This is a genomic window from Dellaglioa sp. L3N (genome assembly GCF_054941095.1).
This window is the reverse complement of sequence record NZ_CM142928.1, coordinates 1382227-1494296: the sequence shown is the minus strand read 5'-3', so window position 1 is coordinate 1494296 and position 112070 is coordinate 1382227. Positions and strand designations below refer to the sequence as shown.

The window sequence follows — 112070 nt, the reverse complement described above, 5'->3', positions numbered from 1 at the left end:
TTTTTATTTTTGACAAAAATAATTTAACGCTTGCGATATAAAATTTAATAAGGTATGATAAGTAGATAGAAACGAACAGATGTTCTACTATTGAGAGGATGGGGTACTAACTATGGCTAACAGAAGTATTGCAACCGGAGACGGCAAAAGAAAAGATGGTAAAGAACGCGAAGCAGCATTAGAAAAAGCGTTATCAGCAATTACAAAAGAATTCGGACAAGGCGCTATCATGAAGATGGGGGACAAAGCCGATACAAAGATTGATGTCACTTCAACAGGTATTTTATCGTTGGATTACGCATTAGGTGTGGGTGGTTTTCCTAAAGGCCGTATTGTCGAAATATACGGACCAGAAAGTTCTGGTAAAACGACGATTGCGCTTCATGCAACTGCAGAAGTACAAAAAAATGGTGGTACGGTCGCTTATATTGATGCTGAAAATGCGATGGATCCTGCCTATGCGACAGCACTAGGTGTTGATATTGATGGTCTATTATTATCACAACCAGATACTGGTGAACAAGGATTAGAAATTGCTGATGCCTTGGTATCCAGTGGTGCCGTTGATCTTGTTGTTATTGATTCAGTTGCAGCCTTAGTTCCTCGTGCTGAAATTGAAGGCGAAATGGGTGATGCGCATGTTGGGTTGCAAGCCCGTATGATGTCACAAGCTCTTCGTAAATTAGCTGGTTCAATTAATAAAACAAGAACAACCGTTATTTTTATTAATCAATTACGTGAAAAAGTTGGGGTTATGTTCGGTAGCCCTGAAACAACACCAGGAGGCCGTGCTTTGAAATTCTACGCAACAATCCGTTTGGATGTTCGTCGTCGTGGACAAATTAAAGATGGTACTGACGTTATTGGGAATGAAACAACAATTAAAGTGGTTAAGAATAAAGTAGCACCACCATTCAAAATTGCTGAATTGAACATGATGTATGGGTCAGGTATCTCAGCTACTGCTGATATCTTAGATCTTGCTGTTGAAAATGGCATTGCTGAAAAAGCTGGTTCATGGTTCTCATATCATGGTGAACGTTTAGGTCAAGGTAAACCAAACGTTGTTAATATTTTGGAACAAAAACCAGAAATGTTACATGAAATGGATCAAGAAGTTCGTGCAAAAATCTTTGCACCTGATGAAGCAGAAGTTCCTGCTAAAGAAGTTAAGGCAGAAACAGAAGCACCAAAGAAAACAACTAAAAAAGCAAAAAAAGCTGATGATAAACCAGCGCTAGATTCAAAAATCGAAACATTAGATATACCGGAAGCTTAGTAAAAAAGAAAATGCAAGTTCGCATGATAAAATGTGAACTTGCATTTTTTCTATTCTTATATAGAAGGATCAATCAAAACGTCAATTAATTTTGCTTGAGTGGGCGTTAAAATATGGCTGACGCGATAAACGAGTGACATTAAGAATTTGGGTTGGTCTGGTTCTGATAAAGGTAATGCAACAAGGTTATCTGAAGCGTCCAAAGCAAGTTCCGTTAAAAAGCCAACACCAACATTTTCAGCAACCATCTTTTTAATGATTTGACTGTCGCTCGTGGTATAGATGATTTGTGGCTTGAAATGATTCTTGGCCGTTAATTCTTTAAAAGCGATTGGGTGAACAAAGCCTTCATTCTGCATAATGAATTTTTCATTTCTAAGTTCAGCAAATTTAATAGATTTCCTTGATGCAAGTGGATGTCGTTTACTCATGATGATTTTGAAATTTTTAGAGGCAAAATTTCTAACAATTAAGCGATCATCTTCTATGGGTTTAACCGAACCGAGCAAAGCCATATCTAATGAGCCATTTATTAATTGGATGAGAAGGTCCTGAGACCCATTACCAACAGTATCAAGATGATCAATTAAGCCTAATTGGAATAAGTTACCAACAATTTGTGGAAAGTAGTAGGTTCCTATAATAGGAGGCAGGCCAAATCGGATACGTTCATTTTTAAGTTGTTCAATTTCCTGATTTGCGATTTTTAATTCTCGCAGAATAATCGCAACGTGTTCCGCAAACTGTTCACCACTTGGTGTGAATAAAATTTGGTGATGAGATTGGTCACGGATAATTAATTGTGTATCGAGTTCTGTTTCCAATCGCTTCATAGAAGTTGTGATGGTGGGTTGACTAACTGAAAAAAAATCAGCAACTTTTGAAAAATTTCTTAAATTAATTATTTGTTGGTAATATTCTAAATCTCGAATGTTCATTATAATCCCCTTAGAATCAACGTTTTTAGTCCTCATATAAATAATATTTATAGTATAACATATGTTTGACTATAATTTTCCAAGGGGTATATTCTAGTTTTTGTAAGATACAGAGAAAACAAAAATATAAAAAAATAATGGAGGAATCAATTATGACAAAAGCACAAGATATTTTAAATAACCCATTTGTAAATAAAGGAACAGCATTTACAATGGACGAACGTCGTGAATTAGGACTTATTGGTATGTTACCAGCTAAGGTGCAAACAATCGAAGAACAAGCGACACAAAATTACGCACAATACTTAAGTAAAGAATCAGGCCTTGAAAAACGCCATTTCTTAATGGAATTATTCAACGAAAACCGTACCTTATTCTTTTACTTAATGGGCCAACATGTTGCTGAATTCATGCCAGTTGTTTATGATCCAGTTGTTGCTGACTCAATCGAAGAATACAATGAAATTTATGTTAACCCACAAAATGCTGCATTCTTATCAATCGATCATCCAGAAGATATCGAAGCAACATTAAAAAATGCTGCTGCAGGCCGTGACATTCGTTTGGTCGTTGTGACAGATGCTGAAGGTATTTTAGGTATGGGCGACTGGGGTGTCAACGGTGTTGATATCGCAATTGGTAAGTTAATGGTTTATACAGCTGCTGCTGGAATCGATCCTTCACAAGTTTTACCCGTTTCAATTGATGCTGGTACAAACAATGAAACATTGATGAATGACCCATTATACCTTGGTAACAAACATGCTCGCGTAACTGGCGACAAATACTACGACTTCATTGATGGTTTTGTTCAAAGTACAAAAGGCTTGTTCCCAGAATTATTATTACATTGGGAAGATTTTGGCCGCTCAAATGCTGCTAACATTCTTGAAAAATATCAAAATGATATCACAACATTTAATGATGATATTCAAGGTACAGGGATTGTTGTTTTAGCTGGTATCTTAGGTGCGCTAAGTATCACTAAAGGTTCAATTGCTGACCAAAAAGTTATCACTTACGGTGCTGGTACTGCTGGTGTCGGAATTGCTAACCAAATCATGGACGAAATGAAACGCGCTGGTGTTTCAGAAGAAGATGCTCGCAAACGTTTCTTCTTAGTTGACAAACAAGGGTTGTTGTTTGATGATACAGAAGACTTAACACCTGGCCAAAAAGAATTTACGCACAAACGTTCAGAATTTGCTAACGCTGATGAATTAACTTCTTTAGAAGCTGTTGTTAAAGCTGTTCAACCAACTGTTATGATTGGAACATCTACACAACCTGGTACCTTTACGAAAGAAATTGTTCAAGAAATGGCTTCACATGTTGAACGTCCAATCATCTTCCCATTATCAAACCCTACAAAATTAGCAGAAGCTAAAGCTGAAGATTTGATTGCATGGACTGATGGACAAGCATTAGTTGCTACTGGTATCCCAGCAGATAACGTTGACTACAATGGTGTTACTTACCAAATTGGTCAAGCTAACAATGCACTTATGTACCCAGGTCTTGGATTTGGTATTATTGCATCAACAGCTTCAAGAGTGAATGGCGAAATTTTGTCACAAGCTAGCCATGCTTTAGGTGGAATCGTTGATACGACAGCCGTTGGTGCTGCTGTATTACCACCTGTTACACATTTAGCAGAATTCTCACAAACAATCGCAGAAGTTGTTGCCCAAAGTGTCGTAGACCAAAAATTAAACAAAGAAGCAATTACGGATGTTAAGAAGACTGTTGCAGATATGAAATGGACACCTAAGTACTAAAAAAAGCGTAGAGAGAAGGACAATTAATTATGGTATTTTTCCAATCAATTCAAAGTGTTCTAGTTGTTGTTTTGATGATGTTACTTGGTTATATTTTACAAGTTAAAGGATGGTTCGCTGATTCATTTGGTGGCAACATCTCATCATTAATTACTAAAATTGCTTTGCCAGCATCAATTTTCGTTTCTGTTTTGAAATATTTAAAACGTGATCAATTAGTTGCATTATCAGGTAGTTTACTCTACCCTGCAATTGCGGTTATTATCGGTTACTTGATTGCTTGGGCACTTGTTCATCTTTTGAACATCAGACCTGGTCGTCGTGGTATCTTTATGAATGCCGTTGTTAATGCAAATACAATTTTCATTGGGTTACCTTTAAATATTGCATTATTTGGCGACAAGAGTATCTCATATTTCCTTGTTTACTATATTATTAATACAGTTTCAACATGGGCATTTGGTGTTTTCTTAATTTCAAATGATGATCCTACAAAAGATAAATCAGATAAAACGAAAAAGAAAATCAACTGGGCTAAAGTAATCCCAATGCCACTTGTTGGGTTTATCGTTGCATTAATCTTCTTGGTTCTTGCAATTCCAGTTCCTGATTTTATTAACCAAACATTAAGCTATGTCGGTGGATTAGTGACACCATTATCATTAATTTATATTGGTATTGTGTTAGCCAAAGCTGGTTTGAAGAGTATCAGATTTGACCGTGATACAATCGTTGCCTTACTTGGACGTTTTGTCTTATCACCAATCATTTTGATTGCTGTTATTCTTTTGGGCACACATTTAACTGGCGCAGATTTAGCACCATTATTACAAAAAACATTGATTGTTCAATCAGCAACACCTATGTTAGCTGTATTGCCAATCTTAGCTAATGAAGCACATGGAGACGTTAAATACGCAACAAACATTGTTACTTCAAGTACAATCTTGTTTATCATTGTTGTTCCTATCTTAACAACGCTTATCTCTTTCATGTAAGATAAAATGATTTAAATAGTTCTTCAATGATTACCCCCATAATCATTGAAGAACTATTTTTTTGCATATTAATGGCAACGTACGTTAAATCAGTTATAATAAAGAAACATTGAAAAGACGATTAAATTTGTAGGAGTAAAAACATGAAAACTAATAATAAAACATATCATATGAGTATTTTAGCGTTATTTATTGCGATTATTATCGTTCAAAATTTCGTTCCCTTATTTGGTTATATTCCGGTTGGACCGTTAAGTATTACAACGATTCACATTACCGTTATTGTTGCGGCTTTGGTATTAGGTTGGAAGGATGGAGCATTTGTTGGTGGTATCTGGGGACTAATCACATTTATCAGAGCTTTTGTGTCACCCACAAGTCCAATTGCGCCGATTGTGTTCACCAATCCACTGATATCAATTGTGCCAAGAATCCTAATTGGAATTGTTACGGCAGCCGTTTTTTATTTTTTATATAAATGGTGGAAAAATCAAACATTGGCGATGGTCATGGCATCCATTATTGGTTCATTAGTTAATACGGTCTTAGTTTTAGGCCTTATTTATCTGTTGTATCATGGACAGGCTGCTAATTTTTATAAAGTTGATATGGGACAATTATTGCCTTATATTATGGGATTAGTTGTCACAAATGGGGTGCCAGAAATGATTTTGGCAGGGATTGTTGCCCCATTAATTGCGAGACCGTTACAAAAAATGGTTCGCAAAAGTTAAATCTATGTATAAAAAAAGTTGTTAACAACGAGATTTTTCGCTGTTAACAACTTTTTAATTGAATTTAGAAATAATTTTCGAGTTTAATTCGCCAGATTCTAATGCAATTAAAGCATCAATGAGGGGCATCTGATGGATTTCAGTCTCTTCAGCAAGTAAACTTTTAGGAATAAAGAAAGTCGTTGAATAAGCATCCCCAGCAAGGTAATCGCCATCAATTGTCTGACCTAAAATGCAGACATCATCCCAATTTAAAGAGATTGTATCAGGTGTTTGTAAAAAATTCATGGTCTCAAGAAATTGTGTTTGAAGTGAGCGACCTGGAAATTGCAAGTAGCCATCGCTTGTTTGATGGATGTTTGAATCAAGTAGCAGTTTTTGCAACGTTTGTGGTGCTAAATCTGATAGTTGGCCTTTTAATTCTGTGAACATGACTAACACACTCCTTTGAATTAACGTTTATTCAAAATAGTAACATTAAAATTGATATTTCCCCAAGAGGTTGTACTTTTACCTTGCATCTGAATCGCTTTAGGAAAGAGCGATTTGCCAGAGAAAATAGGGGTAATTTGATAACGAACATGATCACCTTTATCGATGGCTGCCCGAACCGCATTTTCGTATTTAGTCATGTAAGGTGTGTTTACGGGATTCTGGTACAAAGTTGCTAGATTTTCTTTCTTATCACCGTTACCACCAAGTTGTCGCCCAATTAAATGGCCACGGGAATGGTAGTAAGGTGACAGTCCAGAAACAAAGCCAGTGGGTCGGATAGAAGCGTTAGCTGATGTCCCTCTAGCTTCCAAAGCCTTAACTAAAAGGGCGTTTGCCTGTGTGGCACGTCCAAGTGAATCGAGAGCACCGTATTTAATCCAGCCGCTTGAAGAATCTGCTAGGTCACTTTTTGAAAATGTTGGATTTTTATTATCAATAATCCCGTTAACAGCTTTATTACTATTAATAGCACTTGTGTTTGCTTTTCCTGTTCCGCTTTTAACACGGATGGAAGTGGTATGATTATTTGATTGTAGTAAGTTTTTCACTGAATCAGGTAATTTACCACTGAAAAGTGACACGATTAAAAGGACTGCGAGTCCAACTAAGTAATTTCGTGTTCGATTTTTGTAGTAGCGTTTCTTTCGTTTCATAAAATTAAGCCCTGCCTCTTTTTCTTTTAGTGTAGCATGAAATTAAAAAAAGTTATCAACAATTAACGTTGATAACTTTTTGAATGCCTTTTATTTTTCGAATGGGTATTGATAGTGCCATTGTTCACGAGCTTGTGTCATGATTGACATCACATCTGTTGTTTTTTCTAAGAAAGGTTTGGGATCTAATTTGCCTGAAACCATGTCTTGAACATCTTTGATTTCATAATTCATGGCTTGTTTTGTATGGCCAAAAATAATTTCTTTGGTAGCACCATCGGCAAAGACTAACGTGGCTTTGTTAGCACGAGGATAATCATAAACGGTAAAGTAACCACCTTCGTAAGCAATGATTCCCATTTTAGGCATTTTAGCTCTAAAGGTTAAAGACACATTTGCAAGTTCGTCGTTGTTATTTCTTAAACTGATAGTTTCAGATTCGTCGACGCCTGATTTGAATAAATTCATTGATGATCCTGTAATTTCAGGTGTTGCTGTCATGAATTGTCGAACGAATGCCAACGCATAAACGCCAATGTCCAATAATGCGCCCCCAGCTAAATCAGGATTGAAAAAGCGATTTGTTGGATCTGGCTCTTTAGAACTACCAAATGAAGCTTGAATCATTTTCAACTTACCTAAGTTGTTTTCTTCAGCAACTTCAATGATTTTTTTGTAGAGTGGCATATGGTAAACCGTCATTGCTTCTTGTAAAATCAAGCCTTTTTTTTCAGCCAAATCAGTTGCCTGTTTTAATTCAGCGCTTGTCATTGTAATGGCTTTTTCGCTTAAAACATGTTTGCCAGCTTCAAGAGCGGCCATGATTGTTTCAATGTGATAATTGTGAGGTGTCGCAATGTAAACGATATCAATTTCCTTGTCAGCTAATAAGTCTTCGTAACTACCATAGGCATGTGGAATGTTAAATTCGTTCGCAAACGTTTGTGCTTTTTCTAAATCGCGTGAGCCCGCTGCATAAATTTCACCAAATGGTTGGTCAAAGTAAGTTGCGAAGCTGTGAGCGATGTTACCAAGTCCGATAATTCCCCAATTCAAATTTTTTGCCATAATTGTTCTCCTATCCCGATTAAGATACATCCAGTTTAACAGAAATTTAATTAAAAGAGAAAAAATACGATGGAAATAGGTACAAAATTAGGGTAAAATAGGTAAATCAATTAAAAAGTATAGGGACGGGTGTACGAATGAAAAAGAAAAATGGACGAGGGATTTTTATTAAAAATGGGAAAGTTCAAGTTGCGAATATTGTTGTTTTAATTTTGATTCTAGGCATTATCACAGTCGTTATTTCGATGCACGTTCATAAAAATAACGTTGTTCGAGATGAATCAATTGCAACGTCATTATCAACCTCAAAAATTGAAGCAAGTGAATCAGCTAAAAAGGCCGCAGAAGCTGCTAAGAAGCAAGCTTTCATAAAAAAAGTTTCACCTGAAGCACAAAAAATGCAAAAAAAATATCACGTTTTTTCTAGTATTACGATTGCACAAGCAATCTTAGAATCTGATTGGGGAACAAGTTCTTTAGCTAAAGATTATAACAACTTGTTTGGTATTAAAGGAACGGGTAAGCGAGCTAAAGATTTTAGAACAAAAGAACAAGGGAAAGATGGCAAGTGGGAAGAAGTAACTGCTAAGTTTATCGTTTTCAAAGATTGGGATGAAGCCATTATGTCTCATTCGAAATTATTGGCTCATGGGAACACTTGGGATAAAAACCAATTTTCTGATGTTATCTCAGCAACAACGTATGAAGATGCAGCAGCAGCTCTAATTGTTGATGGATACGCAACTGATAATGATTATAGTACAAAATTAACAGATATTATTAAGCAATATAAGTTAGATCAATACGATAAGTAAAACGGATTTATGGCAATTACAATAGCAATAAATGAGTGGATTCAAATTGAATTTAACCCTATTTTATGTTATTCTTGAGTCATTCAAAACCGGAATGTAGCTTTTTTACTGATACCGAAGTGAAAAAGCTATTTTTATACCCAAAAAATATAGATAGCAAGAGGAGCGTACCCTAACGTGAAACTTTTAGAAGACAGAATTATGCAAGATGGTATTGTATTACCAGGAGATGTATTGAAGGTTGACCAATTTTTAAACCACCAAGTTGACCCTGATTTAATGTTTACAATGGGTAAAGAATTTGCCAAACTATTCAAAGATGAAAAAATTACTAAAATCTTAACAGTCGAATCATCAGGTATTGCACCAGCTGTTTTTGTTGGGTTACAATTCCATGTTCCTGTTGTTTTCGCGCGTAAAAGTAAAAGTGTAACAATGCAAGATAACTTGTATTCAGCTTCTGTTTATTCATACACGAAAAAAATTGAAAGTACGATTGCTGTTGCCAATAAATTTTTAGGCGAGAATGATCGTGTCTTAATTATTGATGATTTTTTGGCTAATGGTCAAGCAGCTGAAGGCTTATTCAAAATTTGTGATGAAGCTAAAGCTGAAATTGCAGGTATTGGGATTGTGATTGAAAAATCATTCCAAAAGGGTGCTGAATTAATTCATGAACGTGGGGTTCGCTTAGAATCACTTGCTAAGATTTCATCATTTGATGGTGGTCAAGTTCATTTTGAAGATTAAACTTATTGAAAAGAACGCATTTTGCGTTCTTTTTTTATTTTCTAATGAATTTGTTAAATTATTGATGCTAAAGCTTGCTTGAATTGCGTGATAACAGTATGATTAAGAGTAAAGTTAAAGTAGAAAGTAGTGAATAATAGTGGAAAAAAAAGTAATCTTTCCTGGAAGTACATTGGGAATAATTGGAGATAGTCCAACGGGTGCAATGTTGGCCATGGCTGCAAGAAATTTAGGCTTCAAAATAGCAGCATACAGTCAAAATGAAGTCAGTGAAGCACTTCAATTAGCAGATTATTCTGTTGTGGGTAAGATGAATGATAAGGATAAATTGAAAGAATTCGCTGAACGAACAGATATTGTGACATACGAATCTGAGCATGTCAGTTCAGAAGTCATTGAATATATTTCAAAATTCACTTATGTCCCACAGCAATATAACGCCCTAGAAATTGTACAAGATCGTTTGTTGGAGAGAGCTTTTTTTGAGCAATTAAATATTAACATTCCACCATTTGAAACCATCGTATCACTTGAAGATGTTTATAATTCTGTACTTTCAATAGGTTATCCCAGTGTTCTAAAACCTATTCAAAAAGGGTTTGGTAAAAATTATCAGAGTGTGATTCGGACGCAAGCTGATATTTCGGATGCCGCACACTTGGTTGAACGCGGGACATATATTTTAGAATCATGGATTCCTTATGAACAAGAAATTTCAATGATTCTCATCAAAAACGGTAAGGAAATTAATTTTTTCCCAGCTATTGAAAGTAGATATAGTGATCATAGATTGCATGAAGCCATTGTTCCTGCTAATTTAGATACGGAAACGTCTGCTGAAATTCACAAAATTGCCATTAAAATTGCTGAGAATTTAGATTATACTGGTGCGTTAGAAGTTGGCTTTTTTGTCACAAAATCTGGTGCCATTTATGTGAAACGCATTGTGCCCGCTATGCACCAATCAGGGTATGTCTTTGATAAAGCCACGAACGTTTCTATGTATGAACAGCATTTACGTGCGATATGTGGGTTACCATTATCAAAAGTTAAATTCCTTGCACCAACTATTATGGTGTCTTTAAAAGAGGAAGAATGTGCTGATTTGAAGACACAATGGGTCCTTAAAAATAATTGGTATTACCATTTTTATCGTTATCCAGAAAATCATAAAATGGATCGGGCTGGACATATTTTAGTTCAATCAGATTCGGTACGAGAAGCACTAAACCAAATTGAAGATACTGGGATTTGGACTAAAAAAGAATCAATAAATTAATAAAAATGAAAGGATGAATCGAATTAATTCGATTTGTCCTTTTTAATTGAGTAAAATACCGCATATATTAAACAAAAATTAAAGAAGTTAGGGCGTTTTTTTGCTATAATGTATAGTGACTGATTTATAGAGAGGATTGACTAATTTGACTACTGAAAGCTTATTGAACGGAATGAATAACAAACAAAAAGAAGCCGTCTTACAAACAGAGGGACCACTCTTGATTATGGCTGGAGCCGGAAGTGGAAAAACACGCGTATTAACACATCGTGTTGCTTATTTAATTGAAGAAAAAGGGGTTAATCCGTGGAACGTTTTAGCCATTACGTTTACGAATAAAGCCTCAAAAGAAATGCGCGAACGTGTTAATAAATTACTTGATAAAGGCGCAGAAGATGTTTGGGTTTCAACTTTCCATGCACTTTGTGTGCGTATTTTAAGACGCGACATTGATCAAATTGGTTATAATCGTGCGTTTACCATTGCTGATCCAGGCGAACAACGGACATTAGTTAAACGAATTTTAAAAGAACAAAATATTGATCCACAAAAATTTGATCCAAGATCTGTCTTGGGTGCTATTTCGAATGCTAAAAATGATTTACTAACAGAAAAAGAATATGCTGAGCGTGCTGCTAGTATGTTTGAACAAATGGTTGCTAAGGTTTATACGGCATACCAAAAAGAATTACGCTCAAATCAAGCTGTCGATTTTGATGATTTGATTATGTTAACGATTCGGTTATTCAAGGAGAAACCAGAAACGTTGGCTTTCTACCAAAATAAATTTCAATACATCCATGTGGATGAATACCAAGATACCAATGAAGCCCAATATACGTTGGTTAATATGCTAGCGGAACGTTTTAAAAATCTCTGTGTTGTTGGGGATGCGGATCAAAGTATTTATGGTTGGCGTGGTGCCAATATGGATAATATTATGAACTTTGAAAAAGATTATCCAAATGCTTCTGTGGTTAAGTTGGAACAAAATTATCGCTCAACAAAAACGATTTTAAATGCGGCTAACTCGGTTATTGACAACAATACAAACCGCAGTGATAAGAGTCTTTGGACTGATAATAAAGATGGTGAGAAGATTTCTTATTATCGCGGTCAAAGTGAAAATGATGAAGCACATTACGTTGTTGAGAAGATTCAAGAACAAATCAAAGATAACCATCTGAACTATGGTGATTTTGCCATTTTATATCGGACGAATGCACAGTCTCGTGTGGTTGAAGAAACATTCTTAAAATCAAGTGTTCCTTACAAAATAGTTGGTGGACACAAGTTCTACGAACGCTTAGAAATTCGCGATATCTTGGGGTACATTCGCTTAATTGCTAATGATCAAGATTCAATGAGTTTTGACCGTGTTGTGAATGTGCCAAAGCGTGGTATTGGTGCAAGTAGCATTGATAAGTTACGTGAATTTTCAGACATGAATAACTGGACAATGCTTGAAGGGGCTGAAAATTCAGCACTTGCTAACATTTCTGGTAAAGCGGGTAAATCACTTCAAGAATTTGCCACAATGATTCGTGGTTTACAAAAAATGCGTGAATTTTTAAATGTGACAGAATTAACCAGAGAAATTTTGAAACAATCTGGCTATGAAGCTAGTTTGAAAAAGACGAAAACAATCGAAAATGAAACGCGACTTGAAAATGTTGAGGAATTCTTGTCTGTAACACAACAATTTGATGACCGTTGGGAAGCTGAAGAAGATGATAGTGATCGTTATGTTGATTTCTTAGCTGATTTGGCGTTAGTTTCTGCGCAAGATGATATTGCAGAAGAACCTGAAGAAGTCACATTGATGACGTTACATGCTGCCAAAGGGCTTGAATTCCCAGTTGTCTTTTTAATGGGATTAGAAGAGGGGATTTTCCCACTTTCTCGTGCCATGTTAGAGGATGATGAATTAGAAGAAGAACGCCGTTTAGCTTATGTGGGAATTACACGTGCTGAACGTAAATTATATCTGACAAATGCTTTTTCAAGAATGTTATATGGACGCCGCCAAAGTAATCAAGCGTCACGTTTTATTGGTGAAATTGATGAAACCTTACTTGAATTAGATAACAAAACGGCAGCACCATCGGCATCTTCTGTGCGTGCTTCGTACTCAAATCAACGTGCGACGGCGACAACTTATCACCGCCCTACTAAGACGGTTGAACGAGATAGTGGTACGGGTGCTGATGCAGTTGTTTGGCGTATTGGTGAAAAAGTTGAACATAAAGCTTGGGGGACTGGAACCATCGTTAAAGTTTCAGGCTCAGGTTCAGATGCTGAATTGGATATTGCTTTCAAAGAACAAGGCATTAAACGATTGTTAACGGCATTTGCACCAATAACAAAGAAGGTCGATTAAATAAAGGAGGGTTCAAGTTTGTCAAATCAAGCCATAACGTTGGAAGAAGCAACTAACAAAATTAATCAATTAAAAACTGACTTAATCAAGTGGACGCGTCAATATTATGTCCTTGATCAGCCAACTGTTGAAGACCATGTCTATGATGATCGTTATCAACAATTAATTGAACTTGAGCAAGCCTTTCCTAGTTTAGTCACACCAGATTCACCTACGCAACGTGTTGGTGGACAAATACTACCGGGCTTTGAAAAAGTCTCACATGAGGTCCCAATGTTGTCATTGGGGGATGTTTTCTCAATTGAAGAATTAGCTGAGTTTGATCAACGATTACAAAAATCAGTTGAGGCTGAAGTTAGCTATAATGCTGAGCTTAAAATTGATGGGTTAGCGATTTCGTTAACGTATGAAAATGGCCTATTTGTTAAAGGGTCAACTCGTGGGGATGGGACAATTGGTGAAGATATCACTGAGAATCTTAAAACAGTTAAGTCGATTCCGTTAACGTTGACAGAACCGATTTCGCTGGAAGTTCGTGGTGAATGTTATATGCCAACCAAGGCTTTTATTGCGTTGAATAAACGTCGTGAAGAAGCTGGAGAACCGATTTTTGCTAATCCGCGAAATGCAGCCGCCGGCAGTTTGCGACAATTAAATACCGCTGAAACAGCGCAACGACAATTAAGTACATTTATTTATTACTTAGTTGATCCGGAAGCGTTGAATGTAAAAACACAGAGTGATGCGTTAAAACGATTATCTGAACTGGGTTTCAGAACAAATAGGGATTCACGTGTTACGCATAATATGACGGAAATTTCGGCATATATTGATGAATACCAAGCAAAACGCCATGATTTGTCTTACGACATTGATGGCATTGTGATTAAAGCTAATTTATTTACGATTCATGAGGCAGTTGGGAATACCGTTAAAGTGCCTAAATGGGCAATCGCCTACAAATTTCCACCAGATGAACAGGAAACAAAAGTTTTAGATATTGAATGGACGGTAGGTCGAACGGGTGTTGTAACGCCAACGGCTATCATGGAGCCAGTAACATTAGCTGGAACGACGGTTTCGCGAGCGTCATTGCATAATGGTGATTTACTTAAACAAAAAGATATTAGACTTAAGGATACGGTCAAGTTACATAAAGCCGGAGATATCATTCCAGAAATTTCTGAAGTTGTTTTAGATAAACGGCCTGCAGACAGTGTTGATTATGAACTACCAACGCATTGTCCCGTTTGTGGGGCAGCGTTAGTCCATTTGGATGAAGAAGTGGCTTTACGCTGTATTAATCCTAAATGCCCTGCGCTTATTAAAGAAAGTTTGACCCATTTTGCTTCTCGAAATGCGATGAATATTGATGGACTTGGTCCTAGGATTGTAGAACAATTATTTGAAGCTCAGTTAATTACTGATGTGGCTGGCTTATATCAATTAACGGCTGATCAATTATTAACGTTAGATAATTTTAAAGAAAAATCTGTTAACAAATTATTGCAGGCAATTGATACTAGCCGACAGAATTCAATGGAGCGGTTGTTATTTGGATTAGGAATCCGGCATGTTGGTGCTAAAGCAGCACGATTAGTTTCTGCTGAATTTAAAAGTATGCAACAGTTAATGACAGTGACGGCTGAAGAAATAGTAGCAATTGATTCAATTGGGCAAGTCATTGCGGATAGTCTTATAACCTATTTTGCGAATGAACAAGTACATGAATTAATTACTGAGTTGGCTGCAGCCAAAGTTAATTTAACTTTCTTAGGTCAAACAGCTACTGAAATAGCAGAAGCAGCTGAAGGTAGTCCCGTTATGGACAAAAAAGTCGTCCTAACTGGAACGCTTGACCAATTGAAACGAACCGACGCTAAAAAATGGTTAGAAGCGCACGGTGCTTCTGTTGTTGGGAGTGTTTCGAAAAAGACTGATTTATTAATTGCCGGGCATGATGCTGGAAGTAAATTAACCAAGGCTGAGCAACTAGAAATTGAAATTTGGGATGAACAAAAATTCATTTCAGTTATGGAAGGAGTGTAACATGAAAAAAATTAAAATTGGACTTATGCTAAGTTTTTCACTGCTTCTTTTAGCAGCTTGTGGGAACGTCTCATCAACTTCAGGGACATCAGGCGTTTCTAAGAGTACGTCAAGTTCTGGTTATCAGACAACGGGCCAAACAAGTGATAGTAATTACGAAGGTGTCATTAAAGATGGTAAGTATTTAACAAGTAAATCAAGAGGTGTAGCACTCACTCAAAATGATAACGTCTTGAATTTAAAAAGTTTTGAATCTGGGTTATTAGATTTATCGAAAGACCAGTTTGCAACAGATAGCTATATTTTCCAAGAAGGCCAGTATCTAACAAAAGACACGGTTCAAAGTTGGTTAGCGCGTGAATCGAGTTCGAATAAAGCTGGTTTGAATCCTAAGGATAATGGTAAAACGGGTGAAACAGCTCGTAATCCAATGTACGTGCAACAAGTTGAAGAACAAGATTTCATGACTAAAAAAGGAAACAAGATGACACTTTCAGGTATGTCTGTGGGTATCGGGATGAATTCAGTTGATTACTATCAAAAAGAAGAATATGGCGCTGAATACAAAACCATCATTTCTGATGCGACAATGAAGGCAAAAGGGGAAGAAGCTGCTAACAAAGTGGTTGCTCGTCTTCGTAAAACTAAGGGAATTAGTGATAATATCCCAATCATGGTCGCTTTGTATAAGCAAGCATCAAATGATAGTTTAGTTGGTGGCAGTTTTTACGCTTACGCAGTGAACAAGAATGGTAAAACAACCATTGATAATTGGAAAAACGTCTCAATTAAAAGTTATACATTCCCAACCACTTCAACATCGACAACACCCAATACAAATGATGAAACGTCATTTACGAATTTCAAAACTGAAGTGCAAAGTTTCTTCCCTAATTTAGCGGGTGTGACAGCACAAGTTCAATATAAGAACAAAGCAATTACAGGGATGCATATTAACATTACATCGCAATTCTATAGTGAAACTGAAATTGTGAGTTTTACACAGTACTTATCAACAACCGCTGCGAAATATTTAGCTTCGGGAATTCCGATTGATATTACCGTCAAAGGTAGTGATGGGACCGTGCAAAGTTTCCTTGCCAAAACAGCTAAAGAAAGCTCATACTATACGCATGTATTTACCAGTTATTAAAAATGAAATTAATTTGAATTTTGAAGGGATGGCTTTGAATGTCAATTAGTAAAGAAGAAGTAAAGCATGTCTCAGAGTTAGCTAAATTAGAGCTCAGTGACAAAGAATTAGAATTATTTACCAGTCAGTTAGATGATATTATTGGGATGGCTGAACAATTGTCAGAAGTAGATACAACTGACGTGCCAGTTACAACACATATTACGGATGTGCTTAATGTCATGCGTGAAGATGTTGCTGAAAAAGGGACAGATCGTGATTTACTCTTTAAAAATGCACCAGATAGTGAAAATGGCTTTATTAAAGTGCCAGCAATTATTGATGAAAGTGGGGAAGCTTAACGATGGATTATTTCAAACAAGATTTATCAAGTTTACATGACGCGTTAGTTAATAAAGAAATGAGTTCTGAAGAATTAACGAAGGCGACTTTTGATGAAATAAAAGCACGCGATTCAAAAATAGCAGCTTTCCTCGCTATGAATGAAGAAATGGCTCTTAGCCAAGCTAAAGCCGTTGATGCCGTTGGTATTGATGCCACTAATATCTTAGCCGGAATTCCGATGGCTGTTAAAGATAATATTGTCACAAAAGACCTCACAACGACTGCTGCAAGTAAGATGTTGGAAAACTTCAACCCAATTTACGATGCAACGGTTATTGAAAAAATGCGTCAAGCACAAATGGTAACGATTGGTAAAACAAACATGGATGAATTCGCCATGGGTGGTTCTACTGAAACGTCAGCTTTTAAAACAACGAAAAACCCTTGGGATACAACTAAGGTTCCAGGTGGGTCATCAGGTGGTTCTGCTGCTGCAGTTGCTTCAGGTGAAGTGATTGCCGCTCTAGGATCAGATACGGGTGGTTCAATTCGTCAACCAGCTTCATTTAATGGAATTGTTGGGACAAAACCAACTTATGGTCGTGTGTCTCGTTATGGGTTAATTGCTTTTGCTTCAAGTTTGGATCAAATTGGGCCATTTACACGTAGCGTTAAAGATAATGCTGCTGTCTTGAATGCAATTAGCGGGAATGATGTTCATGATGCAACAAGTTCAGCTCAAGCTGTTCCTGATTTTACTGCAGGCTTAACGGGTGACATTAAGGGAATGAAGATTGCTTTGCCTAAAGAATATTTAGGTGAAGGGGTTGATGCTGGCGTGAAAGAAGCCATTCAAAAAGCGGTTAAAACGTTTGAAGAATTGGGTGCAACTGTGGATGAAGTCAGCTTACCAAATAGTAAATATGGCGTGCCTGTATACTATATTTTAGCTTCTTCTGAAGCTTCATCTAACTTACAACGTTTTGATGGTATTCGTTATGGATTCCGTGCACAAGATGTTAAGAGTTTAGAAGATGTTTACGTTCGTTCTCGTTCAGAAGGGTTTGGCGATGAAGTGAAACGTCGGATTATGTTAGGAACGTTCTCATTATCTGCTGGCACTTATGATGCTTTCTTTAAGAAAGCAGCTCAAGTTCGAACATTAATCTGCAATGATTTCCGCAACGTATTCAACGATTACGATTTAATTATCGGCCCAACTGCACCAAACACAGCGTTCAATATTGGTGCCAAAATTGAAGATCCTATTACAATGTATATGAATGATATTTTAACAATTCCAGTTAATTTAGCTGGGTTACCCGGAATGTCAATTCCTGCTGGCTTCTCTAATGGCTTACCCGTTGGCTTACAATTAATTGCTAAATCATTTGATGAAGCAACGATGTATCGTGCTGGGTATGCATTTGAACAAGCAACTGATTTCCATAAAGAAATCCCTACGTTAGGAGGTCAAAACTAATGAATTTTGAAACAACAATTGGACTTGAAGTTCATATTGAAATGAAAACTAAATCTAAGGCATTCTCACCTTCAAAAGTTGATTTTGGAGCAGAGCCTAATACAAATACCAATGTTATTGATTGGGGTTATCCCGGTGTTTTGCCAACGGCTAACAAAGGCGCAATCGAATATGGGATGCGTGCCGCATTAGCTTTAAATTGTGAAATTACCAAAGATAACCATTTTGATCGTAAAAACTATTTTTATCCTGATAATCCAAAAGCTTACCAAATCACACAATCAGAAGAACCTATTGGTCGTAATGGTTTCTTAGAAATTGAAGTCAATGGTGAAACAAAAAAAATTGGGATTGAAGAAATGCATGTTGAAGAAGATGCGGGTAAAAATACGCATAATCCCAATGGCTATTCTTACGTCGATTTAAACCGTCAAGGAACACCTTTGATTGAAATTGTGTCACGTCCTGATATTAAAACGCCTGAAGAAGCCTACACATATCTTGAAAAATTACGCCAAGTTATCCAATTTACTGGTGTTTCAGATGTGAAGATGGAAGAAGGGTCAATGCGAATTGATGTTAATATTTCAATCAATCCAATTGGTCAACCAGGTTATGGGACAAAGACTGAAATGAAAAATTTAAACTCATTTGAAAATGTTCGTAAAGGACTTGAGTTTGAAGAAAAACGTCAAATGAACCTCTTAATGGCTGGTGGTCTTGTGCAACAAGAAACACGTCGTTTTGACGCACCGACTGGGACAACCATTCTAATGCGTGTCAAAGAAGGGGCTAGCGATTATCGTTATTTCCCAGAACCAGATATTCCACCTATTCATATTAGTGATGACTGGATTCAAGAAGTCAGAGAATCAATTCCTGAAATGCCTGATAAACGTCGTGCGCGTTATGCAAGCGAATTAGGCTTACCTGAATATGATGCTGAAATTTTGACACAAACAAAAGAAATGTCAGATTTCTTTGAAGACACCATTCAATTGGATGCTGATCCTAAATTAGCCGCTAACTGGTTAATGGGTGAAGTGAATGCCTTCATGAATACGAATAAGTTAAACTTACAAGATACTAAATTAACACCAGAAAATCTTGCTGGTATGATTAATTTAATTACTGATGAGACCATTTCAAGTAAGATTGCCAAAAAAGTTTTCCAAGAAATTATCAAAAATGGGAGTGAACCTAAAGCTTGGGTTGAGTCTAAAGGACTTGTACAATTATCAGACCCAGCTAAATTACAACCCATTATTGATGGTATTTTAGATAACAATGAACAATCAATTGAAGATTTTAAAAATGGTAAAGATCGTGCTGTTGGATTCTTAATCGGACAAATCATGAAACAAACACATGGACAAGCAAATCCTAATGTGGTTAATCAATTGTTGATGGCTTCATTGAAGCAAAGATAATCTTATTAAAATAAGGTTCATTTGGAGGAACGGAATGAGAAAAAGAGCCAGAATTATTTATAATCCAACATCCGGCCGTGAAGCTTTAAAAAGTGATCTCGTTAGTATTTTAGATATCATTGAAAATGCCGGGTATGAAACAAGTGCTTATGCCACAACAGCCAAAAAACATTCAGCTCGTGATGAAGCAACGAGAGCTGCAAAATCAGGGTTTGAGTTAGTTATTGCTGCTGGTGGAGATGGGACTATTAATGAAGTCGCTAATGGGATTGCTGGACTAAAGCATCGACCTAAAATGGGTGTTATTCCTGCTGGAACGACGAATGATTATGCCCGAGCTTTAAAAATACCTAGGGATGATTCAGTTGCTGCTGCAAAAGTGATTGCTAAAGGTAGCACTATCAAAATGGATGTTGGACAAGCTGGAGAAAAATATTTCATTAATATCGCCGGTGGTGGTTTATTGACGGAATTGACTTATGATGTTCCTTCACAATTTAAATCTCTTTTTGGTTACCTGGCTTACTTAGTTAAGGGTGCCGAAATGTTACCTAGAATGAAGCCAATTGAAATGAACCTCGAATATGATGGGGGAATTTTCAAAGGGAAAGCATCAATGTTCTTACTCGCATTGACGAACTCCGTTGGTGGCTTTGAACAAATCGTACCAGACGCATCACTTGATGACGGTAAGTTTACCTTGCTCGTTGTTAAAGCAAGTAATATCGCCGAAATGTTGCATTTAATGGCACTTGTATTGAATGGTGGTAAGCATATTAATGATAAACGTGTGATTTATGTAAAAACGTCAAAATTAATTGCTAAACCAGTCAATAATAAAATGATGATCAATATTGATGGTGAATATGGTGGCGATGCCCCAATGACTTTCAAAAATTTGAAACAACATATCGAAATGTTTGCCAATACGGATGCTTTACCAGATGCTTTAATCACATCAAGTCGGACAGCTGCAGAAATTGAAGCGGAGGAACATTTTGTGCAAGAAGTTGAAGAAATGCATGACGAAGATATTGACGGCAATGGTACAATTAATAAAGTAAGCGATAAATAAGAAATCAAGTAGGATTGAGGTGCTCGGTAAAGACCTCAATCCTGTTTTATTCCTAAAGTTAGAATCTATTGACTTTTAGGGGTTAAACATGGTTGAATAAAGTAAATACGCGGAACATCGAAAGGACAACAATGAAAAAACTACCTCCAGTAATAAAGAACCAAGAATTTGACGCAGAAATTATCGATTTAACTTATCAAGGCATGGGTGTCGCCAAAGTTGATGGCTACCCATTGTTTATTGAAAATGCTTTACCAGGTGAAAAAGTTAGTATTCGTGTGATGAAAGTAAGCAAGAACTTTGGTTTTGCTAAAGTTTTAGCTTTCCGTAACGAAAGCCCAGATCGTGTTGAAACAAAGGGTTCAGCATACACACAAACAGGTATTGCACCTTTACAACATTTAGCATACCCAGCACAATTGAAATTCAAACAAGCACAAGTTCAAGAATTATTGAAAAAAGCACATTTAGATATTGAAGTATCTGATGCTGTTGGGATGGAAGATCCATTCCATTACCGCAATAAAGCACAAGTGCCTGTTCGTGAAATTGCGGGTGAATTAAAGACTGGTTTCTTCAAGAAAAACAGTCATGATTTTATCGCAATTGAAGATTTCTTAATCCAAGATGAAGAAATTGATAAAGCAATCGTTGCTGTACGTGACGTTTTACAACGTTTCCATGTGGAAGCTTATGACGAACGTGCACACAAAGGAATTATTCGTCACATTATGGTTCGCCGTGGTCATTACTCAAAACAAATGATGATTGTCTTAGTAACACGTTCTAAGAAATTACCAATGTTTACTGAAATTACTGCCGCAATCCGTGAAGCATTACCAGATGTGACAACAATCGTTCAAAATACAAACGCTGAAAAAACAAATGTAATTTTAGGTCGCGAAAACAAAGTTCTCTTTGGCCCTGGGTACATTGAGGATCAATTGAATGGGTTAACATTTAGAATTTCACCACATTCTTTCTACCAAATTAACCCCGTTCAAACAGAAAAATTATACGCTGCAGCTTTTGAACGTGCTGGTTTAACAGGTAACGAAACAGTTATCGATGCTTATAGTGGTATTGGTACAATTTCATTATCAATGGCAAAACATGCACGCCAAATTTATGGTGTTGAATTAGTTTCTGAAGCGGTTAAAGATGCGAAAGAAAATGCTAAGATTAATGGTATTGATAATGTTCGTTTCGAAACAGGGATGGCAGAAAACTGGATGGAAAACTGGAGTCATGCTAACTTGAGACCCGACGTTTTAGTAGTCGATCCTCCTCGTAAAGGTTTAGAACCAGCATTCATCGAAAGTACACTTAAGATGCAACCTAAAAAAATCGTTTATATCAGTTGTAACCCATCAACATTGGTTCGTGATATCGAAGGATTTATGGCAGATGGTTATAAAGTAACAAAACCAATCTTACCAGTGGATCAATTCCCACAAACAACACATATCGAAACAGTTACAATTTTAGAAAAATAATCAAAAATTAAGACACTTCAAAGGCGGATGCCAATGGGGTGTCTTTTTTTGGGTTAATTAAGATGGAATAAATATTTTTTTGTAAGTAGTTATCAAAAAGGTATGACATGATTTATAATGGAAATTTTGGTTGCATCATTATTCAAGTTTCTTTGATTTAAAAATTCCTGATTTAAAGTAAAGTGCTAGAGCAATTAACATCAGTAATGCTGCAAAGATGGAAATACCTAAGTAGCCTGAAAATTGCTTGAACAAAAAACCGCCAACAATACCTGCAATTGTTTCGCCAAAATACATTGCTGCATTGGAGAGTGATGAGATAGTACTACGAGCATTTTGAGCTGTACTTTGAAGAGTTGCCATAAATAATGGGAAAATGAAACCATTAAACAAGAAAATAACGGATAATAAAATTTCTGCTGTCATGAAATTATTAGCAAATGGGATAATCAAATAAAGGACAATTAAAGCAATTAATTCAAAAAGAAATGTTTTAGCTAAGCCCATGTGAGTAACTAAGCGACTGCCAAAAAGTGCCCCGATTAAATTACCGGCTCCGATGGCAATCATTGCAGTTCCTACACCTGTTAGCGTTAAACCGAAGTTCGTAGTAAACCAAGTTGAAATAAAAGTGATTGCGGTAAATGATCCAGTTTGAAAAACAAAATAAGCAAGAAGGTAGCTTAGAGCAAGTTTGTTATTTAAAATTTGAGAGTAAGTTTTAAAAAATGAAAAATGTTCTCTAGCACCGATTTCTAGTTCAGGAAGTGCGAAAAGGTTAAGGACAAGTAAGAGTATTGAAGCTCCTGAAATAACGAAAAAAGGGGTATGCCAAGAGATTACGGCTAAATAACTACCAATAGGAATGCCAACAAGTTGAGATACTGATAGACCTGCAGTTACGTATCCCATAACTTTAACAATGTTTTTCTTTTCAACAACGACAGGTATAGATGCCCAAACTTGTGGCGTTATAAACGACGCACTAACACCTGCTAAAAATCGGAATAAGAGCATGGATACAAAATTGAAAGCAAAACTACATAAAAGAGTTGATATTGAAAAAGCTAGAAGACCCCATAACATTACTTTCTTTCTATCACGTCCATCAGAAATAGGACCTGAAATGAGTGCAAAAATGGCATAACCAATGGCATAGGCACTTACCATCCATCCAGAAATTGATGTAGAAGTTCCGTATAATTTACTAAGTGTTGGTAATAATGGGGAGATAAGAAATGTATCAGTGCCAATTAAAAACATAGTTAAAAAAAACATGGTTGAATAACGTTTCATAATTTCGCTTCCTTTTGTTGTTTTAAAACTATCAAACAATTGTTTAAAAAATAGATACCTTATTTATATTTATAAGGTATCTAAAAACCCAGGTATAAATTCATTAAAAACATCTTCGTTCAAACTGACAAATTTATTTTGTCCTACTTTACGCGTTGTTGTTAATCCAGCTTCACGTAGATTTTTAAAATGATAAGAAACTGTTGACTTGTTAATAGCTAATTGTTCACCTATCTCTCCACAATTCATCTCGTCTTGTTTGATATATAACATTCGGATAATTTTTAATCTCGCTTCATCAGCAAGGGCTTTTAGAATTTGTACTCTGACTTCATCTTCGCTTAATTGTTTGATAATCATAAAATAATAATACTATTGAAGTATTATTAAGTCAATGGGACTTCAATCTTTTTAAAGGAATCACACCTGTAACTTCTAGATACTAGTGATTGCAACTAATTCTCCCAATTTGTTAGGGTAACTTTACCGACCATTTTTCCTGACTCAATGTCAGCGTGTGCTTTTTTCATATTTTCAGCATTAATGGGATGGTAGTTGAGCGTTGTAATTGTTTTTAATTGCTGATTTTCGTATAAATTAGCGATTTTATTCAAAATTTCGTGCTGTGAAATCATATTTTCTGTGTGATAAAAGGATTTACTATACATCCATTCCCAGCTAAATGTTGCTCGTTTCTTGGTTAATTTTTGTAAATCAATTAACCGATGATTTTCTGTAGTTGCTGCAATAAAGCCGTCTGGTTTAATTATTTCAGCAATTTCATTCCAATGAGCATCCAAATTATTTAAATTTAAAATATAATCAACAGTCGTTAGGGGTAAATGTTCAATTTGGCTAACAAGATCTTGATGATGATTAATTACGTAATCTGCGCCTAATTTTTTAACCCAATTGATTGATTCTTCTTTGGAGGCTGTTGCGATGACTGTCAGTCCAACTAATTTAGCCAATTGAACCGCCATTGAACCGACTCCACCAGCGCCATTAATAATTAAGATTGTTTTATTTGTGTTATTAAGTAAATTGACACCTAATTTTTCAAATAATGATTCGTAAGCTGTTAAACCAACTAAAGGTATCCCGGCTGCATCAGTATCTCTTAAATTTTTAGGCGCAAACCCAGTAATTCGTTCGTCTACGACTTGTAACTGTGTGTCACTACCAGATCGAGTAAAGTCACCAGCGTACCAAACGCGATCACCGGTTTTAAATAATGTAACACTTTTTCCGACATTTATAACGATTCCAACGGCATCCCAACCAATAATTTTCGGTTGTTTTAATTTAGTATTTCGACCGCCTTTTCGAACAAAGGTATCTACGGGGTTGACTGATACGCTGGAGACCTTCACCAATAAATCGTGTTCCAAAATTTTTGGAATAGGCACTGTCACATTTTGAAAAGAATTAACATCTGTAATTGGTAAATGTTGATAAAAACCAACAGCTTTAATTGTATTATTCATTACGTTACCTCCAAAGATAATCGTAATCTCTTTTTTAGATATTGTGAAGAGGTGAATTTAAATGCACCTCTTCATTTTTATTTCAAAGTGCTAATATAGAATGTAAGAGATACTTATTGAAGCGGAGGGGGACTTATAGTGAGAGAAATGTATAATTGTGATTTAGGATGTCCAGTGCAAAATACATTACAATTTATTAATGGAAAGTGGAAATCAGTTATTTTATATCATTTATTTGAAAATAAGGTTTTACGATTTTCAGAACTCCAGAAAAAATTACCGTATGTGTCCAAACGCATGCTAGCAAGGCAACTGGCAGAGCTAGAAGTTGACGGCATTATTGTCAAACAATGTTATCCTGTGATTCCTGTAAAAACAGAATACAGAATGACTGACTTCGGTAATACGCTACAGCCAGTTATTAAAGCAATGGGAAATTGGGGCGACATGTATATTGAAAAGGTTTCTTTAAAATGAAAGAGTTAGGGACTGAGGTGGGTAAGTTTAAAATCGTTTTTTTCTAAATATAATATACCCTAAGGTAAAGAAAATGATCGTGATGTCAGCTTTCATGCCTTTAATTGTGATGACTGGGATGCATTGGGCTTTCGCACCATTGTTTCTTAATGCTTCGATTGCGTCACCGGATTCACTTATTTTGCCTGCTATGCTAGCTGCAAATATTGCGCAAGGGGCTGCTTGTTTAGCTGTTGCCATTAGAGCAAAAAATAAAAATACAAAACAAATTGCAAGTGCCGCAAGTATCTCAGCTTTATTAGCTGGTGTTACTGAACCTGCTTTGTATGGGATCACTCTTAAATATAAGAGACCTTTATATGCTTCAATGATTGCAGGAGGTATTACAGGATTATTTATGGGAATTATGCATTTGAAATCATTTGCATTTGCTGTACTGTCAATTATTTCAATGCCTCAATTTGTAAGTAAAACAGATGGTCAAAATATTTATACAGCTGTTATTGTATTAGTTGCGTCATTTATAATTAGTTTTGTTTTGACATACCTTTTTGGAATTGATGAGGGCGAAGTTAAAGTTGCAACTGTTACTGCAAGTACCAACATTAATGCAGAAGAAATTAAGACATTAGAATCGGGTTCAAAAGAGACAAAGAAAATATTTAGTCCAGTTTCTGGGGAAGTTATCACACTAGAAAGCGTGAATGATCCCACATTTTCAGAAAAAATGTTAGGTGACGGTATCGCAATTATTCCAAAAAATGGTAAAATTGTTGCACCTTTCTCTGGGAAAGTTGTAACAGTATTCCCAACCAAACATGCTATTGGATTGAAAAGTGATGCAGGAATTGAACTATTAATTCATTTTGGGTTAGATACCGTTAATTTAAAAGGGAAACCATTTACACAACATATTGAAGCTGGTCAACACGTCAAGCAAGGTGAATTACTCATGGAAGCAGATATAAAACAAATTCAAGATGCTGGTTATGATATAACGACCCCAGTGGTTGTAACAAATACGGCAGAATTTGTTGAAATTGTGCCAACGGAAGAGACGGTTGTTACAAAAGATGATACTATTTTATACGTAATCTAAAAGGAGGAAGTCAAATGACAAAATTTCCAAAAGGATTTTTATGGGGTGGCGCAACTGCTGCTAATCAACTTGAAGGTGCCTATAATGAAGGCGGAAAAGGTTTATCAATTCCGGATGCGCTACCAGGTGGGACTGAAAGATTTGATATTATTAATCAACCAGATTTTGATTGGAAAATTGATTCTGAAAAATATACTTATCCAAATCATGCCGGAATTGATTATTACCACCGCTTTCGTGAAGATATTGCCCTTTTTGCAGAAATGGGATTTAAGGCTTATCGTTTTTCAATTGCATGGTCACGAATTTTTCCACAAGGCGATGAATTAACGCCAAATGAAGAAGGCTTAGAATTTTACGATAAGGTTATTGATGAGTGTCTAAAATATAATATTGAACCCGTTATTACAATTTCACATTATGAATTACCACTTAATCTAGTGACAACTTATGGTGGATGGAAAAATAAAAAATTAATTGAATTTTACGCCAGATTTTCTGAAACAATTTTAGAACGTTACCATACAAAAGTTAATTATTGGATGACTTTTAATGAAATTAATAGTGCGTTACATTTTCCAGTTATGAGCCAAGGATTAGTGGCAAGTAATGGCGCAAACGATATGCAAAATATTTATCAAGCATGGCATAATCAGTTTGTAGCAGGAGCTATGGCTGTTGAAGCGGGGCACAAATTAGATGCTAACCTACAAATCGGTTGTATGATTTTATACGCGACAACGTACAGTTATAATTCTGATCCTGTTAATCAAATGGCAACGCTTGAACAAAATCAAGAATTTAACCATTTTTGTGGCGATGTTCAAGTTCGTGGTGAATACCCAACATACACAAATCGTTTAATGCAAAAATATGGGTTCAAGTTTAGTGATTTAGAGACAACAGCTGAGGAGTTAGCTTTATTAAAAGCCAATCCTGTTGATTATATTGGATTCAGTTATTACATGTCAGCAACTGTTGATGAAACAAATGTGGCAAAAGATAGCGCACAGGGTAACTTAATTGGTGGTGTTAAAAATCCATATTTGAAAGCCAGTGACTGGGGTTGGCAAATTGATCCAACTGGTTTGAGAATTGCGTTGAATGAACTTTACCAACGGTACCAAAAACCATTGTTTATAGTTGAAAATGGATTTGGTGCAAAAGATGAGCCAGATGAAAATAAATACGTTGTTGATGATTATCGAATCGATTATTTACGTGCGCATATTGAAGCCATGGCGGATGCCATTAATGATGGGGTTGATTTAATGGGCTATACACCATGGGGATGTATTGATTTAGTCAGTGCATCAACTGGCCAAATGTCTAAACGATATGGATTTATTTATGTTGATTTAGATGATGAAGGCCAAGGGACGTTAGATCGTTTTAAAAAGAAATCATTTAATTGGTATCAAGAAGTTATTCAATCAAATGGAGAAAATCTATAATAATAGCATCGCATTGAAAACGGGTTTGTTTTTAATGCGATTTTTTGGTGCAAACTAGTTGTATCCATTTGAAAAAAGAGTAATATGTGAATTAACTTAGGATGAGGAGGGTTCATTATGGCAAAAGAAACTGAAAATGAGTTACGCGCACGCTTATCAAAAGAGGCGTTTGAAGTAACGCAACATGCTGCAACAGAAGCACCATTTACAGGTAAGTACGATGATTTTTATAAAAAAGGTATTTATGTTGATATTGTCAGTGGTGAAGCACTCTTTAGTTCAGCGGAAAAATATGATGCCGGTTGTGGTTGGCCATCATTTTCTAAGCCCATTCCTGGTTCAAAGATTGCTGAACTGATTGATACAAGTTTACCAGGCCGTCAGCGAACAGAAGTGAGAAGTAATGAAGCTAATTCACATTTGGGCCACGTTTTTGATGATGGTCCTCAAGAACAAGGTGGATTACGTTATTGTATTAATTCAGCTTCACTGAAATTTATCCCTGAAACAGAAATGATAAAAGCAGGTTATAGTGACTTTTTAAACGTTTTATAAAAATAAGCAAAATAAAAACATTCGACTTTTGAGCTGGTCAGGCTCATGTTACTTAAGTCGAATGTTTTTTGTTATTTAATGAATCGGCGTCGTATTGTTTGAATAGCTATTCCAACAAATGCGATACCAATTATTAAAAGTCCCATTTTTCGCGCTCGGCTTGTATTTTGTTCATTAGTTTGAGGTAATGTTGCTTTTGATGTAGTAACATTGTTCTTTTTGTTAACGGTTTCATTTTTTACGTTGTTTGAAATGTTAGGTGTGACGTTGGTGTTAGTTACTTTTGGAGCGATGGTCATGTAAGGTCTAGCAGGAGTAATAGTTACGGGTTTAACAAAAACTATTGGATTTAGAGGGTCCGGAGTTACAGGGTCCGGAGTTACAGGGTCAGGAATAATAGGATCCGGAACAATAGGATCTGGAACAACGGGATCAGGAGTTATAGGGTCCGGAATAACAGGGTCCGGAGTTACAGGGTCCGGAACAACAGGATCCGGAGTTACAGGATCAGGAACAACGGGATCCGGAGTTACAGGATCCGGAATAATAGGGTCCGGAGTTACAGGATCTGGGACTATAGGATCCGGAACAACGGGATCCGGAGTTACAGGGTCCGGAATAACAGGGTCCGGAACAATAGGATCAGGAACAACAGGATCCGGAGTTACAGGGTCCGGGTCTATAGGATCAGGAACAACGGGATCAGGAGTTACAGGATCTGGAACAATAGGATCCGGAACAACGGGATCAGGAGTTACAGGGTCCGGAATAATAGGATCAGGAACAACGGGATCCGGAGTTACAGGATCTGGAACAATAGGATCCGGAACAACGGGATCAGGAGTTACAGGGTCCGGAATAATAGGATCCGGAATAATAGGATCAGGAACAACGGGATCCGGAGTTACAGGGTCCGGAACAATAGGATCCGGAACAACGGGATCAGGAGTTATAGGGTCCGGAACTATAGGGTCCGGAACAACAGGATCCGGTTCCTTGTAAGTTGATGTACTTTCTTGAAGGTCCCAACGATGTGATTCAGCTTTTATATGAACAGATTTACCAATGATGTTACCATCAAGGTTCTGAATGACTTCAATAGTGGCATATGGAGCTAAGATACTACCTTGGAATGGAGCTGCGATTTTTAGTCCTTCTTTAGAAGGGAGGTCAAGACTTCTTTCGTAGAAGTTCCAAAGTAAATGGTTATCTCCGAAAAATTCAGTTTCTTGGTTATGTCTGAATGAGCCATCAAGGTACTTAAGTTTAATTTGTGAGTTTATGTTATACATAGTTCCGTGACTAGCATTGACGTTAAAAATGATAGTTGCACGATCATTCGCGTTTTTTGATAGTCCAGATATAGTAAGAGGTGTATCCATTGCTAGAACATCAGGCTCTAAATTAATAATAATCTGATGTTGAGGGTTAGGTGTCAGTGTAGAAATGTCAATCTCACGTGAATTTCGATTGGCAAAGTCTGAGTTTTGGTATGATTTATGCGGTGTAAGTGATGCTAATGTACGGTTTGTGGCTTTAAGTGCATCGAATTCTTTATCAAAGTCGATATAGGGTGATAGTCCCGGTTTATCTTGGAAAATTTGATCTAAAGTTAAGTGATCTAGATAAGTTCCGTTCACTTTTGGACGATTTGGTTCAGTGATGTCAAGGTCGTTATCAATTCCAAAGACAGCTTTATTAATGCGTGTATCAGTTTTAGTTACAAAAGAACTGCCTAAAATATTTTCCACATTTTTAATGTATGAAATATCTTTAACTAATGATTGATCAACAATTTTAGATCCGAAATCAGTGTTTCCAACGAGCGTTTCAACGGCAATATTACCACTCGTATGTGTGTCTAATGTTGCTTTACGAGTAAAAATGTGGAAAGCAGAAGCAAGTTTAAGTGGTGTGTTAATGTTAGCGACATCATCATAAACAGATCCACTTGCTTGGATGCTTGTAGCTGCATCTGTTGCCTTAATACTAGAATCAGAAGACTTTTCAACGAGTTCTGTCTTGATCTCTGCAGTGCCATTCATAGTGGATGCAGAGATTGCACCAATACTATGTATACCCGTTAAGAATGTGAAAAGACCAACTGTTAAAAATGTAGTCCTAGTGAGTAGCTTACGGCGAATGTGATTCTTACCATCGTAGAATTTTACTTTGTTTGTCATGATGAGCATCTCCTTTTATTATTTATTTACTATCTTAACTATAACAAAAAAATAATGAAAAGGAAAGCAATAAGAATAAATGTTTTAAAAAAAGGCTGGCCTTTAACGTCAAATACCGTTAAAAGTCAGCCTTTCTGAAATTATAATTAAATTTTTTTATGGATAAAATAAACCGGAATTCCAATGGCTGTTATCAATAAACCGACAAGTGCTAAAGTGGTTTGTGTCAGTAAGGTAGTCACTAAAATGAAGAGACCGCCAATAATGGCAATAATTGGAATGATTGGATATAGGGGTACTTTATAAGGCCTTTTTAGGGCAGGTTCTCGTTTTCTTAAAATGAATAACGCAATAAAAACAAGCACGTTGAAAATCCAAATGACAAAAATTAACATATCCGTTAATAAATCAAAACTCCCTAAGAACATCATAAGAATGGCAATCGTAATTTGTAAAAGACCTGCTACATAAGGCACTTTTGTATGAGGGGATAAGCGTTTTAGCCAATTACTGAATGGTAATTGATTTTCTAATGCCATTGCATAAGGAACGCGCATACCAGTTAGTGTATAGCCGTTAATGGCACCATAGACGGAAACTAAGATGCCAATTGTGACGAATTTGCCACCAAATTGACCGAATAATTGTTGAGAAGCATCGGAAGCAGCATTTAAATTACCAGCTAATCCAGAAATGGGTAGTGCTTTAAGGAAGACAAAATTAATCAGTGTATAGATAATGGTAATGAAGAATAGTCCAGAAATAATTGCTTTTGGTAAATCTCGTTCTGGATGATGCATTTCACCAGCGATGTTTCCGACACCAATCCAACCATCATAAGCGAACATTGTTGCAAGTAGGCCACCACTTAAAGCAGTAACGAATGAATGATGTGCGCCAGCTGTTAATGGAATTAAATGAAATGAAACATGTTCAGGCGTGAAAATTCCCCAAACAACGATGACGATAATGGGTAATAATTTTAAAATTAATGAAATTGATTGAAAGGCACCACCAACTTTTGCCCCTAAGAAATTAATTAACGTGATGCTAACGCCACTAATTAAAGCAATTGGAATAATTAGGTGAGCATCCAGATGGAAGAGGTTGGTAAATTGGGTCCCAAAAATAATGGAAAGGGCCGCAATATTTGCTGGATAATAAATAATTGTTTGCGCCCAACCAAGTAAAAATGCTGGGAAACGACCATAAGTATATTCGATATATTTAATTGCGCCACCTGTTTCAGGAATGGCAGCTGCAAGTTCTGCAGCGGTTAGTCCAGCACAAATTGTCAGGAATCCACCAAGTAACCAGACAAATAACGTGAGGTTAGCGGATTGCGTTTGTTGTGTGACACTTGAAACTTTGAAAAAAACACCTCCGCCAATAACGGTGCCCATAACAGTTGAAAGGGCAGCAAAAAAGCCAATATCTCGTTTTAGGTGATCATTACTCATGGAAAAATCCTCGTTTCTATTTTGAAATATGTATCTCATTATTTTAGACTATTTAATCCCGTAATGAAACAAAAAATGAAGAAGAAAACCAACAAAAATCTGTTAATCTTCATCTTCACTTTCGTCTTCTGTACGCTCTTTAATGAGTGCTAATTTAATGGTATAAGTGCGATTATCTGCTTCATCGAATAAACTAATAGGTCCTTTATCATTTGCATCAATTCTTAGATGAAAACCATATTCGTCTAAGAAACTAAGCTCACGTTCATCTAAATGCTCAACTTTACCATTGAGTATACGTTCATCAATTTGAATGGTAAGATCTGATGAAATGTCTAGATTATGGTGACGGTGACTAAGTTCATCATAGAATAACCAATGTCCAGCATAAAGAGTAGGTAGAGAAACCTTAGTTTTAGGTGCGGTGATTGACTTGATATCTTTCGTTAATCCAATAAAAAATGATGCACCTATTAGTGCAAAACTACGTTTCTTCACGGCTATCCCTCCTGTTAGAACTGCTTTATTTAAATATAGCACTTTTAACGAACAACGCGGAATAAATTGCCCAAAATATATATAAATTTAATCTATCGTCACGAAATTGAAATAAAAGGATTGTTATGAAAACGATTCAATTATTGGTACAATGAATTTAATAATAAAACGGAGGCTGTAAATATGATTAAATTAGGTATCATTGGAACTAACTGGATTACTGGTCAATTTGTTGACGCAGCGCATGAATCAAAAGAATTTAAATTGATTAGTGTCTATTCAAGGTCAGAAGCAAAAGCCAAAGAGTTTGGTAAAAAATATGGAGCAAGCAATTTTTACGATAATATGACAGATTTTTTTGCATCAGATACATTTGAAGCCGTTTATATTGCATCGCCCAATAGTTTACATTTTGAACAAATAAAATTAGCTATTGAAGCAGGGAAAAAAGTTATTGCCGAAAAGCCAATGGTATCGAACCCGACAGAAATGAGTGAAATTCAAGCCGTTTTAGAGGCTTATCCTGAAAGTCAATTATTCGAAGCAGCTCGTCAAATTCATCAAGCTAATTTCAAAATAATTGAACAAAAGGTAGCTGATATGGCAACTATTCAGGGGGCAACCTTAACTTATATGAAATACTCGTCACGCTATGATGCCGTTTTGGCTGGTGAAGAACCTAATATTTTCTCACCAAAATTCTCGGGTGGGGCCTTACAAGATCTAGGTGTCTACGTAGTTTATGATGCTGTTTCTTGGTTTGGTACACCACTTGAGGTGCAATATAAGCCAACGCTACTACCAACTGGTGTTGATGGTAAAGGCGTTGCAATTCTAACTTACAAAGATTTCAGTGTGACATTGAACATTGGCAAAACCGCTAATTCATATTTAACAAGCGAAATTTATGGTCTAAAAGAAACAATTGTGATGGATAATGCTGCTGAATTAAACGAAGTCACTTATCGATACGGTTCTGACAAAGAAGAAATGCTGAGCCAATTTCCCGCTAAAAATCCGATGTTGGCTGAAGTTATTGATTTTGCGCAAGTGATTAACCAACCGAATGATGAAATTAATCAAGCCAATTACAAAAAATGGCAAGAACTTAGCGTGACGGTTAACAAAGTCTTGGTTGATTTAAGGCAAAGCGCTGGAATTAAATTTCCAGCTGACGATAAATAAGCATGACTGAGATAAGTTTTCGCGAATCAATGGAAGCTTATTTTTTATATGCTATACTTAACTATTAAAACTAATCCTATGAAGTTAAAAGAAAGAGACTAAAATGAATCCAAAATTTGATGCATATTTTAAAGAACAAGGTTTTGAAACACAGTCACCTATTCAAGAAGCGGTCTATGAACCATTAAAATCCGGTGAAAATGTCCTTGGATTAGCGCCAACTGGTTCAGGTAAAACGTTAGCATTCAGTTTACCATTGCTTGAAAGATTAATACCAAAAGATGGGATTCAATTACTCATTATTGCACCATCACAAGAGTTAGCAATGCAATTAGCTGGCGTTATTCGTCCTTGGGCTAAGGAACTTGATTTAAAAGTTCAAGCAATCATTGGTGGCGCAAATATGAAACGCCAAATTGAGAATTTGAAGAAAAAACCTGAAATTATTGTTGGAACACCAGGTCGTTTAATGAATTTGGCTGAAGATAAAAAAATTAAATTACATAAAGTTAAATCTGTTGTGATTGATGAAGCAGACGATTTATTGACGGATGAAACCCTGACAACTTGTCGTGACTTGATTAGCCAAGCGCCTGCAGGTATCCAATTAAGTTTCTTTTCGGCAACGGAAACAGCTATTTTAGATGATTTGAAAAAATGGTTTGGTGTCGATGTTGTCACTTACGATGTCCGGGATATTGATCAAACACAAGGTGTTGTTCATCATTATTCTATTGAAACGCCAACACGGAAACGCCAATCAACCTTGCGCCGCTTAGCCAATGTTGAAGACTTCTACGCATTAGTTTTCTTCAATCAATTATCGTCGTTACAAGACATGGCTCAAAAATTAAAATATGATCATGTACCAGTTGCTGTTTTAGATAGTGAACAACGCCAAGTCAATCGCGCTAATGCCTTATCGCAACTCCACAAGCATGAGATTAAATTACTATTAACAACAGATGTTGCTGCTCGAGGTTTAGATATTCCAATGTTACCAGCAGTTGTGAACTACGATATGCCTAAAGATACAACTTCATACATTCATCGTGTGGGTCGTACTGGACGTATGGGTGCTGAGGGAATGGTGATTAACCTTGGGAATGAACACGATTTACGTACATTAAAACAAGACTTGAAAAATACACCATTTGAGATTGAAAAAGGCTACTTATATGATGGTGCAATTGTGACGGAACGACCAGAACGTGTGGCTGAACCTAAAGCCAAGAAACCTAAGCAAGTTGAAGTAAAAGCTAAAACGGGTGATGGGCAAAAACGATCTGATGAACCTATCAAGAAACCCCATCGTAAAGTTCGTTTAAGAAATCAAAAAAATAAAGGTAAAAGACGTAAACCTAAAGCAGAACATTTCGATTAATCATAGCAATCATCCAATTATTATTGGGTGATTTTTTTTATTAAGGAACTCTGTAAGCGATTGCAATGCAGCGGTAATCGTGCTATATTTAAAGAGGTTAATCTATATAAGATAAGGGAGTTGAATGTGTCTATGGCAAACGTTCGGTTAGACGAGACTCATTTTGAAGATTACTTTGATTTATCGATTTATGCGTTTAACAAAAAGGTATCGCCTCAAAGAAAACAATTTTTTCGAAAATTGTATGAGCATTCAGTAAATTGGGGCTCAGTTGAGGCAGGTCGAGTTGTTAGTGGTGTGATTAATACACCGTTCATGACACATTTTCATGGAACTCACTTTAAAATGGGTGGAATCGGTTATGTTGCAAGTTATCCAGAATTTGCTGGTCAGGGTAGTATTGGACAGCTAATGAATTTGGCCTTGAATGACATGTATGCTGACGGAATGACCTTATCATATTTAGCACCGTTTTCATATCCGTTTTATCGTAAATTTGGTTATGAAGCGACATTTGATCAGACCATCTATCGGATGAATGCGAAGTCGCTACCTCGATTAAAAGTGAACCCAATTGGGCATATTGAAAGGCGACGTTATTCGGAAGTAAAAGATGAATTGAAGACTTTGTATCAGAATAATCAATTGTCACAACAAGGTGGTATCGAAAGAACCGACTGGTGGCTAACGTATTCAGCCGAGAAACATCCTGGCTGGGAGACGGCCATCTACTATAACGAAGCAGATGAGGCACAAGGCTACCTGGTTTATCAAAGAGAAGCTGATGAATTTAAAATTGTGGAGTGGGTCTATCAAACCAGTGAGAGTTGGCTTCAATTACAGAATTTTGTGATTAAACATCAGTCTGCATACGAATGGTTTAGTTATGCAAGTCCAATTGGACAGCCATTTCCAGATCTGTTAGCAAACCCTCAAGTTGAAATTAAAACAAAGCCTTATATGATGGCACGAATTGTAAATGTAGCTGATTTTCTTACGCGTTACCCTTATCAACACGACTTTGAAGCAGTTGTGATTCAAGTCAAAGATACGAATATTGCTGCCAATGATGGGCAATGGCAAGTTAGCCGAGTAGCTGGGCAGACCTCAGTTGAAAAAGTTAGGGATCGAGCACCAACACTATCAATTGATATTCAAAATTTAACCCGAAGTATGATGGGTTATCGAACACTTAAACAAATGGAAAAATTTGGTTTCGTGTCTGATGATATTATGGCATTTGATCGCGCATTAATTAAAGAACAACCAATATTAAGTGATTACTTTTAAGGAGAGAAATAAGATGGAATATGAAAAAATGAGTCAGTTCCCAACCAATTTTTTATGGGGTGCTTCTTCAGCAGCTTATCAAATCGAAGGTGCTTATAGAGAAGACGGTAAAGGTCTTTCAGTTTGGGATAAATTTGTCCGAATTCCTGGGAAAACATTTAAAGGAACAAATGGTGATGTTGCAGTTGATCATTATCATCGTTATAAAGAAGACGTTGCGTTGATGAAAGAACAAGGATTGAAAGCTTATCGTTTTTCAATCGCTTGGACACGGATTTATCCTGAAGGTAAAGGGCAAGTAAATCAAAAAGGAATTGATTTTTACAATCGTTTAATTGACGAATTAGTTGCCAATGGCATTGAACCAGTTGTCACACTTTACCATTGGGATTTGCCTCAAGCATTGCAAGATGAATATGGTGGTTGGGAATCTCGTGAAATTATTACTGATTTTACTAACTATGCTAAGGCTTGTTTTGATGCTTTTGGTGACCGTGTTAAATATTGGGTCTCATTGAATGAACAAAATGTGTTTATTTCTCATGGTTACCAAATGGAGAGTCATCCACCTGCAGTTAATGATGAAAAACGGATGTATGCTGCAAATCACATTGCTAATTTAGCCAATGCTTCAGCAATTAAGGCATTCCATGATGGTCATTATCAAGGTGGTATTGGACCAAGTTTTGCTTATAGCCCGGGTTATGCTGTTAATGGAGATCCTAAAAATCAAGTTGCAGCGACTAACTATGAAGACTATGCTGCTCATTTTTGGATGGATGTTTATGTTTACGGACGTTATCCAAAGATGATTTTCAAATGGCTAACTGAGCGTGGAACAGCTCCTGTTGTGACGGATGAAGATCAAGCCCTTTTAATTGCAGGAAAACCTGATTTTATGGGACTTAATTATTATCAGACGCAAACAATTGCTGCTAACCCATTAGTAGGTGGTGTGGGACTTGCTGCTGAAAATAATACAGGTAAAAAAGGAACTAGTTCTGAAAGTGGTGTGCCAGGGATGTTCAAGACCACTAATAATGAGTTCTTAAAACAAACTGATTGGGATTGGAATATTGATCCTGAAGGTTTAAGAATTGCGTTAAGACGAATTGATAGTCGCTATGACTTACCCGTTTTAATTACTGAGAATGGTCTTGGTGCATATGATAAATTAGAAGAAGGCAATATCATTCATGATGATTACCGCATTTACTTTATCAATGAACATATTAAAGCTATTCAAGAAGCGATTACAGATGGTGTCAAAGTAATAGGCTATACAACTTGGAGTTTTACTGATTTATTGAGTTGGTCTAATGGGTATCAAAAACGTTATGGCTTTGTCTATGTTGACCGTGACGAAGACAGTGCCAAAGAATTAAAACGTTATAAGAAAGACTCGTTCTACTGGTATCAAAAGATTATTAAAGAAAATGGCAGTAACCTGTAAAAAATCTAAATAATTATTGATTGCGCTTACATGGGGTGGTACACTAGTAAGTGAAATGAGTGTTACTGATTCGATCAGGCATGACCTATTGATAGAGATGTGTAAATGTCTGTATTTATGGGTCTTTTTTTATGGAAAGGGGTCGGTTTGATGTGAAGTTTGTTAAAAATTTTAATAATAATGCAGCTTTAGTTGAATCATCCGATAACGTTGAGTGGGTCGTTATTGGTAATGGTATTGGATTCGGTTATCATTCCGGAGATAGCATCGATGAAGAACGTATTGACCGTCGGTTCAAGGCCGAAGAAGATTCAGATACAATGAAACTCATATCAGGATTTGATGCACAAATTTTAGATATTGCTACCGCTCTCGTTAAAGTGATTGAACCATTAATTGAAGCTAAATTTGATGATGTTCAATTTTTAGTTTTGGTGGATCATTTGCAATATTCATTAAAGAAGAATAGTGAAGAAATGTTTTTAAATGATCGTTCAGTTCATTGGGAAATTAAAAAGTTATTTCCAGTTGAATTTCACGCAGCCGAGGTTGGTATTCGTGAGATTGAATCAGAATTTAATGTTACGGTTCAAAAAAACGAACTTATTTTGCTAACCTATCATTTGATTAACGTCAAAGAAGGTGGGCATGCTGTTCAAGATTCAATGAAAATGTCTGAACTTATTTCAGGAATTATTAATATTATTCAATTAGATACTGGTATTATTCTCGATGAAAAAACATTTAATTATAGTCGATTTGTGTCACATTTGCGTTATTTATTTATTAGACATTTTAATAATACTGAGATTGATCGTGCGGAACTTGATCCTGAGTTACTTGCAATGATGATTAGTCGTTATCCACAAGTTTACGAAACAGTGGAAAAAATTGTGCATTATATTAGAGAACGTGCCAATTGGGATTTACAAGCTGATGAGCAAGTGTATTTAGTACTACATATTTGGCGAGTCACCCACAGGCAAGAAGATAATTAAATAAATTGATAATAAGGTGTGTTATTGCCATTTATAAGCAAGCATAAACCCAGTTATCCATTTTGAACTCAATTTTTTTGAGTTGGAATGGATAACTGGGTTTTCATTTATAAAAAATAAAAGGAGTGATTGTGATGAGTTACGATAAATTAGCTAAAGACATTTTAAAAAACGTGGGTGGAGAAGCTAACGTTAATAGTGTCGTTCATTGTACAACCCGTTTAAGATTTAAATTAAAAGATGAAGGTAAGGCCAACACAGACGTTTTAAAAGATATGGATGGCGTAGTGACGGTTGTTAAAAGTGGTGGACAATACCAAGTAGTTGTAGGGAATCAAGTGCCAGAAGTTTATGACGAACTCATTAAAGGTAGTGGCCTTGACGGAGACGGGATTGTACCAGATAATGATGGCGAAAAAATGAAACCACTTGATGCATTTATTGATATGATTTCAGGAATCTTCGCACCAACTTTAGGGGTTTTAGCTGCAACAGGTATGATTAAAGGATTCGTAGCGTTATTTGTTGCATTTAATTGGATTGCAACAACTTCAGGAACCTATATTATTTTAAATGCTTTAGGTGACTCTTTCTTCTACTTCTTCCCAGTTATATTGGCTTATAGCGCAAGTAAGAAATTTCACGTTAATCCATTATTAGCGATGGTCATTGGGGCGACGTTAGTTTACCCAACTATTGTGGCGCAGGTACCAGCAACACTGGTTGCCTCAGGTGGTAAAGTACTCTACACGCTATTCTCAGGTACAATTTTTGAATCACCTATTTATATGACATTCTTGGGCATTCCAGTTATTATGATGAGTTATGCATCATCTGTCGTTCCAATCATTGTGTCAATTTGGTTTGCATCGAAAGTAGAACCATTTTTCAAAAAGGTCGTTCCGGAAGTGGTACGAACATTCTTAGTACCAATGTTGACAGCTCTTGTTGTCGTTCCTGTGACATTCTTATTCATCGGTCCTTTATCAACTTGGGCTAGTGATCTTGTGGCTACAGGATTTTCAGTTGTCTATTCATTCAGTCCAATTGCCGCTGGAGCAGTACTTGGTGGTTTGTGGCAAGTACTTGTTATTTTTGGGTTACATTGGGGACTTATCCCACTTGCAATTCTTAATATATCGACAAAAGGTTCAGATCCCATTCTTGCACTTATGCTTGGAACAACATTTGCGCAAATTGGGTCAGTTTTAGCTATTACAATTAAAACAAAAAATAAAAAATTAAAGGGTCTTGGCTATTCTTCGTTTATTTCAGGAATTTTTGGTGTAACAGAACCAGCAATTTATGGGATTACGTTACCTCGTAAAAAACCATTTATCATTACCTGTATTTCAGCCGCTATTGGCGGGATGATTCTAGGTGTATTTGGAACAAAAAGTTACATGATGGGTGGATTAGGAATTTTCTCAATTCCAAGTTATTTGAATCCTAAAACGGGTATCGATATGTCATTCTACGCTGTTATGATTGCGATGGTTGTTTCGTTCGTATTGGCATATGTATTAACATTGATGTTTGGGTTAACAAAAGCAGATCAAGAAGTCCCAGTCGCTGCTGAAGCAACAACGACAACTACAAAAGTAGCACCTGTTCAATCAGAAGCAGTTAAAGAAGAGGTTCTTGTTAGTCCACTTAAAGGGCAAGTTTTACCATTGTCAGAGGTTAAAGATCCTGTTTTTAATTCCGGTGCAATGGGTAAAGGTATCGCAATTTTACCTGAAATTGGGCAATTATACGCACCGGCTGATGGAAAAATATCATTAGTTTTTCCAACGGGACATGCAATTGGTATGAAGACGGATAGCGGTGCTGAAATATTGATGCATATCGGAATGGATACTGTTGAATTGGAAGGTAAATTTTTTGAAATTCAAACTGAAATGGATAAAGTTGTTAAAAAAGGTGATTTGCTACTGAAATTTGATATTGAAGCTATTAAAAAGGCTGGGTATGAAATTATTACGCCAATTATTGTGACAAATACACCAAGATACAAAGAAATTAGTGATCTTGCTAAAGAACAATCAGATGTAATTGTTGGTGATGACTTATTGGACTTAGAAGTTACTATAGGAGGTAAACAATAATGATGAAATCAAATTTTCCAGATAATTTTTTATGGGGTGGTGCCACGGCTGCCAATCAAATTGAAGGTGCGTATGATGTTGATGGTAAAGGATTATCATTAGTTGATATCTTACCAGATGCACATCATGGTCGCTGGGATTATTTATTTAATGTAAAAGAAGCTATGAAAATGAAAGAAGCGTTCTACCCTAGTCATGAATCAGTTGATTTTTATCATCATTATGAAGAAGATTTACGATTGATGGCAGAAATGGGATTTAAGACATTTAGATTATCGATAAGTTGGCCACGAATTTTTCCACAAGGTGATGAAAAAGAACCAAATGAAAAAGGGTTACAATTTTATGATAAGGTGATAGATCTTTGTAACGAATTAGGAATGGAGCCGTTGGTTACAATCAATCATTTTGATACGCCACTAGGTATGTTGAAAAAAATGAATGGTTGGGCTGACCGCCGAATGATTGATAATTATTTAACTTTTTCACGTGTCTTATTCATGCGTTACAAAAATAAAGTTAAGTATTGGTTAACGTTTAACGAAATAAATATGATTTTGCATATTCCACTATTGGGTGGTGGGTTGGATCTCGAAGGTGTTGATAACCCTGATCAAATTAAATATCAAGCAGCACATCATCAATTAGTTGCTTCGGCACTTGCAACAAAGTTAGCTCACCAAATCAATCCTGATTTTAAAATTGGCTGTATGTTAGCGGCTGGAGTTACTTATCCCAATACGCCCAATCCAAAAGATGTTTTCGAAGCGATGACAAAAGATCGCGAAGGTTATTTCTTTATTGATGTGCAATCACGTGGCTACTATCCAAGTTATTCAGCAAGATTATTTAAAGAGTTAGGCGTGAAAATTAAAATGGCTGAAACTGATGAAAAAGAGTTGCTTGAGAATACGGTTGATTTCATTTCGTTTAGTTACTATTCATCACGTTTGGCTAGTGCTGATCCTGAGATGACTGATAAGACGGCAGCTAATGTCTTTGAAAGTCTAAAAAATCCTTACTTAAAAACGAGTGAATGGGGATGGCAAACAGATGGGCTTGGGTTGAGAACGACGATGAATCAAGTTTATGATCGCTATCAAAAACCTTTATTTGTTGTTGAAAATGGATTGGGTGCAAAAGATGTTGTGGAAGATGGAGATAAAATTCATGATGATTATCGTATTTCTTATCTCAATGAAAACATTCAAGCAATGGGGGAAGCCATTGCGGATGGAGTTCCTTGTCTAGGCTATACTTCATGGGGATGCATTGATTTAATTAGTGCCGGATCTGGTGAAATGGCCAAACGTTATGGCTATGTTTATGTTGATCGTGATAATAATGGTAATGGAACGTTAAAACGTTTAAGAAAAGATTCGTTCTATTGGTATCAAAATGTCATTGAGACAAATGGTGCCGAATTATAAATTAAATGAAAAGATTAAATGTGATAGAAAAGCATTTAATCTTTTTTTGTTCAATGGTGTGGTGGTTTTCACAGTTGTTAGGGGAAAATAATTGTATAGTATTAAATGATATGTGAGTTTTAGTGAGAACTTAAAAGGGTTGATACTGAAATAAAAATAAGCCACAACTATCGTTTAAGAGAGTTGTGGCTTACGTTGTTATGTCCCTGATCGACGTATTAACCACATGATGACCGATTAACAACCAAATTACAAAAAAATAGAAAGCATTGGTATAAAAGTAATTATTTAAAAAGTAGAGCAATAAACCGATAGATAAGCACTGAATATTTAACCACACAGTTACCACGTTTTTATGGGTTAACCACACAAAAACCACACCTATTTTTAAAGCTTATTTAGTACGTCCATAGCCTTATTATTCTCTTGTTCACGACTAGTTTTAAGCAAATGAGTATAAATATTATACGTCACGCTTATGTTAGCATGTCCTAAACGTTCGGAAATATAATTAATAGAAACGTCTTGAGCTATTAGCATAGAAGCGTGAGTATGACGTAGGCCATGAAAAGTAATTTTATTTTTAGCGTTAATTTCTGAAAGGAGATTTCTAAGAACTTTGTTCACAGCGTTATCGCTTGGTACTTCGTGACGTTTTGTAATAAATACAAAGTTTAATTTATTGTTAAAATTTTGTTTTGAAAATTCGTTTTCTTGTTCTGTTTTTAGTTTTTTTAACATAGTTATCAGAGTATCATTAATTGAAATAGTGCGGACGGATGAAGTGGTTTTAGTTTTTTTAAATCCAGTTCTGTGTATATAATCATACGCTTTATCAATTTGAACAGTTCGTTCGACTAGGTCCACACAGTCCCAAGTTAATCCGGTTACTTCTCCATAACGACATCCGGTTAATAGTCCGAAAAGTATCTCAAGACGTGTAATCGTCAAGAATGAGCCGGTATCAATACATAACTTCTTAAGTTTTTCAGCTTCATCGTATTCAATAAACTTAAGGCTATTATCTTTAGATTCTTTCCCACTTATTAAAGCACCAAATGTAAAATCACGTGTAACAATTCCATCATTCATAGCGTAACGAACAGCATTTTTAAAGTAGTTATTAAGATGACTGGTACTGGCTTTAGCATGTGTTAATGCATATGTATCTAGCAACCGCTGATAGTCATATGTTTTTATACTTTTTAGCTTTTTATCTCCAAAAGTATTTTCAACTAATCTGATAGCTGATTTATATTTAGATTCTGTAGTCGGGTGCAACCGACCGATTTTATACGTTTCTGCCCACGTTTTAAAATATTCAGCGAATGAGATGTCAGATAGCTCTGATAATGTGCCATCTTTTTTCTTCAATTCTAATTCTAAAGCAGCGTCTTGTGCGTCTTTTCTACGTTTGAATCCACTCTTAGATTTACTATGTTTAGAGTCTAGCCATACACGGTAGGTCCATAGGTTATTGCGTTTGAATATCTGAGCCATAAGCAACTCCTTTCATAGTAAATTATACTGACTGATTTAGATTAATTAGGACTATTAAAACCGTCTTCAACACGTTTCAATAGTAATTTCATTCCTAACATACCGCTTTCTTCGTTCATATTGGTTGAATAGGCAGTACTTCTGCCATTTCCAATTTTTATTAATATATTATTTTCAATTAATTCGTCAACGGTGTTTCTTACTGTATAATCACTTAGATTAAGCTCATTAGCAGCATCTTTTATTTTAAAAGTCGATCTTTCAACAGCAAATAAAACTATATTTTTCTGGTTTTCATCTAAATCTTTTAAAGAAGATGCTAAATCTGTTTTCCATATTCTTATCGAAGTACTGTCAGATTGATTTTTAATATCTGGAGTACGGAGACTATTTTTTTGTGCTGAACTAAAAATAGTAGGTCCGCCTGACCCGGCTCTTTCCGCAATTCCGACTTTTCTGAATAAAAGAGACAATATTCCATTTCTACATTTTGATGTGTTACCGTGTATAAATTCTTGTTTACTTACACGCATATTTCCAGGATTGTAAAATTCTAAATAATCATCATACTCGTCTATTCGAATAGGGGTATCTGAACCGTAGTATGCATGCATGATAGTATTAACAAGTGCTTCTTTAATAGCATTTTTCATATCAGAATAATAGGATCCTCTAGTCATATCTTCATCTTGAGTAAATTTATCAGGAATGTTGTTATATAAAATTTCAGACACTTTATTGTAAAACGAAAAAATATTTAAATTAGGGAAATTCATATCACCTGTAGAAACTCTATTTTCCCATTTATTATCTAATGAAGAATATTTTTTGAAATAATCTAATTGAAAATTTGGATAACGGGAAGTTATTGCGTTGTAATTACCGAAAAAAAGTAAGCCGGCGATTGTGAGCTTTTGTTTTCTATCGGTATTTGAATAATCAATTTTAGTTGCACCAATATTAAATAAAAAATCAGAATAATTTAAATCCTGTAAATCTTGATTACCAGTATTTTTAATTATTATTGAACGATAGTTCTCAATGTCAACTATATTTAAATCGTCTATGGTGTAGTTGTCTAATAATTCGGAATCCATTTCTTCGGACGAATTAGCAATCATATATTTAAATTGAGAGGGCGTTGCCTTATGGTCACCATCTCCAAGCCGCATATAACAATTTTCTTTTGAATTATTTAAATATACCGGTTTTTGCATAAATGATGCTTCCGGTATTTTTATACTGATAGTCATTTTTCCTTCAAGCTTAAAAACTGTGATATTATCTTCATTTATTAAGTTAGCGCTGACTTTATTAGTATTACAAACTAAGGATAATAATTCCGTTCTTAATTTTTCCTGATTTTCAACACCGACAATTTTAAAAGTTCCTTTAGTTTCTTCGGAAACACCTAATACGATGGTGCCACCTTTAGTGTTGGCAAATGCACTGTAAGTCTCCCAAAAACTTTTTGGAAGTGTGTTACTTGAAGTTTTATATTCTAGCTGGATACCTTCGTTTTTTAACATAAATAACTCCTTTATTTTTTCTTAAAAAAGTAAATCAAAAGTAAATCAAAAGTAAATCAAAAGTAAAAACGCCTATATATTAGGATTTTCACAAAATTATTGATAAATATATGTAATAATCAAAAGAAAAACAAAAGAATAGCTTTTTTACGTTTTTTGTGGTATGAAGAAAATTTTATTATCGTTAGTTAGAAAACGTACGTTCTTTTTATCTGTAAAATAAAAGCCCAATAGGGCAATTAATAAAAATGTTTTTATAATTTTATATCGAATGATTTTCTGCAGTTTAGGCAGATGGCGTGATATTTTTTACCACGTTTACCCGCAAATCCAGCAATTGTTCCAATGCCACCGGTCAATACAGCCCCGCCAACAGCTTTGCCAACAGAAAAAGCTTTCTTCTTATTATCTAATATTTGAATATTAGTAGATTTACATTTAGGGCAATGAGGGGAATTCGCTGCGTGTTTTTTCTCTTTTGCTTCTTTGACATAACTTTCGGCATTTTTCATTTTAGCCATATTGTTAACAGTGTTCAGTCTAGTAGAGGTATCTTCTAGTTTTTTGTTCTTTTCTATTAAATCATTATACTTAATTTCAGCTGATTCAAATCTATCATTGCTTTCTAAAATATTTTGTTCTGAAATAATAAGTTCTTTTTGTTTATTAATAATTTGAGTATTTAATATATGCAGCTGTTGATCTAAATCAAAGTTAGATTGTTCTTTTATAGAAAGTTTGATATTCGTTTGTATCTTTAATAGGGCATTTTCTTTTTCAAGTTCGTTAATTTTGTTTTTAAACTCAGTTAATTTAAATACATCTGATAATGTCATAATAGCTCCTCCGAAGTTTTTATTGTTGCAAAACGAGTAGTGGGGATCGCACCCACTTAATATAGCTATTGGAAATTTATTTAACGCTATAAATTTTTTTGCCAATCGTTTGGAAATCTGAGTTAGAGAATTTTAAAGTAACATCACTAGTATTTTCAAGTGTAAAAACAATAATCGCTTTTGTAGTTTTCCCCGGTAATAATTTATCAGTTAATGCATCATTTTCTTTTTGAAGAGGAACATTCATTTCAGAATCATATGGAGCAGAGCCGGGATTTAGATTCTTATTTGCCGTGTCCGTTTTTTGATACGCATGTAAAACCATAAATATATTTGATGGATCTTGTTCTTTATCTGAGTTGTTAGTAATATCCGTATGTAATACTATGACTTTTGATTTATCGTCTAAACCAGAGTCTGAAACTTCAGTTTTAGTAAATTTATAAGTTAATATTCCTGCCGAAAATGTATTATTTTTAAATGACCATTTATCATTCGAAGCGTCTTTTGGGTTCGTTTTTCTTGAAGAAGCTTTTTCAACCTTAGAACTACTTGATTGTGATGAACTAGCTTTCTTATCATTAGGTGTTGATGAACCACATGCTGTGAAAAGTAACGTAGATAATAATAAAGATGTAATTAATAGCGTTTTTTTCATAATATTTATTCCTCCAAAGTTTGTGTTAGTTTTAACTGCTTTTTGCGTTAAATCCGTAAGTTTCTCCAACTTCACGTAAGTAGTCCACATTAACTCCTAAATCATCGGCAACCTCAAAGTCATTAACATCCTTATCAGCGAATGTTTGAAGATCAACTTCTGGTATTAGATTTTTCATGCCCCAAACTCTAGCTTTCCGTTCCTGTTTTCTATTACTGATTGAATTAGTAGGTGTTATATTACCAATAGTTGTTTCATAGTGGCCAAGTTCTTCATACAACCACTGTAACTTTTCTTCACTTGATAAATTACAATCAAGTAGAATACGGTTTCCAATAATTAATCCGCGAATACCAGTAGGCATATCAACGCATTTTAATGACAGGTTAGGGTAGCTAGACATAATCTTTTCGATTTCATTCATACATAACTAGTCCTTTTTGAGTCTGTTTTTTTCGTCTCTATCTTTAATATATTCTTGCTTTTGAAATTCAATAAACTTATTGATTTCTTCTATTTGTTGTTCTGTTAAATTGTCATCCATATGAGCAGCAACTAATAAGTCATCATGTGGTCCATTAACTCGACCGAGTAAATAATCGGTTGATACGTTAAAATATTCAGCTATTTTTGTTAGTAATTCAAAATCTGGTTCTCTGTTTCCAATTTCATACGCCGTGTAGGCTGGTCGTGTAACACCAATAGCGTCAGCAACTTGCTGTTGCGTCCTATTCATATTCTTTCTTAGTTCTTTTATTCGTTCTGAAAACATAAAGAGGCTCCTTTCGACAGCGAATTGTAACAATTTGTTACAACTAACATAGTAACATTTTGTTACCGATAATAAAGTTTCATTTTGTTACAAGAACACGTTGACAAGTAACAATGTGTGACGTATTATAATAGGAGTAACGTAGTGAAACATTAAGGCGGTGATTAAATGAGAACGTGGCTCAAAGAAAAAAGAGTAGCTAAAAGTATGACTCAAAAAGAGGTTGCAGATAAGTCAGGCATACAAAGAGCGTATTATACAGCTATAGAAAATGGAACTAGGCGTCCTAGCCCAGAAGTAGCGCAGGATATAGCAAAAACATTAAAATTTAAATGGGTTATTTTTTTTAATTAATATAGTAACGAAATGAAACCTTTAAGGAGGTGCCAGCAATGGAAAAATTAAGTTTATCTATAAAACGTAATGACTGTGATGCAGAAATATCAGCTGACTATGACATTAGGTTAGGTAACTGGATTTTAGGAGCAGGAGTTACCAACTTTAATCTTGATATGCCCGCGAGAGGAAAGCCGGTATTAAAGATTACCTGTGAGCTTGACGACGTAGACATAGTACTGCGGGATGTCATTACTCAATTTGATATAGCCAAAGAGTAAAGCTTACGGAAAGGAGGTGACAACATGAAAAATGAAACTATATGGCATTTGGTTGGAGTAGTACTTAGTTTACTTACGTCAGTAGTGACCGTGTTCATTTTGGCAAAACTAGGAATAATTTAGAAAAAGCCTTTAATCCAAATTGTAATTAAGGTTGTAATGAACGCTAGGACTATTGGAGTAATAACGCTCCATACGATTCTGGCAAATAATATTTCTTTTATGTCTTGGAAATATGTAACACCAGTTTTAGTTACAGTAACACCGTAAGTTCTATCAGAATAGTTAGTTAATGAAATTAAACCTTTTGCGTTTAAAAACCTAAGTCTTTCATAAGACATATCGGATTCGGATAGCATTAATTTAGATAAATGTCTGTTTTTACTATCCATAATTAATAATTTTTTTAAATCTTTTCTATATTTACTCATAGAAATACCAGCTTTCGCATTTACTTCTATTCTACCAAATTTAAGGAGGTGATAACCATGAAAGAAAAACTAATCGCAGCAATCTTAACCATGCCAAGATTTGAAGAAGAGCAACGACCAATGCTAGAACGTATGAGTGTTGAGACTTTAAACAATATTTTAGATATTGAAACTAAATATGTAGAGCAACAAGTTAATGATCTAATCGCTTTGGCATAGGTTAATTATAACCAACGTATTAAGTATAAAAAATAACGGAGTGTGAATAATATGAACCAGAACCATATCAGCAGAATCGTTATTCATAGTGGTGTGAACATTATGAATACGTTACCTAGAACGATGAAGATTAACAGAATGTCATCAACACGGTTAGGAAATGAAATGGGATATTCGCAATCGAATATTTCAAAAATGGCACATGGCAAAACAGAACTGCAGTTTGATTCAGTTCAATCGATATTGAAAAAAATGCCAGATAATCAATTTTTGGCAATGGATATAGCAAATAAGTTAATCGGTGTGAGCGTTCCGATTATTAACGGTAACAAGGTAGTGAAGGAGTCGTTAGCGATGGCGATTAAAGCAATGCCAGAATTACATCAATCAATAGAAGCGATTAAAGAGAGCTTAGACGAGTTAACAATTCCAGTTGAGGAATTAACCGAGAAGGACTTAGTTGATCCAATCAAAGCGATTAACGAATCATGGGATGTTGTTTTATATTTAACTAACTTTATAGCATTTGTATCTGAAGAACATCATTTATCAATGCAGCAGAGTTTAGATGAACGAAATGTTAAATGGAAGATGGAAGGAATAACGGCATAGAAAGGGGCAGGATTATGAATCTTAATATGGAGCCTGAGATGATACCAGCGATGATAACTATACCTGATGGATTTGAGTTAATCAGTAGAGAAGAACATGACCGGTTAGAAGCTGATAAGCAGATTATGTGGGATTTAAATAAAGCGGTTGAAGTTACTGGGTTTTCTAAAAAAGAATTAACCATGATATTTCAGAGTTTCAAAAATGGATTAGACGTTGATCGTGGTGGTTGTGTGTACTATCCATATAACGGCGGTAAATACAAAATTGAATCATCTAAATTCATTAAATTTATCAGAGTTAATTTCAAGGGGATTATGGAAACAATAAAATCATAGGAGGAATGAACATGATGGCAATAGTAGATTTACCAAGCTTCATCTTTGGAGCTGTAAATGCAGGAATAATCATTTTAGGTGTTTACAACAGAGACAGGATTGAAAAATTTAATAAGGAATTATTATTCGGAAAGGAGAAACAAAATGAAATTCACTTTACCAGTCGCAGGGATGCACAAAAGAAGAGCGCTTAATTTTATGCACAAAAAAACTGCCTACGATCCTACTCGTAAACAGTTGAACAGAACTATTTTGGAAAATATCTTATTAGCTAATGTTAGCAGAAATGGCGGTAAATGACAATGCAATTAACATTTAATGATAGACAGCTAGCTGATGAAGCGGCTGACAGAGCGTTTATGAATACGACCGCTGTTGTGCTTGATTTTAATGATCGCCCAATTTTTTCAGATGAAGAAATTTATTCATACGGTAAAGATTATTTTACAAAAGATACTGTTGATGAATACGTAGAATATCTTATTGAAAATCATGCTAAAGAAGTTTTAAAGGACTTATTGGAAAATCATGGAGCAATTGAAACTATGGAAGACTTAGGTGCAGAAGAAGTTAAAGAGGAAACTATTGATGATAGATATTAGATTAAGAGTTTTGCTCGCAGAAAGAAGACTGACAGTAACTCAATTATCAGAAATGACAGGAGTATCAAGAAATACTTTAGGGGCATTAAGAACAGGAAAAAGTAAGATGGTTCAATTGAATACATTGGATAAAATCATGATGGCTTTAGACATAGATGACATTTCACAATTAATTCAATATGTTCCTACAGAAGAAAAAATGGATAAACCAATAGGATTTTCATAATAAAGGAGACGAATAAAAATGGCTAATGCATTAATGGAACACGTAGAGGAATTTGAAGTAAACGGCGAACAAGTTAGATTGAGTGGCGATACCATTTCAACATTTATCAAAAGTGGTAACGGAGCAATTACTGATCAAGAAGCTTTTATGTTTTTGCAATTATGTAAGTTTCAACATTTGAATCCATATTTAAATGAAGCTTATCTGGTTAAGTTTGGAAGTTCACCAGCACAAATCATTGTGTCAAAAGAAGCCTTTATGAAACGAGCTAATGCTAACGGTCACTTTAAAGGAATGACGGCAGGAATCGTCGTACAGCGTGGCGATGACATGGTTGAGCTGGAAGGCGCATTAAAGTTACCGAAAGATATTTTGATAGGTGGTTGGGCAGAAGTAGTCAGAGATGATAGAACACAACCAATTAAGATTATTTTATCGATGGAAGAATTTGGCAAAGGACAATCAACTTGGAAATCAATGCCACAAAATATGATTCGAAAGACAGCAATTGTTAACGCCTTACGAGAAGCGTTTCCTGAGACCTTAGGCAGCATGTATACAGAAGATGATAAAAGCCCTAATGATACCGCTAAAGTTGTAGAAACAGCTGAAACAAAAGCACCATCTGGTATTGAAGCAAGAATGAATACAGAAATCGAAGCTAAACAACCTCCTAAAAAGGAGCCAGAAAAAGAAACAGAAGTTATTGACGCTGAAATTGTTGAAGAACAAGCATCGGGGGATTTATTTACACAATCAGGTGTAGATAAATTTACGGGTAAAGCTAATGATAACGCTGAATAGAAGCAACTATTACTCAAACAAAACAGACTGGCAGTATATGTCGGTCTCTTGGTTTAAACGGTTTGTGAAGTGCGAGGCGTCTGCTGTATACGATATGAATCATCCAACAGAAAATAATGCACTGCCGTTAATAGTCGGTAACTATGTTCATTCTTATTTTGAAAGTGCCCAGGCACATCAAGATTTTATCGAAGAGAAAAAAGAATTTATTTATAAGAATAGCAAGGCACGTTATGTTGCATTTGATAATGCCGACTTAATGATTGAATCATTAGCTAAGCAACCAATTTTTAAAGCAGCCTACAAAGGAGAACGTGAAGTGATCCTGACAGGTAAATTATTTGATACTAATTGGAAAGCACGTATTGATTGCTTGAACGTTGAAGAAGGCTACTTCTGTGATATTAAAACGTCAGCAGACATTCATAAGCGCTTCTGGAACAACGAAAAAAGAACATGGGAATCATTTGTTGATGGTTATGGCTACACGTTACAAATGGCAATTTATAGCAAGTTACTCGAATTAAAGTATGGCAAACCATTCACACCTTACATCATGGCAGTAACCAAATCAGATATTCCAGACGTCGCAGCGATTGCGATTAAACCTGATGATTTAGCTGAACAATTACGAACTGTTGAACTAGAATTGCCAAATATTTTAAGAGTCTTACATGGCGAAATTAACCCAGTAATGTGTGGCAAATGTGATTACTGTAAAGCACACAAGGTTGTCAAAAGCTGCGTCTACAAAGATGATTTAATCGAATAGGAGTGCATCTAATGAATCGAATTAACTTAGTTGGTCGCTTAACAGCTGACCCAGAATTAAAATACACAGTGTCAGGCATTGCGGTATTGAGTGGAACTATTGCAGTAAAAAGACAATTTAAAAATGCACAAGGTGAAAGCGTAAGCGATTTTATCCGTTATCGAATTTGGCGAAAAGCGGCAGAAGTTTTTGCTAACTATACGCATAAAGGGTCACAGGTAGCACTTGGCGGTTTTCTTGAAACAGGTAGCTATGATGACAAGAATGGCAACAAAGTTTATACGGCGGACGTCGTTGTTGATCAGTTTGATTTCTTAGATAGTAAGAATGAATCAACACAGACAAACACACAACGACCTGCATCAACTAAACAAGCAGCATCAGACCCATCCGCTAATAATGGACAGCAAGTCGATATTTCAGACGACGACCTTCCGTTTTAGGAGGGACTACTTATGAATTATTTATCACAGTTACTCGCATTTAGAGATTATCAAATGTTTGAAACCAAACTATCTTCTGGGCAAATCGCATTGTGGCATGCATTGATGCAAATCAACAATAAATGCTCATGGATTGAATGGTTCACATCTACTAATCAAATGCTTGAAACACTTTCGGGATTATCTAGGTCAGGTATTAATAAAAACAGAAATATTTTAAAACAGCTTGGACTTATTGATTTCAGAAGCAATGGTAAAAAGGCAACATCGTATAAAATATTTAAACTCTATATGTCAGATAGTACACAAGAAAGTGTACAAGATAATATCCATACGTCAGATAGTACACAACGGAGTACACAACAGAGTGTACAAGGGAGTGCACAACAAGGTGGTACATTAATTAAACATAAAGAAAAACGTAAAGAGAAACAAATAACAATTGTTGACTCGCTGCGGGACGTCGCGGATTTTTACGAACAAAACGGATTTGGAACCATGTCACCTTTCACAATCGAAAAGATAACGAAGTGGATTGATGATTTTAAAGAAGCAGGATCTAGCGAACCAGAGAAGCTAATTATTAAGGCTTTAGAAATATCCGTGGATAGCAACGTACGTAACTGGGGCTATGCAGAGGCTATCTTGAAAGGTTGGGAAACTAAAAAGTTACTGACGGTTAAAGACGTAGAAATTGCGCAAAAAAACTATAAGGGAAAGGCTAAATCGACCGGCAAAATAATTAAGAAAGAAAACTTACCTGACTGGGCTAAAGATGATTATGTGCCACCAGAAGTAGAGCCGACGATTGATAAAGTTGCCTTACAGAAACAGCTAGATGAATTTAATAAAACGGCACCTAAGGGGGATTAAACATGTATAAAGCAATCGGTATGGCAAGCCGTGATGTGTATTACGAAAACAACTTAAAAAGCGAGGTCATTAGATTTTTAAATGGCCATCAATTAAAAACTAAGTTAAATACTGACAAGGTATACCCAGAGCCTATCTTGGTGACTAATGCGGTAAATATCGGTGCGTCAAATGAGGAGAATAATCTGAATAAACATGATTATATTATTCGCCCAGTTAGCCAAGAAAACAAAACGTTTAGAAAATTCAGAAGTTGGCGCCATCTTAAAAAATTCTTCGACGTTCGAGACGAAATATTAGAAAGTGCGATTAAAAATCGGTATGAAATTAAAGGTTATTTAATTGATAAGGTAGTCCAGTGATTGAGTTAATTATATTAGGTAATCCAGTAGCACAGGGACGACCTATATTTAACAGCTATACAAAAAGGGCCCACGATCCAATCAAAAGTAAAAACTATAAGCTGTTCGTTGGCCATGAAGTTAGGAAACAATATCATGGACCATTGGTTGATTGCCCGATTAGAGTTGAGATTGACGTCTACCGTCCTAACAATAAAGGGACTAGTAAAAAGCAGATTGATTTAAGAGAGCGAAAGTTAGTTTTGCCAATAGTAAAGCCAGATGCAACAAATTATGCAAAAGGCATAGAAGATGCACTGACGGGAATCGTATGGAAAGACGATAACTTAATTGTTGAGTCGGAAACTAAGAAATACTATTCAGTTACACCACGTATTGAAGTCAGAATTAAGGAGTTGAATCATGAATAAGCAAGAACGAAAAACGAAAAAAATAGAAGAATGGAATCAATTAAAAATAGAAATGACTAAGTTGGGTGCTTACGAAGATATTGACGATTTAATCCATGTAATCAACTCATCAAGTATCTCATACGACGAATGCACAAAGCTAAAATATCAGTTAACAAGAATGATTAATCTCAAAATGAAAGGCGGACCAGTCTTATGACATACATTCAAGCAGTAGCATGCACAATCGGAGCACTAGCGTTAATAATTTACGTTTACTGGAGGAGTATCAGATGAAATACACGGAAGCAACTAAAATATTAGAAGAAGCGGGTTTCAAGGTTAGAATACACTCAACTAACGTATATGAGGTTAATTTTGTTGGCGAAGATTTACTACTAGTGATTGGGGTAGTTAAGACAAATGTACTCTGCTTGATTGATACAAATTATTTGGCATTCACTAATCTTTCCGAAATGGATAGAAAACTAGTACTCAAAACATTAAACAATTTAGCATCAACACCAATTGAAGAACGAACAGAGCCTAAACGTTATTATATTCACCGTGTGCCAGAAATGGGTGAGGATGGATATTTGATTGAATGTATTGAAGGTACAAAGGTGCATGCAAATGGAAATATCAGGATAGGGAAAGTAGGTATTAGTGCTAACGACGTACACTGGAAGCCTAGTTTCACGATGGAAGAAGTACGCAAGCTTGAAGTTAAATATGACGAAGATTATTCAGGGATGCTCGAAGAAGCGGTGGCTGGATAAATGACAAAGAAAAACGAAGCACATATCAAATTCACTAAGCGGGGCATTATTGACTACAAAAGTAATCTCAATGGTAAACAATCACTAAGACTAATCACAGAAGGTTTTGACGGCATCCTAGGTGCATTAGCGCAGGCAAATTATATACAAAAGGACGATTTAACTAGATATGTGATTTCATATTTAGAAGGTGAATTGAATGATTAAAACATACAAGAAAATAGCAAATATTCAAGCTGAACAGTTTGATGGATCACAAGAGATGATTGATAAGTATAAGATTCAAAAAATTAGAACTGACCCTGATAATGAATATTATATAGCTACATCAGATGGCATTCGTCACATTGAAATTGGTGATTGGATTATCACCGATACAAGTATTCACGTTGCTATCAAGAATAAAATTCGTGTAATGAGTAACTATACATTCCAAGCAACTTATGAGGAGGTTTAACCATGAAGTTTGATGATTGTGTTTTAGAATTAATGACTATATTTAAAGGTTCATTTATTAATGATCAACAAGAACTGATACTAGAGGAAAAATCTAATTTATTTATTTTAATTAAGGATAAAGATGAACTAGCCATTAAAGCCAATATTATTGAATGGTGTAGCAGACGTGCGGATTACAATTCTAAAATATTAAAAGGGTTAAATCTATTTTTAAAAACTAATTTTAATAATGATGATATTCACTTAGTTTATAAATTGCTAGGTAATCACATAAGACCAGATTTAACGATTAAATTTATTAAAAGTAACTATGATATTAATTTATTAATTGAGGTTCTGGAGGATGAATCATGAAAAAGTATGAAATTAAGATGGCAGATGTTAATAGCAAAATCAGAACTGTAATTCAATCAACAAATATTGAAGAAGAATATGAATTTATTAATAAATTAGCTGGTAAAATGCAACACGGCGAAGTTATTAAAAGTGAATTAAATGGAAATATTATTAATTTAAAAAACATCGTTGAGATTACATCGATTGAAGAAGTGAAAGAATGACTAAACGAATACTAGATGCATGTTGTGGAGGAGTTAAGTAATGAATAGTAAGTATAATAGACATTTAAGTGCAATCACTGATTATATTACAAGCCGTGATGACTTGTTGGGGAAACAGCAAAATTATAAAGTTGAGATTCTTTCTTCGACACCATACAATTCAACTCCGGTATTAATTGCTAATGTTGATATCAATACTTTGTTAGTTAAACGTACTATTGACACAAATAATCCATTTGTTATCAATGAACTAAATATGTTGTTTAATGGAATGAATGGAATTCTTGCCGAAGAATTTTTGAAGGTAGAAAAATGAAAATACAAAAAGAGATAAATTCAATCGATTCCTTTGTTTCATCATTATCTTGTTGGCAAGCGATAAATTTAAAAATGAATTTTTTGAAACTTGAGAATCCTGATATCTCTAGTGAAGAAGCATATGAAAAATCAGTTATAGATTTTTCAACGGATCGAGAAGAACTAAAAAGAGATATCGAACAATTAATTGGGACGATAATGTTTTAACTCGAGCATGGATGAGAATGTTGCTATTAAAGGATTTACCATTTTTTATACGCGTTAATCGTATTCTCAAGCAGGAAATATATTTTAATTAAGGGATGCATAGGAGGATTTAACTAATGATGTTAATTTTTTCTTGAAAAGTAAGGAGGATTTAAATGATTAAAGCAATAGTAAACTTATTAGAATTGTTAGCAATGCTATTCGTCATTATTTTTTCGGTAATTATATTAATGAAGTTTACAGTAAACGTGTGGGACTTTTTCTTTTAGGCACAAAAAAAGCCACCCTTAAAGGTAGCTGTAAGTAATCGCGTAAATTAATTATAGCATACAAAAGGGGTGGCTAAATGTTATTAGATGAACTTGATGAGACTGCTACAAAACGTAATTCAATTAAAGTGTTAAGAAGTTATCCGAGATATAAACGTATCGCTAATAGGAATATCCTATTTCTACAATCACCAGCCATGGAAGGTATGCCTAAAAGTAAATCAGGTGCCAATAATGAAGAAGTTAAAATTGTTAATAAGTTAGAAGCAGAGACTATCGTTAAAACGATTGAACATTGTATTGAATCAATTGTTGGCAGTGATTATAGAATGCTACTTGAGAATACGTATATTCATGGAGATTCAGATTACGAGATACAGAGTACTTTAGGCATTAGCAAAAGCACCCAAGATAGAATGCTAAAAGTAGCATTACTTAACTTTGCAGAAGCATATCCACTAGAAGAGCTGTTAGCATTTTGCTAATAGTTTTTTATTTTGACCAAAATCTGACCAAAAAGTGAACAAATATTGACCAAAATCTGACGTATTTTGCACGGATTAAGGTGTTATATTTGTAGAGTAGAAAGTTTTAAATAACCACTCCTTTGGGAAACGCAGTCGTCTAAATTTGGTAAGACTGAAATATGCAGGTTCGAGACCTGCCTGTGTTATAAAACAATAATTTAAAATAAAAGGAGATCTATTATGAATTTTGGCAAAGCACTAGAATGTTTAAAACAAGGTAAGAGCATCGCACGTAAAGGTTGGAACGGCAAAGGCATCTTTATCAAATTGCAATTACCAAATGAAGATTCTGATATGACTCATGAGTACATTTATATTGATACAACAGGATTGATTACTGACAATGAAGATGCGCCCAGAGACCTTGTACCATGGTTAGCAAGTCAAACAGATATGTTAGCGGAAGATTGGGTAACAGTTTAATAGATAAGCAAGGCTATTCAGATGAGTGGTCTTTTTTTGTATCTAAAATTAATTAGAAGGAGTGTGGTGATTCATGTGAGACTTACAGAGAAACAACGGCGATTTGCCGATGAGTATATTAAGAGTGGCAATGCTACTCAATCAGCTATTAATGCAGGTTATAGTAAGAAAACTGCACAGCAAACAGGAAGTGAAAACCTGTTAAAACCTGTTATTAAAAAGTATGTAGGCGAACGTATGAAACAACTTGCTTCTGAACGAATAATGAGTGCCACAGAAGCGGTTGAGCTACTTTCTAGTATAGCTAGAGGGGAAGAGAAAGAAACGGTTATAATAAGCAGTCCTTTAGGTGCAGAGGAGTTCACAAAGGAAGCTGATTTAAAGACTCGTATCGTTGCAGCGAAAGAAATATTGAAGAGATATCCGTTAAATGATAAGAGTTCATTAGAAGTTGAACAGATTCGCAAGGTTAAGGCTGAAGCGGATATCAAAGAAGCAGAGGTTGCAGCTATTAACAATACTGATAATGATGGTATTACAATAGAAATCAATCAAACAGATCGAAGGGATTTATCAGATGAAAATAAAGATTAATTTAGATGATATGATAAATCCTCACTTCGATTACGTCTTGTATTCTAATGCGTTGAATAAGGTCCTTAAAGGTGGACGTGGTTCAACTAAGTCATCAGTGATTAGCTTAAGGATTGTGATTGATTTCCTGCAAGATAGCAACGCCAATGCCTTAATCATTCGTAAGGTTGCCAATACACTTGAATTATCTGTATATGAACAAATTAAATGGGCCATTTATCAATTACATGTTGATAGTCAATTTAAGTTTACTAAGTCGCCATATCGAATTATGCATAAGCCAACAGGTACAGCGTTCTATTTTAGTGGATTAGATGACCCAGCTAAGTTGAAATCAATGTTAGTTGCTAAAGGATATGTTCAGTGGATTTGGTTTGAAGAGCTAGCTGAGTTTGATAGCTGGGAAGAAGTCGATACAGTACGTGCTTCTTTTACTCGTAAAGTATTGCCACCTGGTAAACATGTCATCACTTACTATTCCTACAATCCGCCTAAGAATCCATATGATTGGATAAACAAATGGATTGCTGAACGTTCAGGATTAGATGGTTGGTATATTGACCATTCAACTTATCAAGATGTGACGTTGCCAAATATCTTATCTGATGACTATCTGAATGAGATTGAGACAGTTAAGAACAATGATTTAAATTATTATAAGTGGATGTATTTAGGTGAAGCAATCGGCTTAGGTAATAACGTTTATAATATGAATCTATTTAAACGGATTAAAGGATTATTTACTGATGATCCTATTAGTTGTCTATATTATTCAGCCGATGTCGGTCATCAGACAAGTGCCGATGCGGTTGGTTGTTTTGCTTTAACTGCAAAAGGTAAAGTTATTTTAATAGATACTTATTACTATTCTCCAGCTGGACAGACGAATAAGAAGCCACCTAGTGAGCTTAGCAAGGACTTCTATGAATTTATCAAGAAGTCATCGGTTATCAATGGCAGAACATACCAAATTCGCAACCGAACAATTGATAGTGCTGAAGGTGGTGTACGTAACCAATATTTCTATGATTACGGTCAACGCTGGCACCCAGTAGCTAAAAAGAAAAATGTAGATATGGTCGACTTTGTGCAGATACTACTGGCACAAGGTCGTTTTTATTATCTGGATACTGAGAACAATAAAATATTTATCGACCAACATCAACGTTATCGCTGGGATGAAAAGACATTGCAAAGTGAAGACCCGTCAGTTATTAAAGAAGACGATCATATGCCAGATATGTTTAAGTATTTTGTAATTGATAACGCTAAGGACCTTAGATGGAAACAGAGGTGATTGAATGTTTGAAAAAATTAAACAATTTTTTAGTAGAGGAGGTGGTAGTGTGCAACGAGTAAATTCATTAGGTAAAATTATTGATCACCCTAAAATTAATATGACGAGCGAAGAATACGAACGGATTCAAAGTAATTCAAGATACTATGCTGGTCTCTTTGATAACGTTAGATACAAAAATACTTACGGAGTCACAAAGACACGTCCATTTGTTAGTTTGAATATGGCACAGATTGTGGCCAAACGAATAGCAAGTATTTGCTTTAATGAACATGCTGTTATCACAGTTGGCACAAAGGACAGCGAAGCACAGAAATTTATTGATAAGACATTTAAAGATAACGATTTTTACAAAAGTTATGAACGTTATTTAGAATCGGGTATGGCATTAGGTGGTATGGCAATTAAGCCGTACGTTGATGATAATAATCAGATTAAACTGTCTTGGATTCAAGCTGACGCTTTCTATCCTTTGAGAAGTAACTCAAATGGCATTTCAGGAGTGGCCATTGCTAGTGTTACAACTAAGGTAATTGGTAAAGCTATTAATCGTTATACATTATTAGAGTTCCATGAATGGAAAGATGATGATTACATTATCACTAACGAACTTTATCATTCAGTAGATACGATTAACTTTGTAGGTAAACGAGTTCCGTTGAGTGAACTTTATCCTGAGTTAGAAGAAGAAACACATTCGCAAGGTGTTTTAACTCGCATGCTACCAACTTACTTCAAACCTGCGGGAATGAACAATAAAGACCGCTATAGTTTACTTGGGTTATCTGTTACGGATAATGCCAAGAACACATTAAAACAGATTGATGATTCATTTGATAAGTTGAACTGGGAAGTTAAGATGTCACAGAAGAAAGTAACGGTATCTGCTGATGCTATTCAAGTAATTCCAGATGAGAATAATCAAGCAGGATTTAAACAGATATTCGATTCTGACCAAGATGTATTCCTATCGTTAGATGGTGGAGTTGATGATAAGACTCCGATTAAAGATATTTCACTTGAACCAAGAGTTGAGCCTTTTATTAGTTCAATTAGCACTAATTTAAAATTACTAGAAATGCAAGTTGGATTATCTGCTGGGACTTTCACATTTGATTCAAATGGCTTAAAAACGGCTACTGAAGTAGTAAGTGAGAATAGCATGACCTACCAAACACGTAATAGTCACTTAACTAACGTTGAACAGAATATTAAAGAGCTAGTTACCAGTATTCTAGAGTTGGCCAAGAGCGTTAGCATATACAGCGGTCCAACTGATGAAGAGATTACGATTGATTTTGATGATGCAATCTTTGTAGATAAACAGGCACAAGCTACCTATTTACTTAGCTTGTTATCGTCTGGGTTGATTAGTAAGAAGTACTTTTTAACTAAGCAACTCGGTGTTACCGATAAAGAAGCTGATAAGATGTTGGCTGATATTGATAGTGAAATGATTAATCAGCAACCGGATCAACAAGAACAAAATGAAAATACATTACTGGGGTCAGGTGATGAATAATGGCAATCACACCACGGCAGTTATCAACTGAATCTGGGGCACTTTCTGATGTCTATTTATCACTTGAAGATGAAATATTTAAGATGATTGTCAAACGTCTTAAAACGTCAAATTTTGATGATTTAGATAAGGATAACGTCTTTAAATGGCAACTCAAAAAAATGAATGAAGCCAATATGTTTAATGGTGATGTCATTAAAGAGTTGACCAAGACAACTAAGATATCTAAGAAAAAACTACAAAGTTTAATTGTTGATAATGGGTATCAAATTGCTGATGAAGCTAATGCAGAATTTAGTAAGTTTAAAGGTGTTGAAATACCGCCATTAAGTAATATGGACCAGCAATTAAAAGGGTATCTTAATCAATCCTTTTTAGACATTGATAATTTAGTCAATCAAACGTTGATTACAACCAATTACGGTAAAGGTTCGGCACAAAAGATTTATGAGGATATTATTAAGAACACAACGGCTGGCGTGATAACGGGGCTTAAAACACCTAACAAAGCGATATCAGATACTATTTATAAATGGATGGACAAAGGGATTCCTAGTTCATTTATGGATAAAGGTGGCCATACTTGGAGTATTGAAAGTTATGTTCGAATGGTTGTTAATACCACGACTAGAAACGCTTATCATGAAATTAGAACGGAAGGTATGGACAGATATGGAATAGAAACTTGTTTGATGTCATCGCATGCATCAGCTCGACCTGCTTGTGCACCTATCCAAGGCAGAGTTGTTTATATGCGTCCGAGTGAATTAGGAGATAAATATCCTAGTGTTTATGATCACGGGTATAAAGAGCCTGCAGGAGTAGCAGGGATTAACTGTCATCATACATTTACACCTTGGGACCCAGATATTAATATTATTCGTGATGTTGAAGAGGTTCCTAGTCCTGATGAGGCAATTAAGAATAGTGATATCCAAGCTAAACAGAGACAGTTGGAACGTCAGGTTAGACAAAATAAACGTAAATTGAATACCGCAAATGAGTTAGGCGACGAGCAAGGCATTAAAAAGTATAAGAATTTAATAAAAAAGAATCAAAGTGCGTTACGGCAACATGTTGATGGACACGGATTTTTACATCGTGACTATTCAAGGGAAAAAGTATTTGGATCTAAAGTCAATGATGTAAACAAATCTGATAATCTTCAAAAGATTAAAATGACAAGTAAGTCAAAGAAAGTCATTGAAAAATACAAGCCAGATAAAAATCCATTTGGTTCTGGTATTTCTGATAAATTATCAGAAAAAGAACTTAAACCTATTAATGAATTATTAAATAAAGCACCAACTGACGTACAGAGACTTTTCGCCAAGTATAAGGATGATTTGAAAATAGCAGGAACAAAGGACAATAATCCTAGGTATACGCCTAAATTCCGAACCGTAAGTATGAACGTGGCCAAAGATACCGGATACCAGATATATGCACCGCATGAAATATTCTTTCATGAATTTGGGCATCATCTTGATGACATTGCATCAGGTACGGACCATAGAAAATTGCATGGTTGGCATGGTATAACAACAACGGCTAAATTAAGTAACAGTAAAACATTAGGTAAGACTATTGTAGATGAAGTCTCAGCCTATAGGAGAAAAATGCAAGGGGATAGCACAGATACTGTTGAAGCTGATAAAAAGATACTCGCCGAATTTAAAGCGTTAGATAAAAAAGATAAGACATTAGTTGGAACCGTTTCAGATGTATTTGGTGGGTCCACAAATAATATTTTAAGAAGCTCAGCAGGTCATAATGCAAGTTATTGGAAGGCACCATCAACTATTTTTGAATGGGATGACGAAACAGGGCATGCCGTCAAGAAGAAACTATCAAAAGCTGAAAAAATAGCGTGGAAACAAAACATGGTGGCATCAGAAGCATTCGCTGGTTTTACCGCCGATACGGTTACAAACCCAGAAGGATTAAAGATAACCAAAAAGTATCTACCGGAATCTTATAGAATGTATTTAGAATTAATTAAAAATATTATTAAGTAAGGGGTCAGATATGACAAACGATGAGATTATCGAAAAATATAAAGAGTTGTTCGGTGATGACATTCGTTACTTGATGGAGTTCGGAACAACGCCAATCGAAGATAGAATAAAACTAGCAAAAAATGCAATAAAAAGCGGTAAAGAAATTTTTTTTGATTATTCAAACGGAACCCAATATTAATTTGTTAAACGTTAATTAAATAGATTCGACCTAGATATGTCGTTAAAAGGTCTATTTTTTATACTCTCGTGGTCGTGGCCACGTAAATAAAACGTAGGAGGAATGCAATATGAACAGAGAATATTTAGAAGGTTTAGGTTTAGAAAAAGAAGTTATCGATAAGGTAATGGTTGAACATGGTAAGTCAACTCAATCATCAAAAGATGAGCTAGCACAGCTAACTACTGAACGTGATGGCTTGAAAGAACAATTGACTCAACGTGATACAGACCTTAAGGATTTACAAGGCAAGTCAAAAGATAGTGAAGAACTGCAGACTTCATTAGCTGATTTACAAAGTAAATACGATTCTGATACTGCTGATCTAAATACTAAACTTTCAGCAACACAACTTAATTCAGCAATTGAATTAGGGTTAACACAGAATGGTGCCAAGAATATTAAAGCAGCTAAGGCGTTGTTAGATAACGATACGCTTAAAATTGACGATAAAGGTCAATTATTAGGATTATCTGAACAACTAACAGCGTTAAAAGAAAGCGATGCTTATTTATTCGGAAGTACAGAACAAACACCAGCTAATCCAAATTGGACAGCGGGTGGTAATCCGGATCCAAGCGGTGGCGCAAGTGGCAAATTAAGCTTGGCGGACACGATCAAAGCAAATTTAGGAAAATAGAAAAGGGGTACTAACATGCCAGTCGCATTAAACAGTAAAGACTTAGCAACATTAGATCAAAAATTAGCAGCAGATTCTCAAGTATTTGAATTATTAAAGGGAGGCGCTAAGGCGGTAACTAGTGCTGATTTCGTAGGTGTAAAAGAAGTTCGTGTTAATACAATGACTGGATTCACCGCATCAACGTACAAACGTAATGGTGATAACAGCCGAGCTAAATTAGATATTTCGAAGAAAACTTTGGAATTAATGCAGGAACGTTGGATGGCTTACGATTTAGACGTACTTGATACAGAAGAAAATTTTGCAAACACAGTTGCTAATGCAGTTGAAGAACATACGCGTCTAGTTGCTATTCCAGAAAAGGATAAAACGGCAGTCACAGCCTTAGTAACAAATGCAGGTAAGATTGTTGAGGAAGATGTTACAGAAGATAACGCCTTATCAGTATTTGATGAGGCAGAACAATATATGACTGATACAGAAGTCATTGGACCTTTTATCATGTTCGCATCAAGCGCTTATTACAAGGCTCTTAAAAACAGCCCTAAAGTGGCTAAGACATTCACAACTAACGAAGTAAATCTTTCAGGTATTAACCGTAAAGTGGCTACTCTTGATAATGATATTCCCATTGTTAAAGTTGCAAAATCACGTTTACAAGTCCTTAAAGATGGTGCCATTAACTTTATCTTAGTGCCTTTAAATGTTGCAATGCCTATCGAAAAATACAATTCAGTTGATGTAATTGACGCTTCAACAGATCGTGACGGTTACCGTACAACTGTTAAAGGTTTAGATTACTATGACGTTCTTGTTTTAGAAAATGCTAAACCAGCTATTTACATGAGCAAAGCTAAGGTTACGGCACCCTAATCCTCGCCCAGAGGTAGTAACTGGGGTTAGTGCAACTGATTTAACTGATAGTTCTGTTAAATTGGCATGGGACGCTAACGAAAAGGCTAAAAGTTGGATAGTACATCATGATTTAGGCAGTGGTAAGCCAGAAGATGCGACTATGATGCATTACGTTGAAGGTACAGAATTAGTGTTTAATGATGAGCTATTTGGTAGTGCTTTATCAGGTAAAACAATTAATTTTTACGTCCAGGCATTCAATGAAACATTCAAGGGTAAGGATGAGATTGAAAAAGCTCAAAATGCAAACACGACCGGTTACGGGTCTGAGTGGTCCGAAGCGGTTAAGGTGGAATTTGCGTCTGATAAATCAGTAGCAAAAGTAGACGCAAAATCAGCAGCTAAAAAAACAACTAAGGCAGTTGAAAAGTAGGTGGTTAGATGTATCTAACGTATGCAGAATATACTGAATTAGGTTATAAAAATGTTAACGAAAATGAGTACGATCAATTTGAAATGATTGCTGAAGATACGCTTGATTTTGAAACATCAGCCTTTTATAAACGAAATGATTTAGAAAAGGATAGTTTTACCTTTAGAAGAAATCAGTTTAAAAGGGCTATGGCAATCCAAATTAATTACATGAACGAAAGTGGCTTCACGAGTGTGGAGATGCTTAATAGCACACTTTCATCCATGTCAATTGGTCGTACTTCGTTATCTAAAGGTGGAAGCTCTAGTAATGGTTCTGACGGATCTAAAACGTCCTTGATTACAAGTGATGCCAAAAACGTTTTATACCATACTGGCTTACTTTATAAGGGAGTTGGCTACGTATGACGGGTATTCCTAAAGTTCCTAGGTCATTTACACCACATACGATTCAATACTTCGAGTATTTGGGCGTTGATGATTATGATAAGCCAATGTTTGCTGAACCTGTCACGGTTGAATATGTTAGATTTGATGACTCGCTCCAATCGTCTTCCAACTTAACGGAACAAACTAGACAGTTTAATGCTGTTTGCTTTGTTTATCGTGATACATCAACACCGTTTTTAGACGATTTCGCATTGCGTTCTAAGCTTATATTTAATGGGAACGAGTACATCATTAAGAATGATGTTAAAGTTTCGCACCCGTTTAAAAATGAAGCATGGGCACACGAGTTGGAGGTGTTGTAGTGGGAAATGTCAAAGTAGATGTTGATTTTAGTAGTATTAATAAAACGTTTAGTCAGGGCAATGTTGACTACGCACGTTACGTCATGGCCAATCAGATTCATAAGGATATGGAACCATTTGTTCCTATGGAAAGTGGCGATTTACGTGATATTTCTCATTTAGATGAAAATTCTAATATCAATTACACAATGCCTTATGCCTCTAGATTGTTTTATCAACAGATGACTAATTATACAACACCAGGTACTGGTCCTCGTTGGGATTTAGTGGCGAAGAGTCTTTACATTAGCGATTGGCAAAAGGTGTATGCAAAGGGGTTGTTGAAGCATGGCTGGAATTGATTTGAAACAACAAATTTGTAATTTTGTGAATTCTTTAGACGGTAATTTTCATTGTAAATTTGGGGCGCTATTGTCTGATGATTCAATTGTTTTAAACGAAGTTGCAGGAGGTCAAACGTCGCGTGTTTATATGGATGACATTAAGGACATGCGGTTGAATTATGAGTTTGCTTGCAAATCTAAAGATATTCAAAAAATTGAATTAGCACTTAATAAAATTGCTATATCTGTCGACAATTTAGACGATTTACCGAGTGAAAATAATAGTTATGAATTTAACAATATTAAAACAACATCAATGCCGTTTCCGTCAGCTAAAGACGAGAGCGGTTATTTTATTTACCGCTTATTAATTCAAGCAGAAATTACAACAATCAAAAATTAGGAGAGTGAAATAATGTCAAGATCAAAAAACGCACTACGTGGTCATTTTATTGCACCGTTTGACCCAGAAAAACCAACAGTTCAACCAGAAGAAGATGAATTTTTAGAATTAGCTAAATTTATTTCATCAATTGGGGATGATACTGATGAGGAAACAGATGATACGCCTATGTACGATGGTGATGGTTCTAAAAATATGGAAGTCATTTCTGTTTCGGGCGCTTACAGTCCAGAAGGATTCTACGATCCAGAAGATCCTGCGCAAGCGCTTATCGCCTCGATGAAATACAAAATCGGGGATGGCCGTAAGCTTTGGCACAAAGTAGTATCAGCAGATGGCGCAAAACAATGGGTAGGTCCTGCAACGGCTACCGATATTATTGCCGGTGCTGGAGATGCTGGGGATTACGAAGAATTCAGTTGCACGATCACGTACAACAAGATTCCCGAAGAAACAACGGTGACACCCTGATAAGCCTGACCCAACAAACGTTAAATTAAGTAAAAAAACTTTAATGTTGGGAGTTGGAAAAACAGATAGTAGCGTGACTGCTTCTATTGAACCAACTGGCGCGAATCAAGAAATGACAGTTACGAGTGCAGATGTCAAAATTGCTACCATAACTTTGAATAGTGGCAAATTAGAGATTAAAGGTATTGCAGTTGGAACTGTAAAAGTTAATGTATCAAGTAAAAATAAACCAACAGTTAAATCGGAATTGTCCGTGACTGTAGAAGCTGCAGAATAAGTTAAACAGAAAGGGGCTAGGGTAAAACCTAGTCCCTATTTTTTTAGGAGGAATATAAAATGGCAATTGTAATTAAACAAAAAACAACGGTGATCCCTGTAGAATTTGAGGGAACAAATGGTAAAACGACTCATAAATTTGAATTTAACGCAACAGATGATAAATTAGAAAATTTTAGAAAATCATTGAATGAAAGCTATAAAAAAATTAAAAGTATTGATAAAAACAAAGAAGGTTTAACAGCGGAAAAACAAGAGATTAAAATGATGAACATTATCAAAGAAACATTAGATGATATGTGTGGAGAAGGGGCATTTGAAAAACTTTACAAGGAAACTAAAAGTAAAGTCATTATGGTTAGTTATGTATTTTCAATTGGAGAAGGATTAGCTGGTGAAATTGATAAATTAGGTATTTCAGGCAAAACACAAAAAGAAATGGCTGATAAATATTTGAAAGATAAAAAAAGAAAATCAAATAAATAAGAGAGGTGTAGATTATGCTCTCCCTTGCTAATTCCGAAGAAAATGAAATTGAATTTAATGGCATTTTTTATAACGTTGATACTTCTTTTAATAATATTATCAAAGTGATTAATTTTTGTAAGGAAAAAATAGATAATAATGAATTTTTTTATAGAATCTTTTTTGGATTAACAATTGATGAAGTTCCTGATTTGGGGTCATTTGATGAAAATAATAAACAATATTCGGAACTTGTTAATGGGATATTGAATAATTTTATATTTTTAAATAAGGCGGCTGATGTTGTTGAATATGATTTAAGCGGAAATCCCCTTCCACGAAAGTATGCAAGTAAAAATAAGAGTGATTATGATCTAGATTTTGATTCTGACCTTATTTACTCTGCATTTATGCAAACGTATGGCATTGATTTGATTGATCAACAGGATAAATTAAGTTGGTCTCGATTTAATGCTTTACTGAATAGCCTTCCTGACAATACTAGATTTGTTCAAGTGAGAGATATTAGAACAAAGGAGTTACCGAAGGGGAAAGGTACAGCTAAAGAAAGACGAGAATTGTTAAAAGCTAAAAAAAGATTTGCATTACCTGGACAAAAAATAGAAGGAAAGGAGGAAGAAAATGAGTAGCGATGGGACTGTTAAAATATCCGTTATTTCTGATGCTAAACAAGCTATAAAGAATCTGAATGATTTAATGAGAACAGCTAGTGGGATTGGTCGAACGGATGGACCAAATAAATTAAAAAATGATATAGACAGCGTTGGTGACTCAGCTAGGAAATCAATCGGTGGAGTTAAAAGTATGGTCACATCTTTAGGATTAGTTAAGGTTACTAGTATAGCATTTAACACTTTAAAAGATTCGATGGATGGAGCTATTAAACGTGTTGATACTTTAAATAATTCCAATAGAGTGTTTAAAAACATGGGTTTTACAACAAAAGATATAACTCAAACGATGGATAATCTTAAAAGCAGCATTCAAGGGTTGCCTACTCCGTTGGATGGAGCTGTACAAGGCGTTCAATTAATAGCGTCATCAACGAATGATTTAGGTAAATCTCAAAAAATATTTGCTGCGTTAAATGATGGAATACTAGGTTTCGGTGGGACAACAGATCAAGTTAATAATTCAGTAATTCAATTATCACAAGCTTTTTCAAATGGTAAAGTCGATGCTGAAACTTGGAATTCTATGATAGATTCGGGTTTGGGACCAGCATTGAATGCTTTAGCTAAAGAAATGGGTATGACTTCTGGACAATTAAAATCAGGTTTGTCTGATGGAAGTGTTAGTGTTTCTAAGTTTCAAGATGCATTAATTAATCTTGATACAAAAGGCGGCGGTGGTCTGAAGTCGCTGTACAAAATTGTACAGGATGCGACTAGTGGTATAGGAACGTCTATTTCTAATATGAAAACAGCGGTAACTCGTGGACTGGCTAACTTAATAGCGGCATTTAATAATTTGTTGGAAACTGTTTTAGGAACAGATATATCTACTATTATTACTAATAGTGGTGCACGTACAGAGGCAGCTCTTAATAAGTTAGTTAAGCTATTAAATACATTAGGGCCTAAAATTAAGGAACTTTTAGATTTTGTGACAAAGCATCAAGATGTATTTAAAACATTAGCTGTGTCTATTATGGCGGGCGCTACTGCTTTTTTTGTAATGCAGGGGGCTATTGTAGCTTACAATGTTGTAAGTACAGCAATAGCAGTAACTAAAAGCTTTATAGTAACATTGCAAATATTGAAGTTAGCTTTTATTGAATCGTCTGCATCTGCTGGTGTGGCAACAAGTGCATTTCGAGCGCTATCTTATGTATTTGGTAGTACCACAGTTATAGGAGTATTAATTGTTGCAATAGCAGCGTTAGTCGCTGGATTAACATATTTCTTTACTAAAACAAAAAAAGGTCAAGAAATATGGGCCTCATTTATGAAAGCCTTAAATAAGGGAATGGAAAATGCTGAACAAGGTTTTAATGAATTTATTCAAAAATTTGGACAGTTATTAACTGCTGTACAGTCCAATTTAAATGTTATGAAACAAGGGTTTGAACAATTTTCATCTGTTGTAAAAAGCGCTTTAAATGTTGTGGGAGCTAAATTCGGACAATTATTATCGGCTATACAGCCAGGTTTGAAAATTATGAAACAAGAATTTATAGATTTAGGAACTAGCATAAGTAGTTTTTTTAGTCCAATAATAGATGGTGTTAAAACTAAAATAGACCAGTTGGCTACTAGAATGGGAGTTGCTGGTCAAGGAATTAAAGGTATTTTCGGTAAGGCAATAGAAGCTATTGCACCGCTACTTGAAAAATTTGGTGGATCGCTTGGATATGCTGGGACAGCCTTAAGCGTTGTCGTTACTGCGCTTAAGTTTGCTGCTTTGGCTTTTTTAGGCGTAAGTGGACCAATGGGGCTTGTGATTGGATTAGTAACCAGTTTTGTTATGGCTTGGATAAAAACAGGTGATTTATCAGCTGACGGAATAACAAAAGTGTTCGATAATTTATCTGCAACCATTGAAACAGTCACTGCAACTATAGAAAAATATTTACCGGAAATTATTGCTACCGGAACGGACATTATCGTTAAACTAGTAGAAGGTATTACCACAGCAATTCCGATGATTGTTGATGCAATGATAGGAATTATAGATAAATTAATAGATGCCATTACATTGGTACTACCTGTCTTAATAGAAGCAGGAACTAACATATTAGTAGCGCTTTTGAATGGGATTATTACAGCTTTACCGCAGATAGTGGATGCAGTTATAACAATTGTTAACACTTTGTTGAACGCCATCTTGCCACTATTACCTATGATATTGCTCGCAGGGATACAGATATTGATAGCGTTAATAAATGGGATAGTTCAAGCTTTACCTCAACTTATAACTTTATTCGTCACACTTGTTCCTCAAATTATAGCAACACTTGTTTCACTATTACCAATGCTCATGAATGCTGGTATCCAAATATTAATGGCGCTTATTAGTGGAATTATTAGCATCCTGCCGCAATTAATAAGTGTATCAATTCAACTTATTATGGCAATTATAAATGCATTAATAATTAGTCTACCCATGATTATAGACGCAGGTGTAAAGATACTTATGGCATTAATAAGCGGGATAATTAAAATATTACCCGTCTTAATAGAAGCAGCAATTGAACTTATATTAGCTATTGTAAGTGCTCTGATAAAAAGTCTACCCATGATTATAGACGCAGGTGTAAAGATACTTATGGCATTAATAAGCGGGATAATTAAAATATTACCTCAATTAATAGAAGCGGCACTTAGAATTATATTGGCTTTAGTAAATGCTTTAATAACCAACTTGCCTAAAATAATAAGTGCGGGTGTTAAATTATTGATTGCGTTAATTGATGGATTAATTAAGGTACTACCACAATTGATTGTAGCAGCATTGAGAATTATTGTTGCGCTAGCTAACGCTTTAATAGACAATATGCCTAAAATTATAAGTGCAGGTGCGCAAGTTGTGATGGCACTTATTAAGGGCATTGGTCAACTACTTGGAGAACTACTTAGCAAGGGTGGTGAAATGGTAGGTAAAATTGGCGCAGGAATTGGTAATGCTATAGGAGATATGGTAAACGCTGGTAAAGCTATTGTATCTGGCTTATTAGATGGTTTAGTCGAAGGATTTGAATCTGTAAAAAATACTGTTAGCGGTTGGGCTACTTGGATTAAAGAGCATAAAGGTCCTATTTCTTATGATAAGAAGTTACTTGTTGAAAATGGTAATGCTATCGTGTTTGGATTAAATCGTGGATTAAACGATAAATTCAGTTCAGTTCAAAAAACTGTAAAAAATATGACGCAAATGATTAACGACACAGTAGAAGATGGATTGAATACAGATCCATTTGCAGAGCTATCTAATGTATCTATGCCAAGCCTTGAGGGTTTCAGAAATGGAACTATTACGGCTGAGAGCATGCTATCTGGTTCACAATCTGGACAAACAAGTAACTACTCTACCTATAATTCAAATGTTAATAATACAACAAATAACACGGTTGCAGATAACATGAGTAAAATGGCTGATAAGATTGTTGCAAGCAACGAACGAGTTGTGGGCCAGCTTAAAAACTTAGCTAGTACCAACCAAACGGCTATTTATTTGGACGGCGATAAGGTTTCTAGAAACACTAGTGAACGCCAAGCGGCTGATTATAGATCGTTAAGTTACCTAGAGGGAGGAATCTAATGACTTCAAAATATTGGGTAAAAGCAATAATTGGTGGTAAGGAATTTAATTTAACGGATTTGTTGAGTTTAGATTTAATTGAAGTTGATTTATCAAGCCCTAGTTATTCTAGCAATAATATTTCACGAAAAGGAATAGACGGCGAATTGCCGATAAACGGGAGTTATGCACCGCTTAAATTAGATATTAAATTCAAGCTAAAAGCACATGATAATTATGATTATCACATGATTTTAAGAGAAGCAAATGATATTTTATGTGGCAATAAGCCATATTATATTATTCATGAAAAAAGTCCTGGCATGATGTACGCCGTGGATAGCTGTGATATTTCAAGAAGTCGAACAAGTGCTAATCGTGCTGATGTTACGTTGAGTTTTAACATTTATAAAGGATTTTCAGAGTCGCTTGGGACGATGTTAGATATGTTCAATTACGACGCTGAAAAGTGGCAAATCGGTCAGAACTTGCCAAATGGCGAAGACCTACAGTACGTATTTCAACGGAATTCTTTTTCTGTGTATAATGCATCGTCGTTTGAGGTTAATCCACTTATGGGTCATCAGCTGGACATTGCCTTGACGTGTGAAGGGATGCCGACAATTAGGAATGTGACTAATGGGAGTTCTATCAGTTTTAAGAAACAGGTAACTAAATCAAATGTTTTATTGTTGAATGGTGTCTATCCTTATTTAGATGATAAACGCTGTGGTCGAAATACGGACCATGGAATTATCAAGCTGGCTAAGGGTTGGAATAATATTAAAATAACGAACGCTAATAATGTTAATATTGCTTTTAATTTTCACTACCTATATCGATGAGGTGAGTATATGGATTATTTAATTATTACTGATCACAAAAAAGAATATGAAGAAATCATGACTGGGATTGATTACGGTAGTTTTTCATATGATTATGAGAAAAATAGCAAGCGGACGATTACGTTCACAATGTATAGAGCCGAGCAAAGTGAATTACCTTATGTTTTGGCTGTTAATGAGGCGGAGATTATGTATCATAATCAAACTTATATCATTAAAACGGTTGATGAAACGCAAAGTGGTAATGTCTTTTCAAAAGCTATCGTTGCTTATCATGTGATGTTTAGCGTGCAGGATTGGGTCATTGATAAAAAGAACGAAGGGACCAAAACCTATTCAATTAATGATGTGGTTAATTTTTGCTTAAAAGATAATAAACTAGGATTCACGTTTGCTTTTTCAGGCACTTTTGGAAAAGTGAAGATTGAAAATCTAGGTGAGATTAATGGGATGACCACATTAACGACAATCGCTGATAAATTTGGTGCCATTTATTTTGCTGACAATAAAAAAATAACTTTTTATACCGAAGAAAGTTTTTATATTCCAGCTGAAAAAACATTTCGATACCAATATAATACGAATGATGTAAAAGTGGCCACCGACTCAACGACGTTAAAGACGTACGTTCATGCATACGGAAAAGCTAAAGATGATAACAAAGGTTATTTTGCGGAGACGATATATAAGTCTCCATTTATTAACGAGTTAGGTATTAGAATGGCTGACCCAATCCATGACGATCGTTTTACAGATGTAAAGTCGCTAGCAGCGTACGCAAAATCTCAACTGCAAGACGTGCCAGAAACATCTTTGACACTTAATTACACGCAGACGGAAGAAATTAACGAGCGTGAACTGTGGTACTTCATCCATGAGAAAATGGGTTATGAAACAGATGTTAAATTAATCAGTTTGAATAAAGGGCATGAGTTTGCTTATCGTGTCCCAACACTAACGTTTAACAATTCCAAAAAGGATATGGTACGAATCCAGCGAAGCATTGCCACGAACATGAAAAATCAGGTTAAAAAAATAGATACTGTTTCAAAAAACGTTCAGATTTCATTTGATAGTCGAATTTTAAGAGAGATGGTGGGAACAGTTGACTGATATTGCACAGTTAAAAGGAAATGACGGTGTTGGTTTCTATGTTAGGACGCATGTGGATGCGATAATTGGATTAGATGATTATTTAATCGGGAAACTACCAACTTTTGTGATAGCCGATGAGTTAAATGATGGATTAATGTCGAAAGAAATGTATGTCAAATTATTGTTGTTACAAGTTTACGAACCGGCCACCGAACTAAAAGACGGCCTGATGACATCGTTGGATAGAATACAAATGAACAAACTAAACGCTGAATCGTTAGAGATTAACTCTCCAAACGGGACAGCGTTTTTGATTACCGTTTCAAATGACGGAAAATTATTAGTGAATAAGAAAGGGGTTTAAATAATGAAGCTTCCAAACCTATTTTTAAAAGATGAACCAAGTCCAATGCAGAATCGAGAAGCACGCAACCAGAAACAATTTAATTGGGATTCATTGCGAAATTTTGGTAAAGGTGTAGGTGGATTTCTAGAAGATTCTGTCAATGAAGTAAATGATGCTGTAGAAGACGCCGATGATCGTGTTGGAGATTTAGAAGACCGCTATGATGACCAGATTGCTGGAGCTACTGATTTGGATGAAGTGATTGATGCGCGGAAACCTAAAAATGTGAATGGATATAAGACGTTGGGCGAGCGATTAGACAAGGAATACAATGAATTGCCATTTACGGAAACAGATACCGAGGTAAAAGAAGTGTTTAAGCAGCCCTTGGCTAGATTAGGCAGTAAGATTAATCAAAAAAACTTTAATATGGCATTTTGGACGGATGCACATTTCCAGCGCGAAGTAAAAGGCTATCCATACGGCTATTTAAGTATGAATCATCTCAATAACGTGTTGGCTGTCCAGGATAAAGTAGATGTGATAGTTGCTGGTGGGGATAACAATAATAGTTATTCGTTAGGAGTTGATTTAGTTAAACATAATTTGACTGAAATATCTGAAAGATTCTTATTTAAAGGGACAAGTGCAGATAGATTTCTGTTATTAGGTAATCATGATAATGGGGATTTCAGAAGCTATTCAGGTAGACTAAACAGACCACTTCACATTGAAGATATTGCGAGCGAGGATTATTTGAAGGAAGCATACCATACCGGTGATAGATTGTTTGATGAAGTCAGAAATGGAGATAGCCTGTATTTTTATAAAGATTATCCAGATAAGAAAATAAGAGTAATTGGGATTAATACAATGGATATCGATGATACGTTAACCAAAGAAGATGGTTCGTTGAAATACATTCGATTACACGATTTTGCAGTCAGACAAGAACAACTACAATGGCTGGCAGAAGTAGCATTGGCTAACGTTCCAGAAGATTATCACACGATGGTAGTCACGCATGCGCATGCAACGCTAGATTCAAATGGTAGTGGAGATTCTATAGAAACGCATCGTAATTTTGGATTGATGATGAATCTTTTAGAAGCTTTTAAACAAGGAAATAATGTGACATTAAACGGAATAGAAGAAGATTTCAAGGTAAATGTGACGGCTAATTTTTCAAAACAAGGCGCTAGAAATTTTATTGGTTACTTTAATGGTCATGTTCATGATGAACGAATCAGTGTCTATACACAATTTGGTAGCACATATACATGTTGCTGCTTATTGAATTCAATTGATTATAAAATTGATGAACGTCCATTGGATACGCCTGAAGAAGATGCTTGGACGGTTATTTCTGTTGATACAATAAATAGAAAAGTAAATTTAATCGGTTTTGGAGCGGCGACGGACAGAGAATTTACATATTAAAGGAGGATACGGAATGTCGACATTAAAAGGAACACTTAATATGCTGTATCGAATGATTAAAGAACACGCAGGAGCAGGCGATAAAGCTCATTCAGTGGCAGATACAGAGCATAATGGATTTATGAGTTCAAAACAAAGTGACGAATTGGACGCTGCGAGTGGTCGACGCACGGTATTACCTGTAGGAGCGGATGTATTTACGTTAACGCCTGGACATTACGAGGGAGTTAACATGATTAATTCCCCCAATAACGGTTTAGTAGAAATTGATGTATCTATTGGTGCAGGTGGCAGAAAACAAATTTTCTTATGCGTTTCAAGTACTGGACAATTATGGTCATACACTTGGCATTCTACTGGTAGTGTCGATAATTTTGGTTGGATGTCCATTCCACGTAGGAAGACACTGTGGGCTGGATCGCTACACTCACCTGGTCAAAACATGACACTTAATGATTCACTTTCAAAATTTGATTATTTAAACGTCGAATTCGACAATGGGGCTATTGGCCGAAGCGTGACAAAAATATTAATTTCTGGCGGAAATGTTGAATCAATGAATCAAGCCAAATCAGATTCTTATGCAGAAATTTCTTTATACGAGGCTGGTGTTTGGAAAAAAACAGACACCAGCATGACGCTGGTAACGAATAGGAAAATGCATTTAAGCGGAACAAATGGGTTAGTGATAGATGATAGTGGCTTGGGAGCAATCGTTAAAATAGAGGGGGTGATTGAATGATTAAAATTAGTTTAAATCACTTAAATGAGGTTATTAATTTTGCTAAAATTGGTGATATTGAAAATTCAATTGAATACGTTGGCGTAATCCCAGACGATTTTGAAGTTAAATTCAAACCGTCTTTTTTTATGCTTGAAAATGATGTGATTATCGGTAATCCGGACTATAAAGAACCGGTCATTGAGGAACCAAGTAAGGTCCCAACTAAAACGGATAAAACAATCGCACAATTAATGTTACAGCAAGCGCAGCAAAAGCTGGCCCAGGATAAATTTAACGCTCAAATGTTGTTAGAGATAGCTAAATCAAAGGAGAATACAAATGTTTGATTATATTAAGACATATTATGAAATGGGATTGTATACAAAAGAAAATCTAGAGACGTTTCAAACGTCAGGCATGATCACTGTGGGAGAATATGGTGAATTAGTTAAATAAAAAATTCAAAAATGAAATGAGGTGATGAGATTGGATAACGATAAAGATGTGGTTGACCGTTTAGCTCGCATTGAAACAAAACTAGATGTTTTTAATAAGGTCGAAATAAAAGCAAATGATGCGGCTAGAGTGGCTGATAAGGCTTACATGATTGCGAAAGAAAATAAGAAACAAATCGTCGAAATTAAAGATAACAATAAATGGATTTGGGGCTTCGTTATCACATTTGCATTAACGTTAATCACAGGATTTTTAACACATACGATTTAGCAGGCATCATAAATAGGTGTCTATTTTTATACAAAAAATTAGGAGGAAACATATGAAAAATATTAATGTAAATTGGCATTCGAAAGCACTCTGGGTATCACTAACCAGTCTATTCATTGTGTTACTTGAACAAGTATTTGCTTTATTCGGTTTATCGCTACCAGAAGGATTTGAGAGTCAAGTAGGCGGATTAATTAACACACTATTAACAATGGGCGGGTTATTTGGGATTGTATATGACACAACTACAAACAAAGGAGAACATCATGACTTATAAAATAAATAAAACATTCGCATTATCAGGGGCACAAGGCGATGCAAGAAAAGCTAAAAATAACGTTATTGTCCTGCATGATGTCGGTAACATGGGTACAACTGGTAAAGCTAATGCCTCATATGCCAGGGACAATTGGGGAAATGCATATGTCCAGTTCTTTATTGATGGTGACACTGTCTACCAAGTGGGCGAACCAGGCTATGTAGCATATGGTGCTTTTGATTGGGCAAATGAAAATTCACCAGTTCAGATTGAAATTGATAACCAAACGGATCCAGCTAAATTTAAAAAGAGCTATGCTACATTTATTGCTTTAACTCGTGATATGGCCAAGAAATATGATATTGATTTAGACTTAGATACTAAGCATGATTATGGGATTAAAACACATAAATGGGTATCCGATAATAAAACGGGTAATCATCAGGATCCATATGCCTACTTGGCTAAGATGGGTATCTCAAAAGCACAACTCGCTAAAGATTTAAAGAATGGTGTCGGTTCATCAGCTAAACCTAACAAGCCAAGCGCACCAAGTAAACCCAATAAGCCTAGTGTATCAACAGGTATTAAATGGATTGCGCAAAAAGGAACGTTTAAATTAAATTCAAACTTGCCATTAACAAAAGACGCTAGTGGTAAGGGTGCTTTAATCGCTAATATTGGTAAAGGTCAATCTATTGATTACAACGCTTATGGAATTGGTAATGGTTACGTCTGGATTAGACAACCACGAGGTAATGGATATGGTTACATGGCTACTGGTAACGCAGCGAACGGTAAACGTAAAGATTACTGGGGTAGTTTTAAATAATTAAATGCTAAAATTAAAGCCAACTTCTTATTGATTTAAGAGGTTGGCTTTTTTATTTTGACTTATTTCAATTCTTATTTTGAAAGAAAGTTTATTACTTTTTAATTCAAGTGTAGTACAATAAGTTAATAAGTTAATTAATAGGAGGTAGTAGAGCATGCAAAATTTTATTAATATAACAGTTAAGACCATTAGTGATGCAGTTGCTTTTTCAGATATTTTAAAACTTTCTAAAAAGGATACTCCACATAAAAATCAGTCAAAAACTGTAGGTGGATTTACTAATAAAGATTGGGAAAATATTGGTAGTGATATGAAGCGAGGAATAATACAGTTTGGAAAACAATAATGAAAATAGTTTAGCAAATAATTCCAATAATCTAGATAAAGACGACCAAGAAATACTTGATCAGGTTAAAAATCTTCCTATTTCAGAAAATGAAAAAGAAGATATAATTGCTACTATGGAAATGTACAGTGGTCCCATTCCTCATCCTAAAATATTAGCAGGTTATCAGGCGCTTTATCCTGATGCTGCAGAGAAAATAATTGAAAATGGATTAGAAGAATCACGTCATAGAAGAACACTAGAAACAGCTCGTCAGAAACGCAGAGGAAATTTAGCGTGGGCATCCATGATTATTCTTACTATAGTTTGTGTTGTTTTTATGATTTTTTCATTTGAATTAATTATGACAGGACATACTGCAATAGGATCAGTTTTTGGCGCTGGCTCTTTTTTAACATTTTTAGGAACATTGGTAAATAATGTTACTATATTGTCGGGAAATAATGATATATCATCAGAGAATAATGATAAAGATAATTAAATAGAAGATAAAGCCTATCTCTTAATTGAGGTAGGCTTTTTGTTTGGTTAAAAATAATTAAACATTAACAAAAATAATGTTTTGTCAAAGTTCGATATACACGTAATTGTCCAACTTCAACAAAAAAATTAATTTGTTGAAGTCTTATTTTCTCAATTAACCTAAAATATTCCAAAACGCAGTCATATCAGTTAGTCTGTTTTTTATTAATTAAACTAAAATGTTTTTTCTACTATTGATATAGTTAGTTATAAGACATCAAATAATAGTTGATTGTAATAAAAAATTCAACTCGTAATATAGATACGAATTGAATCAGAAAATAGCTATTATTCTACGTTAACCACACAAAAACCACACAAAACGTCTAAAAAGCACGGTGTTAAAGGTAATGGGATGTCCCTGATCGACGTATTAACCACATGATGACCGATTAACAACCAAATTACAAAAAAATAGAAAGCATTGGTATAAAAGTAATTATTTAAAAAGTAGAGCAATAAACCGATAGATAAGCACTGAATATTTAACCACACAGTTACCACGTTTTTATGGGTTAACCACACAAAAACCACACCTATTTTTAAAGCTTATTTAGTACGTCCATAGCCTTATTATTCTCTTGTTCACGACTAGTTTTAAGCAAATGAGTATAAATATTATACGTCACGCTTATGTTAGCATGTCCTAAACGTTCGGAAATATAATTAATAGAAACGTCTTGAGCTATTAGCATAGAAGCGTGAGTATGACGTAGGCCATGAAAAGTAATTTTATTTTTAGCGTTAATTTCTGAAAGGAGATTTCTAAGAACTTTGTTCACAGCGTTATCGCTTGGTACTTCGTGACGTTTTGTAATAAATACAAAGTTTAATTTATTGTTAAAATTTTGTTTTGAAAATTCGTTTTCTTGTTCTGTTTTTAGTTTTTTTAACATAGTTATCAGAGTATCATTAATTGAAATAGTGCGGACGGATGAAGTGGTTTTAGTTTTTTTAAATCCAGTTCTGTGTATATAATCATACGCTTTATCAATTTGAACAGTTCGTTCGACTAGGTCCACACAGTCCCAAGTTAATCCGGTTACTTCTCCATAACGACATCCGGTTAATAGTCCGAAAAGTATCTCAAGACGTGTAATCGTCAAGAATGAGCCGGTATCAATACATAACTTCTTAAGTTTTTCAGCTTCATCGTATTCAATAAACTTAAGGCTATTATCTTTAGATTCTTTCCCACTTATTAAAGCACCAAATGTAAAATCACGTGTAACAATTCCATCATTCATAGCGTAACGAACAGCATTTTTAAAGTAGTTATTAAGATGACTGGTACTGGCTTTAGCATGTGTTAATGCATATGTATCTAGCAACCGCTGATAGTCATATGTTTTTATACTTTTTAGCTTTTTATCTCCAAAAGTATTTTCAACTAATCTGATAGCTGATTTATATTTAGATTCTGTAGTCGGGTGCAACCGACCGATTTTATACGTTTCTGCCCACGTTTTAAAATATTCAGCGAATGAGATGTCAGATAGCTCTGATAATGTGCCATCTTTTTTCTTCAATTCTAATTCTAAAGCAGCGTCTTGTGCGTCTTTTCTACGTTTGAATCCACTCTTAGATTTACTATGTTTAGAGTCTAGCCATACACGGTAGGTCCATAGGTTATTGCGTTTGAATATCTGAGCCATAAGCAACTCCTTTCATAGTAAATTATACTGACTGATTTAGATTAATTAGGACTATTAAAACCGTCTTCAACACGTTTCAATAGTAATTTCATTCCTAACATACCGCTTTCTTCGTTCATATTGGTTGAATAGGCAGTACTTCTGCCATTTCCAATTTTTATTAATATATTATTTTCAATTAATTCGTCAACGGTGTTTCTTACTGTATAATCACTTAGATTAAGCTCATTAGCAGCATCTTTTATTTTAAAAGTCGATCTTTCAACAGCAAATAAAACTATATTTTTCTGGTTTTCATCTAAATCTTTTAAAGAAGATGCTAAATCTGTTTTCCATATTCTTATCGAAGTACTGTCAGATTGATTTTTAATATCTGGAGTACGGAGACTATTTTTTTGTGCTGAACTAAAAATAGTAGGTCCGCCTGACCCGGCTCTTTCCGCAATTCCGACTTTTCTGAATAAAAGAGACAATATTCCATTTCTACATTTTGATGTGTTACCGTGTATAAATTCTTGTTTACTTACACGCATATTTCCAGGATTGTAAAATTCTAAATAATCATCATACTCGTCTATTCGAATAGGGGTATCTGAACCGTAGTATGCATGCATGATAGTATTAACAAGTGCTTCTTTAATAGCATTTTTCATATCAGAATAATAGGATCCTCTAGTCATATCTTCATCTTGAGTAAATTTATCAGGAATGTTGTTATATAAAATTTCAGACACTTTATTGTAAAACGAAAAAATATTTAAATTAGGGAAATTCATATCACCTGTAGAAACTCTATTTTCCCATTTATTATCTAATGAAGAATATTTTTTGAAATAATCTAATTGAAAATTTGGATAACGGGAAGTTATTGCGTTGTAATTACCGAAAAAAAGTAAGCCGGCGATTGTGAGCTTTTGTTTTCTATCGGTATTTGAATAATCAATTTTAGTTGCACCAATATTAAATAAAAAATCAGAATAATTTAAATCCTGTAAATCTTGATTACCAGTATTTTTAATTATTATTGAACGATAGTTCTCAATGTCAACTATATTTAAATCGTCTATGGTGTAGTTGTCTAATAATTCGGAATCCATTTCTTCGGACGAATTAGCAATCATATATTTAAATTGAGAGGGCGTTGCCTTATGGTCACCATCTCCAAGCCGCATATAACAATTTTCTTTTGAATTATTTAAATATACCGGTTTTTGCATAAATGATGCTTCCGGTATTTTTATACTGATAGTCATTTTTCCTTCAAGCTTAAAAACTGTGATATTATCTTCATTTATTAAGTTAGCGCTGACTTTATTAGTATTACAAACTAAGGATAATAATTCCGTTCTTAATTTTTCCTGATTTTCAACACCGACAATTTTAAAAGTTCCTTTAGTTTCTTCGGAAACACCTAATACGATGGTGCCACCTTTAGTGTTGGCAAATGCACTGTAAGTCTCCCAAAAACTTTTTGGAAGTGTGTTACTTGAAGTTTTATATTCTAGCTGGATACCTTCGTTTTTTAACATAAATAACTCCTTTATTTTTTCTTAAAAAAGTAAATCAAAAGTAAATCAAAAGTAAATCAAAAGTAAAAACGCCTATATATTAGGATTTTCACAAAATTATTGATAAATATATGTAATAATCAAAAGAAAAACAAAAGAATAGCTTTTTTACGTTTTTTGTGGTATGAAGAAAATTTTATTATCGTTAGTTAGAAAACGTACGTTCTTTTTATCTGTAAAATAAAAGCCCAATAGGGCAATTAATAAAAATGTTTTTATAATTTTATATCGAATGATTTTCTGCAGTTTAGGCAGATGGCGTGATATTTTTTACCACGTTTACCCGCAAATCCAGCAATTGTTCCAATGCCACCGGTCAATACAGCCCCGCCAACAGCTTTGCCAACAGAAAAAGCTTTCTTCTTATTATCTAATATTTGAATATTAGTAGATTTACATTTAGGGCAATGAGGGGAATTCGCTGCGTGTTTTTTCTCTTTTGCTTCTTTGACATAACTTTCGGCATTTTTCATTTTAGCCATATTGTTAACAGTGTTCAGTCTAGTAGAGGTATCTTCTAGTTTTTTGTTCTTTTCTATTAAATCATTATACTTAATTTCAGCTGATTCAAATCTATCATTGCTTTCTAAAATATTTTGTTCTGAAATAATAAGTTCTTTTTGTTTATTAATAATTTGAGTATTTAATATATGCAGCTGTTGATCTAAATCAAAGTTAGATTGTTCTTTTATAGAAAGTTTGATATTCGTTTGTATCTTTAATAGGGCATTTTCTTTTTCAAGTTCGTTAATTTTGTTTTTAAACTCAGTTAATTTAAATACATCTGATAATGTCATAATAGCTCCTCCGAAGTTTTTATTGTTGCAAAACGAGTAGTGGGGATCGCACCCACTTAATATAGCTATTGGAAATTTATTTAACGCTATAAATTTTTTTGCCAATCGTTTGGAAATCTGAGTTAGAGAATTTTAAAGTAACATCACTAGTATTTTCAAGTGTAAAAACAATAATCGCTTTTGTAGTTTTCCCCGGTAATAATTTATCAGTTAATGCATCATTTTCTTTTTGAAGAGGAACATTCATTTCAGAATCATATGGAGCAGAGCCGGGATTTAGATTCTTATTTGCCGTGTCCGTTTTTTGATACGCATGTAAAACCATAAATATATTTGATGGATCTTGTTCTTTATCTGAGTTGTTAGTAATATCCGTATGTAATACTATGACTTTTGATTTATCGTCTAAACCAGAGTCTGAAACTTCAGTTTTAGTAAATTTATAAGTTAATATTCCTGCCGAAAATGTATTATTTTTAAATGACCATTTATCATTCGAAGCGTCTTTTGGGTTCGTTTTTCTTGAAGAAGCTTTTTCAACCTTAGAACTACTTGATTGTGATGAACTAGCTTTCTTATCATTAGGTGTTGATGAACCACATGCTGTGAAAAGTAACGTAGATAATAATAAAGATGTAATTAATAGCGTTTTTTTCATAATATTTATTCCTCCAAAGTTTGTGTTAGTTTTAACTGCTTTTTGCGTTAAATCCGTAAGTTTCTCCAACTTCACGTAAGTAGTCCACATTAACTCCTAAATCATCGGCAACCTCAAAGTCATTAACATCCTTATCAGCGAATGTTTGAAGATCAACTTCTGGTATTAGATTTTTCATGCCCCAAACTCTAGCTTTCCGTTCCTGTTTTCTATTACTGATTGAATTAGTAGGTGTTATATTACCAATAGTTGTTTCATAGTGGCCAAGTTCTTCATACAACCACTGTAACTTTTCTTCACTTGATAAATTACAATCAAGTAGAATACGGTTTCCAATAATTAATCCGCGAATACCAGTAGGCATATCAACGCATTTTAATGACAGGTTAGGGTAGCTAGACATAATCTTTTCGATTTCATTCATACATAACTAGTCCTTTTTGAGTCTGTTTTTTTCGTCTCTATCTTTAATATATTCTTGCTTTTGAAATTCAATAAACTTATTGATTTCTTCTATTTGTTGTTCTGTTAAATTGTCATCCATATGAGCAGCAACTAATAAGTCATCATGTGGTCCATTAACTCGACCGAGTAAATAATCGGTTGATACGTTAAAATATTCAGCTATTTTTGTTAGTAATTCAAAATCTGGTTCTCTGTTTCCAATTTCATACGCCGTGTAGGCTGGTCGTGTAACACCAATAGCGTCAGCAACTTGCTGTTGCGTCCTATTCATATTCTTTCTTAGTTCTTTTATTCGTTCTGAAAACATAAAGAGGCTCCTTTCGACAGCGAATTGTAACAATTTGTTACAACTAACATAGTAACATTTTGTTACCGATAATAAAGTTTCATTTTGTTACAAGAACACGTTGACAAGTAACAATGTGTGACGTATTATAATAGGAGTAACGTAGTGAAACATTAAGGCGGTGATTAAATGAGAACGTGGCTCAAAGAAAAAAGAGTAGCTAAAAGTATGACTCAAAAAGAGGTTGCAGATAAGTCAGGCATACAAAGAGCGTATTATACAGCTATAGAAAATGGAACTAGGCGTCCTAGCCCAGAAGTAGCGCAGGATATAGCAAAAACATTAAAATTTAAATGGGTTATTTTTTTTAATTAATATAGTAACGAAATGAAACCTTTAAGGAGGTGCCAGCAATGGAAAAATTAAGTTTATCTATAAAACGTAATGACTGTGATGCAGAAATATCAGCTGACTATGACATTAGGTTAGGTAACTGGATTTTAGGAGCAGGAGTTACCAACTTTAATCTTGATATGCCCGCGAGAGGAAAGCCGGTATTAAAGATTACCTGTGAGCTTGACGACGTAGACATAGTACTGCGGGATGTCATTACTCAATTTGATATAGCCAAAGAGTAAAGCTTACGGAAAGGAGGTGACAACATGAAAAATGAAACTATATGGCATTTGGTTGGAGTAGTACTTAGTTTACTTACGTCAGTAGTGACCGTGTTCATTTTGGCAAAACTAGGAATAATTTAGAAAAAGCCTTTAATCCAAATTGTAATTAAGGTTGTAATGAACGCTAGGACTATTGGAGTAATAACGCTCCATACGATTCTGGCAAATAATATTTCTTTTATGTCTTGGAAATATGTAACACCAGTTTTAGTTACAGTAACACCGTAAGTTCTATCAGAATAGTTAGTTAATGAAATTAAACCTTTTGCGTTTAAAAACCTAAGTCTTTCATAAGACATATCGGATTCGGATAGCATTAATTTAGATAAATGTCTGTTTTTACTATCCATAATTAATAATTTTTTTAAATCTTTTCTATATTTACTCATAGAAATACCAGCTTTCGCATTTACTTCTATTCTACCAAATTTAAGGAGGTGATAACCATGAAAGAAAAACTAATCGCAGCAATCTTAACCATGCCAAGATTTGAAGAAGAGCAACGACCAATGCTAGAACGTATGAGTGTTGAGACTTTAAACAATATTTTAGATATTGAAACTAAATATGTAGAGCAACAAGTTAATGATCTAATCGCTTTGGCATAGGTTAATTATAACCAACGTATTAAGTATAAAAAATAACGGAGTGTGAATAATATGAACCAGAACCATATCAGCAGAATCGTTATTCATAGTGGTGTGAACATTATGAATACGTTACCTAGAACGATGAAGATTAACAGAATGTCATCAACACGGTTAGGAAATGAAATGGGATATTCGCAATCGAATATTTCAAAAATGGCACATGGCAAAACAGAACTGCAGTTTGATTCAGTTCAATCGATATTGAAAAAAATGCCAGATAATCAATTTTTGGCAATGGATATAGCAAATAAGTTAATCGGTGTGAGCGTTCCGATTATTAACGGTAACAAGGTAGTGAAGGAGTCGTTAGCGATGGCGATTAAAGCAATGCCAGAATTACATCAATCAATAGAAGCGATTAAAGAGAGCTTAGACGAGTTAACAATTCCAGTTGAGGAATTAACCGAGAAGGACTTAGTTGATCCAATCAAAGCGATTAACGAATCATGGGATGTTGTTTTATATTTAACTAACTTTATAGCATTTGTATCTGAAGAACATCATTTATCAATGCAGCAGAGTTTAGATGAACGAAATGTTAAATGGAAGATGGAAGGAATAACGGCATAGAAAGGGGCAGGATTATGAATCTTAATATGGAGCCTGAGATGATACCAGCGATGATAACTATACCTGATGGATTTGAGTTAATCAGTAGAGAAGAACATGACCGGTTAGAAGCTGATAAGCAGATTATGTGGGATTTAAATAAAGCGGTTGAAGTTACTGGGTTTTCTAAAAAAGAATTAACCATGATATTTCAGAGTTTCAAAAATGGATTAGACGTTGATCGTGGTGGTTGTGTGTACTATCCATATAACGGCGGTAAATACAAAATTGAATCATCTAAATTCATTAAATTTATCAGAGTTAATTTCAAGGGGATTATGGAAACAATAAAATCATAGGAGGAATGAACATGATGGCAATAGTAGATTTACCAAGCTTCATCTTTGGAGCTGTAAATGCAGGAATAATCATTTTAGGTGTTTACAACAGAGACAGGATTGAAAAATTTAATAAGGAATTATTATTCGGAAAGGAGAAACAAAATGAAATTCACTTTACCAGTCGCAGGGATGCACAAAAGAAGAGCGCTTAATTTTATGCACAAAAAAACTGCCTACGATCCTACTCGTAAACAGTTGAACAGAACTATTTTGGAAAATATCTTATTAGCTAATGTTAGCAGAAATGGCGGTAAATGACAATGCAATTAACATTTAATGATAGACAGCTAGCTGATGAAGCGGCTGACAGAGCGTTTATGAATACGACCGCTGTTGTGCTTGATTTTAATGATCGCCCAATTTTTTCAGATGAAGAAATTTATTCATACGGTAAAGATTATTTTACAAAAGATACTGTTGATGAATACGTAGAATATCTTATTGAAAATCATGCTAAAGAAGTTTTAAAGGACTTATTGGAAAATCATGGAGCAATTGAAACTATGGAAGACTTAGGTGCAGAAGAAGTTAAAGAGGAAACTATTGATGATAGATATTAGATTAAGAGTTTTGCTCGCAGAAAGAAGACTGACAGTAACTCAATTATCAGAAATGACAGGAGTATCAAGAAATACTTTAGGGGCATTAAGAACAGGAAAAAGTAAGATGGTTCAATTGAATACATTGGATAAAATCATGATGGCTTTAGACATAGATGACATTTCACAATTAATTCAATATGTTCCTACAGAAGAAAAAATGGATAAACCAATAGGATTTTCATAATAAAGGAGACGAATAAAAATGGCTAATGCATTAATGGAACACGTAGAGGAATTTGAAGTAAACGGCGAACAAGTTAGATTGAGTGGCGATACCATTTCAACATTTATCAAAAGTGGTAACGGAGCAATTACTGATCAAGAAGCTTTTATGTTTTTGCAATTATGTAAGTTTCAACATTTGAATCCATATTTAAATGAAGCTTATCTGGTTAAGTTTGGAAGTTCACCAGCACAAATCATTGTGTCAAAAGAAGCCTTTATGAAACGAGCTAATGCTAACGGTCACTTTAAAGGAATGACGGCAGGAATCGTCGTACAGCGTGGCGATGACATGGTTGAGCTGGAAGGCGCATTAAAGTTACCGAAAGATATTTTGATAGGTGGTTGGGCAGAAGTAGTCAGAGATGATAGAACACAACCAATTAAGATTATTTTATCGATGGAAGAATTTGGCAAAGGACAATCAACTTGGAAATCAATGCCACAAAATATGATTCGAAAGACAGCAATTGTTAACGCCTTACGAGAAGCGTTTCCTGAGACCTTAGGCAGCATGTATACAGAAGATGATAAAAGCCCTAATGATACCGCTAAAGTTGTAGAAACAGCTGAAACAAAAGCACCATCTGGTATTGAAGCAAGAATGAATACAGAAATCGAAGCTAAACAACCTCCTAAAAAGGAGCCAGAAAAAGAAACAGAAGTTATTGACGCTGAAATTGTTGAAGAACAAGCATCGGGGGATTTATTTACACAATCAGGTGTAGATAAATTTACGGGTAAAGCTAATGATAACGCTGAATAGAAGCAACTATTACTCAAACAAAACAGACTGGCAGTATATGTCGGTCTCTTGGTTTAAACGGTTTGTGAAGTGCGAGGCGTCTGCTGTATACGATATGAATCATCCAACAGAAAATAATGCACTGCCGTTAATAGTCGGTAACTATGTTCATTCTTATTTTGAAAGTGCCCAGGCACATCAAGATTTTATCGAAGAGAAAAAAGAATTTATTTATAAGAATAGCAAGGCACGTTATGTTGCATTTGATAATGCCGACTTAATGATTGAATCATTAGCTAAGCAACCAATTTTTAAAGCAGCCTACAAAGGAGAACGTGAAGTGATCCTGACAGGTAAATTATTTGATACTAATTGGAAAGCACGTATTGATTGCTTGAACGTTGAAGAAGGCTACTTCTGTGATATTAAAACGTCAGCAGACATTCATAAGCGCTTCTGGAACAACGAAAAAAGAACATGGGAATCATTTGTTGATGGTTATGGCTACACGTTACAAATGGCAATTTATAGCAAGTTACTCGAATTAAAGTATGGCAAACCATTCACACCTTACATCATGGCAGTAACCAAATCAGATATTCCAGACGTCGCAGCGATTGCGATTAAACCTGATGATTTAGCTGAACAATTACGAACTGTTGAACTAGAATTGCCAAATATTTTAAGAGTCTTACATGGCGAAATTAACCCAGTAATGTGTGGCAAATGTGATTACTGTAAAGCACACAAGGTTGTCAAAAGCTGCGTCTACAAAGATGATTTAATCGAATAGGAGTGCATCTAATGAATCGAATTAACTTAGTTGGTCGCTTAACAGCTGACCCAGAATTAAAATACACAGTGTCAGGCATTGCGGTATTGAGTGGAACTATTGCAGTAAAAAGACAATTTAAAAATGCACAAGGTGAAAGCGTAAGCGATTTTATCCGTTATCGAATTTGGCGAAAAGCGGCAGAAGTTTTTGCTAACTATACGCATAAAGGGTCACAGGTAGCACTTGGCGGTTTTCTTGAAACAGGTAGCTATGATGACAAGAATGGCAACAAAGTTTATACGGCGGACGTCGTTGTTGATCAGTTTGATTTCTTAGATAGTAAGAATGAATCAACACAGACAAACACACAACGACCTGCATCAACTAAACAAGCAGCATCAGACCCATCCGCTAATAATGGACAGCAAGTCGATATTTCAGACGACGACCTTCCGTTTTAGGAGGGACTACTTATGAATTATTTATCACAGTTACTCGCATTTAGAGATTATCAAATGTTTGAAACCAAACTATCTTCTGGGCAAATCGCATTGTGGCATGCATTGATGCAAATCAACAATAAATGCTCATGGATTGAATGGTTCACATCTACTAATCAAATGCTTGAAACACTTTCGGGATTATCTAGGTCAGGTATTAATAAAAACAGAAATATTTTAAAACAGCTTGGACTTATTGATTTCAGAAGCAATGGTAAAAAGGCAACATCGTATAAAATATTTAAACTCTATATGTCAGATAGTACACAAGAAAGTGTACAAGATAATATCCATACGTCAGATAGTACACAACGGAGTACACAACAGAGTGTACAAGGGAGTGCACAACAAGGTGGTACATTAATTAAACATAAAGAAAAACGTAAAGAGAAACAAATAACAATTGTTGACTCGCTGCGGGACGTCGCGGATTTTTACGAACAAAACGGATTTGGAACCATGTCACCTTTCACAATCGAAAAGATAACGAAGTGGATTGATGATTTTAAAGAAGCAGGATCTAGCGAACCAGAGAAGCTAATTATTAAGGCTTTAGAAATATCCGTGGATAGCAACGTACGTAACTGGGGCTATGCAGAGGCTATCTTGAAAGGTTGGGAAACTAAAAAGTTACTGACGGTTAAAGACGTAGAAATTGCGCAAAAAAACTATAAGGGAAAGGCTAAATCGACCGGCAAAATAATTAAGAAAGAAAACTTACCTGACTGGGCTAAAGATGATTATGTGCCACCAGAAGTAGAGCCGACGATTGATAAAGTTGCCTTACAGAAACAGCTAGATGAATTTAATAAAACGGCACCTAAGGGGGATTAAACATGTATAAAGCAATCGGTATGGCAAGCCGTGATGTGTATTACGAAAACAACTTAAAAAGCGAGGTCATTAGATTTTTAAATGGCCATCAATTAAAAACTAAGTTAAATACTGACAAGGTATACCCAGAGCCTATCTTGGTGACTAATGCGGTAAATATCGGTGCGTCAAATGAGGAGAATAATCTGAATAAACATGATTATATTATTCGCCCAGTTAGCCAAGAAAACAAAACGTTTAGAAAATTCAGAAGTTGGCGCCATCTTAAAAAATTCTTCGACGTTCGAGACGAAATATTAGAAAGTGCGATTAAAAATCGGTATGAAATTAAAGGTTATTTAATTGATAAGGTAGTCCAGTGATTGAGTTAATTATATTAGGTAATCCAGTAGCACAGGGACGACCTATATTTAACAGCTATACAAAAAGGGCCCACGATCCAATCAAAAGTAAAAACTATAAGCTGTTCGTTGGCCATGAAGTTAGGAAACAATATCATGGACCATTGGTTGATTGCCCGATTAGAGTTGAGATTGACGTCTACCGTCCTAACAATAAAGGGACTAGTAAAAAGCAGATTGATTTAAGAGAGCGAAAGTTAGTTTTGCCAATAGTAAAGCCAGATGCAACAAATTATGCAAAAGGCATAGAAGATGCACTGACGGGAATCGTATGGAAAGACGATAACTTAATTGTTGAGTCGGAAACTAAGAAATACTATTCAGTTACACCACGTATTGAAGTCAGAATTAAGGAGTTGAATCATGAATAAGCAAGAACGAAAAACGAAAAAAATAGAAGAATGGAATCAATTAAAAATAGAAATGACTAAGTTGGGTGCTTACGAAGATATTGACGATTTAATCCATGTAATCAACTCATCAAGTATCTCATACGACGAATGCACAAAGCTAAAATATCAGTTAACAAGAATGATTAATCTCAAAATGAAAGGCGGACCAGTCTTATGACATACATTCAAGCAGTAGCATGCACAATCGGAGCACTAGCGTTAATAATTTACGTTTACTGGAGGAGTATCAGATGAAATACACGGAAGCAACTAAAATATTAGAAGAAGCGGGTTTCAAGGTTAGAATACACTCAACTAACGTATATGAGGTTAATTTTGTTGGCGAAGATTTACTACTAGTGATTGGGGTAGTTAAGACAAATGTACTCTGCTTGATTGATACAAATTATTTGGCATTCACTAATCTTTCCGAAATGGATAGAAAACTAGTACTCAAAACATTAAACAATTTAGCATCAACACCAATTGAAGAACGAACAGAGCCTAAACGTTATTATATTCACCGTGTGCCAGAAATGGGTGAGGATGGATATTTGATTGAATGTATTGAAGGTACAAAGGTGCATGCAAATGGAAATATCAGGATAGGGAAAGTAGGTATTAGTGCTAACGACGTACACTGGAAGCCTAGTTTCACGATGGAAGAAGTACGCAAGCTTGAAGTTAAATATGACGAAGATTATTCAGGGATGCTCGAAGAAGCGGTGGCTGGATAAATGACAAAGAAAAACGAAGCACATATCAAATTCACTAAGCGGGGCATTATTGACTACAAAAGTAATCTCAATGGTAAACAATCACTAAGACTAATCACAGAAGGTTTTGACGGCATCCTAGGTGCATTAGCGCAGGCAAATTATATACAAAAGGACGATTTAACTAGATATGTGATTTCATATTTAGAAGGTGAATTGAATGATTAAAACATACAAGAAAATAGCAAATATTCAAGCTGAACAGTTTGATGGATCACAAGAGATGATTGATAAGTATAAGATTCAAAAAATTAGAACTGACCCTGATAATGAATATTATATAGCTACATCAGATGGCATTCGTCACATTGAAATTGGTGATTGGATTATCACCGATACAAGTATTCACGTTGCTATCAAGAATAAAATTCGTGTAATGAGTAACTATACATTCCAAGCAACTTATGAGGAGGTTTAACCATGAAGTTTGATGATTGTGTTTTAGAATTAATGACTATATTTAAAGGTTCATTTATTAATGATCAACAAGAACTGATACTAGAGGAAAAATCTAATTTATTTATTTTAATTAAGGATAAAGATGAACTAGCCATTAAAGCCAATATTATTGAATGGTGTAGCAGACGTGCGGATTACAATTCTAAAATATTAAAAGGGTTAAATCTATTTTTAAAAACTAATTTTAATAATGATGATATTCACTTAGTTTATAAATTGCTAGGTAATCACATAAGACCAGATTTAACGATTAAATTTATTAAAAGTAACTATGATATTAATTTATTAATTGAGGTTCTGGAGGATGAATCATGAAAAAGTATGAAATTAAGATGGCAGATGTTAATAGCAAAATCAGAACTGTAATTCAATCAACAAATATTGAAGAAGAATATGAATTTATTAATAAATTAGCTGGTAAAATGCAACACGGCGAAGTTATTAAAAGTGAATTAAATGGAAATATTATTAATTTAAAAAACATCGTTGAGATTACATCGATTGAAGAAGTGAAAGAATGACTAAACGAATACTAGATGCATGTTGTGGAGGAGTTAAGTAATGAATAGTAAGTATAATAGACATTTAAGTGCAATCACTGATTATATTACAAGCCGTGATGACTTGTTGGGGAAACAGCAAAATTATAAAGTTGAGATTCTTTCTTCGACACCATACAATTCAACTCCGGTATTAATTGCTAATGTTGATATCAATACTTTGTTAGTTAAACGTACTATTGACACAAATAATCCATTTGTTATCAATGAACTAAATATGTTGTTTAATGGAATGAATGGAATTCTTGCCGAAGAATTTTTGAAGGTAGAAAAATGAAAATACAAAAAGAGATAAATTCAATCGATTCCTTTGTTTCATCATTATCTTGTTGGCAAGCGATAAATTTAAAAATGAATTTTTTGAAACTTGAGAATCCTGATATCTCTAGTGAAGAAGCATATGAAAAATCAGTTATAGATTTTTCAACGGATCGAGAAGAACTAAAAAGAGATATCGAACAATTAATTGGGACGATAATGTTTTAACTCGAGCATGGATGAGAATGTTGCTATTAAAGGATTTACCATTTTTTATACGCGTTAATCGTATTCTCAAGCAGGAAATATATTTTAATTAAGGGATGCATAGGAGGATTTAACTAATGATGTTAATTTTTTCTTGAAAAGTAAGGAGGATTTAAATGATTAAAGCAATAGTAAACTTATTAGAATTGTTAGCAATGCTATTCGTCATTATTTTTTCGGTAATTATATTAATGAAGTTTACAGTAAACGTGTGGGACTTTTTCTTTTAGGCACAAAAAAAGCCACCCTTAAAGGTAGCTGTAAGTAATCGCGTAAATTAATTATAGCATACAAAAGGGGTGGCTAAATGTTATTAGATGAACTTGATGAGACTGCTACAAAACGTAATTCAATTAAAGTGTTAAGAAGTTATCCGAGATATAAACGTATCGCTAATAGGAATATCCTATTTCTACAATCACCAGCCATGGAAGGTATGCCTAAAAGTAAATCAGGTGCCAATAATGAAGAAGTTAAAATTGTTAATAAGTTAGAAGCAGAGACTATCGTTAAAACGATTGAACATTGTATTGAATCAATTGTTGGCAGTGATTATAGAATGCTACTTGAGAATACGTATATTCATGGAGATTCAGATTACGAGATACAGAGTACTTTAGGCATTAGCAAAAGCACCCAAGATAGAATGCTAAAAGTAGCATTACTTAACTTTGCAGAAGCATATCCACTAGAAGAGCTGTTAGCATTTTGCTAATAGTTTTTTATTTTGACCAAAATCTGACCAAAAAGTGAACAAATATTGACCAAAATCTGACGTATTTTGCACGGATTAAGGTGTTATATTTGTAGAGTAGAAAGTTTTAAATAACCACTCCTTTGGGAAACGCAGTCGTCTAAATTTGGTAAGACTGAAATATGCAGGTTCGAGACCTGCCTGTGTTATAAAACAATAATTTAAAATAAAAGGAGATCTATTATGAATTTTGGCAAAGCACTAGAATGTTTAAAACAAGGTAAGAGCATCGCACGTAAAGGTTGGAACGGCAAAGGCATCTTTATCAAATTGCAATTACCAAATGAAGATTCTGATATGACTCATGAGTACATTTATATTGATACAACAGGATTGATTACTGACAATGAAGATGCGCCCAGAGACCTTGTACCATGGTTAGCAAGTCAAACAGATATGTTAGCGGAAGATTGGGTAACAGTTTAATAGATAAGCAAGGCTATTCAGATGAGTGGTCTTTTTTTGTATCTAAAATTAATTAGAAGGAGTGTGGTGATTCATGTGAGACTTACAGAGAAACAACGGCGATTTGCCGATGAGTATATTAAGAGTGGCAATGCTACTCAATCAGCTATTAATGCAGGTTATAGTAAGAAAACTGCACAGCAAACAGGAAGTGAAAACCTGTTAAAACCTGTTATTAAAAAGTATGTAGGCGAACGTATGAAACAACTTGCTTCTGAACGAATAATGAGTGCCACAGAAGCGGTTGAGCTACTTTCTAGTATAGCTAGAGGGGAAGAGAAAGAAACGGTTATAATAAGCAGTCCTTTAGGTGCAGAGGAGTTCACAAAGGAAGCTGATTTAAAGACTCGTATCGTTGCAGCGAAAGAAATATTGAAGAGATATCCGTTAAATGATAAGAGTTCATTAGAAGTTGAACAGATTCGCAAGGTTAAGGCTGAAGCGGATATCAAAGAAGCAGAGGTTGCAGCTATTAACAATACTGATAATGATGGTATTACAATAGAAATCAATCAAACAGATCGAAGGGATTTATCAGATGAAAATAAAGATTAATTTAGATGATATGATAAATCCTCACTTCGATTACGTCTTGTATTCTAATGCGTTGAATAAGGTCCTTAAAGGTGGACGTGGTTCAACTAAGTCATCAGTGATTAGCTTAAGGATTGTGATTGATTTCCTGCAAGATAGCAACGCCAATGCCTTAATCATTCGTAAGGTTGCCAATACACTTGAATTATCTGTATATGAACAAATTAAATGGGCCATTTATCAATTACATGTTGATAGTCAATTTAAGTTTACTAAGTCGCCATATCGAATTATGCATAAGCCAACAGGTACAGCGTTCTATTTTAGTGGATTAGATGACCCAGCTAAGTTGAAATCAATGTTAGTTGCTAAAGGATATGTTCAGTGGATTTGGTTTGAAGAGCTAGCTGAGTTTGATAGCTGGGAAGAAGTCGATACAGTACGTGCTTCTTTTACTCGTAAAGTATTGCCACCTGGTAAACATGTCATCACTTACTATTCCTACAATCCGCCTAAGAATCCATATGATTGGATAAACAAATGGATTGCTGAACGTTCAGGATTAGATGGTTGGTATATTGACCATTCAACTTATCAAGATGTGACGTTGCCAAATATCTTATCTGATGACTATCTGAATGAGATTGAGACAGTTAAGAACAATGATTTAAATTATTATAAGTGGATGTATTTAGGTGAAGCAATCGGCTTAGGTAATAACGTTTATAATATGAATCTATTTAAACGGATTAAAGGATTATTTACTGATGATCCTATTAGTTGTCTATATTATTCAGCCGATGTCGGTCATCAGACAAGTGCCGATGCGGTTGGTTGTTTTGCTTTAACTGCAAAAGGTAAAGTTATTTTAATAGATACTTATTACTATTCTCCAGCTGGACAGACGAATAAGAAGCCACCTAGTGAGCTTAGCAAGGACTTCTATGAATTTATCAAGAAGTCATCGGTTATCAATGGCAGAACATACCAAATTCGCAACCGAACAATTGATAGTGCTGAAGGTGGTGTACGTAACCAATATTTCTATGATTACGGTCAACGCTGGCACCCAGTAGCTAAAAAGAAAAATGTAGATATGGTCGACTTTGTGCAGATACTACTGGCACAAGGTCGTTTTTATTATCTGGATACTGAGAACAATAAAATATTTATCGACCAACATCAACGTTATCGCTGGGATGAAAAGACATTGCAAAGTGAAGACCCGTCAGTTATTAAAGAAGACGATCATATGCCAGATATGTTTAAGTATTTTGTAATTGATAACGCTAAGGACCTTAGATGGAAACAGAGGTGATTGAATGTTTGAAAAAATTAAACAATTTTTTAGTAGAGGAGGTGGTAGTGTGCAACGAGTAAATTCATTAGGTAAAATTATTGATCACCCTAAAATTAATATGACGAGCGAAGAATACGAACGGATTCAAAGTAATTCAAGATACTATGCTGGTCTCTTTGATAACGTTAGATACAAAAATACTTACGGAGTCACAAAGACACGTCCATTTGTTAGTTTGAATATGGCACAGATTGTGGCCAAACGAATAGCAAGTATTTGCTTTAATGAACATGCTGTTATCACAGTTGGCACAAAGGACAGCGAAGCACAGAAATTTATTGATAAGACATTTAAAGATAACGATTTTTACAAAAGTTATGAACGTTATTTAGAATCGGGTATGGCATTAGGTGGTATGGCAATTAAGCCGTACGTTGATGATAATAATCAGATTAAACTGTCTTGGATTCAAGCTGACGCTTTCTATCCTTTGAGAAGTAACTCAAATGGCATTTCAGGAGTGGCCATTGCTAGTGTTACAACTAAGGTAATTGGTAAAGCTATTAATCGTTATACATTATTAGAGTTCCATGAATGGAAAGATGATGATTACATTATCACTAACGAACTTTATCATTCAGTAGATACGATTAACTTTGTAGGTAAACGAGTTCCGTTGAGTGAACTTTATCCTGAGTTAGAAGAAGAAACACATTCGCAAGGTGTTTTAACTCGCATGCTACCAACTTACTTCAAACCTGCGGGAATGAACAATAAAGACCGCTATAGTTTACTTGGGTTATCTGTTACGGATAATGCCAAGAACACATTAAAACAGATTGATGATTCATTTGATAAGTTGAACTGGGAAGTTAAGATGTCACAGAAGAAAGTAACGGTATCTGCTGATGCTATTCAAGTAATTCCAGATGAGAATAATCAAGCAGGATTTAAACAGATATTCGATTCTGACCAAGATGTATTCCTATCGTTAGATGGTGGAGTTGATGATAAGACTCCGATTAAAGATATTTCACTTGAACCAAGAGTTGAGCCTTTTATTAGTTCAATTAGCACTAATTTAAAATTACTAGAAATGCAAGTTGGATTATCTGCTGGGACTTTCACATTTGATTCAAATGGCTTAAAAACGGCTACTGAAGTAGTAAGTGAGAATAGCATGACCTACCAAACACGTAATAGTCACTTAACTAACGTTGAACAGAATATTAAAGAGCTAGTTACCAGTATTCTAGAGTTGGCCAAGAGCGTTAGCATATACAGCGGTCCAACTGATGAAGAGATTACGATTGATTTTGATGATGCAATCTTTGTAGATAAACAGGCACAAGCTACCTATTTACTTAGCTTGTTATCGTCTGGGTTGATTAGTAAGAAGTACTTTTTAACTAAGCAACTCGGTGTTACCGATAAAGAAGCTGATAAGATGTTGGCTGATATTGATAGTGAAATGATTAATCAGCAACCGGATCAACAAGAACAAAATGAAAATACATTACTGGGGTCAGGTGATGAATAATGGCAATCACACCACGGCAGTTATCAACTGAATCTGGGGCACTTTCTGATGTCTATTTATCACTTGAAGATGAAATATTTAAGATGATTGTCAAACGTCTTAAAACGTCAAATTTTGATGATTTAGATAAGGATAACGTCTTTAAATGGCAACTCAAAAAAATGAATGAAGCCAATATGTTTAATGGTGATGTCATTAAAGAGTTGACCAAGACAACTAAGATATCTAAGAAAAAACTACAAAGTTTAATTGTTGATAATGGGTATCAAATTGCTGATGAAGCTAATGCAGAATTTAGTAAGTTTAAAGGTGTTGAAATACCGCCATTAAGTAATATGGACCAGCAATTAAAAGGGTATCTTAATCAATCCTTTTTAGACATTGATAATTTAGTCAATCAAACGTTGATTACAACCAATTACGGTAAAGGTTCGGCACAAAAGATTTATGAGGATATTATTAAGAACACAACGGCTGGCGTGATAACGGGGCTTAAAACACCTAACAAAGCGATATCAGATACTATTTATAAATGGATGGACAAAGGGATTCCTAGTTCATTTATGGATAAAGGTGGCCATACTTGGAGTATTGAAAGTTATGTTCGAATGGTTGTTAATACCACGACTAGAAACGCTTATCATGAAATTAGAACGGAAGGTATGGACAGATATGGAATAGAAACTTGTTTGATGTCATCGCATGCATCAGCTCGACCTGCTTGTGCACCTATCCAAGGCAGAGTTGTTTATATGCGTCCGAGTGAATTAGGAGATAAATATCCTAGTGTTTATGATCACGGGTATAAAGAGCCTGCAGGAGTAGCAGGGATTAACTGTCATCATACATTTACACCTTGGGACCCAGATATTAATATTATTCGTGATGTTGAAGAGGTTCCTAGTCCTGATGAGGCAATTAAGAATAGTGATATCCAAGCTAAACAGAGACAGTTGGAACGTCAGGTTAGACAAAATAAACGTAAATTGAATACCGCAAATGAGTTAGGCGACGAGCAAGGCATTAAAAAGTATAAGAATTTAATAAAAAAGAATCAAAGTGCGTTACGGCAACATGTTGATGGACACGGATTTTTACATCGTGACTATTCAAGGGAAAAAGTATTTGGATCTAAAGTCAATGATGTAAACAAATCTGATAATCTTCAAAAGATTAAAATGACAAGTAAGTCAAAGAAAGTCATTGAAAAATACAAGCCAGATAAAAATCCATTTGGTTCTGGTATTTCTGATAAATTATCAGAAAAAGAACTTAAACCTATTAATGAATTATTAAATAAAGCACCAACTGACGTACAGAGACTTTTCGCCAAGTATAAGGATGATTTGAAAATAGCAGGAACAAAGGACAATAATCCTAGGTATACGCCTAAATTCCGAACCGTAAGTATGAACGTGGCCAAAGATACCGGATACCAGATATATGCACCGCATGAAATATTCTTTCATGAATTTGGGCATCATCTTGATGACATTGCATCAGGTACGGACCATAGAAAATTGCATGGTTGGCATGGTATAACAACAACGGCTAAATTAAGTAACAGTAAAACATTAGGTAAGACTATTGTAGATGAAGTCTCAGCCTATAGGAGAAAAATGCAAGGGGATAGCACAGATACTGTTGAAGCTGATAAAAAGATACTCGCCGAATTTAAAGCGTTAGATAAAAAAGATAAGACATTAGTTGGAACCGTTTCAGATGTATTTGGTGGGTCCACAAATAATATTTTAAGAAGCTCAGCAGGTCATAATGCAAGTTATTGGAAGGCACCATCAACTATTTTTGAATGGGATGACGAAACAGGGCATGCCGTCAAGAAGAAACTATCAAAAGCTGAAAAAATAGCGTGGAAACAAAACATGGTGGCATCAGAAGCATTCGCTGGTTTTACCGCCGATACGGTTACAAACCCAGAAGGATTAAAGATAACCAAAAAGTATCTACCGGAATCTTATAGAATGTATTTAGAATTAATTAAAAATATTATTAAGTAAGGGGTCAGATATGACAAACGATGAGATTATCGAAAAATATAAAGAGTTGTTCGGTGATGACATTCGTTACTTGATGGAGTTCGGAACAACGCCAATCGAAGATAGAATAAAACTAGCAAAAAATGCAATAAAAAGCGGTAAAGAAATTTTTTTTGATTATTCAAACGGAACCCAATATTAATTTGTTAAACGTTAATTAAATAGATTCGACCTAGATATGTCGTTAAAAGGTCTATTTTTTATACTCTCGTGGTCGTGGCCACGTAAATAAAACGTAGGAGGAATGCAATATGAACAGAGAATATTTAGAAGGTTTAGGTTTAGAAAAAGAAGTTATCGATAAGGTAATGGTTGAACATGGTAAGTCAACTCAATCATCAAAAGATGAGCTAGCACAGCTAACTACTGAACGTGATGGCTTGAAAGAACAATTGACTCAACGTGATACAGACCTTAAGGATTTACAAGGCAAGTCAAAAGATAGTGAAGAACTGCAGACTTCATTAGCTGATTTACAAAGTAAATACGATTCTGATACTGCTGATCTAAATACTAAACTTTCAGCAACACAACTTAATTCAGCAATTGAATTAGGGTTAACACAGAATGGTGCCAAGAATATTAAAGCAGCTAAGGCGTTGTTAGATAACGATACGCTTAAAATTGACGATAAAGGTCAATTATTAGGATTATCTGAACAACTAACAGCGTTAAAAGAAAGCGATGCTTATTTATTCGGAAGTACAGAACAAACACCAGCTAATCCAAATTGGACAGCGGGTGGTAATCCGGATCCAAGCGGTGGCGCAAGTGGCAAATTAAGCTTGGCGGACACGATCAAAGCAAATTTAGGAAAATAGAAAAGGGGTACTAACATGCCAGTCGCATTAAACAGTAAAGACTTAGCAACATTAGATCAAAAATTAGCAGCAGATTCTCAAGTATTTGAATTATTAAAGGGAGGCGCTAAGGCGGTAACTAGTGCTGATTTCGTAGGTGTAAAAGAAGTTCGTGTTAATACAATGACTGGATTCACCGCATCAACGTACAAACGTAATGGTGATAACAGCCGAGCTAAATTAGATATTTCGAAGAAAACTTTGGAATTAATGCAGGAACGTTGGATGGCTTACGATTTAGACGTACTTGATACAGAAGAAAATTTTGCAAACACAGTTGCTAATGCAGTTGAAGAACATACGCGTCTAGTTGCTATTCCAGAAAAGGATAAAACGGCAGTCACAGCCTTAGTAACAAATGCAGGTAAGATTGTTGAGGAAGATGTTACAGAAGATAACGCCTTATCAGTATTTGATGAGGCAGAACAATATATGACTGATACAGAAGTCATTGGACCTTTTATCATGTTCGCATCAAGCGCTTATTACAAGGCTCTTAAAAACAGCCCTAAAGTGGCTAAGACATTCACAACTAACGAAGTAAATCTTTCAGGTATTAACCGTAAAGTGGCTACTCTTGATAATGATATTCCCATTGTTAAAGTTGCAAAATCACGTTTACAAGTCCTTAAAGATGGTGCCATTAACTTTATCTTAGTGCCTTTAAATGTTGCAATGCCTATCGAAAAATACAATTCAGTTGATGTAATTGACGCTTCAACAGATCGTGACGGTTACCGTACAACTGTTAAAGGTTTAGATTACTATGACGTTCTTGTTTTAGAAAATGCTAAACCAGCTATTTACATGAGCAAAGCTAAGGTTACGGCACCCTAATCCTCGCCCAGAGGTAGTAACTGGGGTTAGTGCAACTGATTTAACTGATAGTTCTGTTAAATTGGCATGGGACGCTAACGAAAAGGCTAAAAGTTGGATAGTACATCATGATTTAGGCAGTGGTAAGCCAGAAGATGCGACTATGATGCATTACGTTGAAGGTACAGAATTAGTGTTTAATGATGAGCTATTTGGTAGTGCTTTATCAGGTAAAACAATTAATTTTTACGTCCAGGCATTCAATGAAACATTCAAGGGTAAGGATGAGATTGAAAAAGCTCAAAATGCAAACACGACCGGTTACGGGTCTGAGTGGTCCGAAGCGGTTAAGGTGGAATTTGCGTCTGATAAATCAGTAGCAAAAGTAGACGCAAAATCAGCAGCTAAAAAAACAACTAAGGCAGTTGAAAAGTAGGTGGTTAGATGTATCTAACGTATGCAGAATATACTGAATTAGGTTATAAAAATGTTAACGAAAATGAGTACGATCAATTTGAAATGATTGCTGAAGATACGCTTGATTTTGAAACATCAGCCTTTTATAAACGAAATGATTTAGAAAAGGATAGTTTTACCTTTAGAAGAAATCAGTTTAAAAGGGCTATGGCAATCCAAATTAATTACATGAACGAAAGTGGCTTCACGAGTGTGGAGATGCTTAATAGCACACTTTCATCCATGTCAATTGGTCGTACTTCGTTATCTAAAGGTGGAAGCTCTAGTAATGGTTCTGACGGATCTAAAACGTCCTTGATTACAAGTGATGCCAAAAACGTTTTATACCATACTGGCTTACTTTATAAGGGAGTTGGCTACGTATGACGGGTATTCCTAAAGTTCCTAGGTCATTTACACCACATACGATTCAATACTTCGAGTATTTGGGCGTTGATGATTATGATAAGCCAATGTTTGCTGAACCTGTCACGGTTGAATATGTTAGATTTGATGACTCGCTCCAATCGTCTTCCAACTTAACGGAACAAACTAGACAGTTTAATGCTGTTTGCTTTGTTTATCGTGATACATCAACACCGTTTTTAGACGATTTCGCATTGCGTTCTAAGCTTATATTTAATGGGAACGAGTACATCATTAAGAATGATGTTAAAGTTTCGCACCCGTTTAAAAATGAAGCATGGGCACACGAGTTGGAGGTGTTGTAGTGGGAAATGTCAAAGTAGATGTTGATTTTAGTAGTATTAATAAAACGTTTAGTCAGGGCAATGTTGACTACGCACGTTACGTCATGGCCAATCAGATTCATAAGGATATGGAACCATTTGTTCCTATGGAAAGTGGCGATTTACGTGATATTTCTCATTTAGATGAAAATTCTAATATCAATTACACAATGCCTTATGCCTCTAGATTGTTTTATCAACAGATGACTAATTATACAACACCAGGTACTGGTCCTCGTTGGGATTTAGTGGCGAAGAGTCTTTACATTAGCGATTGGCAAAAGGTGTATGCAAAGGGGTTGTTGAAGCATGGCTGGAATTGATTTGAAACAACAAATTTGTAATTTTGTGAATTCTTTAGACGGTAATTTTCATTGTAAATTTGGGGCGCTATTGTCTGATGATTCAATTGTTTTAAACGAAGTTGCAGGAGGTCAAACGTCGCGTGTTTATATGGATGACATTAAGGACATGCGGTTGAATTATGAGTTTGCTTGCAAATCTAAAGATATTCAAAAAATTGAATTAGCACTTAATAAAATTGCTATATCTGTCGACAATTTAGACGATTTACCGAGTGAAAATAATAGTTATGAATTTAACAATATTAAAACAACATCAATGCCGTTTCCGTCAGCTAAAGACGAGAGCGGTTATTTTATTTACCGCTTATTAATTCAAGCAGAAATTACAACAATCAAAAATTAGGAGAGTGAAATAATGTCAAGATCAAAAAACGCACTACGTGGTCATTTTATTGCACCGTTTGACCCAGAAAAACCAACAGTTCAACCAGAAGAAGATGAATTTTTAGAATTAGCTAAATTTATTTCATCAATTGGGGATGATACTGATGAGGAAACAGATGATACGCCTATGTACGATGGTGATGGTTCTAAAAATATGGAAGTCATTTCTGTTTCGGGCGCTTACAGTCCAGAAGGATTCTACGATCCAGAAGATCCTGCGCAAGCGCTTATCGCCTCGATGAAATACAAAATCGGGGATGGCCGTAAGCTTTGGCACAAAGTAGTATCAGCAGATGGCGCAAAACAATGGGTAGGTCCTGCAACGGCTACCGATATTATTGCCGGTGCTGGAGATGCTGGGGATTACGAAGAATTCAGTTGCACGATCACGTACAACAAGATTCCCGAAGAAACAACGGTGACACCCTGATAAGCCTGACCCAACAAACGTTAAATTAAGTAAAAAAACTTTAATGTTGGGAGTTGGAAAAACAGATAGTAGCGTGACTGCTTCTATTGAACCAACTGGCGCGAATCAAGAAATGACAGTTACGAGTGCAGATGTCAAAATTGCTACCATAACTTTGAATAGTGGCAAATTAGAGATTAAAGGTATTGCAGTTGGAACTGTAAAAGTTAATGTATCAAGTAAAAATAAACCAACAGTTAAATCGGAATTGTCCGTGACTGTAGAAGCTGCAGAATAAGTTAAACAGAAAGGGGCTAGGGTAAAACCTAGTCCCTATTTTTTTAGGAGGAATATAAAATGGCAATTGTAATTAAACAAAAAACAACGGTGATCCCTGTAGAATTTGAGGGAACAAATGGTAAAACGACTCATAAATTTGAATTTAACGCAACAGATGATAAATTAGAAAATTTTAGAAAATCATTGAATGAAAGCTATAAAAAAATTAAAAGTATTGATAAAAACAAAGAAGGTTTAACAGCGGAAAAACAAGAGATTAAAATGATGAACATTATCAAAGAAACATTAGATGATATGTGTGGAGAAGGGGCATTTGAAAAACTTTACAAGGAAACTAAAAGTAAAGTCATTATGGTTAGTTATGTATTTTCAATTGGAGAAGGATTAGCTGGTGAAATTGATAAATTAGGTATTTCAGGCAAAACACAAAAAGAAATGGCTGATAAATATTTGAAAGATAAAAAAAGAAAATCAAATAAATAAGAGAGGTGTAGATTATGCTCTCCCTTGCTAATTCCGAAGAAAATGAAATTGAATTTAATGGCATTTTTTATAACGTTGATACTTCTTTTAATAATATTATCAAAGTGATTAATTTTTGTAAGGAAAAAATAGATAATAATGAATTTTTTTATAGAATCTTTTTTGGATTAACAATTGATGAAGTTCCTGATTTGGGGTCATTTGATGAAAATAATAAACAATATTCGGAACTTGTTAATGGGATATTGAATAATTTTATATTTTTAAATAAGGCGGCTGATGTTGTTGAATATGATTTAAGCGGAAATCCCCTTCCACGAAAGTATGCAAGTAAAAATAAGAGTGATTATGATCTAGATTTTGATTCTGACCTTATTTACTCTGCATTTATGCAAACGTATGGCATTGATTTGATTGATCAACAGGATAAATTAAGTTGGTCTCGATTTAATGCTTTACTGAATAGCCTTCCTGACAATACTAGATTTGTTCAAGTGAGAGATATTAGAACAAAGGAGTTACCGAAGGGGAAAGGTACAGCTAAAGAAAGACGAGAATTGTTAAAAGCTAAAAAAAGATTTGCATTACCTGGACAAAAAATAGAAGGAAAGGAGGAAGAAAATGAGTAGCGATGGGACTGTTAAAATATCCGTTATTTCTGATGCTAAACAAGCTATAAAGAATCTGAATGATTTAATGAGAACAGCTAGTGGGATTGGTCGAACGGATGGACCAAATAAATTAAAAAATGATATAGACAGCGTTGGTGACTCAGCTAGGAAATCAATCGGTGGAGTTAAAAGTATGGTCACATCTTTAGGATTAGTTAAGGTTACTAGTATAGCATTTAACACTTTAAAAGATTCGATGGATGGAGCTATTAAACGTGTTGATACTTTAAATAATTCCAATAGAGTGTTTAAAAACATGGGTTTTACAACAAAAGATATAACTCAAACGATGGATAATCTTAAAAGCAGCATTCAAGGGTTGCCTACTCCGTTGGATGGAGCTGTACAAGGCGTTCAATTAATAGCGTCATCAACGAATGATTTAGGTAAATCTCAAAAAATATTTGCTGCGTTAAATGATGGAATACTAGGTTTCGGTGGGACAACAGATCAAGTTAATAATTCAGTAATTCAATTATCACAAGCTTTTTCAAATGGTAAAGTCGATGCTGAAACTTGGAATTCTATGATAGATTCGGGTTTGGGACCAGCATTGAATGCTTTAGCTAAAGAAATGGGTATGACTTCTGGACAATTAAAATCAGGTTTGTCTGATGGAAGTGTTAGTGTTTCTAAGTTTCAAGATGCATTAATTAATCTTGATACAAAAGGCGGCGGTGGTCTGAAGTCGCTGTACAAAATTGTACAGGATGCGACTAGTGGTATAGGAACGTCTATTTCTAATATGAAAACAGCGGTAACTCGTGGACTGGCTAACTTAATAGCGGCATTTAATAATTTGTTGGAAACTGTTTTAGGAACAGATATATCTACTATTATTACTAATAGTGGTGCACGTACAGAGGCAGCTCTTAATAAGTTAGTTAAGCTATTAAATACATTAGGGCCTAAAATTAAGGAACTTTTAGATTTTGTGACAAAGCATCAAGATGTATTTAAAACATTAGCTGTGTCTATTATGGCGGGCGCTACTGCTTTTTTTGTAATGCAGGGGGCTATTGTAGCTTACAATGTTGTAAGTACAGCAATAGCAGTAACTAAAAGCTTTATAGTAACATTGCAAATATTGAAGTTAGCTTTTATTGAATCGTCTGCATCTGCTGGTGTGGCAACAAGTGCATTTCGAGCGCTATCTTATGTATTTGGTAGTACCACAGTTATAGGAGTATTAATTGTTGCAATAGCAGCGTTAGTCGCTGGATTAACATATTTCTTTACTAAAACAAAAAAAGGTCAAGAAATATGGGCCTCATTTATGAAAGCCTTAAATAAGGGAATGGAAAATGCTGAACAAGGTTTTAATGAATTTATTCAAAAATTTGGACAGTTATTAACTGCTGTACAGTCCAATTTAAATGTTATGAAACAAGGGTTTGAACAATTTTCATCTGTTGTAAAAAGCGCTTTAAATGTTGTGGGAGCTAAATTCGGACAATTATTATCGGCTATACAGCCAGGTTTGAAAATTATGAAACAAGAATTTATAGATTTAGGAACTAGCATAAGTAGTTTTTTTAGTCCAATAATAGATGGTGTTAAAACTAAAATAGACCAGTTGGCTACTAGAATGGGAGTTGCTGGTCAAGGAATTAAAGGTATTTTCGGTAAGGCAATAGAAGCTATTGCACCGCTACTTGAAAAATTTGGTGGATCGCTTGGATATGCTGGGACAGCCTTAAGCGTTGTCGTTACTGCGCTTAAGTTTGCTGCTTTGGCTTTTTTAGGCGTAAGTGGACCAATGGGGCTTGTGATTGGATTAGTAACCAGTTTTGTTATGGCTTGGATAAAAACAGGTGATTTATCAGCTGACGGAATAACAAAAGTGTTCGATAATTTATCTGCAACCATTGAAACAGTCACTGCAACTATAGAAAAATATTTACCGGAAATTATTGCTACCGGAACGGACATTATCGTTAAACTAGTAGAAGGTATTACCACAGCAATTCCGATGATTGTTGATGCAATGATAGGAATTATAGATAAATTAATAGATGCCATTACATTGGTACTACCTGTCTTAATAGAAGCAGGAACTAACATATTAGTAGCGCTTTTGAATGGGATTATTACAGCTTTACCGCAGATAGTGGATGCAGTTATAACAATTGTTAACACTTTGTTGAACGCCATCTTGCCACTATTACCTATGATATTGCTCGCAGGGATACAGATATTGATAGCGTTAATAAATGGGATAGTTCAAGCTTTACCTCAACTTATAACTTTATTCGTCACACTTGTTCCTCAAATTATAGCAACACTTGTTTCACTATTACCAATGCTCATGAATGCTGGTATCCAAATATTAATGGCGCTTATTAGTGGAATTATTAGCATCCTGCCGCAATTAATAAGTGTATCAATTCAACTTATTATGGCAATTATAAATGCATTAATAATTAGTCTACCCATGATTATAGACGCAGGTGTAAAGATACTTATGGCATTAATAAGCGGGATAATTAAAATATTACCCGTCTTAATAGAAGCAGCAATTGAACTTATATTAGCTATTGTAAGTGCTCTGATAAAAAGTCTACCCATGATTATAGACGCAGGTGTAAAGATACTTATGGCATTAATAAGCGGGATAATTAAAATATTACCTCAATTAATAGAAGCGGCACTTAGAATTATATTGGCTTTAGTAAATGCTTTAATAACCAACTTGCCTAAAATAATAAGTGCGGGTGTTAAATTATTGATTGCGTTAATTGATGGATTAATTAAGGTACTACCACAATTGATTGTAGCAGCATTGAGAATTATTGTTGCGCTAGCTAACGCTTTAATAGACAATATGCCTAAAATTATAAGTGCAGGTGCGCAAGTTGTGATGGCACTTATTAAGGGCATTGGTCAACTACTTGGAGAACTACTTAGCAAGGGTGGTGAAATGGTAGGTAAAATTGGCGCAGGAATTGGTAATGCTATAGGAGATATGGTAAACGCTGGTAAAGCTATTGTATCTGGCTTATTAGATGGTTTAGTCGAAGGATTTGAATCTGTAAAAAATACTGTTAGCGGTTGGGCTACTTGGATTAAAGAGCATAAAGGTCCTATTTCTTATGATAAGAAGTTACTTGTTGAAAATGGTAATGCTATCGTGTTTGGATTAAATCGTGGATTAAACGATAAATTCAGTTCAGTTCAAAAAACTGTAAAAAATATGACGCAAATGATTAACGACACAGTAGAAGATGGATTGAATACAGATCCATTTGCAGAGCTATCTAATGTATCTATGCCAAGCCTTGAGGGTTTCAGAAATGGAACTATTACGGCTGAGAGCATGCTATCTGGTTCACAATCTGGACAAACAAGTAACTACTCTACCTATAATTCAAATGTTAATAATACAACAAATAACACGGTTGCAGATAACATGAGTAAAATGGCTGATAAGATTGTTGCAAGCAACGAACGAGTTGTGGGCCAGCTTAAAAACTTAGCTAGTACCAACCAAACGGCTATTTATTTGGACGGCGATAAGGTTTCTAGAAACACTAGTGAACGCCAAGCGGCTGATTATAGATCGTTAAGTTACCTAGAGGGAGGAATCTAATGACTTCAAAATATTGGGTAAAAGCAATAATTGGTGGTAAGGAATTTAATTTAACGGATTTGTTGAGTTTAGATTTAATTGAAGTTGATTTATCAAGCCCTAGTTATTCTAGCAATAATATTTCACGAAAAGGAATAGACGGCGAATTGCCGATAAACGGGAGTTATGCACCGCTTAAATTAGATATTAAATTCAAGCTAAAAGCACATGATAATTATGATTATCACATGATTTTAAGAGAAGCAAATGATATTTTATGTGGCAATAAGCCATATTATATTATTCATGAAAAAAGTCCTGGCATGATGTACGCCGTGGATAGCTGTGATATTTCAAGAAGTCGAACAAGTGCTAATCGTGCTGATGTTACGTTGAGTTTTAACATTTATAAAGGATTTTCAGAGTCGCTTGGGACGATGTTAGATATGTTCAATTACGACGCTGAAAAGTGGCAAATCGGTCAGAACTTGCCAAATGGCGAAGACCTACAGTACGTATTTCAACGGAATTCTTTTTCTGTGTATAATGCATCGTCGTTTGAGGTTAATCCACTTATGGGTCATCAGCTGGACATTGCCTTGACGTGTGAAGGGATGCCGACAATTAGGAATGTGACTAATGGGAGTTCTATCAGTTTTAAGAAACAGGTAACTAAATCAAATGTTTTATTGTTGAATGGTGTCTATCCTTATTTAGATGATAAACGCTGTGGTCGAAATACGGACCATGGAATTATCAAGCTGGCTAAGGGTTGGAATAATATTAAAATAACGAACGCTAATAATGTTAATATTGCTTTTAATTTTCACTACCTATATCGATGAGGTGAGTATATGGATTATTTAATTATTACTGATCACAAAAAAGAATATGAAGAAATCATGACTGGGATTGATTACGGTAGTTTTTCATATGATTATGAGAAAAATAGCAAGCGGACGATTACGTTCACAATGTATAGAGCCGAGCAAAGTGAATTACCTTATGTTTTGGCTGTTAATGAGGCGGAGATTATGTATCATAATCAAACTTATATCATTAAAACGGTTGATGAAACGCAAAGTGGTAATGTCTTTTCAAAAGCTATCGTTGCTTATCATGTGATGTTTAGCGTGCAGGATTGGGTCATTGATAAAAAGAACGAAGGGACCAAAACCTATTCAATTAATGATGTGGTTAATTTTTGCTTAAAAGATAATAAACTAGGATTCACGTTTGCTTTTTCAGGCACTTTTGGAAAAGTGAAGATTGAAAATCTAGGTGAGATTAATGGGATGACCACATTAACGACAATCGCTGATAAATTTGGTGCCATTTATTTTGCTGACAATAAAAAAATAACTTTTTATACCGAAGAAAGTTTTTATATTCCAGCTGAAAAAACATTTCGATACCAATATAATACGAATGATGTAAAAGTGGCCACCGACTCAACGACGTTAAAGACGTACGTTCATGCATACGGAAAAGCTAAAGATGATAACAAAGGTTATTTTGCGGAGACGATATATAAGTCTCCATTTATTAACGAGTTAGGTATTAGAATGGCTGACCCAATCCATGACGATCGTTTTACAGATGTAAAGTCGCTAGCAGCGTACGCAAAATCTCAACTGCAAGACGTGCCAGAAACATCTTTGACACTTAATTACACGCAGACGGAAGAAATTAACGAGCGTGAACTGTGGTACTTCATCCATGAGAAAATGGGTTATGAAACAGATGTTAAATTAATCAGTTTGAATAAAGGGCATGAGTTTGCTTATCGTGTCCCAACACTAACGTTTAACAATTCCAAAAAGGATATGGTACGAATCCAGCGAAGCATTGCCACGAACATGAAAAATCAGGTTAAAAAAATAGATACTGTTTCAAAAAACGTTCAGATTTCATTTGATAGTCGAATTTTAAGAGAGATGGTGGGAACAGTTGACTGATATTGCACAGTTAAAAGGAAATGACGGTGTTGGTTTCTATGTTAGGACGCATGTGGATGCGATAATTGGATTAGATGATTATTTAATCGGGAAACTACCAACTTTTGTGATAGCCGATGAGTTAAATGATGGATTAATGTCGAAAGAAATGTATGTCAAATTATTGTTGTTAC

General features: G+C 35.1%; 145 protein-coding genes and 2 pseudogenes (1 of these 147 running past the window's edge). 123 read left to right on the top strand and 24 right to left on the bottom strand.

The window, feature by feature from the left end:
• Positions 1 to 112: 112 nt before the first annotated feature.
• Complete coding sequence (recA, locus tag ACVPPR_RS07650) at positions 113 to 1279, top strand: recombinase RecA (RefSeq protein WP_462304062.1); 1167 nt, start codon at positions 113 to 115, stop codon at positions 1277 to 1279.
• Between the two features lie 56 nt (positions 1280 to 1335).
• Here recA and ACVPPR_RS07645 read toward each other — a convergent pair whose 3' ends face one another.
• Positions 1336 to 2217: a LysR family transcriptional regulator gene (locus tag ACVPPR_RS07645; protein WP_462304061.1), complete on the bottom strand. Its 882-nt coding sequence runs from the start codon at positions 2215 to 2217 to the stop codon at positions 1336 to 1338.
• Between the two features lie 107 nt (positions 2218 to 2324).
• On the opposite strand from ACVPPR_RS07645, the gene ACVPPR_RS07640 reads away from it, so the two are divergent.
• The 3 genes from ACVPPR_RS07640 (at position 2325) to ACVPPR_RS07630 (ending at position 5727) form a co-directional block, all read left to right on the top strand.
• Positions 2325 to 3995 (top strand): malolactic enzyme, encoded by a 1671-nt coding sequence (locus ACVPPR_RS07640; protein ID WP_462304817.1) that lies wholly within the window; start codon positions 2325 to 2327, stop codon positions 3993 to 3995.
• Between the two features lie 29 nt (positions 3996 to 4024).
• Positions 4025 to 4993, top strand: a complete 969-nt coding sequence (locus ACVPPR_RS07635; protein WP_462298756.1) for an AEC family transporter — start codon at positions 4025 to 4027, stop codon at positions 4991 to 4993.
• 143 nt (positions 4994 to 5136) lie between these two features.
• The gene (locus ACVPPR_RS07630) at positions 5137 to 5727 is read left to right on the top strand and encodes an ECF transporter S component (RefSeq protein WP_462304060.1); all 591 of its coding nucleotides are present in this window, start codon (positions 5137 to 5139) and stop codon (positions 5725 to 5727) included.
• A 54-nt stretch (positions 5728 to 5781) separates the two neighbouring features.
• On the opposite strand, the gene ACVPPR_RS07625 is transcribed toward ACVPPR_RS07630, so the two are convergent.
• The 3 genes from ACVPPR_RS07625 to ACVPPR_RS07615 form a co-directional block, all read right to left on the bottom strand.
• Positions 5782 to 6159 (bottom strand): hypothetical protein, encoded by a 378-nt coding sequence (locus ACVPPR_RS07625; protein ID WP_462298754.1) that lies wholly within the window; start codon positions 6157 to 6159, stop codon positions 5782 to 5784.
• Positions 6160 to 6179: 20 nt separating this feature from the next.
• A complete protein-coding gene (locus ACVPPR_RS07620) occupies positions 6180 to 6875 on the bottom strand; it encodes a DNA/RNA non-specific endonuclease (RefSeq protein ID WP_462298752.1) in 696 nt (231 codons plus the stop codon).
• Positions 6876 to 6965: 90 nt separating this feature from the next.
• Positions 6966 to 7943, bottom strand: a complete 978-nt coding sequence (locus ACVPPR_RS07615) for a Gfo/Idh/MocA family protein (protein ID WP_462304059.1) — start codon at positions 7941 to 7943, stop codon at positions 6966 to 6968.
• A 137-nt stretch (positions 7944 to 8080) separates the two neighbouring features.
• On the opposite strand from ACVPPR_RS07615, the gene ACVPPR_RS07610 reads away from it, so the two are divergent.
• The 11 genes from ACVPPR_RS07610 (at position 8081) to rlmD (ending at position 22177) form a co-directional block, all read left to right on the top strand.
• On the top strand, positions 8081 to 8758 hold the full coding sequence (locus tag ACVPPR_RS07610) for a glycoside hydrolase family 73 protein (RefSeq protein WP_462298748.1): 678 nt from the start codon (positions 8081 to 8083) through the stop codon (positions 8756 to 8758).
• Positions 8759 to 8935: 177 nt separating this feature from the next.
• On the top strand, positions 8936 to 9508 hold the full coding sequence (locus tag ACVPPR_RS07605) for a xanthine phosphoribosyltransferase (protein ID WP_462298746.1): 573 nt from the start codon (positions 8936 to 8938) through the stop codon (positions 9506 to 9508).
• Between the two features lie 139 nt (positions 9509 to 9647).
• Complete coding sequence (locus ACVPPR_RS07600) at positions 9648 to 10787, top strand: 5-(carboxyamino)imidazole ribonucleotide synthase (protein WP_462298745.1); 1140 nt, start codon at positions 9648 to 9650, stop codon at positions 10785 to 10787.
• A 145-nt stretch (positions 10788 to 10932) separates the two neighbouring features.
• A complete protein-coding gene (pcrA, locus tag ACVPPR_RS07595; RefSeq protein WP_462298743.1) occupies positions 10933 to 13167 on the top strand; it encodes a DNA helicase PcrA in 2235 nt (744 codons plus the stop codon).
• Between the two features lie 33 nt (positions 13168 to 13200).
• A complete protein-coding gene (gene ligA, locus ACVPPR_RS07590) occupies positions 13201 to 15216 on the top strand; it encodes an NAD-dependent DNA ligase LigA (RefSeq protein WP_462304816.1) in 2016 nt (671 codons plus the stop codon).
• A gap of 1 nt (position 15217) precedes the next feature.
• The gene (locus ACVPPR_RS07585) at positions 15218 to 16369 is read left to right on the top strand and encodes a CamS family sex pheromone protein (RefSeq protein ID WP_462298741.1); all 1152 of its coding nucleotides are present in this window, start codon (positions 15218 to 15220) and stop codon (positions 16367 to 16369) included.
• 38 nt (positions 16370 to 16407) lie between these two features.
• A complete protein-coding gene (gatC, locus tag ACVPPR_RS07580) occupies positions 16408 to 16710 on the top strand; it encodes an Asp-tRNA(Asn)/Glu-tRNA(Gln) amidotransferase subunit GatC (RefSeq protein ID WP_462298740.1) in 303 nt (100 codons plus the stop codon).
• Positions 16711 to 16712: 2 nt separating this feature from the next.
• Positions 16713 to 18176: an Asp-tRNA(Asn)/Glu-tRNA(Gln) amidotransferase subunit GatA gene (gatA, locus tag ACVPPR_RS07575; RefSeq protein WP_462304058.1), complete on the top strand. Its 1464-nt coding sequence runs from the start codon at positions 16713 to 16715 to the stop codon at positions 18174 to 18176.
• Positions 18176 to 19606, top strand: coding sequence for an Asp-tRNA(Asn)/Glu-tRNA(Gln) amidotransferase subunit GatB (gatB, locus tag ACVPPR_RS07570; RefSeq protein ID WP_462298738.1), 1431 nt, complete (start codon positions 18176 to 18178; stop codon positions 19604 to 19606). The genes gatA and gatB overlap by 1 nt, the downstream gene beginning before the upstream one ends.
• Before the next feature lie 34 nt (positions 19607 to 19640).
• Positions 19641 to 20681 (top strand): diacylglycerol kinase, encoded by a 1041-nt coding sequence (locus ACVPPR_RS07565; protein ID WP_462304057.1) that lies wholly within the window; start codon positions 19641 to 19643, stop codon positions 20679 to 20681.
• A gap of 131 nt (positions 20682 to 20812) precedes the next feature.
• Positions 20813 to 22177: a 23S rRNA (uracil(1939)-C(5))-methyltransferase RlmD gene (rlmD, locus tag ACVPPR_RS07560; RefSeq protein WP_462298837.1), complete on the top strand. Its 1365-nt coding sequence runs from the start codon at positions 20813 to 20815 to the stop codon at positions 22175 to 22177.
• Between the two features lie 138 nt (positions 22178 to 22315).
• Here rlmD and ACVPPR_RS07555 read toward each other — a convergent pair whose 3' ends face one another.
• The 3 genes from ACVPPR_RS07555 to ACVPPR_RS07545 form a co-directional block, all read right to left on the bottom strand.
• Entirely contained in the window at positions 22316 to 23473 is a 1158-nt protein-coding gene (locus ACVPPR_RS07555; protein WP_462304056.1) for an MFS transporter, read from the bottom strand.
• A gap of 69 nt (positions 23474 to 23542) precedes the next feature.
• The gene (locus ACVPPR_RS07550; protein ID WP_462304055.1) at positions 23543 to 23833 is read right to left on the bottom strand and encodes an ArsR/SmtB family transcription factor; all 291 of its coding nucleotides are present in this window, start codon (positions 23831 to 23833) and stop codon (positions 23543 to 23545) included.
• Positions 23834 to 23928: 95 nt separating this feature from the next.
• A complete protein-coding gene (locus ACVPPR_RS07545) occupies positions 23929 to 24960 on the bottom strand; it encodes a zinc-binding alcohol dehydrogenase family protein (RefSeq protein ID WP_462304054.1) in 1032 nt (343 codons plus the stop codon).
• A gap of 138 nt (positions 24961 to 25098) precedes the next feature.
• Between ACVPPR_RS07545 and ACVPPR_RS07540 the strand changes: the two genes are divergently transcribed.
• The 4 genes from ACVPPR_RS07540 (at position 25099) to msrB (ending at position 28545) form a co-directional block, all read left to right on the top strand.
• Positions 25099 to 25437, top strand: a complete 339-nt coding sequence (locus ACVPPR_RS07540) for a winged helix-turn-helix transcriptional regulator (RefSeq protein WP_462304053.1) — start codon at positions 25099 to 25101, stop codon at positions 25435 to 25437.
• A gap of 49 nt (positions 25438 to 25486) precedes the next feature.
• A complete protein-coding gene (locus ACVPPR_RS07535; RefSeq protein WP_462304815.1) occupies positions 25487 to 26536 on the top strand; it encodes a glucose PTS transporter subunit IIA in 1050 nt (349 codons plus the stop codon).
• A 14-nt stretch (positions 26537 to 26550) separates the two neighbouring features.
• Complete coding sequence (locus ACVPPR_RS07530) at positions 26551 to 27990, top strand: glycoside hydrolase family 1 protein (protein WP_462304052.1); 1440 nt, start codon at positions 26551 to 26553, stop codon at positions 27988 to 27990.
• Between the two features lie 117 nt (positions 27991 to 28107).
• Positions 28108 to 28545: a peptide-methionine (R)-S-oxide reductase MsrB gene (gene msrB, locus ACVPPR_RS07525; protein ID WP_462298731.1), complete on the top strand. Its 438-nt coding sequence runs from the start codon at positions 28108 to 28110 to the stop codon at positions 28543 to 28545.
• Positions 28546 to 28616: 71 nt separating this feature from the next.
• Here the strand turns inward: msrB and ACVPPR_RS07520 are convergent, their stop codons facing one another.
• The 3 genes from ACVPPR_RS07520 to ACVPPR_RS07510 all read right to left on the bottom strand — a co-directional run bounded on the left by ACVPPR_RS07520 (position 28617) and on the right by ACVPPR_RS07510 (position 32686).
• Positions 28617 to 30728 (bottom strand): collagen-binding domain-containing protein, encoded by a 2112-nt coding sequence (locus ACVPPR_RS07520; protein WP_462304051.1) that lies wholly within the window; start codon positions 30726 to 30728, stop codon positions 28617 to 28619.
• Positions 30729 to 30874: 146 nt separating this feature from the next.
• A complete protein-coding gene (locus ACVPPR_RS07515) occupies positions 30875 to 32188 on the bottom strand; it encodes an APC family permease (protein WP_462298729.1) in 1314 nt (437 codons plus the stop codon).
• Positions 32189 to 32290: 102 nt separating this feature from the next.
• Positions 32291 to 32686 carry a DUF4828 domain-containing protein gene (locus tag ACVPPR_RS07510; protein ID WP_462304050.1) on the bottom strand — a complete coding sequence of 132 codons (396 nt, stop codon included), beginning with the start codon at positions 32684 to 32686 and terminating at the stop codon, positions 32291 to 32293.
• Positions 32687 to 32869: 183 nt separating this feature from the next.
• On the opposite strand from ACVPPR_RS07510, the gene ACVPPR_RS07505 reads away from it, so the two are divergent.
• The 7 genes from ACVPPR_RS07505 (at position 32870) to ACVPPR_RS07475 (ending at position 42534) form a co-directional block, all read left to right on the top strand.
• Positions 32870 to 33871: a Gfo/Idh/MocA family protein gene (locus tag ACVPPR_RS07505; protein ID WP_462304049.1), complete on the top strand. Its 1002-nt coding sequence runs from the start codon at positions 32870 to 32872 to the stop codon at positions 33869 to 33871.
• 103 nt (positions 33872 to 33974) lie between these two features.
• Positions 33975 to 35255, top strand: coding sequence for a DEAD/DEAH box helicase (locus ACVPPR_RS07500; RefSeq protein WP_462304048.1), 1281 nt, complete (start codon positions 33975 to 33977; stop codon positions 35253 to 35255).
• Positions 35256 to 35387: 132 nt separating this feature from the next.
• Positions 35388 to 36545 carry a GNAT family N-acetyltransferase gene (locus ACVPPR_RS07495; RefSeq protein WP_462304047.1) on the top strand — a complete coding sequence of 386 codons (1158 nt, stop codon included), beginning with the start codon at positions 35388 to 35390 and terminating at the stop codon, positions 36543 to 36545.
• A 13-nt stretch (positions 36546 to 36558) separates the two neighbouring features.
• Positions 36559 to 37998 (top strand): glycoside hydrolase family 1 protein, encoded by a 1440-nt coding sequence (locus ACVPPR_RS07490; RefSeq protein WP_462304046.1) that lies wholly within the window; start codon positions 36559 to 36561, stop codon positions 37996 to 37998.
• Between the two features lie 131 nt (positions 37999 to 38129).
• Complete coding sequence (locus tag ACVPPR_RS07485; protein WP_462304045.1) at positions 38130 to 38996, top strand: PRD domain-containing protein; 867 nt, start codon at positions 38130 to 38132, stop codon at positions 38994 to 38996.
• Positions 38997 to 39130: 134 nt separating this feature from the next.
• Positions 39131 to 41104, top strand: a complete 1974-nt coding sequence (locus ACVPPR_RS07480; RefSeq protein ID WP_462304044.1) for a beta-glucoside-specific PTS transporter subunit IIABC — start codon at positions 39131 to 39133, stop codon at positions 41102 to 41104.
• A 2-nt stretch (positions 41105 to 41106) separates the two neighbouring features.
• Complete coding sequence (locus tag ACVPPR_RS07475) at positions 41107 to 42534, top strand: 6-phospho-beta-glucosidase (protein ID WP_462304814.1); 1428 nt, start codon at positions 41107 to 41109, stop codon at positions 42532 to 42534.
• A gap of 387 nt (positions 42535 to 42921) precedes the next feature.
• On the opposite strand, the gene ACVPPR_RS07470 is transcribed toward ACVPPR_RS07475, so the two are convergent.
• The 6 genes from ACVPPR_RS07470 to ACVPPR_RS07445 form a co-directional block, all read right to left on the bottom strand.
• Positions 42922 to 44034 (bottom strand): tyrosine-type recombinase/integrase, encoded by a 1113-nt coding sequence (locus tag ACVPPR_RS07470; RefSeq protein WP_462304043.1) that lies wholly within the window; start codon positions 44032 to 44034, stop codon positions 42922 to 42924.
• A gap of 41 nt (positions 44035 to 44075) precedes the next feature.
• On the bottom strand, positions 44076 to 45563 hold the full coding sequence (locus ACVPPR_RS07465; protein ID WP_462304042.1) for an RNA-binding domain-containing protein: 1488 nt from the start codon (positions 45561 to 45563) through the stop codon (positions 44076 to 44078).
• A 254-nt stretch (positions 45564 to 45817) separates the two neighbouring features.
• Complete coding sequence (locus ACVPPR_RS07460) at positions 45818 to 46399, bottom strand: hypothetical protein (protein WP_462304041.1); 582 nt, start codon at positions 46397 to 46399, stop codon at positions 45818 to 45820.
• Positions 46400 to 46475: 76 nt separating this feature from the next.
• Entirely contained in the window at positions 46476 to 47057 is a 582-nt protein-coding gene (locus ACVPPR_RS07455; RefSeq protein ID WP_462304040.1) for a DUF5067 domain-containing protein, read from the bottom strand.
• Between the two features lie 31 nt (positions 47058 to 47088).
• Positions 47089 to 47481, bottom strand: a complete 393-nt coding sequence (locus ACVPPR_RS07450; RefSeq protein WP_462304039.1) for an ImmA/IrrE family metallo-endopeptidase — start codon at positions 47479 to 47481, stop codon at positions 47089 to 47091.
• A 6-nt stretch (positions 47482 to 47487) separates the two neighbouring features.
• Positions 47488 to 47829 carry a helix-turn-helix domain-containing protein gene (locus ACVPPR_RS07445; RefSeq protein WP_462304038.1) on the bottom strand — a complete coding sequence of 114 codons (342 nt, stop codon included), beginning with the start codon at positions 47827 to 47829 and terminating at the stop codon, positions 47488 to 47490.
• A gap of 168 nt (positions 47830 to 47997) precedes the next feature.
• Here ACVPPR_RS07445 and ACVPPR_RS07440 point away from each other — a divergent pair, with 168 nt between their 5' ends.
• On the top strand, positions 47998 to 48183 hold the full coding sequence (locus ACVPPR_RS07440) for a helix-turn-helix transcriptional regulator (protein WP_462304037.1): 186 nt from the start codon (positions 47998 to 48000) through the stop codon (positions 48181 to 48183).
• A gap of 38 nt (positions 48184 to 48221) precedes the next feature.
• Positions 48222 to 48446, top strand: coding sequence for a hypothetical protein (locus tag ACVPPR_RS07435; protein WP_462304036.1), 225 nt, complete (start codon positions 48222 to 48224; stop codon positions 48444 to 48446).
• A 119-nt stretch (positions 48447 to 48565) separates the two neighbouring features.
• On the opposite strand, the gene ACVPPR_RS07430 is transcribed toward ACVPPR_RS07435, so the two are convergent.
• The gene (locus tag ACVPPR_RS07430) at positions 48566 to 48877 is read right to left on the bottom strand and encodes a hypothetical protein (protein ID WP_462304035.1); all 312 of its coding nucleotides are present in this window, start codon (positions 48875 to 48877) and stop codon (positions 48566 to 48568) included.
• Between the two features lie 57 nt (positions 48878 to 48934).
• Between ACVPPR_RS07430 and ACVPPR_RS07425 the strand changes: the two genes are divergently transcribed.
• The 51 genes and pseudogenes from ACVPPR_RS07425 to ACVPPR_RS07175 all read left to right on the top strand — a co-directional run bounded on the left by ACVPPR_RS07425 (position 48935) and on the right by ACVPPR_RS07175 (position 79687).
• Entirely contained in the window at positions 48935 to 49096 is a 162-nt protein-coding gene (locus ACVPPR_RS07425) for a hypothetical protein (RefSeq protein WP_462304034.1), read from the top strand.
• A gap of 51 nt (positions 49097 to 49147) precedes the next feature.
• Positions 49148 to 49708: a hypothetical protein gene (locus tag ACVPPR_RS07420; RefSeq protein ID WP_462304033.1), complete on the top strand. Its 561-nt coding sequence runs from the start codon at positions 49148 to 49150 to the stop codon at positions 49706 to 49708.
• A 14-nt stretch (positions 49709 to 49722) separates the two neighbouring features.
• Positions 49723 to 50046 carry a DUF771 domain-containing protein gene (locus ACVPPR_RS07415; RefSeq protein ID WP_462304032.1) on the top strand — a complete coding sequence of 108 codons (324 nt, stop codon included), beginning with the start codon at positions 49723 to 49725 and terminating at the stop codon, positions 50044 to 50046.
• A gap of 11 nt (positions 50047 to 50057) precedes the next feature.
• Positions 50058 to 50240, top strand: a complete 183-nt coding sequence (locus tag ACVPPR_RS07410; protein WP_462304031.1) for a hypothetical protein — start codon at positions 50058 to 50060, stop codon at positions 50238 to 50240.
• A 102-nt stretch (positions 50241 to 50342) separates the two neighbouring features.
• Positions 50343 to 50648, top strand: a complete 306-nt coding sequence (locus ACVPPR_RS07405) for a hypothetical protein (RefSeq protein ID WP_462304030.1) — start codon at positions 50343 to 50345, stop codon at positions 50646 to 50648.
• Complete coding sequence (locus ACVPPR_RS07400) at positions 50635 to 50874, top strand: helix-turn-helix domain-containing protein (protein WP_462304029.1); 240 nt, start codon at positions 50635 to 50637, stop codon at positions 50872 to 50874. Before ACVPPR_RS07405 ends, ACVPPR_RS07400 begins: the two co-directional genes overlap by 14 nt.
• Positions 50875 to 50892: 18 nt before the next feature.
• Complete coding sequence (gene bet, locus ACVPPR_RS07395) at positions 50893 to 51678, top strand: phage recombination protein Bet (protein WP_462304028.1); 786 nt, start codon at positions 50893 to 50895, stop codon at positions 51676 to 51678.
• Positions 51662 to 52450, top strand: coding sequence for a PD-(D/E)XK nuclease-like domain-containing protein (locus ACVPPR_RS07390; protein ID WP_462304027.1), 789 nt, complete (start codon positions 51662 to 51664; stop codon positions 52448 to 52450). The genes bet (ACVPPR_RS07395) and ACVPPR_RS07390 overlap by 17 nt, the downstream gene beginning before the upstream one ends.
• A gap of 11 nt (positions 52451 to 52461) precedes the next feature.
• Positions 52462 to 52893 (top strand): single-stranded DNA-binding protein, encoded by a 432-nt coding sequence (locus tag ACVPPR_RS07385; protein ID WP_462304026.1) that lies wholly within the window; start codon positions 52462 to 52464, stop codon positions 52891 to 52893.
• Between the two features lie 12 nt (positions 52894 to 52905).
• The gene (locus tag ACVPPR_RS07380) at positions 52906 to 53766 is read left to right on the top strand and encodes a DnaD domain protein (protein ID WP_462304025.1); all 861 of its coding nucleotides are present in this window, start codon (positions 52906 to 52908) and stop codon (positions 53764 to 53766) included.
• A gap of 2 nt (positions 53767 to 53768) precedes the next feature.
• Entirely contained in the window at positions 53769 to 54128 is a 360-nt protein-coding gene (locus tag ACVPPR_RS07375; RefSeq protein WP_462304024.1) for a hypothetical protein, read from the top strand.
• Positions 54125 to 54538, top strand: a complete 414-nt coding sequence (locus ACVPPR_RS07370) for a RusA family crossover junction endodeoxyribonuclease (RefSeq protein ID WP_462304023.1) — start codon at positions 54125 to 54127, stop codon at positions 54536 to 54538. The genes ACVPPR_RS07375 and ACVPPR_RS07370 overlap by 4 nt, the downstream gene beginning before the upstream one ends.
• A complete protein-coding gene (locus ACVPPR_RS07365; RefSeq protein WP_462304022.1) occupies positions 54531 to 54737 on the top strand; it encodes a hypothetical protein in 207 nt (68 codons plus the stop codon). The genes ACVPPR_RS07370 and ACVPPR_RS07365 overlap by 8 nt, the downstream gene beginning before the upstream one ends.
• Before the next feature lie 73 nt (positions 54738 to 54810).
• Positions 54811 to 55296 carry a hypothetical protein gene (locus ACVPPR_RS07360; RefSeq protein ID WP_462304021.1) on the top strand — a complete coding sequence of 162 codons (486 nt, stop codon included), beginning with the start codon at positions 54811 to 54813 and terminating at the stop codon, positions 55294 to 55296.
• On the top strand, positions 55297 to 55503 hold the full coding sequence (locus ACVPPR_RS07355; protein ID WP_462304020.1) for a hypothetical protein: 207 nt from the start codon (positions 55297 to 55299) through the stop codon (positions 55501 to 55503).
• The gene (locus ACVPPR_RS07350) at positions 55496 to 55753 is read left to right on the top strand and encodes a hypothetical protein (RefSeq protein WP_462304019.1); all 258 of its coding nucleotides are present in this window, start codon (positions 55496 to 55498) and stop codon (positions 55751 to 55753) included. The genes ACVPPR_RS07355 and ACVPPR_RS07350 overlap by 8 nt, the downstream gene beginning before the upstream one ends.
• 2 nt (positions 55754 to 55755) lie before the next feature.
• Positions 55756 to 56109 (top strand): hypothetical protein, encoded by a 354-nt coding sequence (locus ACVPPR_RS07345; RefSeq protein ID WP_462304018.1) that lies wholly within the window; start codon positions 55756 to 55758, stop codon positions 56107 to 56109.
• Complete coding sequence (locus ACVPPR_RS07340) at positions 56106 to 56315, top strand: hypothetical protein (RefSeq protein WP_462304017.1); 210 nt, start codon at positions 56106 to 56108, stop codon at positions 56313 to 56315. The genes ACVPPR_RS07345 and ACVPPR_RS07340 overlap by 4 nt, the downstream gene beginning before the upstream one ends.
• A 40-nt stretch (positions 56316 to 56355) precedes the next feature.
• Complete coding sequence (locus ACVPPR_RS07335) at positions 56356 to 56631, top strand: hypothetical protein (protein WP_462304016.1); 276 nt, start codon at positions 56356 to 56358, stop codon at positions 56629 to 56631.
• Positions 56628 to 56840: a hypothetical protein gene (locus ACVPPR_RS07330; RefSeq protein ID WP_462304015.1), complete on the top strand. Its 213-nt coding sequence runs from the start codon at positions 56628 to 56630 to the stop codon at positions 56838 to 56840. The genes ACVPPR_RS07335 and ACVPPR_RS07330 overlap by 4 nt, the downstream gene beginning before the upstream one ends.
• 346 nt (positions 56841 to 57186) lie before the next feature.
• Positions 57187 to 57594: an ArpU family phage packaging/lysis transcriptional regulator gene (locus ACVPPR_RS07325; RefSeq protein ID WP_462304014.1), complete on the top strand. Its 408-nt coding sequence runs from the start codon at positions 57187 to 57189 to the stop codon at positions 57592 to 57594.
• A gap of 222 nt (positions 57595 to 57816) precedes the next feature.
• Positions 57817 to 58059, top strand: a complete 243-nt coding sequence (locus ACVPPR_RS07320; protein ID WP_462304013.1) for a DUF2829 domain-containing protein — start codon at positions 57817 to 57819, stop codon at positions 58057 to 58059.
• A 75-nt stretch (positions 58060 to 58134) separates the two neighbouring features.
• A complete protein-coding gene (locus ACVPPR_RS07315) occupies positions 58135 to 58653 on the top strand; it encodes a terminase small subunit (protein WP_462298834.1) in 519 nt (172 codons plus the stop codon).
• Positions 58637 to 59950: a PBSX family phage terminase large subunit gene (locus ACVPPR_RS07310; RefSeq protein ID WP_462304012.1), complete on the top strand. Its 1314-nt coding sequence runs from the start codon at positions 58637 to 58639 to the stop codon at positions 59948 to 59950. The genes ACVPPR_RS07315 and ACVPPR_RS07310 overlap by 17 nt, the downstream gene beginning before the upstream one ends.
• A gap of 49 nt (positions 59951 to 59999) precedes the next feature.
• The gene (locus ACVPPR_RS07305) at positions 60000 to 61472 is read left to right on the top strand and encodes a phage portal protein (protein ID WP_462304011.1); all 1473 of its coding nucleotides are present in this window, start codon (positions 60000 to 60002) and stop codon (positions 61470 to 61472) included.
• On the top strand, positions 61472 to 63490 hold the full coding sequence (locus ACVPPR_RS07300; RefSeq protein WP_462304010.1) for a phage minor capsid protein: 2019 nt from the start codon (positions 61472 to 61474) through the stop codon (positions 63488 to 63490). The genes ACVPPR_RS07305 and ACVPPR_RS07300 overlap by 1 nt, the downstream gene beginning before the upstream one ends.
• Positions 63491 to 63500: 10 nt before the next feature.
• Positions 63501 to 63671, top strand: coding sequence for a hypothetical protein (locus ACVPPR_RS07295; RefSeq protein WP_462304009.1), 171 nt, complete (start codon positions 63501 to 63503; stop codon positions 63669 to 63671).
• Positions 63672 to 63780: 109 nt separating this feature from the next.
• The gene (locus ACVPPR_RS07290; protein WP_462304008.1) at positions 63781 to 64350 is read left to right on the top strand and encodes a phage scaffolding protein; all 570 of its coding nucleotides are present in this window, start codon (positions 63781 to 63783) and stop codon (positions 64348 to 64350) included.
• A 15-nt stretch (positions 64351 to 64365) separates the two neighbouring features.
• Positions 64366 to 65226, top strand: coding sequence for a capsid protein (locus tag ACVPPR_RS07285; RefSeq protein WP_462304007.1), 861 nt, complete (start codon positions 64366 to 64368; stop codon positions 65224 to 65226).
• 61 nt (positions 65227 to 65287) lie between these two features.
• Positions 65288 to 65641 (top strand): fibronectin type III domain-containing protein, encoded by a 354-nt coding sequence (locus ACVPPR_RS07280; RefSeq protein WP_462304006.1) that lies wholly within the window; start codon positions 65288 to 65290, stop codon positions 65639 to 65641.
• Between the two features lie 8 nt (positions 65642 to 65649).
• Positions 65650 to 66048, top strand: a complete 399-nt coding sequence (locus ACVPPR_RS07275; RefSeq protein WP_462304005.1) for a hypothetical protein — start codon at positions 65650 to 65652, stop codon at positions 66046 to 66048.
• Positions 66045 to 66392, top strand: a complete 348-nt coding sequence (locus ACVPPR_RS07270; protein ID WP_462304004.1) for a putative minor capsid protein — start codon at positions 66045 to 66047, stop codon at positions 66390 to 66392. The genes ACVPPR_RS07275 and ACVPPR_RS07270 overlap by 4 nt, the downstream gene beginning before the upstream one ends.
• Positions 66392 to 66733 (top strand): minor capsid protein, encoded by a 342-nt coding sequence (locus ACVPPR_RS07265; RefSeq protein ID WP_462304003.1) that lies wholly within the window; start codon positions 66392 to 66394, stop codon positions 66731 to 66733. Before ACVPPR_RS07270 ends, ACVPPR_RS07265 begins: the two co-directional genes overlap by 1 nt.
• Entirely contained in the window at positions 66720 to 67118 is a 399-nt protein-coding gene (locus ACVPPR_RS07260; RefSeq protein WP_462304002.1) for a phage tail terminator protein, read from the top strand. Before ACVPPR_RS07265 ends, ACVPPR_RS07260 begins: the two co-directional genes overlap by 14 nt.
• Before the next feature lie 12 nt (positions 67119 to 67130).
• Positions 67131 to 67589 (top strand): phage tail tube protein, encoded by a 459-nt coding sequence (locus ACVPPR_RS07255; protein ID WP_462304001.1) that lies wholly within the window; start codon positions 67131 to 67133, stop codon positions 67587 to 67589.
• 25 nt (positions 67590 to 67614) lie between these two features.
• Positions 67615 to 67866: pseudogene (locus ACVPPR_RS07250) on the top strand (Ig-like domain-containing protein); the annotation flags it as partial.
• Between the two features lie 59 nt (positions 67867 to 67925).
• Entirely contained in the window at positions 67926 to 68351 is a 426-nt protein-coding gene (locus tag ACVPPR_RS07245; protein WP_462304000.1) for a hypothetical protein, read from the top strand.
• Positions 68352 to 68365: 14 nt separating this feature from the next.
• Positions 68366 to 68980, top strand: coding sequence for a Gp15 family bacteriophage protein (locus ACVPPR_RS07240; protein WP_462303999.1), 615 nt, complete (start codon positions 68366 to 68368; stop codon positions 68978 to 68980).
• Complete coding sequence (locus tag ACVPPR_RS07235) at positions 68973 to 72611, top strand: tape measure protein (protein ID WP_462303998.1); 3639 nt, start codon at positions 68973 to 68975, stop codon at positions 72609 to 72611. The genes ACVPPR_RS07240 and ACVPPR_RS07235 overlap by 8 nt, the downstream gene beginning before the upstream one ends.
• A complete protein-coding gene (locus ACVPPR_RS07230) occupies positions 72611 to 73435 on the top strand; it encodes a phage tail domain-containing protein (protein WP_462303997.1) in 825 nt (274 codons plus the stop codon). Before ACVPPR_RS07235 ends, ACVPPR_RS07230 begins: the two co-directional genes overlap by 1 nt.
• A gap of 9 nt (positions 73436 to 73444) precedes the next feature.
• On the top strand, positions 73445 to 74548 hold the full coding sequence (locus ACVPPR_RS07225) for a phage tail protein (protein WP_462303996.1): 1104 nt from the start codon (positions 73445 to 73447) through the stop codon (positions 74546 to 74548).
• Positions 74541 to 74894 carry a hypothetical protein gene (locus ACVPPR_RS07220; RefSeq protein ID WP_462303995.1) on the top strand — a complete coding sequence of 118 codons (354 nt, stop codon included), beginning with the start codon at positions 74541 to 74543 and terminating at the stop codon, positions 74892 to 74894. The genes ACVPPR_RS07225 and ACVPPR_RS07220 overlap by 8 nt, the downstream gene beginning before the upstream one ends.
• A 3-nt stretch (positions 74895 to 74897) precedes the next feature.
• Complete coding sequence (locus tag ACVPPR_RS07215) at positions 74898 to 76316, top strand: metallophosphoesterase family protein (protein WP_462303994.1); 1419 nt, start codon at positions 74898 to 74900, stop codon at positions 76314 to 76316.
• A gap of 13 nt (positions 76317 to 76329) precedes the next feature.
• Entirely contained in the window at positions 76330 to 77058 is a 729-nt protein-coding gene (locus ACVPPR_RS07210; protein ID WP_462303993.1) for a hypothetical protein, read from the top strand.
• The gene (locus tag ACVPPR_RS07205; RefSeq protein ID WP_462303992.1) at positions 77055 to 77387 is read left to right on the top strand and encodes a DUF2977 domain-containing protein; all 333 of its coding nucleotides are present in this window, start codon (positions 77055 to 77057) and stop codon (positions 77385 to 77387) included. The genes ACVPPR_RS07210 and ACVPPR_RS07205 overlap by 4 nt, the downstream gene beginning before the upstream one ends.
• Positions 77380 to 77496 (top strand): XkdX family protein, encoded by a 117-nt coding sequence (locus ACVPPR_RS07200; RefSeq protein ID WP_462303991.1) that lies wholly within the window; start codon positions 77380 to 77382, stop codon positions 77494 to 77496. The genes ACVPPR_RS07205 and ACVPPR_RS07200 overlap by 8 nt, the downstream gene beginning before the upstream one ends.
• A 30-nt stretch (positions 77497 to 77526) precedes the next feature.
• On the top strand, positions 77527 to 77766 hold the full coding sequence (locus tag ACVPPR_RS07195; protein WP_462303990.1) for a hemolysin XhlA family protein: 240 nt from the start codon (positions 77527 to 77529) through the stop codon (positions 77764 to 77766).
• Between the two features lie 52 nt (positions 77767 to 77818).
• Positions 77819 to 78043 (top strand): phage holin, encoded by a 225-nt coding sequence (locus ACVPPR_RS07190; RefSeq protein WP_462303989.1) that lies wholly within the window; start codon positions 77819 to 77821, stop codon positions 78041 to 78043.
• Positions 78033 to 78857 carry an N-acetylmuramoyl-L-alanine amidase gene (locus ACVPPR_RS07185; RefSeq protein ID WP_462303988.1) on the top strand — a complete coding sequence of 275 codons (825 nt, stop codon included), beginning with the start codon at positions 78033 to 78035 and terminating at the stop codon, positions 78855 to 78857. Before ACVPPR_RS07190 ends, ACVPPR_RS07185 begins: the two co-directional genes overlap by 11 nt.
• 157 nt (positions 78858 to 79014) lie before the next feature.
• Entirely contained in the window at positions 79015 to 79206 is a 192-nt protein-coding gene (locus ACVPPR_RS07180; RefSeq protein ID WP_462303987.1) for a hypothetical protein, read from the top strand.
• Positions 79193 to 79687 (top strand): DUF2335 domain-containing protein, encoded by a 495-nt coding sequence (locus ACVPPR_RS07175; RefSeq protein ID WP_462303986.1) that lies wholly within the window; start codon positions 79193 to 79195, stop codon positions 79685 to 79687. Before ACVPPR_RS07180 ends, ACVPPR_RS07175 begins: the two co-directional genes overlap by 14 nt.
• A gap of 583 nt (positions 79688 to 80270) precedes the next feature.
• Here ACVPPR_RS07175 and ACVPPR_RS07170 read toward each other — a convergent pair.
• The 6 genes from ACVPPR_RS07170 to ACVPPR_RS07145 form a co-directional block, all read right to left on the bottom strand.
• Positions 80271 to 81383 carry a tyrosine-type recombinase/integrase gene (locus ACVPPR_RS07170; RefSeq protein WP_462304043.1) on the bottom strand — a complete coding sequence of 371 codons (1113 nt, stop codon included), beginning with the start codon at positions 81381 to 81383 and terminating at the stop codon, positions 80271 to 80273.
• Between the two features lie 41 nt (positions 81384 to 81424).
• A complete protein-coding gene (locus ACVPPR_RS07165; RefSeq protein ID WP_462304042.1) occupies positions 81425 to 82912 on the bottom strand; it encodes an RNA-binding domain-containing protein in 1488 nt (495 codons plus the stop codon).
• Positions 82913 to 83166: 254 nt separating this feature from the next.
• Entirely contained in the window at positions 83167 to 83748 is a 582-nt protein-coding gene (locus ACVPPR_RS07160) for a hypothetical protein (RefSeq protein ID WP_462304041.1), read from the bottom strand.
• Positions 83749 to 83824: 76 nt separating this feature from the next.
• On the bottom strand, positions 83825 to 84406 hold the full coding sequence (locus ACVPPR_RS07155; RefSeq protein ID WP_462304040.1) for a DUF5067 domain-containing protein: 582 nt from the start codon (positions 84404 to 84406) through the stop codon (positions 83825 to 83827).
• Positions 84407 to 84437: 31 nt separating this feature from the next.
• Positions 84438 to 84830 carry an ImmA/IrrE family metallo-endopeptidase gene (locus ACVPPR_RS07150; protein WP_462304039.1) on the bottom strand — a complete coding sequence of 131 codons (393 nt, stop codon included), beginning with the start codon at positions 84828 to 84830 and terminating at the stop codon, positions 84438 to 84440.
• Positions 84831 to 84836: 6 nt separating this feature from the next.
• Positions 84837 to 85178, bottom strand: coding sequence for a helix-turn-helix domain-containing protein (locus ACVPPR_RS07145; RefSeq protein WP_462304038.1), 342 nt, complete (start codon positions 85176 to 85178; stop codon positions 84837 to 84839).
• Between the two features lie 168 nt (positions 85179 to 85346).
• Here ACVPPR_RS07145 and ACVPPR_RS07140 point away from each other — a divergent pair, with 168 nt between their 5' ends.
• Together ACVPPR_RS07140 and ACVPPR_RS07135 are read left to right on the top strand one after the other, a co-directional pair.
• Positions 85347 to 85532, top strand: coding sequence for a helix-turn-helix transcriptional regulator (locus tag ACVPPR_RS07140; protein ID WP_462304037.1), 186 nt, complete (start codon positions 85347 to 85349; stop codon positions 85530 to 85532).
• Positions 85533 to 85570: 38 nt separating this feature from the next.
• The gene (locus ACVPPR_RS07135) at positions 85571 to 85795 is read left to right on the top strand and encodes a hypothetical protein (protein ID WP_462304036.1); all 225 of its coding nucleotides are present in this window, start codon (positions 85571 to 85573) and stop codon (positions 85793 to 85795) included.
• Between the two features lie 119 nt (positions 85796 to 85914).
• Here ACVPPR_RS07135 and ACVPPR_RS07130 read toward each other — a convergent pair whose 3' ends face one another.
• A complete protein-coding gene (locus ACVPPR_RS07130) occupies positions 85915 to 86226 on the bottom strand; it encodes a hypothetical protein (protein ID WP_462304035.1) in 312 nt (103 codons plus the stop codon).
• Between the two features lie 57 nt (positions 86227 to 86283).
• On the opposite strand from ACVPPR_RS07130, the gene ACVPPR_RS07125 reads away from it, so the two are divergent.
• The 42 genes and pseudogenes from ACVPPR_RS07125 to ACVPPR_RS06920 form a co-directional block, all read left to right on the top strand.
• A complete protein-coding gene (locus tag ACVPPR_RS07125; RefSeq protein ID WP_462304034.1) occupies positions 86284 to 86445 on the top strand; it encodes a hypothetical protein in 162 nt (53 codons plus the stop codon).
• A 51-nt stretch (positions 86446 to 86496) separates the two neighbouring features.
• Positions 86497 to 87057 (top strand): hypothetical protein, encoded by a 561-nt coding sequence (locus ACVPPR_RS07120; RefSeq protein ID WP_462304033.1) that lies wholly within the window; start codon positions 86497 to 86499, stop codon positions 87055 to 87057.
• Between the two features lie 14 nt (positions 87058 to 87071).
• The gene (locus tag ACVPPR_RS07115) at positions 87072 to 87395 is read left to right on the top strand and encodes a DUF771 domain-containing protein (RefSeq protein WP_462304032.1); all 324 of its coding nucleotides are present in this window, start codon (positions 87072 to 87074) and stop codon (positions 87393 to 87395) included.
• An 11-nt stretch (positions 87396 to 87406) separates the two neighbouring features.
• Positions 87407 to 87589: a hypothetical protein gene (locus tag ACVPPR_RS07110; protein ID WP_462304031.1), complete on the top strand. Its 183-nt coding sequence runs from the start codon at positions 87407 to 87409 to the stop codon at positions 87587 to 87589.
• Between the two features lie 102 nt (positions 87590 to 87691).
• A complete protein-coding gene (locus ACVPPR_RS07105; protein ID WP_462304030.1) occupies positions 87692 to 87997 on the top strand; it encodes a hypothetical protein in 306 nt (101 codons plus the stop codon).
• Complete coding sequence (locus ACVPPR_RS07100; protein ID WP_462304029.1) at positions 87984 to 88223, top strand: helix-turn-helix domain-containing protein; 240 nt, start codon at positions 87984 to 87986, stop codon at positions 88221 to 88223. Before ACVPPR_RS07105 ends, ACVPPR_RS07100 begins: the two co-directional genes overlap by 14 nt.
• An 18-nt stretch (positions 88224 to 88241) precedes the next feature.
• The gene (bet, locus tag ACVPPR_RS07095; RefSeq protein WP_462304028.1) at positions 88242 to 89027 is read left to right on the top strand and encodes a phage recombination protein Bet; all 786 of its coding nucleotides are present in this window, start codon (positions 88242 to 88244) and stop codon (positions 89025 to 89027) included.
• A complete protein-coding gene (locus tag ACVPPR_RS07090) occupies positions 89011 to 89799 on the top strand; it encodes a PD-(D/E)XK nuclease-like domain-containing protein (protein ID WP_462304027.1) in 789 nt (262 codons plus the stop codon). Before bet (ACVPPR_RS07095) ends, ACVPPR_RS07090 begins: the two co-directional genes overlap by 17 nt.
• 11 nt (positions 89800 to 89810) lie before the next feature.
• A complete protein-coding gene (locus ACVPPR_RS07085; protein ID WP_462304026.1) occupies positions 89811 to 90242 on the top strand; it encodes a single-stranded DNA-binding protein in 432 nt (143 codons plus the stop codon).
• Between the two features lie 12 nt (positions 90243 to 90254).
• Positions 90255 to 91115: a DnaD domain protein gene (locus ACVPPR_RS07080; protein WP_462304025.1), complete on the top strand. Its 861-nt coding sequence runs from the start codon at positions 90255 to 90257 to the stop codon at positions 91113 to 91115.
• A 2-nt stretch (positions 91116 to 91117) separates the two neighbouring features.
• Positions 91118 to 91477 carry a hypothetical protein gene (locus tag ACVPPR_RS07075; RefSeq protein ID WP_462304024.1) on the top strand — a complete coding sequence of 120 codons (360 nt, stop codon included), beginning with the start codon at positions 91118 to 91120 and terminating at the stop codon, positions 91475 to 91477.
• Positions 91474 to 91887, top strand: a complete 414-nt coding sequence (locus ACVPPR_RS07070; protein ID WP_462304023.1) for a RusA family crossover junction endodeoxyribonuclease — start codon at positions 91474 to 91476, stop codon at positions 91885 to 91887. Before ACVPPR_RS07075 ends, ACVPPR_RS07070 begins: the two co-directional genes overlap by 4 nt.
• Entirely contained in the window at positions 91880 to 92086 is a 207-nt protein-coding gene (locus ACVPPR_RS07065; protein ID WP_462304022.1) for a hypothetical protein, read from the top strand. The genes ACVPPR_RS07070 and ACVPPR_RS07065 overlap by 8 nt, the downstream gene beginning before the upstream one ends.
• Before the next feature lie 73 nt (positions 92087 to 92159).
• Positions 92160 to 92645 (top strand): hypothetical protein, encoded by a 486-nt coding sequence (locus ACVPPR_RS07060; RefSeq protein ID WP_462304021.1) that lies wholly within the window; start codon positions 92160 to 92162, stop codon positions 92643 to 92645.
• Positions 92646 to 92852 (top strand): hypothetical protein, encoded by a 207-nt coding sequence (locus tag ACVPPR_RS07055; RefSeq protein WP_462304020.1) that lies wholly within the window; start codon positions 92646 to 92648, stop codon positions 92850 to 92852.
• The gene (locus ACVPPR_RS07050) at positions 92845 to 93102 is read left to right on the top strand and encodes a hypothetical protein (protein WP_462304019.1); all 258 of its coding nucleotides are present in this window, start codon (positions 92845 to 92847) and stop codon (positions 93100 to 93102) included. Before ACVPPR_RS07055 ends, ACVPPR_RS07050 begins: the two co-directional genes overlap by 8 nt.
• Positions 93103 to 93104: 2 nt before the next feature.
• Positions 93105 to 93458, top strand: a complete 354-nt coding sequence (locus ACVPPR_RS07045; protein WP_462304018.1) for a hypothetical protein — start codon at positions 93105 to 93107, stop codon at positions 93456 to 93458.
• A complete protein-coding gene (locus tag ACVPPR_RS07040; RefSeq protein ID WP_462304017.1) occupies positions 93455 to 93664 on the top strand; it encodes a hypothetical protein in 210 nt (69 codons plus the stop codon). The genes ACVPPR_RS07045 and ACVPPR_RS07040 overlap by 4 nt, the downstream gene beginning before the upstream one ends.
• Before the next feature lie 40 nt (positions 93665 to 93704).
• Positions 93705 to 93980 carry a hypothetical protein gene (locus ACVPPR_RS07035; protein WP_462304016.1) on the top strand — a complete coding sequence of 92 codons (276 nt, stop codon included), beginning with the start codon at positions 93705 to 93707 and terminating at the stop codon, positions 93978 to 93980.
• Positions 93977 to 94189: a hypothetical protein gene (locus ACVPPR_RS07030; protein ID WP_462304015.1), complete on the top strand. Its 213-nt coding sequence runs from the start codon at positions 93977 to 93979 to the stop codon at positions 94187 to 94189. Before ACVPPR_RS07035 ends, ACVPPR_RS07030 begins: the two co-directional genes overlap by 4 nt.
• Positions 94190 to 94535: 346 nt before the next feature.
• Positions 94536 to 94943 (top strand): ArpU family phage packaging/lysis transcriptional regulator, encoded by a 408-nt coding sequence (locus ACVPPR_RS07025; protein ID WP_462304014.1) that lies wholly within the window; start codon positions 94536 to 94538, stop codon positions 94941 to 94943.
• 222 nt (positions 94944 to 95165) lie between these two features.
• A complete protein-coding gene (locus ACVPPR_RS07020) occupies positions 95166 to 95408 on the top strand; it encodes a DUF2829 domain-containing protein (protein WP_462304013.1) in 243 nt (80 codons plus the stop codon).
• Between the two features lie 75 nt (positions 95409 to 95483).
• Positions 95484 to 96002: a terminase small subunit gene (locus ACVPPR_RS07015; protein ID WP_462298834.1), complete on the top strand. Its 519-nt coding sequence runs from the start codon at positions 95484 to 95486 to the stop codon at positions 96000 to 96002.
• On the top strand, positions 95986 to 97299 hold the full coding sequence (locus ACVPPR_RS07010) for a PBSX family phage terminase large subunit (protein WP_462304012.1): 1314 nt from the start codon (positions 95986 to 95988) through the stop codon (positions 97297 to 97299). The genes ACVPPR_RS07015 and ACVPPR_RS07010 overlap by 17 nt, the downstream gene beginning before the upstream one ends.
• A 49-nt stretch (positions 97300 to 97348) precedes the next feature.
• Positions 97349 to 98821, top strand: coding sequence for a phage portal protein (locus tag ACVPPR_RS07005; RefSeq protein WP_462304011.1), 1473 nt, complete (start codon positions 97349 to 97351; stop codon positions 98819 to 98821).
• Positions 98821 to 100839 (top strand): phage minor capsid protein, encoded by a 2019-nt coding sequence (locus tag ACVPPR_RS07000; RefSeq protein WP_462304010.1) that lies wholly within the window; start codon positions 98821 to 98823, stop codon positions 100837 to 100839. Before ACVPPR_RS07005 ends, ACVPPR_RS07000 begins: the two co-directional genes overlap by 1 nt.
• 10 nt (positions 100840 to 100849) lie before the next feature.
• Positions 100850 to 101020, top strand: a complete 171-nt coding sequence (locus ACVPPR_RS06995; protein ID WP_462304009.1) for a hypothetical protein — start codon at positions 100850 to 100852, stop codon at positions 101018 to 101020.
• Between the two features lie 109 nt (positions 101021 to 101129).
• Positions 101130 to 101699, top strand: a complete 570-nt coding sequence (locus ACVPPR_RS06990) for a phage scaffolding protein (protein ID WP_462304008.1) — start codon at positions 101130 to 101132, stop codon at positions 101697 to 101699.
• A gap of 15 nt (positions 101700 to 101714) precedes the next feature.
• Complete coding sequence (locus ACVPPR_RS06985) at positions 101715 to 102575, top strand: capsid protein (protein WP_462304007.1); 861 nt, start codon at positions 101715 to 101717, stop codon at positions 102573 to 102575.
• Positions 102576 to 102636: 61 nt separating this feature from the next.
• Positions 102637 to 102990 carry a fibronectin type III domain-containing protein gene (locus tag ACVPPR_RS06980; RefSeq protein ID WP_462304006.1) on the top strand — a complete coding sequence of 118 codons (354 nt, stop codon included), beginning with the start codon at positions 102637 to 102639 and terminating at the stop codon, positions 102988 to 102990.
• Positions 102991 to 102998: 8 nt separating this feature from the next.
• Complete coding sequence (locus ACVPPR_RS06975) at positions 102999 to 103397, top strand: hypothetical protein (RefSeq protein ID WP_462304005.1); 399 nt, start codon at positions 102999 to 103001, stop codon at positions 103395 to 103397.
• A complete protein-coding gene (locus tag ACVPPR_RS06970; RefSeq protein WP_462304004.1) occupies positions 103394 to 103741 on the top strand; it encodes a putative minor capsid protein in 348 nt (115 codons plus the stop codon). Before ACVPPR_RS06975 ends, ACVPPR_RS06970 begins: the two co-directional genes overlap by 4 nt.
• Positions 103741 to 104082 carry a minor capsid protein gene (locus tag ACVPPR_RS06965; protein ID WP_462304003.1) on the top strand — a complete coding sequence of 114 codons (342 nt, stop codon included), beginning with the start codon at positions 103741 to 103743 and terminating at the stop codon, positions 104080 to 104082. The genes ACVPPR_RS06970 and ACVPPR_RS06965 overlap by 1 nt, the downstream gene beginning before the upstream one ends.
• Positions 104069 to 104467 carry a phage tail terminator protein gene (locus tag ACVPPR_RS06960; protein ID WP_462304002.1) on the top strand — a complete coding sequence of 133 codons (399 nt, stop codon included), beginning with the start codon at positions 104069 to 104071 and terminating at the stop codon, positions 104465 to 104467. Before ACVPPR_RS06965 ends, ACVPPR_RS06960 begins: the two co-directional genes overlap by 14 nt.
• Positions 104468 to 104479: 12 nt before the next feature.
• Positions 104480 to 104938 carry a phage tail tube protein gene (locus ACVPPR_RS06955; RefSeq protein WP_462304001.1) on the top strand — a complete coding sequence of 153 codons (459 nt, stop codon included), beginning with the start codon at positions 104480 to 104482 and terminating at the stop codon, positions 104936 to 104938.
• A 25-nt stretch (positions 104939 to 104963) separates the two neighbouring features.
• Positions 104964 to 105215, top strand: a pseudogene (locus tag ACVPPR_RS06950) (Ig-like domain-containing protein); the annotation flags it as partial.
• 59 nt (positions 105216 to 105274) lie between these two features.
• Positions 105275 to 105700 carry a hypothetical protein gene (locus ACVPPR_RS06945; protein ID WP_462304000.1) on the top strand — a complete coding sequence of 142 codons (426 nt, stop codon included), beginning with the start codon at positions 105275 to 105277 and terminating at the stop codon, positions 105698 to 105700.
• Between the two features lie 14 nt (positions 105701 to 105714).
• The gene (locus ACVPPR_RS06940; protein ID WP_462303999.1) at positions 105715 to 106329 is read left to right on the top strand and encodes a Gp15 family bacteriophage protein; all 615 of its coding nucleotides are present in this window, start codon (positions 105715 to 105717) and stop codon (positions 106327 to 106329) included.
• Positions 106322 to 109960 carry a tape measure protein gene (locus tag ACVPPR_RS06935; protein ID WP_462303998.1) on the top strand — a complete coding sequence of 1213 codons (3639 nt, stop codon included), beginning with the start codon at positions 106322 to 106324 and terminating at the stop codon, positions 109958 to 109960. Before ACVPPR_RS06940 ends, ACVPPR_RS06935 begins: the two co-directional genes overlap by 8 nt.
• Positions 109960 to 110784, top strand: coding sequence for a phage tail domain-containing protein (locus ACVPPR_RS06930; protein WP_462303997.1), 825 nt, complete (start codon positions 109960 to 109962; stop codon positions 110782 to 110784). Before ACVPPR_RS06935 ends, ACVPPR_RS06930 begins: the two co-directional genes overlap by 1 nt.
• Positions 110785 to 110793: 9 nt before the next feature.
• Entirely contained in the window at positions 110794 to 111897 is a 1104-nt protein-coding gene (locus ACVPPR_RS06925; protein ID WP_462303996.1) for a phage tail protein, read from the top strand.
• Positions 111890 to 112070: the 5' portion of a hypothetical protein gene (locus tag ACVPPR_RS06920; RefSeq protein WP_462303995.1), read on the top strand. 173 nt of this gene lie beyond the right edge of the window; the window shows 181 of its 354 coding nt (coding positions 1–181); the start codon lies at positions 111890 to 111892; its stop codon lies off the right edge, out of view. Before ACVPPR_RS06925 ends, ACVPPR_RS06920 begins: the two co-directional genes overlap by 8 nt.

What these genes read in the sequence shown, in the direction of transcription:
- recA (WP_462304062.1), top strand. Translation starts at nt 113, where the DNA reads ATGGCTAACAGAAGTATTGCAACCGGAGACGGCAAAAGAAAAGATGGT.
- ACVPPR_RS07645 (WP_462304061.1), bottom strand. Translation starts at nt 2,217, where the DNA reads ATGAACATTCGAGATTTAGAATATTACCAACAAATAATTAATTTAAGA.
- ACVPPR_RS07635 (WP_462298756.1), top strand. Translation starts at nt 4,025, where the DNA reads ATGGTATTTTTCCAATCAATTCAAAGTGTTCTAGTTGTTGTTTTGATG.
- ACVPPR_RS07630 (WP_462304060.1), top strand. Translation starts at nt 5,137, where the DNA reads ATGAAAACTAATAATAAAACATATCATATGAGTATTTTAGCGTTATTT.
- ACVPPR_RS07625 (WP_462298754.1), bottom strand. Translation starts at nt 6,159, where the DNA reads ATGTTCACAGAATTAAAAGGCCAACTATCAGATTTAGCACCACAAACG.
- ACVPPR_RS07620 (WP_462298752.1), bottom strand. Translation starts at nt 6,875, where the DNA reads ATGAAACGAAAGAAACGCTACTACAAAAATCGAACACGAAATTACTTA.
- ACVPPR_RS07615 (WP_462304059.1), bottom strand. Translation starts at nt 7,943, where the DNA reads ATGGCAAAAAATTTGAATTGGGGAATTATCGGACTTGGTAACATCGCT.
- ACVPPR_RS07610 (WP_462298748.1), top strand. Translation starts at nt 8,081, where the DNA reads ATGAAAAAGAAAAATGGACGAGGGATTTTTATTAAAAATGGGAAAGTT.
- ACVPPR_RS07585 (WP_462298741.1), top strand. Translation starts at nt 15,218, where the DNA reads ATGAAAAAAATTAAAATTGGACTTATGCTAAGTTTTTCACTGCTTCTT.
- gatC (WP_462298740.1), top strand. Translation starts at nt 16,408, where the DNA reads ATGTCAATTAGTAAAGAAGAAGTAAAGCATGTCTCAGAGTTAGCTAAA.
- gatA (WP_462304058.1), top strand. Translation starts at nt 16,713, where the DNA reads ATGGATTATTTCAAACAAGATTTATCAAGTTTACATGACGCGTTAGTT.
- gatB (WP_462298738.1), top strand. Translation starts at nt 18,176, where the DNA reads ATGAATTTTGAAACAACAATTGGACTTGAAGTTCATATTGAAATGAAA.
- ACVPPR_RS07565 (WP_462304057.1), top strand. Translation starts at nt 19,641, where the DNA reads ATGAGAAAAAGAGCCAGAATTATTTATAATCCAACATCCGGCCGTGAA.
- rlmD (WP_462298837.1), top strand. Translation starts at nt 20,813, where the DNA reads ATGAAAAAACTACCTCCAGTAATAAAGAACCAAGAATTTGACGCAGAA.
- ACVPPR_RS07555 (WP_462304056.1), bottom strand. Translation starts at nt 23,473, where the DNA reads ATGAAACGTTATTCAACCATGTTTTTTTTAACTATGTTTTTAATTGGC.
- ACVPPR_RS07550 (WP_462304055.1), bottom strand. Translation starts at nt 23,833, where the DNA reads ATGATTATCAAACAATTAAGCGAAGATGAAGTCAGAGTACAAATTCTA.
- ACVPPR_RS07545 (WP_462304054.1), bottom strand. Translation starts at nt 24,960, where the DNA reads ATGAATAATACAATTAAAGCTGTTGGTTTTTATCAACATTTACCAATT.
- ACVPPR_RS07530 (WP_462304052.1), top strand. Translation starts at nt 26,551, where the DNA reads ATGACAAAATTTCCAAAAGGATTTTTATGGGGTGGCGCAACTGCTGCT.
- msrB (WP_462298731.1), top strand. Translation starts at nt 28,108, where the DNA reads ATGGCAAAAGAAACTGAAAATGAGTTACGCGCACGCTTATCAAAAGAG.
- ACVPPR_RS07520 (WP_462304051.1), bottom strand. Translation starts at nt 30,728, where the DNA reads ATGACAAACAAAGTAAAATTCTACGATGGTAAGAATCACATTCGCCGT.
- ACVPPR_RS07515 (WP_462298729.1), bottom strand. Translation starts at nt 32,188, where the DNA reads ATGAGTAATGATCACCTAAAACGAGATATTGGCTTTTTTGCTGCCCTT.
- ACVPPR_RS07505 (WP_462304049.1), top strand. Translation starts at nt 32,870, where the DNA reads ATGATTAAATTAGGTATCATTGGAACTAACTGGATTACTGGTCAATTT.
- ACVPPR_RS07500 (WP_462304048.1), top strand. Translation starts at nt 33,975, where the DNA reads ATGAATCCAAAATTTGATGCATATTTTAAAGAACAAGGTTTTGAAACA.
- ACVPPR_RS07495 (WP_462304047.1), top strand. Translation starts at nt 35,388, where the DNA reads ATGGCAAACGTTCGGTTAGACGAGACTCATTTTGAAGATTACTTTGAT.
- ACVPPR_RS07490 (WP_462304046.1), top strand. Translation starts at nt 36,559, where the DNA reads ATGGAATATGAAAAAATGAGTCAGTTCCCAACCAATTTTTTATGGGGT.
- ACVPPR_RS07485 (WP_462304045.1), top strand. Translation starts at nt 38,130, where the DNA reads ATGGAAAGGGGTCGGTTTGATGTGAAGTTTGTTAAAAATTTTAATAAT.
- ACVPPR_RS07480 (WP_462304044.1), top strand. Translation starts at nt 39,131, where the DNA reads ATGAGTTACGATAAATTAGCTAAAGACATTTTAAAAAACGTGGGTGGA.
- ACVPPR_RS07475 (WP_462304814.1), top strand. Translation starts at nt 41,107, where the DNA reads ATGAAATCAAATTTTCCAGATAATTTTTTATGGGGTGGTGCCACGGCT.
- ACVPPR_RS07470 (WP_462304043.1), bottom strand. Translation starts at nt 44,034, where the DNA reads ATGGCTCAGATATTCAAACGCAATAACCTATGGACCTACCGTGTATGG.
- ACVPPR_RS07465 (WP_462304042.1), bottom strand. Translation starts at nt 45,563, where the DNA reads ATGTTAAAAAACGAAGGTATCCAGCTAGAATATAAAACTTCAAGTAAC.
- ACVPPR_RS07460 (WP_462304041.1), bottom strand. Translation starts at nt 46,399, where the DNA reads ATGACATTATCAGATGTATTTAAATTAACTGAGTTTAAAAACAAAATT.
- ACVPPR_RS07455 (WP_462304040.1), bottom strand. Translation starts at nt 47,057, where the DNA reads ATGAAAAAAACGCTATTAATTACATCTTTATTATTATCTACGTTACTT.
- ACVPPR_RS07450 (WP_462304039.1), bottom strand. Translation starts at nt 47,481, where the DNA reads ATGAATGAAATCGAAAAGATTATGTCTAGCTACCCTAACCTGTCATTA.
- ACVPPR_RS07445 (WP_462304038.1), bottom strand. Translation starts at nt 47,829, where the DNA reads ATGTTTTCAGAACGAATAAAAGAACTAAGAAAGAATATGAATAGGACG.
- ACVPPR_RS07440 (WP_462304037.1), top strand. Translation starts at nt 47,998, where the DNA reads ATGAGAACGTGGCTCAAAGAAAAAAGAGTAGCTAAAAGTATGACTCAA.
- ACVPPR_RS07435 (WP_462304036.1), top strand. Translation starts at nt 48,222, where the DNA reads ATGGAAAAATTAAGTTTATCTATAAAACGTAATGACTGTGATGCAGAA.
- ACVPPR_RS07430 (WP_462304035.1), bottom strand. Translation starts at nt 48,877, where the DNA reads ATGAGTAAATATAGAAAAGATTTAAAAAAATTATTAATTATGGATAGT.
- ACVPPR_RS07425 (WP_462304034.1), top strand. Translation starts at nt 48,935, where the DNA reads ATGAAAGAAAAACTAATCGCAGCAATCTTAACCATGCCAAGATTTGAA.
- ACVPPR_RS07420 (WP_462304033.1), top strand. Translation starts at nt 49,148, where the DNA reads ATGAACCAGAACCATATCAGCAGAATCGTTATTCATAGTGGTGTGAAC.
- ACVPPR_RS07415 (WP_462304032.1), top strand. Translation starts at nt 49,723, where the DNA reads ATGAATCTTAATATGGAGCCTGAGATGATACCAGCGATGATAACTATA.
- ACVPPR_RS07410 (WP_462304031.1), top strand. Translation starts at nt 50,058, where the DNA reads ATGATGGCAATAGTAGATTTACCAAGCTTCATCTTTGGAGCTGTAAAT.
- ACVPPR_RS07405 (WP_462304030.1), top strand. Translation starts at nt 50,343, where the DNA reads ATGACAATGCAATTAACATTTAATGATAGACAGCTAGCTGATGAAGCG.
- ACVPPR_RS07400 (WP_462304029.1), top strand. Translation starts at nt 50,635, where the DNA reads ATGATAGATATTAGATTAAGAGTTTTGCTCGCAGAAAGAAGACTGACA.
- bet (WP_462304028.1), top strand. Translation starts at nt 50,893, where the DNA reads ATGGCTAATGCATTAATGGAACACGTAGAGGAATTTGAAGTAAACGGC.
- ACVPPR_RS07390 (WP_462304027.1), top strand. Translation starts at nt 51,662, where the DNA reads ATGATAACGCTGAATAGAAGCAACTATTACTCAAACAAAACAGACTGG.
- ACVPPR_RS07385 (WP_462304026.1), top strand. Translation starts at nt 52,462, where the DNA reads ATGAATCGAATTAACTTAGTTGGTCGCTTAACAGCTGACCCAGAATTA.
- ACVPPR_RS07380 (WP_462304025.1), top strand. Translation starts at nt 52,906, where the DNA reads ATGAATTATTTATCACAGTTACTCGCATTTAGAGATTATCAAATGTTT.
- ACVPPR_RS07375 (WP_462304024.1), top strand. Translation starts at nt 53,769, where the DNA reads ATGTATAAAGCAATCGGTATGGCAAGCCGTGATGTGTATTACGAAAAC.
- ACVPPR_RS07365 (WP_462304022.1), top strand. Translation starts at nt 54,531, where the DNA reads ATGAATAAGCAAGAACGAAAAACGAAAAAAATAGAAGAATGGAATCAA.
- ACVPPR_RS07360 (WP_462304021.1), top strand. Translation starts at nt 54,811, where the DNA reads ATGAAATACACGGAAGCAACTAAAATATTAGAAGAAGCGGGTTTCAAG.
- ACVPPR_RS07355 (WP_462304020.1), top strand. Translation starts at nt 55,297, where the DNA reads ATGACAAAGAAAAACGAAGCACATATCAAATTCACTAAGCGGGGCATT.
- ACVPPR_RS07350 (WP_462304019.1), top strand. Translation starts at nt 55,496, where the DNA reads ATGATTAAAACATACAAGAAAATAGCAAATATTCAAGCTGAACAGTTT.
- ACVPPR_RS07345 (WP_462304018.1), top strand. Translation starts at nt 55,756, where the DNA reads ATGAAGTTTGATGATTGTGTTTTAGAATTAATGACTATATTTAAAGGT.
- ACVPPR_RS07340 (WP_462304017.1), top strand. Translation starts at nt 56,106, where the DNA reads ATGAAAAAGTATGAAATTAAGATGGCAGATGTTAATAGCAAAATCAGA.
- ACVPPR_RS07335 (WP_462304016.1), top strand. Translation starts at nt 56,356, where the DNA reads ATGAATAGTAAGTATAATAGACATTTAAGTGCAATCACTGATTATATT.
- ACVPPR_RS07330 (WP_462304015.1), top strand. Translation starts at nt 56,628, where the DNA reads ATGAAAATACAAAAAGAGATAAATTCAATCGATTCCTTTGTTTCATCA.
- ACVPPR_RS07325 (WP_462304014.1), top strand. Translation starts at nt 57,187, where the DNA reads ATGTTATTAGATGAACTTGATGAGACTGCTACAAAACGTAATTCAATT.
- ACVPPR_RS07320 (WP_462304013.1), top strand. Translation starts at nt 57,817, where the DNA reads ATGAATTTTGGCAAAGCACTAGAATGTTTAAAACAAGGTAAGAGCATC.
- ACVPPR_RS07310 (WP_462304012.1), top strand. Translation starts at nt 58,637, where the DNA reads ATGAAAATAAAGATTAATTTAGATGATATGATAAATCCTCACTTCGAT.
- ACVPPR_RS07300 (WP_462304010.1), top strand. Translation starts at nt 61,472, where the DNA reads ATGGCAATCACACCACGGCAGTTATCAACTGAATCTGGGGCACTTTCT.
- ACVPPR_RS07295 (WP_462304009.1), top strand. Translation starts at nt 63,501, where the DNA reads ATGACAAACGATGAGATTATCGAAAAATATAAAGAGTTGTTCGGTGAT.
- ACVPPR_RS07290 (WP_462304008.1), top strand. Translation starts at nt 63,781, where the DNA reads ATGAACAGAGAATATTTAGAAGGTTTAGGTTTAGAAAAAGAAGTTATC.
- ACVPPR_RS07285 (WP_462304007.1), top strand. Translation starts at nt 64,366, where the DNA reads ATGCCAGTCGCATTAAACAGTAAAGACTTAGCAACATTAGATCAAAAA.
- ACVPPR_RS07275 (WP_462304005.1), top strand. Translation starts at nt 65,650, where the DNA reads ATGTATCTAACGTATGCAGAATATACTGAATTAGGTTATAAAAATGTT.
- ACVPPR_RS07270 (WP_462304004.1), top strand. Translation starts at nt 66,045, where the DNA reads ATGACGGGTATTCCTAAAGTTCCTAGGTCATTTACACCACATACGATT.
- ACVPPR_RS07260 (WP_462304002.1), top strand. Translation starts at nt 66,720, where the DNA reads ATGGCTGGAATTGATTTGAAACAACAAATTTGTAATTTTGTGAATTCT.
- ACVPPR_RS07255 (WP_462304001.1), top strand. Translation starts at nt 67,131, where the DNA reads ATGTCAAGATCAAAAAACGCACTACGTGGTCATTTTATTGCACCGTTT.
- ACVPPR_RS07245 (WP_462304000.1), top strand. Translation starts at nt 67,926, where the DNA reads ATGGCAATTGTAATTAAACAAAAAACAACGGTGATCCCTGTAGAATTT.
- ACVPPR_RS07240 (WP_462303999.1), top strand. Translation starts at nt 68,366, where the DNA reads ATGCTCTCCCTTGCTAATTCCGAAGAAAATGAAATTGAATTTAATGGC.
- ACVPPR_RS07235 (WP_462303998.1), top strand. Translation starts at nt 68,973, where the DNA reads ATGAGTAGCGATGGGACTGTTAAAATATCCGTTATTTCTGATGCTAAA.
- ACVPPR_RS07230 (WP_462303997.1), top strand. Translation starts at nt 72,611, where the DNA reads ATGACTTCAAAATATTGGGTAAAAGCAATAATTGGTGGTAAGGAATTT.
- ACVPPR_RS07225 (WP_462303996.1), top strand. Translation starts at nt 73,445, where the DNA reads ATGGATTATTTAATTATTACTGATCACAAAAAAGAATATGAAGAAATC.
- ACVPPR_RS07215 (WP_462303994.1), top strand. Translation starts at nt 74,898, where the DNA reads ATGAAGCTTCCAAACCTATTTTTAAAAGATGAACCAAGTCCAATGCAG.
- ACVPPR_RS07210 (WP_462303993.1), top strand. Translation starts at nt 76,330, where the DNA reads ATGTCGACATTAAAAGGAACACTTAATATGCTGTATCGAATGATTAAA.
- ACVPPR_RS07205 (WP_462303992.1), top strand. Translation starts at nt 77,055, where the DNA reads ATGATTAAAATTAGTTTAAATCACTTAAATGAGGTTATTAATTTTGCT.
- ACVPPR_RS07200 (WP_462303991.1), top strand. Translation starts at nt 77,380, where the DNA reads ATGTTTGATTATATTAAGACATATTATGAAATGGGATTGTATACAAAA.
- ACVPPR_RS07190 (WP_462303989.1), top strand. Translation starts at nt 77,819, where the DNA reads ATGAAAAATATTAATGTAAATTGGCATTCGAAAGCACTCTGGGTATCA.
- ACVPPR_RS07185 (WP_462303988.1), top strand. Translation starts at nt 78,033, where the DNA reads ATGACTTATAAAATAAATAAAACATTCGCATTATCAGGGGCACAAGGC.
- ACVPPR_RS07180 (WP_462303987.1), top strand. Translation starts at nt 79,015, where the DNA reads ATGCAAAATTTTATTAATATAACAGTTAAGACCATTAGTGATGCAGTT.
- ACVPPR_RS07170 (WP_462304043.1), bottom strand. Translation starts at nt 81,383, where the DNA reads ATGGCTCAGATATTCAAACGCAATAACCTATGGACCTACCGTGTATGG.
- ACVPPR_RS07165 (WP_462304042.1), bottom strand. Translation starts at nt 82,912, where the DNA reads ATGTTAAAAAACGAAGGTATCCAGCTAGAATATAAAACTTCAAGTAAC.
- ACVPPR_RS07160 (WP_462304041.1), bottom strand. Translation starts at nt 83,748, where the DNA reads ATGACATTATCAGATGTATTTAAATTAACTGAGTTTAAAAACAAAATT.
- ACVPPR_RS07155 (WP_462304040.1), bottom strand. Translation starts at nt 84,406, where the DNA reads ATGAAAAAAACGCTATTAATTACATCTTTATTATTATCTACGTTACTT.
- ACVPPR_RS07150 (WP_462304039.1), bottom strand. Translation starts at nt 84,830, where the DNA reads ATGAATGAAATCGAAAAGATTATGTCTAGCTACCCTAACCTGTCATTA.
- ACVPPR_RS07145 (WP_462304038.1), bottom strand. Translation starts at nt 85,178, where the DNA reads ATGTTTTCAGAACGAATAAAAGAACTAAGAAAGAATATGAATAGGACG.
- ACVPPR_RS07140 (WP_462304037.1), top strand. Translation starts at nt 85,347, where the DNA reads ATGAGAACGTGGCTCAAAGAAAAAAGAGTAGCTAAAAGTATGACTCAA.
- ACVPPR_RS07135 (WP_462304036.1), top strand. Translation starts at nt 85,571, where the DNA reads ATGGAAAAATTAAGTTTATCTATAAAACGTAATGACTGTGATGCAGAA.
- ACVPPR_RS07130 (WP_462304035.1), bottom strand. Translation starts at nt 86,226, where the DNA reads ATGAGTAAATATAGAAAAGATTTAAAAAAATTATTAATTATGGATAGT.
- ACVPPR_RS07125 (WP_462304034.1), top strand. Translation starts at nt 86,284, where the DNA reads ATGAAAGAAAAACTAATCGCAGCAATCTTAACCATGCCAAGATTTGAA.
- ACVPPR_RS07120 (WP_462304033.1), top strand. Translation starts at nt 86,497, where the DNA reads ATGAACCAGAACCATATCAGCAGAATCGTTATTCATAGTGGTGTGAAC.
- ACVPPR_RS07115 (WP_462304032.1), top strand. Translation starts at nt 87,072, where the DNA reads ATGAATCTTAATATGGAGCCTGAGATGATACCAGCGATGATAACTATA.
- ACVPPR_RS07110 (WP_462304031.1), top strand. Translation starts at nt 87,407, where the DNA reads ATGATGGCAATAGTAGATTTACCAAGCTTCATCTTTGGAGCTGTAAAT.
- ACVPPR_RS07105 (WP_462304030.1), top strand. Translation starts at nt 87,692, where the DNA reads ATGACAATGCAATTAACATTTAATGATAGACAGCTAGCTGATGAAGCG.
- ACVPPR_RS07100 (WP_462304029.1), top strand. Translation starts at nt 87,984, where the DNA reads ATGATAGATATTAGATTAAGAGTTTTGCTCGCAGAAAGAAGACTGACA.
- bet (WP_462304028.1), top strand. Translation starts at nt 88,242, where the DNA reads ATGGCTAATGCATTAATGGAACACGTAGAGGAATTTGAAGTAAACGGC.
- ACVPPR_RS07090 (WP_462304027.1), top strand. Translation starts at nt 89,011, where the DNA reads ATGATAACGCTGAATAGAAGCAACTATTACTCAAACAAAACAGACTGG.
- ACVPPR_RS07085 (WP_462304026.1), top strand. Translation starts at nt 89,811, where the DNA reads ATGAATCGAATTAACTTAGTTGGTCGCTTAACAGCTGACCCAGAATTA.
- ACVPPR_RS07080 (WP_462304025.1), top strand. Translation starts at nt 90,255, where the DNA reads ATGAATTATTTATCACAGTTACTCGCATTTAGAGATTATCAAATGTTT.
- ACVPPR_RS07075 (WP_462304024.1), top strand. Translation starts at nt 91,118, where the DNA reads ATGTATAAAGCAATCGGTATGGCAAGCCGTGATGTGTATTACGAAAAC.
- ACVPPR_RS07065 (WP_462304022.1), top strand. Translation starts at nt 91,880, where the DNA reads ATGAATAAGCAAGAACGAAAAACGAAAAAAATAGAAGAATGGAATCAA.
- ACVPPR_RS07060 (WP_462304021.1), top strand. Translation starts at nt 92,160, where the DNA reads ATGAAATACACGGAAGCAACTAAAATATTAGAAGAAGCGGGTTTCAAG.
- ACVPPR_RS07055 (WP_462304020.1), top strand. Translation starts at nt 92,646, where the DNA reads ATGACAAAGAAAAACGAAGCACATATCAAATTCACTAAGCGGGGCATT.
- ACVPPR_RS07050 (WP_462304019.1), top strand. Translation starts at nt 92,845, where the DNA reads ATGATTAAAACATACAAGAAAATAGCAAATATTCAAGCTGAACAGTTT.
- ACVPPR_RS07045 (WP_462304018.1), top strand. Translation starts at nt 93,105, where the DNA reads ATGAAGTTTGATGATTGTGTTTTAGAATTAATGACTATATTTAAAGGT.
- ACVPPR_RS07040 (WP_462304017.1), top strand. Translation starts at nt 93,455, where the DNA reads ATGAAAAAGTATGAAATTAAGATGGCAGATGTTAATAGCAAAATCAGA.
- ACVPPR_RS07035 (WP_462304016.1), top strand. Translation starts at nt 93,705, where the DNA reads ATGAATAGTAAGTATAATAGACATTTAAGTGCAATCACTGATTATATT.
- ACVPPR_RS07030 (WP_462304015.1), top strand. Translation starts at nt 93,977, where the DNA reads ATGAAAATACAAAAAGAGATAAATTCAATCGATTCCTTTGTTTCATCA.
- ACVPPR_RS07025 (WP_462304014.1), top strand. Translation starts at nt 94,536, where the DNA reads ATGTTATTAGATGAACTTGATGAGACTGCTACAAAACGTAATTCAATT.
- ACVPPR_RS07020 (WP_462304013.1), top strand. Translation starts at nt 95,166, where the DNA reads ATGAATTTTGGCAAAGCACTAGAATGTTTAAAACAAGGTAAGAGCATC.
- ACVPPR_RS07010 (WP_462304012.1), top strand. Translation starts at nt 95,986, where the DNA reads ATGAAAATAAAGATTAATTTAGATGATATGATAAATCCTCACTTCGAT.
- ACVPPR_RS07000 (WP_462304010.1), top strand. Translation starts at nt 98,821, where the DNA reads ATGGCAATCACACCACGGCAGTTATCAACTGAATCTGGGGCACTTTCT.
- ACVPPR_RS06995 (WP_462304009.1), top strand. Translation starts at nt 100,850, where the DNA reads ATGACAAACGATGAGATTATCGAAAAATATAAAGAGTTGTTCGGTGAT.
- ACVPPR_RS06990 (WP_462304008.1), top strand. Translation starts at nt 101,130, where the DNA reads ATGAACAGAGAATATTTAGAAGGTTTAGGTTTAGAAAAAGAAGTTATC.
- ACVPPR_RS06985 (WP_462304007.1), top strand. Translation starts at nt 101,715, where the DNA reads ATGCCAGTCGCATTAAACAGTAAAGACTTAGCAACATTAGATCAAAAA.
- ACVPPR_RS06975 (WP_462304005.1), top strand. Translation starts at nt 102,999, where the DNA reads ATGTATCTAACGTATGCAGAATATACTGAATTAGGTTATAAAAATGTT.
- ACVPPR_RS06970 (WP_462304004.1), top strand. Translation starts at nt 103,394, where the DNA reads ATGACGGGTATTCCTAAAGTTCCTAGGTCATTTACACCACATACGATT.
- ACVPPR_RS06960 (WP_462304002.1), top strand. Translation starts at nt 104,069, where the DNA reads ATGGCTGGAATTGATTTGAAACAACAAATTTGTAATTTTGTGAATTCT.
- ACVPPR_RS06955 (WP_462304001.1), top strand. Translation starts at nt 104,480, where the DNA reads ATGTCAAGATCAAAAAACGCACTACGTGGTCATTTTATTGCACCGTTT.
- ACVPPR_RS06945 (WP_462304000.1), top strand. Translation starts at nt 105,275, where the DNA reads ATGGCAATTGTAATTAAACAAAAAACAACGGTGATCCCTGTAGAATTT.
- ACVPPR_RS06940 (WP_462303999.1), top strand. Translation starts at nt 105,715, where the DNA reads ATGCTCTCCCTTGCTAATTCCGAAGAAAATGAAATTGAATTTAATGGC.
- ACVPPR_RS06935 (WP_462303998.1), top strand. Translation starts at nt 106,322, where the DNA reads ATGAGTAGCGATGGGACTGTTAAAATATCCGTTATTTCTGATGCTAAA.
- ACVPPR_RS06930 (WP_462303997.1), top strand. Translation starts at nt 109,960, where the DNA reads ATGACTTCAAAATATTGGGTAAAAGCAATAATTGGTGGTAAGGAATTT.
- ACVPPR_RS06925 (WP_462303996.1), top strand. Translation starts at nt 110,794, where the DNA reads ATGGATTATTTAATTATTACTGATCACAAAAAAGAATATGAAGAAATC.